The sequence below is a fragment of the Janthinobacterium sp. 344 genome (assembly GCF_900112025.1).
GTDB lineage: Bacteria > Pseudomonadota > Gammaproteobacteria > Burkholderiales > Burkholderiaceae_D > Janthinobacterium.
Map to the genome: position 1 here is coordinate 1,308,582 of NZ_FOKL01000001.1, position 85,237 is coordinate 1,393,818.

74 protein-coding genes and 1 tRNA gene (1 of these 75 running past the window's edge) are annotated in these 85,237 nt (G+C 65.8%); 30 read left to right on the top strand and 45 right to left on the bottom strand.

The window, feature by feature from the left end:
* From rpoD to ybiB, 6 genes are all read right to left on the bottom strand, one after another.
* Positions 1-384 carry the beginning of an RNA polymerase sigma factor RpoD gene (rpoD, locus tag BM193_RS05820; RefSeq protein WP_092796101.1) on the bottom strand. It extends 1,857 nt beyond the left edge of the window, so the window shows 384 of its 2,241 coding nt (coding positions 1-384); the start codon lies at positions 382-384; the stop codon falls past the left edge of the window.
* A gap of 464 nt (positions 385-848) precedes the next feature.
* The gene (dnaG, locus tag BM193_RS05825) at positions 849-2,645 is read right to left on the bottom strand and encodes a DNA primase (RefSeq protein WP_092796104.1); all 1,797 of its coding nucleotides are present in this window, start codon (positions 2,643-2,645) and stop codon (positions 849-851) included.
* Between the two features lie 129 nt (positions 2,646-2,774).
* The gene (locus BM193_RS05830; protein ID WP_092796106.1) at positions 2,775-3,227 is read right to left on the bottom strand and encodes a GatB/YqeY domain-containing protein; all 453 of its coding nucleotides are present in this window, start codon (positions 3,225-3,227) and stop codon (positions 2,775-2,777) included.
* 193 nt (positions 3,228-3,420) lie between these two features.
* Positions 3,421-3,633 (bottom strand): 30S ribosomal protein S21, encoded by a 213-nt coding sequence (rpsU, locus tag BM193_RS05835; protein WP_008451879.1) that lies wholly within the window; start codon positions 3,631-3,633, stop codon positions 3,421-3,423.
* A 183-nt stretch (positions 3,634-3,816) separates the two neighbouring features.
* Positions 3,817-5,046, bottom strand: coding sequence for a BaiN/RdsA family NAD(P)/FAD-dependent oxidoreductase (locus BM193_RS05840; RefSeq protein ID WP_302848137.1), 1,230 nt, complete (start codon positions 5,044-5,046; stop codon positions 3,817-3,819).
* 41 nt (positions 5,047-5,087) lie between these two features.
* Positions 5,088-6,092, bottom strand: coding sequence for a DNA-binding protein YbiB (gene ybiB, locus BM193_RS05845; protein WP_092796111.1), 1,005 nt, complete (start codon positions 6,090-6,092; stop codon positions 5,088-5,090).
* Positions 6,093-6,252: 160 nt separating this feature from the next.
* Between ybiB and BM193_RS05850 the strand changes: the two genes are divergently transcribed.
* Positions 6,253-6,930 (top strand): hypothetical protein, encoded by a 678-nt coding sequence (locus BM193_RS05850; RefSeq protein WP_092796113.1) that lies wholly within the window; start codon positions 6,253-6,255, stop codon positions 6,928-6,930.
* A gap of 150 nt (positions 6,931-7,080) precedes the next feature.
* On the top strand, positions 7,081-8,142 hold the full coding sequence (locus BM193_RS05855; protein ID WP_092796115.1) for a 3-deoxy-7-phosphoheptulonate synthase: 1,062 nt from the start codon (positions 7,081-7,083) through the stop codon (positions 8,140-8,142).
* Between the two features lie 142 nt (positions 8,143-8,284).
* On the opposite strand, the gene BM193_RS05860 is transcribed toward BM193_RS05855, so the two are convergent.
* Positions 8,285-8,695, bottom strand: a complete 411-nt coding sequence (locus BM193_RS05860) for a Rieske (2Fe-2S) protein (protein ID WP_139176035.1) — start codon at positions 8,693-8,695, stop codon at positions 8,285-8,287.
* A gap of 266 nt (positions 8,696-8,961) precedes the next feature.
* On the opposite strand from BM193_RS05860, the gene BM193_RS05865 reads away from it, so the two are divergent.
* Entirely contained in the window at positions 8,962-9,702 is a 741-nt protein-coding gene (locus tag BM193_RS05865) for a PEP-CTERM sorting domain-containing protein (protein ID WP_092796119.1), read from the top strand.
* Positions 9,703-9,808: 106 nt separating this feature from the next.
* The gene (gene tsaD / locus BM193_RS05870; RefSeq protein ID WP_092796121.1) at positions 9,809-10,849 is read left to right on the top strand and encodes a tRNA (adenosine(37)-N6)-threonylcarbamoyltransferase complex transferase subunit TsaD; all 1,041 of its coding nucleotides are present in this window, start codon (positions 9,809-9,811) and stop codon (positions 10,847-10,849) included.
* A 10-nt stretch (positions 10,850-10,859) separates the two neighbouring features.
* Here tsaD and eutC read toward each other — a convergent pair whose 3' ends face one another.
* The gene (eutC, locus tag BM193_RS05875; protein WP_092796123.1) at positions 10,860-11,657 is read right to left on the bottom strand and encodes an ethanolamine ammonia-lyase subunit EutC; all 798 of its coding nucleotides are present in this window, start codon (positions 11,655-11,657) and stop codon (positions 10,860-10,862) included.
* 82 nt (positions 11,658-11,739) lie between these two features.
* On the opposite strand from eutC, the gene BM193_RS05880 reads away from it, so the two are divergent.
* Positions 11,740-12,675, top strand: coding sequence for a hypothetical protein (locus tag BM193_RS05880; protein WP_092796125.1), 936 nt, complete (start codon positions 11,740-11,742; stop codon positions 12,673-12,675).
* Here BM193_RS05880 and BM193_RS05885 read toward each other — a convergent pair whose 3' ends face one another.
* The 22 genes from BM193_RS05885 to ybaK form a co-directional block, all read right to left on the bottom strand.
* The gene (locus BM193_RS05885; protein WP_092796127.1) at positions 12,676-13,908 is read right to left on the bottom strand and encodes an ATP-grasp domain-containing protein; all 1,233 of its coding nucleotides are present in this window, start codon (positions 13,906-13,908) and stop codon (positions 12,676-12,678) included.
* Positions 13,909-13,920: 12 nt separating this feature from the next.
* Complete coding sequence (locus BM193_RS05890) at positions 13,921-15,363, bottom strand: pyridoxal phosphate-dependent decarboxylase family protein (RefSeq protein ID WP_092796129.1); 1,443 nt, start codon at positions 15,361-15,363, stop codon at positions 13,921-13,923.
* Between the two features lie 70 nt (positions 15,364-15,433).
* Complete coding sequence (locus tag BM193_RS05895) at positions 15,434-16,822, bottom strand: ethanolamine ammonia-lyase subunit EutB (protein WP_092796131.1); 1,389 nt, start codon at positions 16,820-16,822, stop codon at positions 15,434-15,436.
* An 86-nt stretch (positions 16,823-16,908) separates the two neighbouring features.
* Positions 16,909-18,372 carry a TIGR01777 family oxidoreductase gene (locus BM193_RS05900; protein ID WP_092796133.1) on the bottom strand — a complete coding sequence of 488 codons (1,464 nt, stop codon included), beginning with the start codon at positions 18,370-18,372 and terminating at the stop codon, positions 16,909-16,911.
* Entirely contained in the window at positions 18,369-19,013 is a 645-nt protein-coding gene (locus BM193_RS05905) for a DUF4166 domain-containing protein (protein WP_175533154.1), read from the bottom strand. Before BM193_RS05905 ends, BM193_RS05900 begins: the two co-directional genes overlap by 4 nt.
* The gene (locus BM193_RS05910; protein ID WP_092796135.1) at positions 19,010-19,573 is read right to left on the bottom strand and encodes a GbsR/MarR family transcriptional regulator; all 564 of its coding nucleotides are present in this window, start codon (positions 19,571-19,573) and stop codon (positions 19,010-19,012) included. Before BM193_RS05910 ends, BM193_RS05905 begins: the two co-directional genes overlap by 4 nt.
* A gap of 67 nt (positions 19,574-19,640) precedes the next feature.
* Positions 19,641-20,765 carry a fatty acid desaturase family protein gene (locus BM193_RS05915; protein ID WP_254785860.1) on the bottom strand — a complete coding sequence of 375 codons (1,125 nt, stop codon included), beginning with the start codon at positions 20,763-20,765 and terminating at the stop codon, positions 19,641-19,643.
* On the bottom strand, positions 20,762-21,877 hold the full coding sequence (locus tag BM193_RS05920) for a sterol desaturase family protein (RefSeq protein WP_092796139.1): 1,116 nt from the start codon (positions 21,875-21,877) through the stop codon (positions 20,762-20,764). Before BM193_RS05920 ends, BM193_RS05915 begins: the two co-directional genes overlap by 4 nt.
* Positions 21,874-22,497 carry a phosphatase PAP2 family protein gene (locus BM193_RS05925; protein ID WP_092796141.1) on the bottom strand — a complete coding sequence of 208 codons (624 nt, stop codon included), beginning with the start codon at positions 22,495-22,497 and terminating at the stop codon, positions 21,874-21,876. Before BM193_RS05925 ends, BM193_RS05920 begins: the two co-directional genes overlap by 4 nt.
* A 14-nt stretch (positions 22,498-22,511) precedes the next feature.
* Positions 22,512-23,798: a F390 synthetase-related protein gene (locus tag BM193_RS05930; protein WP_175533177.1), complete on the bottom strand. Its 1,287-nt coding sequence runs from the start codon at positions 23,796-23,798 to the stop codon at positions 22,512-22,514.
* Between the two features lie 5 nt (positions 23,799-23,803).
* Positions 23,804-24,634, bottom strand: coding sequence for an MBL fold metallo-hydrolase (locus tag BM193_RS05935; RefSeq protein ID WP_092796145.1), 831 nt, complete (start codon positions 24,632-24,634; stop codon positions 23,804-23,806).
* Entirely contained in the window at positions 24,627-25,664 is a 1,038-nt protein-coding gene (locus BM193_RS05940; RefSeq protein ID WP_092796147.1) for an NAD-dependent epimerase/dehydratase family protein, read from the bottom strand. Before BM193_RS05940 ends, BM193_RS05935 begins: the two co-directional genes overlap by 8 nt.
* A gap of 10 nt (positions 25,665-25,674) precedes the next feature.
* Entirely contained in the window at positions 25,675-26,655 is a 981-nt protein-coding gene (locus BM193_RS05945) for a 3-oxoacyl-[acyl-carrier-protein] synthase III C-terminal domain-containing protein (protein WP_092796149.1), read from the bottom strand.
* A 157-nt stretch (positions 26,656-26,812) separates the two neighbouring features.
* A complete protein-coding gene (locus BM193_RS05950) occupies positions 26,813-27,721 on the bottom strand; it encodes an ion transporter (RefSeq protein WP_092796151.1) in 909 nt (302 codons plus the stop codon).
* Positions 27,722-27,810: 89 nt separating this feature from the next.
* Complete coding sequence (locus tag BM193_RS05955; RefSeq protein WP_092796153.1) at positions 27,811-29,562, bottom strand: cation:proton antiporter domain-containing protein; 1,752 nt, start codon at positions 29,560-29,562, stop codon at positions 27,811-27,813.
* Between the two features lie 107 nt (positions 29,563-29,669).
* Positions 29,670-30,926: a metal-dependent hydrolase gene (locus tag BM193_RS05960; protein ID WP_092796155.1), complete on the bottom strand. Its 1,257-nt coding sequence runs from the start codon at positions 30,924-30,926 to the stop codon at positions 29,670-29,672.
* A gap of 104 nt (positions 30,927-31,030) precedes the next feature.
* Positions 31,031-32,695 (bottom strand): GDYXXLXY domain-containing protein, encoded by a 1,665-nt coding sequence (locus BM193_RS05965; RefSeq protein WP_092796157.1) that lies wholly within the window; start codon positions 32,693-32,695, stop codon positions 31,031-31,033.
* The gene (locus tag BM193_RS05970; RefSeq protein ID WP_092796159.1) at positions 32,692-33,654 is read right to left on the bottom strand and encodes a DUF2157 domain-containing protein; all 963 of its coding nucleotides are present in this window, start codon (positions 33,652-33,654) and stop codon (positions 32,692-32,694) included. The genes BM193_RS05965 and BM193_RS05970 overlap by 4 nt, the downstream gene beginning before the upstream one ends.
* A 43-nt stretch (positions 33,655-33,697) precedes the next feature.
* Positions 33,698-33,988, bottom strand: a complete 291-nt coding sequence (locus BM193_RS05975) for a DUF427 domain-containing protein (RefSeq protein WP_092796161.1) — start codon at positions 33,986-33,988, stop codon at positions 33,698-33,700.
* Positions 33,989-34,058: 70 nt separating this feature from the next.
* Entirely contained in the window at positions 34,059-34,730 is a 672-nt protein-coding gene (locus BM193_RS05980; RefSeq protein ID WP_092796163.1) for a DsbA family oxidoreductase, read from the bottom strand.
* A gap of 89 nt (positions 34,731-34,819) precedes the next feature.
* Positions 34,820-35,437, bottom strand: a complete 618-nt coding sequence (plsY, locus tag BM193_RS05985) for a glycerol-3-phosphate 1-O-acyltransferase PlsY (RefSeq protein WP_092796165.1) — start codon at positions 35,435-35,437, stop codon at positions 34,820-34,822.
* A 124-nt stretch (positions 35,438-35,561) separates the two neighbouring features.
* The gene (gene ybaK / locus BM193_RS05990; RefSeq protein WP_092796167.1) at positions 35,562-36,053 is read right to left on the bottom strand and encodes a Cys-tRNA(Pro) deacylase; all 492 of its coding nucleotides are present in this window, start codon (positions 36,051-36,053) and stop codon (positions 35,562-35,564) included.
* A 37-nt stretch (positions 36,054-36,090) separates the two neighbouring features.
* Here ybaK and BM193_RS05995 point away from each other — a divergent pair, with 37 nt between their 5' ends.
* A complete protein-coding gene (locus BM193_RS05995) occupies positions 36,091-37,077 on the top strand; it encodes an endonuclease/exonuclease/phosphatase family protein (protein WP_092796169.1) in 987 nt (328 codons plus the stop codon).
* Here BM193_RS05995 and BM193_RS06000 read toward each other — a convergent pair.
* Complete coding sequence (locus tag BM193_RS06000) at positions 37,074-39,587, bottom strand: sensor domain-containing protein (protein ID WP_092796171.1); 2,514 nt, start codon at positions 39,585-39,587, stop codon at positions 37,074-37,076. The two genes, BM193_RS05995 and BM193_RS06000, sit on opposite strands and share 4 nt — an antisense overlap.
* Before the next feature lie 402 nt (positions 39,588-39,989).
* On the opposite strand from BM193_RS06000, the gene BM193_RS06005 reads away from it, so the two are divergent.
* From BM193_RS06005 to BM193_RS06020, 4 genes are all read left to right on the top strand, one after another.
* Positions 39,990-41,222 (top strand): efflux RND transporter periplasmic adaptor subunit, encoded by a 1,233-nt coding sequence (locus BM193_RS06005; RefSeq protein ID WP_092796173.1) that lies wholly within the window; start codon positions 39,990-39,992, stop codon positions 41,220-41,222.
* A 3-nt stretch (positions 41,223-41,225) separates the two neighbouring features.
* Positions 41,226-44,345 carry an efflux RND transporter permease subunit gene (locus tag BM193_RS06010; protein ID WP_092796175.1) on the top strand — a complete coding sequence of 1,040 codons (3,120 nt, stop codon included), beginning with the start codon at positions 41,226-41,228 and terminating at the stop codon, positions 44,343-44,345.
* A gap of 372 nt (positions 44,346-44,717) precedes the next feature.
* Complete coding sequence (locus BM193_RS06015; protein ID WP_217638433.1) at positions 44,718-45,437, top strand: MgtC/SapB family protein; 720 nt, start codon at positions 44,718-44,720, stop codon at positions 45,435-45,437.
* The gene (locus tag BM193_RS06020) at positions 45,437-45,748 is read left to right on the top strand and encodes a hypothetical protein (protein ID WP_092796179.1); all 312 of its coding nucleotides are present in this window, start codon (positions 45,437-45,439) and stop codon (positions 45,746-45,748) included. Before BM193_RS06015 ends, BM193_RS06020 begins: the two co-directional genes overlap by 1 nt.
* On the opposite strand, the gene BM193_RS06025 is transcribed toward BM193_RS06020, so the two are convergent.
* Positions 45,740-47,137, bottom strand: a complete 1,398-nt coding sequence (locus BM193_RS06025; protein ID WP_092796181.1) for a sensor histidine kinase — start codon at positions 47,135-47,137, stop codon at positions 45,740-45,742. The two genes, BM193_RS06020 and BM193_RS06025, sit on opposite strands and share 9 nt — an antisense overlap.
* On the bottom strand, positions 47,130-47,810 hold the full coding sequence (locus BM193_RS06030) for a response regulator transcription factor (protein ID WP_092796183.1): 681 nt from the start codon (positions 47,808-47,810) through the stop codon (positions 47,130-47,132). Before BM193_RS06030 ends, BM193_RS06025 begins: the two co-directional genes overlap by 8 nt.
* Positions 47,811-48,050: 240 nt before the next feature.
* On the opposite strand from BM193_RS06030, the gene BM193_RS06035 reads away from it, so the two are divergent.
* Genes BM193_RS06035 through BM193_RS06045 form a run of 3 tightly spaced genes read left to right on the top strand, consistent with a single transcriptional unit; the run spans position 48,051 to position 53,557 of the window.
* Positions 48,051-49,196, top strand: a complete 1,146-nt coding sequence (locus BM193_RS06035) for an efflux RND transporter periplasmic adaptor subunit (protein WP_092796185.1) — start codon at positions 48,051-48,053, stop codon at positions 49,194-49,196.
* Positions 49,189-52,293, top strand: a complete 3,105-nt coding sequence (locus tag BM193_RS06040; protein ID WP_092796187.1) for an efflux RND transporter permease subunit — start codon at positions 49,189-49,191, stop codon at positions 52,291-52,293. Before BM193_RS06035 ends, BM193_RS06040 begins: the two co-directional genes overlap by 8 nt.
* On the top strand, positions 52,280-53,557 hold the full coding sequence (locus BM193_RS06045) for a TolC family protein (protein ID WP_092796189.1): 1,278 nt from the start codon (positions 52,280-52,282) through the stop codon (positions 53,555-53,557). Before BM193_RS06040 ends, BM193_RS06045 begins: the two co-directional genes overlap by 14 nt.
* A gap of 79 nt (positions 53,558-53,636) precedes the next feature.
* On the opposite strand, the gene BM193_RS06050 is transcribed toward BM193_RS06045, so the two are convergent.
* The 6 genes from BM193_RS06050 to BM193_RS06075 form a co-directional block, all read right to left on the bottom strand.
* Complete coding sequence (locus tag BM193_RS06050; RefSeq protein ID WP_092796191.1) at positions 53,637-53,846, bottom strand: hypothetical protein; 210 nt, start codon at positions 53,844-53,846, stop codon at positions 53,637-53,639.
* 80 nt (positions 53,847-53,926) lie between these two features.
* On the bottom strand, positions 53,927-54,844 hold the full coding sequence (gene xerD / locus BM193_RS06055; protein WP_254785862.1) for a site-specific tyrosine recombinase XerD: 918 nt from the start codon (positions 54,842-54,844) through the stop codon (positions 53,927-53,929).
* Positions 54,841-55,353 (bottom strand): methylated-DNA--[protein]-cysteine S-methyltransferase, encoded by a 513-nt coding sequence (locus BM193_RS06060; RefSeq protein WP_092796193.1) that lies wholly within the window; start codon positions 55,351-55,353, stop codon positions 54,841-54,843. Before BM193_RS06060 ends, xerD begins: the two co-directional genes overlap by 4 nt.
* Before the next feature lie 436 nt (positions 55,354-55,789).
* A complete protein-coding gene (locus tag BM193_RS06065; protein ID WP_092796195.1) occupies positions 55,790-57,070 on the bottom strand; it encodes a TRAP transporter large permease in 1,281 nt (426 codons plus the stop codon).
* Positions 57,067-57,639: a TRAP transporter small permease gene (locus BM193_RS06070; RefSeq protein ID WP_092796197.1), complete on the bottom strand. Its 573-nt coding sequence runs from the start codon at positions 57,637-57,639 to the stop codon at positions 57,067-57,069. Before BM193_RS06070 ends, BM193_RS06065 begins: the two co-directional genes overlap by 4 nt.
* 118 nt (positions 57,640-57,757) lie before the next feature.
* Positions 57,758-58,750, bottom strand: coding sequence for a TRAP transporter substrate-binding protein (locus tag BM193_RS06075; protein WP_092796199.1), 993 nt, complete (start codon positions 58,748-58,750; stop codon positions 57,758-57,760).
* Between the two features lie 144 nt (positions 58,751-58,894).
* Here BM193_RS06075 and BM193_RS06080 point away from each other — a divergent pair, with 144 nt between their 5' ends.
* A complete protein-coding gene (locus tag BM193_RS06080; protein ID WP_092796201.1) occupies positions 58,895-60,907 on the top strand; it encodes a sensor histidine kinase in 2,013 nt (670 codons plus the stop codon).
* A 25-nt stretch (positions 60,908-60,932) separates the two neighbouring features.
* Positions 60,933-61,517, top strand: coding sequence for a response regulator transcription factor (locus BM193_RS06085; protein WP_092796203.1), 585 nt, complete (start codon positions 60,933-60,935; stop codon positions 61,515-61,517).
* A gap of 82 nt (positions 61,518-61,599) precedes the next feature.
* Here BM193_RS06085 and BM193_RS06090 read toward each other — a convergent pair whose 3' ends face one another.
* Together BM193_RS06090 and BM193_RS06095 are read right to left on the bottom strand one after the other, a co-directional pair.
* A complete protein-coding gene (locus BM193_RS06090) occupies positions 61,600-62,427 on the bottom strand; it encodes a siderophore-interacting protein (protein WP_092797118.1) in 828 nt (275 codons plus the stop codon).
* A gap of 23 nt (positions 62,428-62,450) precedes the next feature.
* The gene (locus BM193_RS06095; RefSeq protein ID WP_092796205.1) at positions 62,451-63,119 is read right to left on the bottom strand and encodes a PadR family transcriptional regulator; all 669 of its coding nucleotides are present in this window, start codon (positions 63,117-63,119) and stop codon (positions 62,451-62,453) included.
* Positions 63,120-63,233: 114 nt separating this feature from the next.
* On the opposite strand from BM193_RS06095, the gene BM193_RS06100 reads away from it, so the two are divergent.
* Positions 63,234-63,611, top strand: coding sequence for a DUF3052 family protein (locus BM193_RS06100; protein ID WP_092796207.1), 378 nt, complete (start codon positions 63,234-63,236; stop codon positions 63,609-63,611).
* Positions 63,612-63,618: 7 nt separating this feature from the next.
* Here BM193_RS06100 and queG read toward each other — a convergent pair whose 3' ends face one another.
* On the bottom strand, positions 63,619-64,710 hold the full coding sequence (gene queG, locus BM193_RS06105) for a tRNA epoxyqueuosine(34) reductase QueG (protein WP_092796209.1): 1,092 nt from the start codon (positions 64,708-64,710) through the stop codon (positions 63,619-63,621).
* A gap of 77 nt (positions 64,711-64,787) precedes the next feature.
* Here queG and tsaE point away from each other — a divergent pair, with 77 nt between their 5' ends.
* Genes tsaE through BM193_RS06120 form a run of 3 tightly spaced genes read left to right on the top strand, consistent with a single transcriptional unit; the run spans position 64,788 to position 67,508 of the window.
* Positions 64,788-65,276: a tRNA (adenosine(37)-N6)-threonylcarbamoyltransferase complex ATPase subunit type 1 TsaE gene (gene tsaE, locus BM193_RS06110; protein WP_092796211.1), complete on the top strand. Its 489-nt coding sequence runs from the start codon at positions 64,788-64,790 to the stop codon at positions 65,274-65,276.
* Entirely contained in the window at positions 65,240-66,637 is a 1,398-nt protein-coding gene (locus BM193_RS06115) for an N-acetylmuramoyl-L-alanine amidase (protein ID WP_092796213.1), read from the top strand. The genes tsaE and BM193_RS06115 overlap by 37 nt, the downstream gene beginning before the upstream one ends.
* Before the next feature lie 13 nt (positions 66,638-66,650).
* Positions 66,651-67,508, top strand: a complete 858-nt coding sequence (locus BM193_RS06120; protein WP_254785865.1) for a D-hexose-6-phosphate mutarotase — start codon at positions 66,651-66,653, stop codon at positions 67,506-67,508.
* Here the strand turns inward: BM193_RS06120 and BM193_RS06125 are convergent.
* Positions 67,505-68,548, bottom strand: a complete 1,044-nt coding sequence (locus tag BM193_RS06125; protein ID WP_175533155.1) for a carbonic anhydrase — start codon at positions 68,546-68,548, stop codon at positions 67,505-67,507. The genes BM193_RS06120 and BM193_RS06125 overlap by 4 nt on opposite strands.
* Positions 68,549-68,705: 157 nt before the next feature.
* Positions 68,706-69,356 (bottom strand): VTT domain-containing protein, encoded by a 651-nt coding sequence (locus BM193_RS06130; RefSeq protein WP_092796217.1) that lies wholly within the window; start codon positions 69,354-69,356, stop codon positions 68,706-68,708.
* A gap of 248 nt (positions 69,357-69,604) precedes the next feature.
* Between BM193_RS06130 and BM193_RS06135 the strand changes: the two genes are divergently transcribed.
* The 11 genes from BM193_RS06135 (at position 69,605) to BM193_RS06185 (ending at position 84,203) form a co-directional block, all read left to right on the top strand.
* On the top strand, positions 69,605-70,543 hold the full coding sequence (locus tag BM193_RS06135) for a peptidylprolyl isomerase (protein ID WP_092796219.1): 939 nt from the start codon (positions 69,605-69,607) through the stop codon (positions 70,541-70,543).
* A 69-nt stretch (positions 70,544-70,612) separates the two neighbouring features.
* Positions 70,613-72,523, top strand: a complete 1,911-nt coding sequence (gene mutL / locus BM193_RS06140) for a DNA mismatch repair endonuclease MutL (protein ID WP_092796222.1) — start codon at positions 70,613-70,615, stop codon at positions 72,521-72,523.
* A 79-nt stretch (positions 72,524-72,602) separates the two neighbouring features.
* On the top strand, positions 72,603-73,550 hold the full coding sequence (gene miaA / locus BM193_RS06145) for a tRNA (adenosine(37)-N6)-dimethylallyltransferase MiaA (RefSeq protein WP_092796225.1): 948 nt from the start codon (positions 72,603-72,605) through the stop codon (positions 73,548-73,550).
* A gap of 91 nt (positions 73,551-73,641) precedes the next feature.
* Positions 73,642-73,718, top strand: a tRNA-Met gene (locus tag BM193_RS06150).
* A 182-nt stretch (positions 73,719-73,900) separates the two neighbouring features.
* Complete coding sequence (locus tag BM193_RS06155; RefSeq protein WP_092796227.1) at positions 73,901-74,428, top strand: sigma-70 family RNA polymerase sigma factor; 528 nt, start codon at positions 73,901-73,903, stop codon at positions 74,426-74,428.
* A complete protein-coding gene (locus tag BM193_RS06160; RefSeq protein ID WP_092796229.1) occupies positions 74,425-75,423 on the top strand; it encodes a FecR family protein in 999 nt (332 codons plus the stop codon). The genes BM193_RS06155 and BM193_RS06160 overlap by 4 nt, the downstream gene beginning before the upstream one ends.
* A gap of 73 nt (positions 75,424-75,496) precedes the next feature.
* Positions 75,497-77,977 carry a TonB-dependent siderophore receptor gene (locus BM193_RS06165; RefSeq protein ID WP_092796231.1) on the top strand — a complete coding sequence of 827 codons (2,481 nt, stop codon included), beginning with the start codon at positions 75,497-75,499 and terminating at the stop codon, positions 77,975-77,977.
* 161 nt (positions 77,978-78,138) lie between these two features.
* The gene (locus BM193_RS06170) at positions 78,139-79,158 is read left to right on the top strand and encodes a LacI family DNA-binding transcriptional regulator (RefSeq protein ID WP_092796233.1); all 1,020 of its coding nucleotides are present in this window, start codon (positions 78,139-78,141) and stop codon (positions 79,156-79,158) included.
* 238 nt (positions 79,159-79,396) lie between these two features.
* Complete coding sequence (locus BM193_RS06175; RefSeq protein ID WP_175533156.1) at positions 79,397-80,797, top strand: alkaline phosphatase family protein; 1,401 nt, start codon at positions 79,397-79,399, stop codon at positions 80,795-80,797.
* Positions 80,798-80,877: 80 nt separating this feature from the next.
* Positions 80,878-82,506: a histidine-type phosphatase gene (locus tag BM193_RS06180; RefSeq protein ID WP_092796237.1), complete on the top strand. Its 1,629-nt coding sequence runs from the start codon at positions 80,878-80,880 to the stop codon at positions 82,504-82,506.
* A 104-nt stretch (positions 82,507-82,610) separates the two neighbouring features.
* Positions 82,611-84,203 (top strand): histidine-type phosphatase, encoded by a 1,593-nt coding sequence (locus tag BM193_RS06185; RefSeq protein ID WP_139176037.1) that lies wholly within the window; start codon positions 82,611-82,613, stop codon positions 84,201-84,203.
* On the opposite strand, the gene mmsA is transcribed toward BM193_RS06185, so the two are convergent.
* Positions 84,204-85,237, bottom strand: a 1,034-nt coding sequence (gene mmsA / locus BM193_RS06190) for a CoA-acylating methylmalonate-semialdehyde dehydrogenase (protein WP_092832239.1), incomplete at its 5' end; no start/stop codon positions are given.

Below are 85,237 nucleotides of genomic sequence, written 5' to 3' on the forward strand. Positions count from 1 at the left end.
GCGCTCGAGTTCTTCCTCGCTCGCTTCCGTGTCGGAAGAAAACGCATCCTTCAGCAGCGCGCGCTCTTTCGCCTTGCGGTCCTTGGCCTTGGCCTTGTCGACGGCCTTCAGTTCGGCCCGCTCGACGGCATTCAGCGCGGCGACTTCATCATTTTCTGGCTGGAATTCTTTAGGCTTGCGGCCGCGGCGGCCTGGCACTTTTACCGACGGCAAGACATAACCGGACGTATCGATGGCCGCCAGGGTGGCGGCGTCGGTGGTCTGGCTGACCACAGGCGGCGCGCTGGTCACGCGCGCTTCTGGCCGGTCGAGCGCCTTTTCGGCTTTCGTGGTAACTTTAGTGGGCTTTGCAGCCGCTTTGGATTCGGGTTTCTTGATTGGCACAGGCGCTTTCGATTACACAACGACTTGCTTTACGGTGGATTAGGATAAAGTTTGCTGCCGGCTCCCTGTCTACCTGCGGGAACCACCATCTTCGAACCTGCCGACTACGCAAATTCGACACTGTTACGTTACTTACACCTCATCGGCCACGATCCGCGGGAACCGCAGCAATTCCTGTCCACCGACTGTCGCCAGCCGCGTCGGCAGAAAATGCTGCATCCGACCGCGTTGGGAGCGAGAGCCTGGCGCGGCTTGCCAGCGTCTGCAAGCCATGCTTGCAACGCAGCAAACGCCCGTTGGCCCTGGCTGCCGACACGATTTTTGCGCCGATCAAGAGCCTAACTTACTGAAAACAAATACTATTTACGAAACAGAACTAGCTTGCCAAAGCACACAATACTTAGCATTTAATTATAGCACGCGAAAAATGTTTTTCCAGTGCCCGCCATACCCTCAGAGCAAGATTAACGATTCACCAATTCCGCGTCGCGTTCGCGCTCCAGCGCCCCTTGCTCCTGCATGATTTCGCGGTAGCGTACACCAATTTTCTCGGATGGCAAACCCGAGGCAAACAATTGCTGCAATTCCGCCTTCAGGGCATTCAATTTGATCTCGCGGATGGTGCTTACCAGCCACGACAATTCACTGTCGTAATCGGACTCCGTGCCGGCCGCGATCTCGCCGATAATCTCGTCATATTCGCTGCCCAGCTCCTTCAATTGCTGCGCCAGTGCGGCAAAGCTGCCGTGTTCGCCCAGTGCCTGGCCCACCGCCACCAGCTGCCCCAGGCTGTGCGCCGCGTCCGGCCCTAGGTGCTGGAAGGCGGCCAGGGCCGCCTCGTCGATGCGCAGGGTCAGCGGCGGATGCGCCACCAGCATGCGCATGATCTTCAATTCCAGCCCCACGGGCACGGGACGGCCCGATTTCGGCGGCGCGCGGTGCGCCACGGCAACGGGTTTGGCCAGCTCGAACAAGGCCTCGATCTCGGCCGGCGTGGACTGCGTCAAGGACGCCAGTCCCCGCACGATCTGCAGACGCAAGGACGATGGCGCCATCAGCTGCAGCAGGGGCTTGGCATCGAACTGCACCCGGGCACGCCCTTCCGGTTCCGACAGATCATGCTCGCCCGACACTTCCTTGAGCAGGAATTGCGACAGCGGCATGGCTTCATGCACTTGCTGTTCAAAGCCTTCGGCGCCGAATGCACGGATATAACTGTCCGGATCGTGTTCCGATGGCAAGAACAGGAACTTGATGGTCTTGTTGTCCGACACATGGGCCAGGCTCGCCTCCAGCGCGCGGCGCGCGGCGCGGCGGCCGGCCTTGTCGCCATCGAAGCTGAAAATCACGTTATCCGTCTGGCGCAGCAGCTTTTGCACGTGGGTCGGCGTGCACGCCGTGCCCAAGGTCGCCACCGCTTGCGGGAAACCCATCTGCGCCAGCGCCACGACGTCCATATAGCCTTCCGTCACCAGCACATAGCCGGCGTCGCGGATGGCCTGGCGCGCCTCGAACAACCCATATAGTTCGAAACCCTTGGAAAACAAGGGGGTTTCCGGCGAATTCAGGTATTTCGGTTCGCCATGGTCGAGCACGCGGCCGCCAAAGGCGATGACTTGCCCCTTGGTATTGCGAATCGGAAACATGATGCGTTCGCGGAAACGGTCATAGCGCTTGCGGTTGTTGCCTTCTTCATCGACCTTGTCGATCACGAGACCGGCCTCGGCCAGCGCCACCACGTCGTAGTCGGGGAAGACGGAACGCAGATTATCCCAGCCCCCAGGCGCGAAGCCCATGCCGAAGCGAGCGGCCACTTCGCCCGTCAAGCCCCGGTTCTTCAGGTAGGCGATGGCTTCCGGCGCGTGGCGCAATTGCCCCCGGTAATAGTCGCACGCCTGCGTCATGGCGTCGGACAGGGCCAGGCTCTGCGCCTGGATCTGGGCGCGCTGGGCTGGCGGAATCTTGTCGTCCGCCTCCGGCACGACCATGCCCACGTTCTGCGCCAGGTCCTTGACGGCATCGACGAAGCCCATGCCCGAGTATTCGATCAGGAAACCGATCGAGGTGCCATGCGCGCCACAGCCGAAGCAGTGATAGAACTGCTTGGTGGGGCTGACGGTAAAACTGGGCGACTTTTCACTGTGAAACGGGCACAAGCCCATGAAATTGGCGCCGCCTTTTTTCAGTTGCACATAGCGCCCCACGACATCGACGATATCGACGCGGTTGAGCAAATCGGAAATGAAGGATTGAGGTATCACTGGCGAGGGCGGGTCTTGTTATAGGTCAGACTATACTACCGCACGTGGCCGGAGGTTGAGCCAGGTCAACGTGTGGGCGATTGAGCGGCTGCCAGCGCGACGACTGGCAGCCCTTGCTACTATTGTTGCTTACGCGGCTGGCGTCAAGGCTTTCTTGACCAGCGCGGACACCACGGTCATGTCGGCACGGCCAGCCAGCTTCGGCTTGACGATGGCCATGACCTTGCCCATGTCTTGCGGACCGGCGGCGCCCGTGGCAGCCACGGCGGCAGCCACTTCGGCCGCTACTTCCTCGTCCGACAGGCCGGCAGGCATGTAGCCGATCAGGTGCACCAGCTCGGCTTTTTCGATATCGGCCAGGTCGGCGCGGCCACCCGCTTCGAACTGGGTGATCGAATCCTTGCGCTGCTTGATCATCTTTTCCACGATGGCCGTCACGTGCGCATCCGTCAATTCGATGCGCTCATCGACTTCCTTGCGCTTGATTTCCGCCAGCAACAGGCGAATCGTGCCCAGCTTGCCCGCATCCTTGGCGCGCATGGCGTTTTTCATGTCTTCGGTAATTTGTTCTTTCAAGCTCATGGCAATCCTCGTTGGTCAGTGGGGTGGGTGCTCGTGCGCACGGCTCATGTCAGCGGGCCACAAAAGCGAAAACCCGCTGCGGCGAACCGGAGCGGGTATGCGACTCATCTGAAGCAAAGCCTCAGGCGAATCAAAACAAAACCCGTGGCGAACAATGCGCCGTACTACCCGGGTTGGTTCTGACTGGACAGTCTTAGAATAATTTTTTCGGCAGTTGTTGGCTGCGGATGCGCTTGTAATGACGCTTGACAGCAGCGGCCAGCTTGCGCTTGCGCTCAGCTGTTGGCTTTTCGTAGAATTCGCGAGCGCGCAATTCGGTCAGCAGACCCGTTTTTTCGATGGTGCGTTTGAAGCGACGCATTGCGACTTCGAACGGCTCGTTTTCTTTAAGGCGAATAGTGGTCATGTAAAATTCAAACCGTTGAGGTGGTGTATAGGAAGAGATAGATAGTAGCAGCTTTTATTCGGAAAGGGAAGCCCCTCCCCCACTTGCGTGCGGCATGCAGCCTCGGATTGCCATCCGGCTGTGGCGTAAACCACGCATCAATGGCTGGCGTACCGGGCGCCAGCCACCATCTTACCCAGTTGTTTACTGCAAGGCAATTCCCGCCGCCACGCCCGAGGCCCAGGCCCATTGGAAGTTGTAGCCGCCCAGCCAGCCCGTCACATCCACCGATTCGCCGATGAAATACAGGCCCGGCACTTTATTGGCCATCATGGTCTGCTGCGACAGCTCGCGCGTGTCGATGCCGCCGCGCGTCACCTCGGCCTTGCGGTAGCCTTCGGAACCGTTCGGCACGATGGACCAGGCATTGATGGCCTGGCCCAGCTTGCGCAGCTGCGCATCGGGCATGTCGGCGATGCGCGCGTCCGGCGCCAGGCCGTGGACGGCCAGCAGGCAGTCGGCCAGGCGCTGCGGCAGCCATTGGGCGACGATATTGCCCAGCTGCTTCTTGAGGGTGCCCTTGCCTTCGATCAAGGTCTGCGCCACGTCCACTTCCGGCAGCAGATTGATGACGATGGGCGTGCCGGGCAGCCAATAGCTGGAAATCTGCAGGATCGCCGGACCGGACAGGCCACGGTGGGTGAACAGCAAGTCTTCGCGGAAACGCGCGCCTGTCGCCTTGCGGCCTTTCAGGCTGCCCGTCTCCACGTCCACTTCCAGGGCGATGCCGGACAGTTCCGCGAACGGCGCCCAGCTGGCCGGATCGAACGTCAGCGGCACCAGGGCCGGACGCGGCTCGACCATGTTCAGTTCGAATTGTTTGGCGATGCGGTAGGCGAAATCGGTGGCGCCGATCTTCGGGATCGACAGGCCGCCCGTGGCGATGACGATGCTGGCCGTCTCGATGTCGCCGCTGTCCGTCTGCAGCACGAAGCCGCCGTCGGCTTGCTGGGCAATATTGTCGATCTTGCACGGCATGCGCCAGTGCACGCCACCAGCGGCGCACTCGTCCTTGAGCATGTCGATGATCTGCTCGGCCGATTCATTGCAAAACAGCTGGCCCTTGTGCTTCTCGTGGTAGCCGATGCGGTACTTTTTGACCAGCGCGAGGAAATCCTGCGGCGTGTAGCGCGACAGGGCGCTCTTGCAGAAATGCGGGTTTTCCGAAAGGAAATTCTGCGGCGTGGCGTTAATATTGGTGAAATTACACCGCCCGCCACCCGAGATGCGGATCTTTTCGGCCAGCTTGGCCGCGTGATCGATCAACACCACGCGCTTGCCCTGCTGGGCGGCAACCGCCGCACACATCATGCCGGCCGCGCCCGCGCCGATCACTGCCACATCAAATTGTTTTGCCATAGGAATTCCGGTCACCGCTGATTACAAAGACGCCATTGTAAACTGCGGCGACCCGGCTAGCTGGGCTGTGACGCACGGCGTGCCGCAATCTGCCGCGATGCCATCAGGCATTGCGCGACCTGTTCCGCGATCGAAGGCGGCACGGGCACCTCGCCGCGCAGCACGGCGGCGATCCACTGGGCCGTGGTGGCCGCGTCGCGCTCGGCGGGCAAGTGCGGCAAATCCTCCACCTGCAACTGCTTCTCCACCAGCACCGTGCGTTCGCCATCGTGAAACCAGTCGATCTGCTGCGCCTTGTTGGCGTTGGCCACCGTTTCGCCCTCCGTGCCGCGCATGAGGAAGGCGTCGCCGCGCGCGGGTGATGCTGCCGTGAGGAAGTATTCACCGAGCATTTCCAGGTATTCCGGATGCGTGTACGACACCAGGCGCAGGGCCGGCCCGGCGAACGGCTGCATGATTTTCACCAGGGTATGTGTGGAATTGCGCACGCCCAGCACGCGCCGCAGCGACAGCATGTGCGCCAGGCGCGGCGCCAGCGCGTCAATCGGCAGGAAGGCCACCGCGCCGCGCGCCATGGCGGCCTCGGCCTGCGCATGGTCCGCGCAAGCCGGCACGCCCAGCGCGGCCAGCACCTCGGCCGTGGTGATGCGGCCCGGGTCGCTGGTGACACCATGCACGAGCACGGGGGCGCCGGCGCGCGCCAGCAGCAGCGCCAGCAAGGCCGTCAGATTCGCCATCTTGCGCGCGCCGTTGTAGCTGGGAATGATGATGGGCGCGTATTGAGCCACCGGCGCGACCAGCGGGGCGAACGACGCTTCGGCGGCATCGAGGAAACCGGCGATCTCGTCCACGGACTCGCCCTTGATGCGCATCGACAACAAAATGCCACCCAGTTCCAGGTCCGAGACGCGGCCCTCGAGCATGGCGCGGTACAGGGCGCGGGCGTCGTCGCGCGTCATGCTGCGCGCGCCGTTCTTGCCGCGTCCTATTTCCTTGATGAAACGTGCGGCCGGAAAAGGTTCACCGGCCACGTCGGTATGGGGTATGGAAACAGTAGTCATGGCGCCAGCTTACACGGATTTTTCCCTGTAGCGCCAGGCTGGCGGCGATGCAAGGCGAGGATGCAACGGTCGGCGCGAAAAATATTTCCTCAAAAATATGCCCGCGCGCTGAATCCGGCCAGGCGGCCCTTGCGTATATCCCTACACAGGAGGACTCATCATGAACCACGCGATCAAACAGGAAACCACCTTCGTCGGCATCGAAACGAGCAAGCTGCTGCTCAAGGCCGTGCTGGTCTCGGGCGACGAGGTGCTGTGCAAAGTGGTCGAAAACGACCTGGCCGGCTACCGCTGGCTGCGCAGCTGGCTGCAAAAGAACGACGTGACCGTGATGGGCTTGCGCGTCTGCATGCGTCTCGATGAGCCGAACACGGACGCGGCCGCCAGCGCGCTGGCTGGCATGGGCATGCTGGTGTGCGATGCCCGGCCGGGTCCGCTGGAAGCGTTTGCGCGCGGCTGGGGCTTGCCCGATGGCGCGGCGCGCGGCGCCGTGGTGCTGGCCCATTATTGCGCGACGGCCCGCCCCGCGCCCTGGACGCCACCGTCGCCCGCCTACGTGGAATTGCGCCTGTGGCTGCGTCGTCTGCATGCCGTGCGGCAGCTGCGCAAACAGGAAATGGCGCGCCTGGAAGGCCATTTCCACGCGGGGCAGATCGCGCTGCATCAATTGCTGCGCCAGCAGATCGCCTGCCTGGACGCGCAAATCAGCGAGCACGAGGCCGCCATCCTCGCGCACGTGCGGCGCCATCCCGGCCTGCCCAGGCCGCCTGAGCTGGCCAGCGGCTACCAGCGCATCGCCCGCCACACCTTTGGCGCCAGCCTGGCTGGCGGCCATTGAGCGCCCGGCAGCAAGGGGCCGGCCGCGTGCCGGCCCTGCCAGAAAAACAACTCATGCATTCCCGTTTTGGCCCCCTGCCCGCCGCCAGGCCGCATTTCCGCTACACTATTGCCTCTTAAAGAACGCAATAGCGAAAGCCTAGCCAGAACCATGAATACGCCAGACATCGAAAATATCAACGTCACCTCCTTCGCGCCGATGCCCACGCCGGCCGAACTGCACGCCAAGCTGCCCCTGTCGGAGAGCGCCTTCGACACCGTCAGCCGCGGCCGCGAAGCGCTGCGCAACATCATCGACCGCAAGGACCAGCGCCTGTTCGTCGTCGTCGGTCCGTGCTCGATCCACGACCCCGTCGCCGGCCTCGATTACGCGCGCCGCCTGAAAGCGCTGCAAGAGGAAGTCAAGGATACGATGCTGCTGGTGATGCGCGTGTATTTCGAAAAGCCGCGTACCACCACGGGCTGGAAGGGCTATATCAACGACCCGTACATGGACGATTCGTTCAAGGTCAACGAAGGCATGGAAAAGGCGCGCCAGTTCCTGCTCGACGTGTGCGAACTGGGCCTGCCCACCGCCACCGAAGCGCTGGACCCCATCTCGCCGCAATACCTGGGCGACCTGATCGCCTGGACGGCCATCGGCGCGCGCACCACGGAATCGCAAACGCACCGCGAAATGTCGTCCGGCCTGTCGACGCCCGTCGGCTTCAAGAACGGCACCGATGGCGACATCAGCATCGCCGTGAACGCCATCCTGTCGTCGGCGCACCCGCACTCCTTCCTCGGCATTAACGGCGAAGGCAACGTGGCCATCGTGCGCACGCGCGGCAACGCCTACGGCCACGTGGTGCTGCGTGGCGGCGACGGCCGCCCGAACTACGATTCGGTCTCGATCGCCATCGCCGAACAGGCGCTGGCCAAGGCCAAGCTGCCGGCCAACCTGGTGGTCGACTGCTCGCACGCGAATAGCTACAAGAAGCCGGAACTGCAGCCGCTGGTGATGGGCGACGTGGTCAACCAGATCCGCCAGGGCAACCGCTCGCTGGTGGGCGTGATGATCGAATCGAACATCGTTGGCGGCAACCAGAAGATCCCGCAAGACCTGTCGCAGCTGACCTACGGCTGCTCCGTCACGGACGGCTGCATCGACTGGGACACGACGGCCACCATGCTGCGCGACGCGCATGCGCATTTATCGAGCCGCCCTAAATAAACGGCCGGGGTCAGCCCCCCTCTTGCGTTGGCGCTGAACCTGACGTTAGCGGCATGGAGGGTCTGGCCCCATATTCCGTTAAACCGCCCGGCATAAGCCTCTCGCGGATACGAAAAACGGCGCCTCGGGCGCCGTTTTTTTCTCACCCTGCCATCTGCACATGCGGCAGCACGGCGAACGATCCCGCCAGTGCCTGTTCGGCCTTGCTGGCCGGGATATTCAGCTCATTGATGTCCAGGTAGATGCGGCCGTCCAGGATGCGTACGGCGTACATGCGCGCCAGACCCGGCACGGGCGCCACCAGGCGGCCCGAATCGAGCTCGATGATCCAGCTGTTCTTCGGCCCCATCAGATTCTTCTCCATCAGCACCCCGTGCGCCAGCGAGCCGCCCAGGCAGGGCACCGTGTCGAGCAGCGCGTACACCGTATCGTCAGCCGCGCGGAACAGCGCCACGCCCGGCAAATCCTGCCAGGCCAGGCCCCGCTGCACCATGCGCGCGCCCGCCAAAGGCATGTCCTTCAGGCGGCAAATCATTTTCCATTGTTCCGGCATCGCAAGCTCCCGTGAATAAGCACAGAATGCGATAAGCAAGAGCGGTGCCAGTGGCGGAGGTGAACCACCAAGGCGGTATGCCGCCACGTAAGGCCATGATGCACCACCAGAGCGCAAAAATAGTCGGCAACGGTGCATGAAAATAATGTGGCGCTACAAGCGACGCATTATTACCAGTGCAATTTTACTAATTTAATGTATTATTTACATGCATTTTAGATATCATTTCGCTGGAATCCTGCCAATTACCCCACAACGAGGTTCATATGCATCCTTACGCACGACTCGCAGCAATCAGTTTCGCCGCCTTCCTGATGACCCCTGGCGCGCATGCCGCTCCTCCCACCGACCTCGGCTCCCTCACCATCGACTATCCGGCGGGAGTTCAATACTGGTTCGACAAACCGGCAAGTCCCACGCTCGTTTCCAATACACCGGGAGCGGCCACCCTGGATTTCGGCGCAGGCTTAAACAAATACAACAGGACGCCCCTCCTTGGCACGCAATCATTCCAGCTGACGGCAAAGCCTGGCTACAGGATCACCGGCTTCACCTATTCATCTCAACTGTCCGGCCTGTTGCAGGACAGCGAGGCTCCGGCGGGCTACAGCGGGCAACCCGGCCGTGCCACCAGCATCGCCACGGCCTATCTTGCCGTCCACGGCACAGATGGCAAGCAGTTGAGTCTCGTAGGAGCAAGGGAGGAAAATATCAATGGAAACCGCCTGCTCAGTTTCGATACCGGCCTGCTGAATCTGCCTGATACAGTCAACCTTAGCCTCGAAGGCAATCTATTCCTCCAGCTTGGCTATGGCTATTATTACAACGAGTTTGGCGATGAACGGAAAGTGCCATCGAGTGGCTGGCTGGGCGCGGAAAATTCCTTGCTGACTATCCATACGGCCGCTCTGCCAGTACCGGAACCGTCGACCTGGATGATGCTGTTGGGCGGCTTGCTGCTGCCGTGGGCCGTCAGCCGTCGTCAAGCGCGCGCGCGAGCCGCCTGATCGCTCCGGAATATGGGTGCAAATGCCACGTGGCGCTTGCACCCTGGAACCAGCTTGTGGTCTTTCCTTTACAATGGCGGATTACTCCTCCCTATTCAGTACCTTCATGATTGTTCTTGGCGTCGAATCCTCCTGTGACGAAACCGGCCTGGCCTTGTACGACACGCAACGCGGCCTGCTGTCGCACGCCCTCTACTCGCAAGTCGCCATGCACGAGCAATATGGCGGCGTGGTGCCGGAACTGGCGTCGCGCGACCATATCCGCCGCGCCATCCCGCTGCTCGATGAAACCCTGACGAAGGCCGGCATCGGCCTGTCCGAAATCGACGCCATCGCCTACACGCAGGGCCCGGGACTGGCCGGCGCGCTGCTGGTGGGGTCGTCCGTCGCCTGCAGCCTGGGCCTGGCCATCAACAAGCCGGTGCTGGGCATCCACCACCTGGAAGGCCATCTGCTGTCGCCGCTGCTGGCGTCGGAACCGCCGGAATTCCCGTTCATCGCGCTGCTGGTCTCGGGCGGCCACACGCAGCTGATGCGCGTCGATGGCGTGGGCCAGTACACGATGCTGGGCGAAACGCTCGATGATGCTGCCGGCGAGGCGTTCGACAAGTCGGCCAAGCTGCTGGGCCTCGGCTATCCGGGCGGCCCCGCCATTTCGCGCCTGGCCGAATTCGGCGATCCGCTGGCGTATAAACTGCCACGCCCCATGATGCACTCGAAGGATTTCAACTTCAGTTTTTCGGGACTCAAGACGGCCGTGCTGACGGTGGTGAAAAACCATGAAGAAAAAGTCATCGCGAATATCTGCGAACAGGACAAGGCGAACATCGCGCGCGGCTTCGTCGACGCCATCGTCGAGGTGCTGACGGCCAAATGCGTGTCGGCCCTCAAGCACACGGGCTTGAAGCGCCTGGTGATCGCCGGCGGCGTCGGCGCCAACGCGCAGCTGCGCGCCTCGCTCAACGCGGCGGCCGCCAAGAAGCGCTTCAAGGTGTATTACCCGGAGCTGGAGTTCTGCACCGATAACGGCGCCATGATCGCCTTTGCCGGCGCCATGCGCCTGCAGATCAATCCCGCCGCGGCAAAATACGACTACTCATTCAACGTGCGCCCGCGCTGGCCGCTGGACGAGATCCGCGAGATCTGACCACAGCGCCTTACTCCAGCAGGAAATTGCGCGCGCCCGCCAGGGCCGCGCCGTCCGCCAGCGTTTCATCCTTCAGCGCCACGCCCGATACCTGCCTGGCAAATGCCTGCGACAGCAGGTAATGCAGCCGGTACGCCGCCTGCGCATATGCCAGCCCCTCCGGGCGCACGTTCGAGATGCAGTTGCGGCTGTCGTCGCGCAGACCCACTTTCGGCGCCCACGTCAGGTACAGGCCCAGGCTATCGGGGGAACTGAGGCCCGGGCGTTCGCCGACCAGCACCAGCACGGCGCGCGCCTGCAGCAACGCTCCCACTTCATCGCCGATGGCCACCCTGCCCTGCGCCACGATGTGCAGCGGCGACAGCGTCCACGCTTCCTGCATCAGCCGCTCGCGCAGCGCGGCGAGGAACGGCGCCGCGTGGCGCTGCACTGCCAGCGCCGACAAGCCGTCGGCCGCCACCAGGGCCAGGTCGACATCCGTGCCATCGTTGCCGCCAGCGGCCAGCCGCGCGCGCGACGCCGCGTCGAGCCGGCGCCCCAGGTCGGGCCGCTGCAGATAATCGCTGCGCGTGGCCGCCGCGCTGTGCAGCTGCACGCACGCCTGCCCCTGCTGCGCCAGGGCGCTGGCCAGCCCTTCGCCATCGAGCGCCAGGTGCACGGCATCGCGCGCCTGCGCGTGGGCCAGCTGGAACGCCAGGTGCGCGCCGGTGGGCAGGCTTACGCCCCGGCGCCCCAGCCCGATGCGCGCAGCCGTATGCAGGCGCAAGGCTTGCCATGCACTGCCCGCATCACTGTCCTTTTTCGCCATGGTGCCCTCCCGGTACACGCGTATCCTTGCTACACTGCGTCGTTTCCAGTTTATCACCGTCACTCACCATGCCAGGAACGCCATGATTGTTGCCGCCGATGCCGCGCTGTGGGACCAGCTGTACGATGTGCCCCTGCTCGATCGGCTCGGCCCCGCCCAGGATGAAATCATCAACCATGTGGCGCAGGTCAATGCCGCCACCGGCGTCGCCGCGCAACCCGCCTCCACGCGGGTCGATGACGGCTTCCACGCCGACGTGCGTGCGGCGATGGCCGCCATGCCGCCCTCCGTGCAGGTGCTGCTCGATGGGGTGCTGCTGGGCGTGCGCTATGCGCGGCGGCTGGGTTCTTCGGCCATCAGCGATATCGTCGTCAGCGGCGAAGGCGTGATCCTGGGGGTGGTGGTGGCGCTCGACGTGGACGCGTTCGAGGCGCGCACGGCCAATGCCTGGGCCACCTGGAAGGAAAACACGCCATTCGCGCCGCAGCCAGGCTATCGGCTGGAGGTGCAGATCGCCGCGCCGGGCGACGACAACCGCCAGCGCGCGCTGCAATACCTGCTGCTGCATGAATTCGGCCATGTGCTGGCCGCCGGCCGCGGCTTGCTGCCCGAATGGTGGAACGCCGCGCAGGTCATGCGCGACGCCGACGACTACCATTATCTGCCGCTGGCCTGGCAGATCACGCCGGCGCTGCAGACCATGCCCCTGCCCGAAAACGACTTCCCCCTGCGCGCGGACATCGCGTATTACCAGGCGCCGCGCCTGGCCGCCAGCCAGATGCGCGACGCGTATGCGCAGCTGCAGGGCGCCAACTTCGCCACCCTGTACGCGGCCACCAGCATGCATGAAGACTTTGCCGAATCGTTCGCCAGCTACGTGCACGCCATCATGTTGCAACAGCCCCACCGCATCCGCATTTTCCACGACAGCACCCTGCTGCTGCAGTTCGACGGCTACTGGGAGGCCGGGCGCAGCGCGGCCAAGCGCAGGCTGCTGGAGCAGCTGCTCGGCAGCTGATCAGCTGCCCGCTGCCGCTCGTGCCAGCATGGCGCGAAACGCCGTAAACACCTTCTGCATGGCGGGCCGCTTGTACGGATACAGCGCTTGCGCATCCATGGCGTGCACGATCATGGCATTGTCGGCCTCGAACACCAGCAGCTCGCCATCGCGCGTCTCGGCGCAATCGATGCCCAGGTAGGGCATGCCCATGCGCGCGTCGATGGCGCGCAGGGCGGCCGCATGGCGCCGCGCGAATCCCTCGTCGAAATGCGCCATGCAGTGCGCCTCCTCGGCGCGCTTGGCCGCGCTGGCATCCATGCCCGCGTTCAGGTAATGGATCATCCAGTGCGACGACACGGCAAAGTGGCAGATGTAGGGCACGCCATCGACCAGCACGATGCGGTACTTGCGGAACTGGCCGTCGTCGCCGCGATAGTCGACGAAGCGGGCGATATAAAAGCGCTGCGCGTCGACGGCCTGCAGGTAGGCGTGCAAGTCGCCCGCCTGTTCCATCTTTTCCAGGTCGTGGCCCGCGTGCGAACCGAGCGGGCGCACGATCAGGGGAAAGGCGTCGCCGGGCAGCACCGCGTCGAGCGGCAACTCGCCCGAGGCCAGCGCCGCCAGCTGCGCGCGGCTGACGCGCGCCGTGCGCGGCATGGCCACGCCAGGCACGTCGCGCAGCTTCTCGCACAGGCCGTCGCGCGAGGTATGCGCGATATGCTGCGGCAGGTTGACGACGGGGCGCGGCCAGTCGGCCACGAATTGCGCCAGCAGCGCCAGCAAGGGCTGGTTGGCGTCCGATTCGGCCACGCCCACCAGCAGCACGTCGTGGTCCGGCACCTCTTCCGGCAAGGGCCCGTCCGCCGTCACATACAGCAGGTCGAGCGCTACGTCGGACTGCTCGACGAGGAATTCGATGGGCGTGTTCGACATCAAATCGCCTGGTCCCATCAGCACCAGCACGCGCATGCCGGGCCCAGACTGCGGCGCCTGCGCGGGCAGCGCATACAGCTGCTGCAGTTCGATCGCCTGCGCCTGCACGGCCAGCGCCATCTCGCGCTCGCCCTTCAATTGCAGCACGGTGGAAAAGTCCAGGTAGGCGTGCGCGTCGTCGGGATGCGCCTGCGCGCGCGCCAGCAGCGCCTCGCCCAGCGGCGCCAGGTCTTCCTGCAGAAAGGCGCGGCGCATCAGGGGCGCCACGCCGATCAGCGGCGCATACGGCGTGGCGGCGTGGTGCAGCAACTCGTTCATGGTGACTCCCTTTCAGGACAGGCGCGCGGCGCCAAAGCGCAGCACGCCTGCCAGCAGCGCGTCGATGTCCTCTTCGCGCGTGCGGTGATTGACGATGGCGGCGCGGATGGCCAGCCGCCCGGCGATGGTGGTGGTCGATGGCGCGGCGATGCCCGACTCGTGCAGGTCGGCGACGATCTCGCCGTTGAAGGCATCGCTGTCGCCATCGGCTGTGCCACGGTGGCGGAAGCAGACGATGTTCAGGGTCACGGGTGCCAGCAATTCCAGCTCCGGCGTCGCTTGCACTCGCTCGGCCAGATGGCGCGCCAGCGCGCAGGTGTGGGCGATGGCCGCGCCCATGCGTTCGGCGCCGTGCACCTTGAAGGTGAACCAGGTTTTCAGGGCGCGGAAACCGCGCGACAGGTCGGGGCCGAAATCGCAGGGCCATGGCGAGCCGCCCGCCAGCCCCCGCGCTTCGCGCCGCAGATAGGCGGCCGGCGCGGCGAATGCCGCCATGTGGCGCGCGCCATCGCGCACCAGCAGGAAGCCCGCGTCATACGGCACCTGCCCCCACTTGTGGAAGTCGAATGCCAGCGAGTCGGCGCGCTCGATGCCGGCCAGCAGGGGGGCGAGCTGGGGCGAGAGCATGCCCAGCGCGCCATACGCGCCATCCACGTGGAACCACAGCTGCTCCTTCGCGGCCAGTGCCGCCAGCGCCGGCAAATCGTCGATGGCGCCCGTGTCCACGGTGCCGGCCGTGCCGGCGATGAAAAACGGACGCAGACCCGCCGCGCGGTCGGCGGCGACCGCCTGCGCCAGCGCGGCCACGTCGATCTGCTGCCGGCCATTCACCGCGATGCGGCGCAGGGCGGCCGTGCCCAGGCCCGACAGATCCATCGCCTGCGCGATGCAGCCATGCGCGGCGGCCGACGTATACGCCACCAGCGGCGCGCCCTGCAAGCCATCCTGGCGGGCCGCCACGCCCAGCGCCTGCGTGCGCGCCACCAGCACGCCCATCAGGTTGGCCATCGAGGTGCCCGTGACGAACACGCCGCTGGCCGTGTCGGGAAAGCCGAACAGCTCGGCCATCCAGCGCGCGATCTGGCGCTCCACTTCCACCGGCATCTGGTTGCGCCCGCCCACGTTCGCATTCAGTCCCGCCGCCAGCATCTCGGCCAGCATGCCCACGGGCGTGCCGCCGCCATGCACCCAGCCCATGAAGCCGGGATGCACATTGCCGACGGCGTAGGGCAACACGTCGCGCATGAAGCTGGCGTGGGCGTCGGCCAGGTCGCCTGGCGCGCGCGGCAGCGGTTGCGCGAATGCCGCGCGCGCGCTGTCCGGCGCCGCCTGCCACACGGGCCGCTGGCGGATCTGCTGTGCGTAATCGAGCATGTCGTCGAGCATCTGGTGGCTTTGCGCGCGGAACGCATCCCAGTCGTGCGGATCGAGGGAATCGGGGTCGGGTGGCGGCATGGTCGTGTCGGAGGGGGAGATCGCCGATTATCGCACCGGCGCGCCCGCGCGTGGCGTAATTTGCGCCGTTTTACGGCCCCAGGCGGCCAAGTGCCGCCTGGAAGGCGGGCGCCAGCGCGCCGTTCAGGCGGCCCTGGCCATCCGTGATGCGCATGCGCGCCAGCCAGGCCTCGAATTCGGGCGCCGCGCGCAGCCCCAGCACGCGGCGCGCATACAGGGCATCGTGGAACGAGGTGCTCTGGTAGCCCAGCATGATGTCGTCCGCACCGGGCACGCCCATGATGAAATTGCAGCCGGCCACGCCCAGCATGGTCAGCAAGGCATCCATGTCGTCCTGGTCCGCTTCCGCGTGATTGGTGTAGCACACGTCGCAGCCCATGGGCAGACCCAGCAGCTTGGCGCAGAAATGGTCTTCCAGCCCCGCGCGCATGATCTGCTTGCCGTCGTACAGGTATTCGGGGCCGATGAAGCCCACCACGGAATTGACCAGCAGCGGGGAATACGCGCGCGCCACCGCATAGGCGCGCGCCTCACACGTCTGCTGGTCCATGCCGTGGTGGGCGCCCGCCGACAGGGCGCTGCCCTGCCCCGTCTCGAAATACATGACGTTGTTCCCTGACGTGCCGCGCCCCAGCGACAGGGCCGCCGCCCGGCCTTCGGCCAGCAGGGACAAATCGATGCCGAAACTGCGGTTGGCCGCCTCGGTGCCCGCCACCGACTGGAATACCAGGTCGACGGGCGCGCCGCGGCGGATCGCCTCGAGCGTATTGGTGACGTGCGTGAGCACGCAGGACTGGGTGGGAATCTGATGTTGAGCGATGACGGCGTCGAGCAGGTGCAGCAGCGAGACGACCTGCGCCACATTGTCGGTGGCGGGATTGATGCCGATGACGGCGTCGCCGCTGCCCAGCAGCAGGCCGTCGAGCATCGACGCCGCAATGCCGGTGGCGTCGTCCGTCGGGTGATTCGGCTGCAAGCGCGTGGACAGGCGCCCTGGCATGCCCAGGGTATTGCGGAAAGACGTGACGACTCGGCACTTGCGCGCCACCAGCACCAGGTCCTGCAGGCGCATCAGTTTCGAGACGGCGGCCGCCATTTCCGGCGTGATGCCGGCGGCCACCTGCGACAGCGTTTGCGTGTCCGTCGCGTCATCGAGCAGCCAGTCGCGGAAATCGCCCACGCACAGGTGAGAAACCGGCGCGAAGGCGGCGCGCGCGTGCGAATCGACAATCAGGCGCGTGACTTCATCATCTTCGTACGGCACCAGCGCCTCGTTGAGGAACAGCGACAGCGGCACCTCGGCCAGCGCCAGCTGCGCCGCCACCCGCTCGCGCGCACTGGTGGCCGCCACGCCGGCCAGCACGTCGCCCGAGCGCAGCGGCGTGGCCTTTGCCAGCAGCTCCTTCAGGCTGGCGAACTGGTAAACATGGCTGTCTATCGTATGGCTGAAGCGGGGCATAGACTTCTCCTGTGGGGTCGGACCCGCCGGGTCTGACCCCGGAGCATGCCTATTCTACGCCGGGAGCCACGCGACACCACCCGACGTCATACACTGCGCAGCGCCCCGTCCAGCTCAGGGTAACGGAAGGCAAAGCCGTCGGCCTGCAGGCGGCGCGGCACCACTCGCTGGCCCTCCACAATCAGGTCGGCCTGCTCGCCCAGCAGGGCGCGCATGACCCAGGCCGGCGTGGGCATGACACTGGGGCGGTGCAGCACGGCGCCCGCCACCTGGGCGAAGCGGCGCTGCTGAATCGCTTCCGGCGCGCAGAAGTTATACGCCCCGCTCACCGCACCCTGTTCGCTGCGGCGCGCCAGGTGGGCGATGCCGCGGACGACGTCGCGCACGTGCACCCACGTGACCCACTGCTGGCCGCTGCCCAGCGGGCCGCCCGCGCCGAAGCGGACCGGCAGCAGCATCTGCGGCAGCGACCCCTGGTGGCCGAAGACGAGGCCGAAACGCATGCAGCCCACCTGCACGCCAGATTTCTCCGCCTGGCGCGCGGCCGCTTCCCACTCCTGGCACAGCTGCGACATGAAGATCGCTTGCGGCGCGCTGTCTTCGGCCAGTTCCGTGGCGTCGCCCTGCGGCTGTACGCCGTAATAGCCGATCGCCGACGCCGACAGCAGGACTCGTGGCTTGTGCTGCGCGCGGGCGATCCACGCCACCAGCTCCTGCGTCAGCGCCACGCGGCTGCGGCGCAACGCCGCCTTGCGCGCCGGCGTCCAGCGCTTGCCGAAGATGCGCGCGCCCGCCAGGTTGACCACCATGTCGATGCGCTGCGCATCGGGTAATTCGCCGAACGAGCGAATGCAGCGCACCTGGCCATTAAACGTCCACGCGGCCTGCTTCGGCTGGCGCGTCAGCACCGTCACGGCATGGCCGTCGGCCAGCAAGGCGCCGACCAGCTGCTGGCCGATGAAACCCGTGGCGCCCGTCACCAGCACGGATTGCGGCGCGCTGGCAAAGCGCAGGTCTTCCTCTTGCTCCTGCTTCTCCTGCACCTTGCGCCGGCCCAGCTGCCATACGGCATACGCGTCGCGCAGGCCGGACAGGCCCACGCCCACGCCGCACAGGGCGAGGAAGACGCTGAGCCAGCCATACGGCTGCCACACGAGGGCCGTCGGCAGGCTGGCCCACGCGCTGCTGTTCAGGGCCAGCAGCGCGATGAAGGCGCCCGCGTTGATCGCCAGCACCGTGTGCGTGACCCGCTCCGTGGCGGGCAGGAGGCGGGTCTGGTCTTCCACGACGAAGTCCCACAGGGTCAGGACGATTTCCACGCCAAAGACGATGACCAGCACCCAGGCCCATGCCCCATGCCATTCCCAGGCCGCCAGGCCGACGAACAACAGGCTGTAGATCAGCGCGCGCGTGGCATGGATGGTCAGTTCCAGGCGCGCCGAGGCCTTTTGCGGCAGCGCTTCCGTGATTTCATGGTGGTAGATGGTGTCGAAGGCGCCCAGGCAGCCTTGCGCCGCCATCAGTTGCAGGGCCAGCAGATGCGTATTCATGGTGTCTCCTTGTGATGCTCCGGTGCGGCCGATTCGCGGAACACGCCGGCCTGGGTAAACGTGGTGCCGAACAGCGCATGGCGGATCTCGATGCGGATGTTGAACTGCTGCGGCGTGTCGTTGCGGTGGCACAGATAGGTCTTGCCGGGCGTGAGCACGCCGGGCAGCGGCAGGCGCCAGCCGAAGATATCGAGAAAATAGCCGTCGCTGGTGAAGTGCAGGTTGCCATCCTCGACGTGCAGCACGAGCTTCATGCCCAGGCCCATGCCCACGTATTCGAGCACCTCGCCCTTGGCGCTTTCCGCCATGTAAGAGGTAAAACGGATCGGCGCGCGGCCGTGCAGGCGGTAGGTGCGCTGCTTGAAGATGAAGGGGCAGCCGGGGCGCGAATACACTTCGATATCGACGGGGAAATCCGCGTCGTCATACGGGATCAGGGCGCCGTCGATGAAGGGGCGCGTCAGCCAGCCGAGGCACTTCCCCAGGCGCGAGCTGGAAAGTTCCGTCAGTTCGCCCCGGTAGTACAGGGGCTGGCCCGGCGCGGGATTTTTCTCGAAGCGGCGGCGGATGTCCGGATGCAGGGTGAGCCATCGCTCGCCCATCACCTTCTTGAACAGCTCCCCTTCCGATGGCCCGTTCATGACTTGCCCGCCCTTTTCGGTTTGGCCGCCTTGTCGTCCGGGCTGAGGAACTTGGCCACCTTGCCGCCCATGGACAGCATGCGCTGCAGGGTCGCCGGCGGCAGGTTTTTATAGTCGCTGTAGGTGCTGCTGAGCATTTCCAGGAAGGCCAGCACTTCGCCCATGCGCGCCAGCGTCTCTGGCGGTATCGCCGCGTCCTGCTCGCCCTCGATGGCGCATTCGCGCAGCACCGTCAGGGTGGGATCGATTTCGCGCCGCTTGCGCTCTTCCATGATGACGCGGAAGATTTCCCACACATCCTGCAAGGCGACGAAGTGGTCGCGCCGGTCTCCCATCACATGCGTGATGCGCGCCAGGCCCCAGCTTTGCAATTCCTTCAGGCTGTTGCTGACGTTCGAGCGGGCCACGTTCAGGCTGGCCGCGATGTCTTCCGCCGTCAGCGGCGCATTCGCCAGGAACAGCAGCGCGTGGATCTGCGCCACCGTGCGGTTGACGCCCCAGCGGGTGCCCATTTCGCCCCAGTGCAGGATGTATTTCTGAGTCGTCGGGCTTAATTCCATGGCGTTCTCTTATTTCTGTCGTTACAGAAATGTAAGACAGAACAGAATGTCAGTCAAGCGCGATTCGTCAGGACGGCGCGGGCGGCTGGCCCATGGCCCGCAGGAAGGCTTGCTGCGAGGCGTGCAGCTGGCCGTAGCCGAGTTCGCGGTACGCGAGGCCGTGGCGCGGCGCCACGTCGGCGATGATGCGCGCCAGCGCCGGGTAGTGGCGGTGGCTCCAGGTGGGGAACAGGTGGTGCGTCAGGTGCAGATTCAGGCCGCCCAGCCAGTAACCGAGCCAGCGCAAGGCGCGCGGCTTCGGCGTCCAGTCGCAGGCCGTATAAAAGGTGTGCTGGTACCAATCGTGCGGCAGGGTGCCATCGGCGCCCGGCTGGAAGAAGTCCACTTCGGCCCAGTGCGTGCCGAGGATCAGCGCCACCAGCGCGCACGAGGCCAGCATCTGGCCCAGGAAATACGCGCCCAGCACCACGCCCCAGCCCATGCCGTGCTGCTGCAGCACCCACATGGGCAGCGCCAGCACCAGCGCCACATGGCCCAGCTTCCAGCCCAGGAACGACAGCCAGCCGCGCCAGCCCCGCAGGCGGCTGTGCGCGGCCACGGGCGTCTTGCCGAAGCGGTCCAGCCAGTCGCCGTACCAGTTCAGATACGGCAGCGACAGCGCCGCCACCACGGGCCAGTACAGATATTGATAGCGGTACTGGGGCGCCCAGCGTTGGAACGGCGTCTGGCGCAGGAAAGGATTCGGTTCCGTGTCGAGGTCATAGCCCTCCACGTTGGCATACGTATGATGGAAATGCACGTGGCGGATGGTCCAGAAATCCGTGTCCACGCCCACGGGCAAGCTCACCAGGCGGATCAGCACGCGGTTCAGCCAACCGCTGCGGAAGACGGCGCTGTGGGCCGCGTCGTGCAGGGTGTTCATGGCCAGGGTCATGGCCGCCACCAGGCAGGCGACATAACTGGCGACAAACGGCCAGGTGCTGCCGGCGCGCAGCGCCAGCACGTACAGCCCCACCGTCAGCACGGCGAGGAACACGGCCTTCGCATGCAGGCGCGTGTCGCCGAAGCGGTGCCGCCCCTCGCCCGTCAGATAGGCATCGGCGCGGGCGCGCAATTCGCGGCGGAAGGCGGAGTCGCGGGCAGGCTGGAAACGCAGCGGCGGCAAAGAGGGCACGGGGGGCACAGGCGTCACGCGCGCGTCCCCGCCGCGGCCGGCCACCACAGGCGGCGCGCGCCATCGAGGCCATGCGCCAGCAGCGCGGCCAAAAACACCATGCCCCACGCGTCGCGCGCGCCATACCAGCCGAGGAACAGGGCCGGCATGGCCAGCGCGATGGCCACCCAGGCGATGGCGCCCCAGCGGCGTGCATCGGACAGGCCGCCCAGCGCCAGCGTGCCGCCAAAGATCAGGGCGAACAGGGTGGCTTGCTGCGCGCCGGCCAGCGCCGCCTCGTGGTTGACGTAATAGATCACCAGGCCAAACAGGATCACGCCGCCGATGCCGATGAACAGCTCGGGCACGTGGAAGGCGCCGCGCGACTGCCAGTGGGGGAAGCGCGCGCGCAGCCATGTGAACAGTTTGCCGTTGCTGGCCAGCAGGGGGTTGTGCGTGGGTGTCATGCCCTTCACGCCATAGCGCATTTCCACGCCGTCCAGCTCCGGCTGGAAGCTGCCGAACAGCCTGTCCCACAGCAGCAGGGTGCCGCCGAAATTGCGGTTGATGTAGCGTTTATCGGTGCCGTGGTGCACGCGGTGGTGCGAGGGCGTGACCATGAACTTGTCGAGGATGCCGGACTTGTTCACCAGCGCATTGTGGTTGTAGAACTGCACCGTGTAATGCAGGGACGAGACGACGAGGAAGATTTCCAGCGGCACGCCCAGCACGGCCAGGATGGCGATGAAGGGAAAATTCGTCAGCGACGAATACCAGGAATTGCGCACCCCCAGCGACAGGTTGAAATGCTCGCCCTGGTGGTGCACCACGTGCACGGCCCACAGCAGCGGGATCTTATGGTGCAGCCGGTGCATCCAGTAAAAGCACAGGTCCCACGCAAAGAAGACGAAGACCCATTGCGCGGCCACGGGCCATTGGTCGACGATGTGCAGGTTCGCATGCCGCAGCAGCAGGGCGAACGCGGCCACTTCCACGCCGCGGAACACCCACATCAGAATATGGCCGGAATTGAGGTTGAAGATGACGTCTTTCCACGGCACCGGCGTCCTGCGCACCCATTTGAGGATCAGCAGTTCGGCCAGCACGAAGGCCAGCATGATCAGGAACGACAGGGCGAAGGGATTCATCATGATGCGGTTTCAGTGGAAAGGGTGCGGCGCGCCGCCCAGAATACGCGCATTTTGGCCAGCATGCCGCCAGCGATGCCGACAGCCAGGCCGGCCGCCAGGTCGATGCTCACGTGCCGGCGCAGCGCGATGATGGCGTAGCAGATGGCCACGCCCAGCGCCACGGCCAGCGCGGAGCGCAGCCGGTGGCGCCGGTCGCACAGGGCCCACACGCACAGCAGGGTCAAGGCGCCATGCAGCGACGGCAGGCAGTTTTGCGTGGAGTCCGCCGCCTGCAGCATGCGCAGCGCCTGCGTGCTCCAGGCAGTGCCGTCGCCCACGGGCGGATAGGCCAGCGTGGTGGGATACAGCAGGAAGACCACGCCGCACATGAGGGCGCAAAGCGCCATGGCGCGCGCCAGCCAGCGCACCCTCGCCGCATCGGCCGCCAGGTAGGCGCAGGGGATCAGGATGAAGAAGGACAAATACAGCCAGATGGCCGAGTCGCTGTAGGGAATGGCGCGATCGAGCGCCGTTTCCGGCAGGAGCGCCCCCTGCCCTTGCAGCAGGTCGCTGGAAAAATACACGAGGCCGACGCTGCCCCAGCCGGCCAGCAGGTGCAGCATGCGAGAATACAGCGTCATGGTGTCTACAGATTTCATGCGGTGGCAAGGCGCCGGATGCGGCGCCGTTTCATGGTGGGGTCAAAGGACGGCAGTTCGCCGCTCACCATCCACTCCAGGCCATCGATGGCCACGCCCAGTCCCTGCAGCACCGTTGCCAGGTGGTCGCGCAGGGCGGCCAGGCCGGCGGCGTCCAGGGCCGCGTGCAGTTGCAAGGCGCAGTCTTCCGACTGCACCAGGCGGTAGTCGGCGTCCGGCGGCAAGGCTTGCGCGAAGGCGCGCGTCAGCACGTCGGCAAACACGGCGACAGGGGCGCCGCCGCGTGCAGAGGGAAGCAGCAGCATGTCGTCGCAGCGCCCTTCGATGCCGTCGATGGCGCGCGTGGCGCGGCCGCACGGGCATGGCGTGGCGCGCGCGATCAGGATGTCGTCCAGGCGGTAGCGCACGATGGGTTGCGTGATGCGCGTAAAGTCGGTAATCACGGGCACAAAACGACGTTCTTCAGCGTCGAGCCACTGCGGCTCGATGTGCACGTATTCCTCGTTCAAGTGCAGCACGCCATGCTCGCAGCTGCTGGCGAGAAAACCTTCGGTGGCCTGGTAGATCTCATGCACGGCGCCGAACGCCTGCGCGATCAGCGCGCGGTCCTGCGCCTCCAGCACTTCGGCCACCGAAATGACTTTTTTCGGCGCCAGCGCCAGGCCGCCATCGAGGACGCGCAAGGCCAGCTGGCGCAGCACCTGGGCCGGCGCGACGATCACGGACGGTTGATAGCGCGCCAGCTGCGCGCACAGGCTGTCGAACGGTGCGAACAGGTCGTAGAAGGCAAAAGTCAGCCACGGCGAGCGCACGGCCGTGTACAGATTGCTGTTCGCGCGCAGGAACAGCGCCACGCGCTCGCCGGAAAACAGGCCGTCGGGCAGCGCCTTGGCCAGCATCACGCCCGCCCACTGCGCCTTTTCGCGGGGGCTGACGGTAAACACGGCGCGCCGCGACGACGTGCCCGACGACAGGCCCACGGTGATGTCGCCCACGGCGGGCGTGAAGTCGCGGCTATGTTCGGCCGCCATGGCCGCGTCCATCGCCTGCGCCAAAGTCACCCCTTCGGTGTTCATGGCGTCAAAATGCTCGAGCATCAGCGCCTTGTTCATGGTCGGCCACTGCGCCAGCGGCAGCTTGCGGTACGGCGCAAAATACGTGCTGCGCTGGCACAAGGTATCGATGAAACGCGCCAGCTGCTTGCGCTGGTAGGCGTCCAGCTGCGCGCGGCTGGCGAAACGCAGGCGGCGCGTGCGCCAGTACGCCAGCAACAGCCAGACCATGCGCTTCACGGGCGGCCCGCCACAGGAACATAGTCCGCCGTATCTTCATGCGTGATGCGGATGTGCGCATTGCCCGAGCGGTGCAGCTGGTGCAGCCGGTTCAGGGTCGCATAATACGGCGCGCGCTTGTGCTGGATGAGGAAGGACAGTTCGGACGGTCCGCGCAGCTGCTGGAAGCTTTCCGGCACCCAGGCCGCGTCGGACGCCAGCAAGGTCCAGCCGCCCTCCTGCAGCACGAAGGCGCCGATATGCCCGATGGCGTGGCCGGGCAGGTCGACGATATAGATTTCGCCCGTGCCGCTGACGTCGCGCCCGTGCGTAAATGGCAGCAAGGCCGCCGGCAAGGCCGTCTCGGGCACGCTTTCGACAAAAGCCAGGCGGTCGGCGATATCGTTGGGCAGCAGCTCGGGCACGAAGGCCTGGCGCACGGCGGCCACGCCGGACAAACCGCGCACGGCGTCCCAGCCCGTCTGGGAGGCCATCAGCCGCGCGCCGGGAAAGTCGCGCAGGCCGGCGATATGGTCGGCATGGAAGTGCGACAGCAGCAAGGTGTGGATATCGCCGGGCGCCACGCCATGCGCGCGCAGCTGGCCGTGCAGCGACTCATGCTCGTCAAACGAGATGGGCGTCACCCACGCATACAGGCGGTACACGCCTTGCGACGTGGCGGCGCGGAAGTGCTCGGCGTAGCCCGTGTCCCACAGGTACAGGCCCGCGCGCGTCTCGATCAGGTAGGCGCGCGAGGGGAAGCAGCGGCTGGCCAGCCCGCTGCCCTTCAGGACCATGCACGACGGATGGGTGCAGTGGCCGACGCGAAACGCGGTGATGCTAGCCATTGCGCTCCTTGCCCACCTTGTGCGCCGCCGCTTCCTGGCGCATCCACTGCGCCGTCAGGGCGATGCCTTCCTGCAGGCTGACGATGGGACGGTAGCCGAGCACCTTGCGCGCCTTGGCGCTGTCGAGCGTCATGTCGACACTGAGCGCGCCGATGCTGTAGGGCGTGAGCGCCGGTTCGCGGCGCGTGAAGCGCGAGCCGAACTGCATCAGGCGCGCCACCAGCGCCAGCACGCTGTACGGCACGCTGACGATCTCGAACGGCTGCTGCAGATGGTCGCAAAACAGGCTGCGCAAGATATCGCACAGGCGCGCCGGTTCGCCATTCGTGATGTTGAAGGCGGCGCCCGACTGTACCGTCTTGTGCACCGTGGCCAGCCACATCGCATGCACGACGTTGTCGACATAGGTGACGTCGATGGTGGCCGCGCCGCCATTGGGCAGCGGCAGCTTGCCGCCGCGCTGTGCCAGCACGCGCGCCAGGCGCGGGATCAAGACCTGGTCGTGCGGGCCGAAGATGGCGCGCGGCCGCAGGATCACGCAGGCCATGCCGCGGTGGCGCTCGACGCACTCTTGCACCAGCTTTTCCGCCATCGCTTTCGACCGCGCGTACGCGTTGACAAACTTGTCGGGACGGAAGGTTTCCGGCACCTCGCAGCGCTTGCGGTAATCGAAATAGATGGCCGGCGTGGAGATGTGCACGAAGCGCGCCACGTGCATGCTGGCGGCCGCGCGCAGCAGCTGGCCCGTGGCCGTGACATTGGCGGCGATGAAGTCGCGCTCCGGTCCCCACGGCGAGGACAGCGCGGCGCAATGCCAGACGGTGTCCATGCCGCGCACCAGTTCATCGACCTGGCGCGGCGTCGCCTGGGCCAGGTCGAGCGCCACGAATTGCGCGCCCATGCGTTCCAGTTCGCGGCCCACGGCGGCGTTGCGGCCGGTGGCGCGCACTTCCACGCCCTGCGCCAGCAGGGTGCGCACGGCATTGCGCCCCAGCCCGCCCGTCGCTCCCGTGACCAGTATCCGCCTCATCGCATCACCTTCACAGATCAAGAATCATGCCGCCGATGGTCAGGCCGGCGGCCGTGCCCATCATCAGCAAGCGCTGGCCCGCCACGGCCCGCCCCGTCATCACCGCCTCGTGCAGGGCGGTGGGCAGGGATGCGGCCACCTGGTTGCCATGGGTTTCAAAGATCTTGATGATTTTAGCATCGGGGACGTCGAGGATGCGCGCCGCATGCGCGAGGCCCAGCGGGCTGGCCTGGTGCGGCACGACCACGTCCACGCGCTCCAGGCCCGCGCCCGATGCGGTCATGAGTTCCGCGAGGAAATCCGGCATCACCTTGACGGCCAGGCGGAAGACGGCCTTGCCATCCATGCGGAACAGGTAGTCGCCCGGTTCGCAGCCATTGCGCGGGTTGCGCTCGGTGCCGCCGCCGCGGATTTCGCAGTAGCGCCGTCCTTCCGGATACGTGCCCATCTTGTAGGCGCGGATGCCGGCGCTGCCGTCGCCCCGCTCGACGATGACGGCGGCGGCGCCGTCGCCAAAGATCATCGACGCTTCCGGCTCGCTCCAGTCGACGCCGCGCGAGGCCAGGTCCGACGAGACGATGGCGATGCGCCGGTAGGCGCCGTCCGCCAGCATCGCGGCGGCCACGCGGAAGGCGGCCATGAAACTGAGGCAGCTGGCGTTGACGTCGAAGCTAGGCGTGCCGGGCGGCAGTCCCGCGTGTTCCGCGACAAAACAGGCCGTGTTCGGCAAGGCTTGCTCGGGCACGCCGCAGGCGCAGATCAGCAAATCGATGTCGGACGGGCGCAGGCTGGCGTTCTTCAGCGCGTCGCGCAGGGCGGCGGCGCCCAGCTGGCTTTGCGACTCGTCGGGCGCCGCGACAAAGCGCGACAGCACGCCGCTCTTGCGCAGGGTATAGCCGGGCGGATGGCCCAGTGTCAGGTCCAGGCTTGCGGAGGTGACGCTGTGCGACGGTACGGCTTTACCCGTCGCGATCAGGCGAACTGGAATCATGTCAGCTTTTATCAGTTAGTGCGCTCACGCGCAAGAGTCGCCGGATGCCACCTACCGCGCGGGGCGATGTGCGGCCTGCGTTGCGCACTGCGCAGGCGCACAGTTGCGCGTCTCGGCCACAACTCACATCGGCTCGCGATGGTGGCATCCGGCGAGGTTAATCGTGTACCAACGGCGGCAAATCGACACCGCAGTTCTTGCAGAAATTGGCATCGTCATCGAGCCCTTCCTTCAGGCACGTGGGACAGGTACGCGTAGTGACCAGCTTGGAGCTGCGCTGTACCGTCATTTCGGCGCTGATAATGCCGGTAGGCACTGCCAGGATGCCCCAGCCGAGCAGCATCATCAGGGAAGCGATGGTGCGCCCGATGTCGGTGCGCGGCGTGATGTCGCCGAAGCCCACCGTGGTCATGGTGCTGATGGCCCAGTATATCGACGTGGGAATACTGCTGAAACCGTTATCCGGCCCTTCCACGACATACATCACGGTGCCGAGCAGAAAGACCACCATCATCACGAAGGACAAAAAGATGAGGATCTTGCGCCGGCTGGCCAGCAGCGCGCGCCCCAGCACCGTGTATTCATGCACGTAGGACGTGAGCTTGAGGATACGGAACATGCGCAGCAGGCGCAAAATGCGCACATCGATCAGCACGTGCGCGCCCGGCAGCAGCAAGCCGATGTAGGTCGGCACGATGGCCAGCAAGTCGATGATGCCGAAGAAACTCTTGGCGTAGCGCACCGGGTGCTGCAGGCAGGACAGGCGGGCGAAATACTCGACCGTAAACAGGATGGTGAAAAACCATTCCAGCGCCGTCAGCCAGGCGCCATAGCGGGCCGCCACGGACGCCACACTGCTGAGCACGACAACGGTCACGCTCAGCAGGATGGCGCCGATCAGCACCAGGTCGAAGGCGCGGCCCGTGCGCGTTTCCGCCTCGAAAATGACGGTGTACACCTGCTCGCGCCAGCCCCGCTCGGGCTTGCCATATTTTTGCTGCGTTTCCTGCGCGGCAAGCTGTTGCGGCGTCAGGGGGGCCGCCCCGCTCTTTGTCGCGGCCTTCATGCGGATAATCTGGTCGGTAGTTTGCTCATACATTGATTATTGTATAGATAATTTGCCGCGCACGGCGGCCCGCTGCGTGCGGGCTAGGGCTAGGGTGCCTTCTTCGCCAGCAGCACGGCATTGCGCCTGTCGCGCTCGGTTTGCACGATATCGGCTGCGCGCGCCTCGCTCAGGCCCGCCGTGTGCAGCACGGTGGCCGTCAGCTGCAGCGCCGCTTCCAGCGCTTCGGGCACGACCAGGGTGGCGCCCGCCTGGATCAGGGCCACCGCATGCGCCTCGTCGCGCGCCCGCGCATACACGGGCAGCTGCGGATATTCGCGGCGGATCGACTTGACGGCGTGCAGCACGGACGCCGCATGGTCCATGGTCAGCACCACGGCGGCGGCGCGGTCCGCATTCACCTTCTGCAACAATTCCGCGCGCGACGCATCGCCGAAATACACGGGAAAGCCGCGCGGATGCAGGGTCGTCACCAGGCGCGCATCGTTTTCAATCGCCACATAGGCGATATCCTGTTCCGTCAGCACCTTGGCCAGCAACTGCCCCACCCGGCCGAAACCGGCGATGATGACGGTGCTGCCCTGCGGCGGGCGGGCGCCTTCGGCCAGGTCGGCCAGCTGGTGGTGGTGGCGCTTTTCCCACCAGTTGCCGAACCCGCGCGCCGCTTTCGCCAGCGCCGGCGTGGCGAACAGGCTCAGGCCCACCACCAGCATGACGAACTGCGCCACCTGCGGCCCGATCAATTTCGTGCCCAGCGCATACGCGACGACGATGAAGGCAAATTCGCCGCCCTGCCCCAGCAGCACGCCCGTTTCCACGGCGCGCCCCCAGTGAAAGCCGCCGATGCGGAAAATCACGCTGATGACCAGGGTCTTCAGGAAAAACAGGCTCAGCACGGCCAGGGGGATCAGGACCGGCGACTTGAGAATCTCGCGCACATCGATCTGCATGCCCACGGACATGAAGAACAGGCCCATCAACAGTCCCTTGAACGGCTCGATCGTCACTTCCACTTCATGGCGAAATTCCGTTTCCGCCAGCAGCAAGCCCGCCAGCAAGGCGCCCAGCGCCATCGACAGGCCCGCCAGATACGTCAGGCCCGCGATGCCCAGGGTGCTGAGCAGGGTCAGGGCCATGAAGACGTCGGGCTGGTGTTTCTTGACGAAAAACTGGAACAGGGGACGGATGACCCGGCGCCCGAGCAGGTAAATCAGCAGGATGGCGCCGGCCGATTTCACGGCCGCAAAGCTGAGCAGGTAGGCCAGGTCGTCGCTGCGCCCGCTGGCGAACACGTCGATCAGGATGAACAGCGGCACCACCATCAGATCCTGGAACATCAAAATGGAAAAGCCCGCCTGCCCCGCCGGTGTCTGCAGGGAGCGCTGGTCCGTGAGCAGCTGCATCACGACGGCCGTGGACGACAGCGACAGCACCAGCCCCAGCACGATGGATGCTTCCAGCGACAGGCCAAAGTAATACGCCACGCCGCCGATCAGGCAGGCGCTGACAGCCACCTGCCCCACGCCCGCGCCAAACACCCAGCGCCGCAGCGCCCACAGCCGTTCCGTCGACAGTTCCAGGCCGATCATGAACATCAAGAACATCACGCCCAGCTCGGCCAGACCGCTCACCTGCTCGGCGCGGACGAACGAGAAATACGTCAGCCACGTGAAGTCGCCGGCCCACAGGCCAAAGCCGAACGGCCCGAACAGGGCGCCGACGGCCAGGAAACCGAGCACCTGGTTGACCTTCAGGCGTTGCAATAGCGGAATGAAAATTCCGGCCAGGGCGAGAAACAGCAGGGTTTCTCGCAAATACGGTAAGGCGTGCTGCTCTTCCAAAATAATCCTAACTAAATATCATTCTTGCTGAATTGATAGTGTCGCATGCCGGGCCACGGCGCCGCACGTGTGCACACGATATTTTTTGCCACAAGGCAACATATTCCCTATTGTCCACCCTCTTTCGGCAACGCCAGCATGTCCGCGCGGGGCCGGTCCCAGCCCGGCACATACGCGGGACACGGCCGGCTGCGGAACTGCTGCAGCTCGACGGTCGTGAAATTGGGCAACATGTCCGGGTTGAAGCGCACGTCCGTCAGCTTGTCCGCATCCAGCCTTGGCATGCGGGCAAAGCGGAACCAGGCGTCGGCATAGCAATTGTCTTCCTGCAAGGCACGCAGAGCGGCCAGGCTGCCCGTCGCCTGGGCCGACACGGCGATGCCAGGCGCCAGCTGCTGGCCCTGCTTACCCGTCTCGGCCAGGCCCGCCGGGCAGGCGGCGGGCGCCAGCGATTCCGGCAGCAGGCTCAGGGTGCCACGGCGCAGGGTGTAGACGTCCGCCTTGGCGTCCGTCCTGCTGTCGAGCGAGACATAGATCCAGCACAGCGGGTTGCTGGGAAACGCCGTCATCGCCACGTCCCACACGCGCGTGCCGGGGTCCAGCCGCTGCACGGCCGCCTCGATGCGCCCGCGGCCAAGGGCCGAGGCCACGCCCTGCGTGCCAATAAACGTGGCGGCCAGCGCAAAGGCCAGCAGCAGCCCTCCGCGCCCAAGCTCGCCTGCGCGCCCCTGCAGCACGGCCAGGACCGCGCCCAGCCCCAGCAGCACGACCAGCGAGGCCGGCGCCAGATAGGTTTGATACGTGAAGAAACACAGGGCCGCCGCCAAGGCCGCCAGCAGCACGCTTTTGACGATGGCGGAACGCAAGGACATCAGCACGGGCACGCCCAGCAGCACCCAGAACATGGGCTCGACAATGAAGACCATGTCGCCGTACAGCCAGCGGCTGTTGAAGGGATAAAACGGGTGCAAGCCATAGGAATTGAGGAAATCCATGCCCATGTGCAAGCAGAATCCCAGCAGCAAACAGGCCGCCAGGCCGATGCGGGCGGGCACGCTCTCCTTGAGCAAGCGCCGCGCGCCGGGCCATAGCAGCCACAGCAGGGCCAGCAACAGCAGCGCCTGCGGCAAGGCCAGCAGCAAGGTATGCGTGTGGCCCCGGTGGTGCAGCATGTAGCCGAACGGACGCGGCAGCAACCTGGTCAGCACCAGGTCCAGGTCGGGCGCGTTGCTGGCAAACCAGGCCGTAAACAGAAACAGCGCGCGCCGGGTGCGCTGTGCGGGGGCTTGCGGCTCGGGCGGCAGGCTGCGGTGTACCAGTTCGCCGACCCCGAGGCCGATGACCGAATGCGTAATATTATCCATCGGGCAATTTTACAGGATACCGCCGCCCCGCAAGAACAAAGGCCGGGATCGTACCCTCAGGGTACGACCCCGGATTTTGCCATGGGGTTTGTTCAATCAAGCGGCTACAGCGCCTGTAAATCTTCCCCGCGCATGCCCACCAGCAAGGCGCGCCCATCGGGCAGCACGCGGAATTCGCCATAGCGGGCCTTTTCCCAGCGCGCCGCCTCGCCTTCCTTGAAGAACCAGGCATCGCTGACCAGTACCCAGTTGCCATTCTTCGGCGTCAGCTCGAGCAGGAATTCGCCCGGTGCCAGCGCCTCGTTGGTGTACGGGCGCAGCAGTTCGGCCACGCCGCGCGCATCGCGCCGGGCCACCACGAGGGGCCGGCCCGGCGCCCGCTCCACGCTGGCCAACGTACTCAGGACGCCCAGGTTGACGAAATTGAGGCGCATGTAGTCGCCCTGCATCAGCGAACGGGGATCGACGGGTTCCAGCGCCACGAAGATGGCCTCGCCCTTGGCGATCAGCTGCTCTTTCTGCCAGATGCCGCCATTGGCGACCAGCAGCACCAGCAGCAGCCCCGCCAGCACGCCCAGGCGCACATGCCGGCTTTGCGCCGCCACGGGCGCGGGTGTGCTTTCCACCAGGTGCAGCACCTTGCCGCGCGTGGCCAGCCACGACAGCGCGCACAGGAGTCCGCCGGCCACGGCCAGCAGCGCCGCCTTGCTGGCCAGCGGCCAGGCCAGCTGATAATAAAAGCTGCCGATGATCCACGCCGCCGCCAGCGCGGCCGCCACGGCCACGCGCGTGCGCCCGCTCGTCAGGCAATACGCGAGGACCAGCAACACGGGACCGAGCGCCGGCATGAACCACGCCAGCACGATCAGCACCAGCGCCACGCCGATGGCGGGCAACTGGCGCAATGCGGGCCAGCGCCAGCCCGTCCAGACGGCGGCCGCCACGGCCAGCACCAGCGACACCCCATTCAGCACCTGCGCATACCAGGCGGCGGCCTGGTGCCGGGTCACTTCGCGCGTCACTTCGCCAACAAAGCCACCGCCCACGCTGGCGCCCAGCATGAAGGTCATGCCGGACCAGGCGACCAGGCCCAGCAAGATGGCCAGCACCCAGCCCGTCGACAGCGATTCCAGGAAGGCGGCGATGGGCGCGCCGCGGCCATCGTTGAAGGCCTGCTTTTGCAGCCAGTGCGCGCCCAGCCACAATGCCAGGGCCAGCATCCAGGCCAGATACAGCTGCGTGGGATCATTCTCGAAAATCCAGTCGCGCCCGCTATCGACGATGCCCAGCGCCAGCAGGCCGCAGGCGACGACTCCCAGCAGCACGCGCAGCCAGTCGCGCGGCAAGGCGGCGGCCACCACCAGGCAAGCCAGGCACAGCAGCAGCGACGCCATCTGCGTGGAATAGTCGCGGTACAAGGCATAGCCCAGCAAGCCGCCGCCCACCAGCAGGCAGGGCACGGCCAGTTGCTCGACAAACAGCGCCACGCCCCGCATGCGGATCACCATGACGGCTGCCACCAGCACGATGGCCGCCACGACATACGCGCCGGGTCCATGGCGCACGATGCTTTCCAGCCCCACGCCCAGCGCCACCACCAGGGGAATGGCGGCCAGCCAGGCGCCGAACGCCGTCATCAGCACCAGCGGCCACGGCCGGACATCCTGCACGGGCCGGATGGCGCCGGGCGGCAACAGGCCGGCGCGCGTGGCATCGTCGATCAGGGTATCGAGCGCATCATCATTGCGCTGGGTATTCACGCCGCTCATGCCGCCTCCTGGCGCGTGCGCCACAAGATGCCTTGCACGGTCAGCGCCAGCAGCACGGCGGCGACCAGGCCCAGCATGATCAGCTTGCCCACCTCGCTGCCGCCGCCACCGTTGAACAGCAAATACATCAAGCCCCCCACCAGCAGGGTATTGAGGCCCAGCGCCACGGCGCTCAGGCCAAACACGTCAAAGAACTGACTCGTGGCCAGCACCGTCGCGGCGACAGCCAGCAAGGCCAGCCCCGCCCAGTACGGCGACCCGACCTCGCTGCCGAACAGGGCGCTGACGGCCGTGCCCGTGATGAGGATGGTGGCCAGCACCAGGCCCAGGCGCAAGGCCCAGCTGCCCGCGCCCGTCCAGCGCGCCAGCAGGGGCGAGACGAACGCACAGCCGGCCAGCACGACCAGCCAGCCGCTGACGAAAATGCCGATATCGTTCGAATCGATGCGCCAGCTGTGGCGCGCATGCGCCTGCATCCACAGGGCGGCGGCCGTGGCCAGGATCAGCATCCATGGCGTCCACAGCACGTCGCTGCGCGCCACCAGGCACAGGGGCAAGGCCAGCGCGGCCCACAGGGCGAACAGCTGCCACGGATCGGCGCCCGTCTGGTAGGTCTGGCCGAAATACGCGAACAACCCGCCGATGGCCAGCAAGGCCACCAGCAGCAGGGGCACGCGCGCCTTCGGCACGGCGAACGCGCCCACGCAGGCGGCGGCAAACACGCCTTGCAGCAAGGCAAAGCGGCCCATGCGGCCCAGCTCTTCCCAGTTGGCGGCGACCCAGAAGATCAGCCCCATGCCCAGCAGCGCGGCACCGAGCACGGCCACGCCGCGCGGCAGCCAGTAGGCCAGGCGCGCCGGTTCGCGCTGGAAGCCGGCCACTTCCTGCAATTGCCGGGTTTGTTGGGCATCGAGCGCGTTGGCCGAGGCGAGCTGGTACACGGCGAGGCGTAAATCCATCGTCTGCTTTCTGTGGGAATGGTGGGGAACTCGGGGAATCAGGTCAGCGTTCGACGCTGACGCCGCGCCAGAAGGCGACGTGGCCGGCAATTTGCTTGGCGGCATCCTTGGGTTCGGGGTAATACCAGGCCGCGTTGGCATTGACGGCGCCATCGACGACGAGGTCGTAATAGCTGGCCGTGCCCTTCCACGGGCAGATGCTGGTGTGGCTGCTGGGACGCAAATACTCCTGCTTCACGGCCGCGAGGGGGAAATACACATTGTTTTCGACGAGTTCTACCTGCTCGTCCGTGGCGTGCGCGATGACGGCGCCATTCCAGCTGGCTGTTGGCATTTGACTATCCTCCCTCTGCAGCGAGTGTAGCCGAAAATGCCCGCCATGGCGCGCGCCATTGGGGCCCGGATCAGGCGCCGCTGATGATCTGGCGCAAGGCTTGCTCGAACACCTCGGGCGGCTGGCCGCCGGAAATCAGGTGGCGCTCGTTGATGATGACGGCCGGCACCGAGTTGATGCCGTTCTGCTGATAGAAGCGTTCCTGGGCGCGCACCTCGTCCGCATACGCACCGGACGCCAATACTTCGGCCGCCTTCGCCGTATCCAGGCCCACGTCGCCAGCGACTTTCAGCAGCACGTCGTGCGAGGACGGATTCTGCCCCTGCGTGAAGTAGGCGTCGAACAGCGCCATCTTGAGTTGTTTCTGGCGCCCTTCCAGAGCGGCCCAGTGCAGCAGGCGGTGCGCGTCGAACGTGTTGTAGATGCGGCCGCGCTTGTCCATGGCAAAGGTAAAGCCCAGCTGTTCGCCGCGCGCGCGGATGGCTTCGCGCGACTGCGCCATCTGTTCTTCCGTGGAACCATATTTGCGGGCGATGTGTTCGCCGATATCCTCGCCTTCGGCCGGCATGTTGGCGTTCAGCTCGAAGGGCTGGAAGTGGATGTCTGCCTGGACGGTGCCATCCAGCTTGGCCAGCGCCTGCTCCAGCGATTTCAGGCCGATCACGCACCAGGGGCAGGAAACGTCGGAAACGAAGTCGATACGGATAGGGGTGGGGGTGGTGGCGGAGGTGGAAACAGTCATGGTGGGCAGCCTTTGCGCGGGTCGGTGGCGGCCGCACCGCGCGGCGCCGCAAGGTTGGGGTCAGATCCGGCGGGTCTGACCCCGGTATTTTACTTCTTCTTCGCGGGCGCCTTGGCCGCGTCCTTCTTGCCGCCGATCTTGCTTTCCTTGCCAGAAAGCAAGTTGGCGATATTCTGGCTGTGGCGGTAAGCCAGCAGCACGCTCATGACGATGACAGCCAGCAAGATGGGATCGACGCCGAACAGCAAGCCATAATAGAACGGCGCGAACAGGGCCGCCACCAGGGCCGCCAGCGAGGAATAGCGGAAGGCGTAGGCGATGATCAGCCAGGTGGCCAGCGTCGCCAGGCCCAGCCATGGATTGATGCCCAGCAGCACGCCCAGGGCCGTGGCCACGCCCTTGCCGCCGACGAAGCGGAAGAACACGGGCCACAGATGGCCGAGGAAGACGGCGATGGCCACCAGGGCCACGGCCATGTCGCCCACGCCCAGCGCGCTGGCAAAATGGTCGGCCAGGAACACGGCCAGCCAGCCCTTGGCGCCATCGCCCAGCAGGGTCATGATGGCGGCGCCCTTGTTGCCGCTGCGCAGCACGTTGGTGGCACCCGGATTTTTCGAGCCATAGGTGCGCGGATCGGCAATGCCGTAGACCTTGCTCATCACCACGGCAAACGATATCGAGCCGAGCAAGTAAGCGGCCACTGTCATTGCCACGGTTGTAATTACTGGATTCATTTCTTCCCTTTATTGTGTTTATTACACCAGCATCGAGGCTGGCGCAGCAGAATATACACCAGCGTCCAGCCCGGCGACAGGATGGCGTCTGGTTTTCTTAATCTTGCAGGGCGCACTGCACCGGCTGGGCGTTCAATAAATCAAGCAGCACCTGCGGCGCCAGCGAGACGAGGAAACCGCGCCGCCCGCCATTGATATAGATGCGCGGCAAGTCCAGGATCGATTGCTCCACATACACGGGCATGGCCTTCTTCGTGCCGAACGGCGAGGTGCCGCCGATCATGTAGCCGGAATGGCGCTGCGCCACCTCGGGCTTGCACGGCTCGACGGACTTGCAGCCGATGCAGCGCGCCAGGTTCTTGGTCGAGACCTTGCAATCGCCATGCATGAGCACGATCAGCGGCTTGGCCGCCTCGTCCTGCATCACCAGGGTCTTGATCACCGCATGTTCCGGCACGTTCAATTCGCGTGCCGAGACGCTGGTGCCGCCGTGCTCCTCATACGGATACGGATGCTCTTCGAAGGAAACTTGATGCTTGCGCAGCAACTGCGTCGCCTGCGTTTCGGAAATATGCTCTTTTTTAGCCATGCGTGATACGCTGATCGTTCAGTGAGGAGTGCTAATTATGCAGCAAGAAATCCGCTTTGCCACATTCAATGTCTGCAACCTGGCCCCCGCCGGGGCAAAATTGTATGACAACCTGGACCCGTTGAGCCCCGCGCAGTATGAGGCCAAGGCGGAGTGGACAGCGCGGCAGATCGACCTGCTCGACGCCGACGTGATCGGCTTCCAGGAAATTTTCTCGCAAGCGGCCCTGCGCGACGTGCTGTCGCGCACGCGCCGCTACCGCGAAGCCGTGCAGGCCGGCTACGACGCGGTGGACCCCGCCGGACGCATGCTGCCCACGGTGGCGCTGGTGTCGCGCCTGCCCCTGGCCGGCCCGGGCGTGGCCTTTGCGCACTTCCCGGCCGGCGTGCTCATCCCTGCCGACAGCCATGCGCCCGACGACAACGCCAGCCGCTTCGCCCGCGCGCCCCTGCACGTGCAGGTCATCTTGCCTGGTGGACAATTAACGGACGTGGTGGTGCTGCACCTGAAATCGCGCCGGCCCGACTACCGCCATGGCGACGGCAATGATGCGCTCGCGTATGCGCTGGCCAACCTGCGCTCGCTGCAGCGGCGCGGCGCGGAAGCCGTGGCCGTGCGCGTGCTGGTGAGCGAGCTGGGCCACAGCGGCCGGCCGCGCATCGTGCTGGGCGACTTCAACGATATCGCCAATGCCGTCACCACGGCCATCGTCATGGGCGCCGGCGCGCCGTGCGCGCCGCACGGCGACGCGCCGGACATGCGGGAGCGCCTGTATGACGCCAACGCCATCCAGCGGCGCCAGGATGGCGCGCGCCACGCGGGCTACACGAATATCCACGACAGCGCCTACATGACGATCGACCACATCCTCGTCTCCGAACATTTCCACCCCGCCTCGCCGCGCGCCATCGGCGCCGTGCAGGACGTGGTCTATCTGAATGACCATCTGCTGCTGGGACTGCCCCAGGCATCCGACCATGGCCAGGTGCTGGCGCGCCTCCAGCTGCTGGGAAACATCAGCTAAAACAGCAGCTTTCCCGGCGCGCTGCCTTCGACCTGCGCGCTGGCATAGCGGCCCTGGTATTGCTGGCAACCTTGCGCCTGCAGGTAGGCCAGCTGCTGCGCCGTTTCCACGCCCTCGGCGACCACCGTCAATTGCAGCTCGCGCGCCATGGCGATGATGGTGGCGGCCACGGCTGTATCGCCATCCGCCTCGGCCAGGAAGGAAGGATCGATTTTCAGCTGGTCCACGGGATAATGGCGCAGGTTGGCCAGGCGCGAATAGCCGGTGCCGAAGTCGTCGATGGCCAGCCGCACGCCGAACGCCCGCAATTGCGCCAGCACATCGGCCAGGCGCACGCCCCCCTTCATCAGCAGCGCTTCCGTCAGCTCCAGCGCCAGGCTGGCCGCCGGCAAGCCCGATGCGCCCAGCGCGTCGCGCACGCTGTGCCATAAATTGTTGTGCAGGCATTGCGCCGCCGACAGATTCACGGACACGCTCCAGTCCTGCCCCGCGTCGTGCCAGGCGCGCGCGCGCTGGCACGCTTGCCGCAGCACCCAGGTGCCGATCGACACCATCAGGCCGCACTCCTCGGCCACGGCGATGAAGCGCTCGGGCTTCAGCAAGCCCAGCTGCGGATGGCGCCAGCGCAACAAGGCTTCGGCGCCGACCAGCTGGCCGCCGGCGACATCGAGGACGGGCTGGAACTCCAGCACGAATTCGCCGTTGCCCAGGGCGGCGCGCAGCCCCTGCTCCAGGCTGGCCCGCTCGACCACTTGCGCATTCATCTCGGCATTGAAAAACTGGAAATTGTTCCGCCCGCTCTCCTTGGCGTGGTACATGGCGATATCCGCGTTGTGGATCAGGGTGTCGATGCTGTCGCCATCGCTGGGAAAGATGGCCACGCCGATCGAGGCCGCCACCTGCAGCTCGTAGTCGCCCAGCTGGTACACCTGCGTGACGGCTTGCAGCAGGCTGGCCGCCACGTGCGCCGCCTGCTCGATGCCGCCCACCTCGGCCAGGATGATGACGAACTCGTCGCCGCCGTGGCGGCTGACGGTATCGACGCCGCGCACGCAGCGCACCAGGCGGCGCGCCACTTCCTTCAAGAGCAAGTCGCCCACGTGGTGGCCCATGCTGTCATTGATGTGCTTGAAGTGGTCGAGGTCCAGGTACAAAATGGCCAGCATGCTCAGCTTGCGCCGCGCGGCCGCCAGCGCCAGCGACAGCCGGTCCAGCAGCAGCACGCGGTTCGGCAGATCCGTCAAAAAATCGTGCTCGGCCAGGTGGCGCGTGTGCTCCTCGTTCTTCTTGCGCTCGCTGATATCGCTGAGGATGGCCATGTAATTGCTCAATTGCCCCTGCGAATCGCGGATGGCCGTCAGCGACAGCCAGGCCGGATAGCGCTGCCCCTGCTTGTGCTGGCCCACGATATCGCCTTGCCAATAACCATTCGCATCGACCTCTTCCCACACGTGGTCGAAGAAGGCCAGCTCATCCGGCTCCGCGTGGTGCATGACAAAGGGCTTGCCCAGCATGTCATCGAGGCTGAAGCCGCTGATCTCGCTGTAGGCGGGATTCATGCTGACGACGCGTTGCTGCGGGTCCATCACGACGATGGCTTCGCGCGCGTGTTCCACCACTTGCGCCGACAGGTACAAGGCCCGCTCGGCCAGTTTGCGCGAGGAAATATCGCGGATCACGGCATAGAACAGATAAGTATGGTCGAGCGTCACGGAGGTGAGCAGCACTTCGCCCCAGAACAGTTCCCCCAGACACGTTTGATAGTGCCAGTCATACCGCCAGTTGCCGTGCGCGTGCGCCTGTGCCGCCAGTTGCGTGCCGCGCAGCGATGACAATGCGCCATCGGGCTGGCGCAGCGGCGAAAAGTCGCTGAGGCGGCGCCCCAGCAGGCGCGGCCGGTCTTCGCATTGGAACAGGGCGATGGCGGCCGGATTGGCTTCGGCGATGTGCTCGTCGCGCAGCAGCACGATGGCGTCCGCCGATTTCTCGTACAGCTGGCGAAAGTTGTCGCCCATCAGCAGCAGCGCGCCCTGCGCGGCGCCATCCTGGCCGGCCGTGATATCGACGTCGATGCACACCACGTGCCGCACGCGCCCGGACTGGATGACAGGAAACACGGTGGAACAGATGCAGCGCGGCGCGATGCCGTCGCTACCCAGTTTCCACAGCCGCGCGCTGCGCGCCTTGCCGCTATGCCAGACAGCCGCCAGCTCGCTGGAAAAATCCTCGGCCAGGGCGGCGCCCGCGGGCAAGGAGGCGGCCACCCTGGCCCACGCCTGGCCCAGCGCCAGTTCGGCCGACACGCCATACAGGCGCGCCGCGCCCAGGCTCCAGTAGCGCACGATGCCTTCCTGGTCGATGCCGCGCACGGCCATGCCGGGCGCTTGCTCGACGGCGGCAACGATGATGGAGAGCAAATCGAGCGCCCTGCCAGCCGGTCCCGCTCCAGGCTCGGCGGCAACCAGCAGGCGGCCCGGCGACGGGGCGGCTCCGACAATCCGATCAGACATCCGGCCCCCCGTTGCGCGGCCACGCCGCAACCGGCGAGACGAGGGCCTGTCCGGTGGCGCAACCATCCCTGTCATTCTTGCGCGCCGGCGAATCGGCTTATTGAGGATGCTCAAGCATCGTGGCCCGGCCACGCGGGCGCTCTGCGCGCGGCGGGTGCAACCGGCGCCCGTTTTCTGCATTTCATCCCCGTTTTTGTGCAATCTGTCGCACGGCCATGGCGGCCAGGCTTGAATCTTCATAAAGTGGCAACATGCGCATCGTCGTGAACGGCCGCAGCGGCAGGCGTGCCGCCTTCGGCCAGCCACGGCGGTGCGCTACCCGAATTCCCCCCGGCCCGCCACAGGCCGGGCCGCACCGAGACCTGGCGCCGAGCCTTCGCGCCGCCTCCATCAAAGAGTCCTATGAAAAACGAGACATTGCCACCGGCATCCCCCCTTGCAGCCAAGCGCAGCCGGCGCTGGCGCGCTCCCGTGCTGATCCTCATCGTGCTGGGCCTGGCCGGCGGTGGCTGGACCGTCATGCAGTCGAGGCAGCAAGCCGCCAAGGCGGCCGAGCAGCAGGCCAGCAAGAAAAAAGACAAGGACAAGACGCCCGTGCATGAACTGGCGCAAGGCGACGTGGCGGCCATCGATGCGCGCGCACTCAGCATCAGCCTGCCCCTGTCCGGTTCGCTGGCGCCGCTGACGCAAGCCACCATCAAGGCCAAGGTCTCGGGCGTCATCCACGAAACGACCTTGCAGGAAGGCCAGAGCGTGTCTGCCGGCCAAATCCTCGTGCGCCTGGACGCGGCCGACCAGCGCGCCCGCCTGACGCAGCAGCAAGCCATGCTCGACGAAGCGCAGGCGCGCCTGTCGATGGCGGCCAAGAACGAAGCCAACAGCCAGGCGCTGCTCAAGCAAAAGTACATTTCGCAGACGGCCTACGACACGACGCAAAACTCGGTCGACCTGGCGCGCGCCGGCGTCAAGTCCAACGCGGCCATGCTCGACCTGGCCCGCATCGCCCTGGCCGATACGGTGATCCGCGCGCCCATGGCCGGCATCGTCAGCAAGCGCCATGTGCAGGCCGGCGAAAAAGTGGCGCCCGACATGCCCGTCTACACCATCGTCAACCTGGCGCAGCTGACGCTGGAAGCGCCCGTGCCCAGCGCGGAAATCCCCCGCATCAAGCTGGGCCAGGACGTGCACTTCAAGGTCGACGGCTTCGGCGCGCGCGACTTCGCCGGCAAGGTCACGCGCATCAACCCCACCACCGAGAGCGGCTCGCGCGCCATGCTGGTCTACATCGCCGTCGACAATGCCGATGGCGCGCTGCGCGGCGGCATGTTCGCCAAGGGCAGCATCGTCACCGAACGCTCGCCCGTGGCGCCGCTGGTGCCCTTGACGGCCGTGCGCAATGAAAAGACAGGCCCCGTCGTGTATGCGCTGGTCAACAACAAGGTGGTCGAACAGCCCGTCACGCTGGGCTTGCGCAACGAGGATGAGGGCTATGCCGAGGTCAAGTCGGGCCTGCTGCCGGGCACCAAAGTCATCGTCGCCAGGCTCGATGGCGTCAAGCCTGGCCATGGCGTGACCTTCGCCACGCCCGCCACTGCGCCCGCCGCGCCGGCGGCCGTGCTGGCACGGAAGGATTAAGCCATGTGGATGACCAAAGTCAGTATTCAAAACCCCGTCTTCGCCACCATGGTCATGGTGGCGCTGGTGGTGCTGGGCATCTTCTCCTACCGGGGCCTGGGCGTGGAAAGCATGCCCAGCGTGCAGTTTCCGTTCGCCGCCATTGAAGTGAACTACCCGGGCGCCTCGCCCGAAGCGGTGGAAAACGACATCACGCGCCCCATCGAGGACGCCGTCAACACCGTCAGCGGCATCAAGACCATCCGCGCCAACTCGTGGGAAGGACGCGCCGGCGTCTACCTGGAATTCGAGCTGTCGACGAACATGGACAAGGCCATGCAGGACTTGCGCGACAAGGTGGCCCTGGTGCGTCCGCGCTTCCCGAAAGAAGCCAAGGACCCGTTCATCGCCCGCGCCGAAGGCGACAACGAGCGCCCCATCGCCACCATCGTGCTGACCTCCAGCGGGCATGACCTGCGCGAACTGTCGACCATGACGGAGCAGATCATCAGCAAGCGCTTCCAGGGCGTGGCCGGCGTGGGGCAGGTCAAGCTGCGCGGCCTGCGCGCGCGCCAGATCCTCATCAGCATGAAGCCGATCGAACTCAATGCGCAAGGCATCGGCGTCGATGAAGTCATCCGCGCCATCCAGGCGACGAATACCAATTTGCCGGCCGGCTCCATCAGCCATGGCGCGGCCGAGCAGCTGGTGCGCGTGGAAGGCAAGATCAAGGATGCGCGCGAATTCGGCAAGATCATCGTCGCGCGCCGCGCCGTCGGCCCCGTCTACCTGGACCAGGTGGCCACCGTCGTCGATGGCGAGCAGGAAGAACTGTCGATCTCGCGCATGAACGGCCAGCAGGCCGTGACCATGGAAATCACCAAGGTGCAGGACGCCAACGTGGTCGAAGTGGGCACCGGCATCCTGAAAGTGGCGGCCGACCTGCAAAAGACGCTGCCGCCCGATATCACCCTGCGCGTGCTGGACGACGAATCGGAGCGCGTGCAAAGCCAGCTCGATAACGTCAAGCGCACCATCATCGAAGGCGCCGTGCTGACCATGGTCATCGTCTTCCTGTTCCTGCACTCGTGGCGCTCGACCATCATCACGGGATTGACCCTGCCGATCTCGGTGCTGGCCAGCTTCATCGCCATGAAGGCCTTCGGCTTTACCCTGAACTTCCTGACGCTGATGGCGCTGTCCCTGTGCATCGGCCTGTTGATCGATGACGCCATCGTCGTGCGCGAAAACATCGTGCGCCACCTGGGCATGGGCAAGAACCACTACCAGGCGGCCAATGACGGCACCAATGAAATCGGCCTGGCCGTGATGGCCACCACGTTCGCCATCGTCGCCGTGTTCGTGCCCGTCGCCTTCATGGATGGCATCATCGGCCGCTTCTTCCTGCAGTTCGGCATCACCGTGGCCGTCGCCGTGCTGGTGTCGCTGTTCGTCAGCTTCACGCTCGACCCCATGCTGTCGTCCGTCTGGCGCGATCCCGTCAAGGACCGCTTCAAGTACGCGCCGTGGCTGGGCCGCTTCATGGCCTGGATCGAAACGGGCATCGACCGCCTGCACGTCTGGTACGGCAAGGTGCTGAAAGTGGCCCTGCGCTGGCGCAAGACCACCCTGGCCACGGCCGTCGCCCTGTTCGCGGCCAGCCTGATGCTCGTGCCGATGATCGGCGGCGAGATGTTCCCCGAGACGGACCAGGGCTGGGTCAACCTGCGCTTCAAGACGCCCGTCGGCTCCAGCCTCGACTACACGGATTCCAAGGTGCGCCAGATCGAAACGGCGCTGAAGGAATTCCCCGAGATCGACAGCCTGGTGGCCAACGTGGGCACGCAGGACGGGCGCAACACGGCCGAGGTCAACCTGAAGCTGACGGACGTCAAGAAGCACAAGCGCCGCTCGCAGCAGGAACTGGAAAGGCTGATCCGCGAACGCCTGGCGCCGATCGCCGGCATTACCCTGTCCGTCGGCCAGCGCCCCATCTTCATCGCCATCCTGGGCACGGATGAAGGCAAGCTCGATGCGGTGGCGCACACCCTGATGGACAAGATGCGCAACATCAAGGGCCTGGCCGACATGGAGTACAGCCAGGAAGGCGCCAATCCTTCCACCACCGTGAAGATCAATAACGAACTGGCCAGCGACCTGGGCCTGTCGGTGCAGCAGATCGGCAATGCCCTGCGGCCTTTTGTTGCGGGCGATACGGTCAGCCACTGGCTGGCATCCGACGGGCAGAACTACGACGTCAACGTGCAGCTGCCCAAATCGGGCCGGCAGAAAGTGGCCGACCTGGCCGACCTGTCGCTGGCGTCGAGCAAGTTTGACGCAAACGGCAAGCCGATCATGATCCCGCTGCGCCAGGTGGTCGAATTCGTGCCTTCCTCCAGCCCGCAAGTGCTGAAGCGCCAGGCCTTGCAGCGCCGCGTGGCCATCTATGCGGGCACGCAGGGCCGGCCGGCCGGCGACGTCGACGCCGACGTGCAAAAGGCCATGCAATCGATCGACCTGCCGCCCGGCGTGCGCTTCGATGTGGCCGGCAATGCGCAGCAAATGGCCGAAACCATGGGCGGCGCCATGATGGCGCTGGGTATCGCCGTGATCTTCATCTACCTGGTGCTGGCGTCGCAGTTCGGCAGCTTCCTGCAGCCGATCGCCATCATGGTGTCGCTGCCGCTGTCCCTGATCGGCGTGCTGCTGGCACTCCTGATTACGGGCAGTACGCTGAACATCTTCTCCGTGATCGGCTTCATCATGCTCATGGGCCTGGTGACGAAGAACGCGATTTTGCTGGTGGACTTCACCAACCAGCGCCAGCGTGAAGGCCTGGGCCAGTTCGAGGCGCTGATGGAAGCGGGACAAGTGCGCCTGCGCCCCATCCTGATGACCACCCTGGCGATGGTCTTCGGCATGCTGCCGATGGCCATCGGCATGGGCGATGGCGGCGAATCGCAGGCGCCGATGGGCCGCGCCGTCATCGGCGGCGTGATCACCTCGACCTTGCTGACGCTGGTGGTGGTGCCCGTCGCCTACACCTATCTGGACAGCCTGGGCAAGCGCGCCGCGCGCTTTTTCCGCGGTGCCGAGCATGCGCATGCCGACGCCGCCGGCGACGGCAAGGCACACGCCCACTGATCCTCCGCTCGCCTTCACCGTCCCCGCATTGGCGGGGACGACGCGGCGGCTTCCTGAAGAGAGCTTCAGTTGACCAAAGCGCCTGCGCTGGCTAGACTGTCCCCCGTTATCAATGATATGGAGTGACTCGTGGGTGCTTGTTCCAGTGACAGTAGTCGATTGACCATCGGCGATCGGCCTTAGGCAAGACGCGCGCATTCCGCCCGCCCTGCCCTCGGCAAGGTGTGGCTCTTCCAGCGGCGAACTTCACTCGCCGCCACTTCCCTCCTCATCGTTCCACCGCCCGTCATCCCCGTCTGCTGCCCCCAATCCGGGCGGATGCTCTCCGCCTTGTGCACTCGCCTGTTCCTCCCCAGCCGGGAGAAACTGATGGTGGTATTTGACTTTGCGCTGCGCGTTGCCGCGGCATTGACCCTGGGCGCCATGATCGGCGCCGAACGCCAGCTGCGCCAGCGCATGGCGGGCTTGCGCACGAATGCGCTGGTGTCCGTCGGCGCCTCGCTGTTCGTGATGGTTTCCGTGCTCGAAGGCGATGCCTCCGGCCATATGCGCATCGCCGCGCAGGTGGTCTCGGGCATCGGCTTTCTCGGTGCCGGCGTCATCATGCGCGAGGGCATGACGGTGCGCGGCTTGAACACGGCCGCCACCCTGTGGTGCTCGGCCGCCATCGGCATCCTGTGCGGCCTGGGGTTTGCCCTGGAAGCGGCCATCGGCACGGGCTTCGTGCTGATCGCCAACCTGGTGCTGCGCCACCTGGCGCAACGCATCAACGCCCACGGCAGCGAAGCGGGCATCGAGACGGAAAGCATCTACCGCGTCACGGCCGTGTGCGAGGCGGAGCAGGAAGTCCAGGTGCGCAACCTGATGCTGCGCATGATCAGCGGCATGCCGGCGCTGATGCTGCAATCCTTGCACAGCGAGGACGCGGCGCAGGCCGGGCGCATCGAAGTGCGGGCCGACCTGCTCACGCCCGTCTCCAGCCTGGGCTTGCTGGAACAGATCGTCAGCCAGGTGAGCCTGGAAGGCAGCGTCTCGGCCGTGCGCTGGGCGCTGGTGAACAACGCGGAATTTGTCGCCGAACGGGGAGTGTGATGATGAAAAATTTCTTCCATTGGTTTGCCCGGCGCGGCCCCGCCGTGACCACCTACCGCCTGACCGTCACCTGCCCCGCCGCGCAGGCCGACCACGTCGTGCGCCTGCTGCTGGCCGAACTGAAAGGCGCGGGCCTGGCGCCGTCGCAGATGCTGCGCAGCTGGGACGAGGCCAGGCTGGTGGTGCAGCTGATCGCCACGGTGCTGTGCCAGGCCGTGCAGCGCGCCGTGCTGGTGCGCTTCGTCAACCGCGCGGGCGCCTGGCCGCAGGTGCGGCAGGTGCGCTGGGAAGGCGTCGCCGCGTCACTCTGAGGCGGGCAGGCGCATGGTAAATAGCGCGCCGCCGCCGGGGCGGTTCTGCGCCGCGATGCTGCCGCCGTACGCATGCACGATGGCCTGCGACAGGGCCAGGCCCAGGCCGAAGCCGGGCGCCTCGCCCGCGCGCGCCTGGGCGCCCCGGTAAAAGCGCTCGAACAGATGCGGCAAGTCTTCCACGCCGATGCCCGGCCCCGCGTCCGCCACGCCGACGATCGCATGCGCGCCATCGCGCGCCACGTGCACCGTGATGACGCTGTCGGGTGGCGAAAACTTCACGGCGTTATCGAGCAGATTGGCCAGCACCAGGTCCACGGGGCCGGGCGCCACCCTCGCGTGCACGGCTACGCTGTCATCGAAGACGATGCGGATGCCGCGCTGCGCCGCCGCCTTATCCAGGCGCTGCGCGGCCGCCCGCACGAGCGGGTTGAGGGCGATGGTTTCCACGGCATTGCGCTCCTGGCCCACGTCCAGGCGCGTGAGCATCAGCAGTTCCTCCACCAGGGTTGTCAGGCGCTGCACCTCATCGAGGCAGGACGCCAGCGCGTCGACATACTCGGGCGCCTCGCGCGGTCGGCGCAGGGTGATCTCGATCTCCGTTCGCAGGCGCGACAGGGGCGAGCGCAATTCGTGCGAAGCATCGGCCGTGAAGCGGCGCTGCGCATCGTAGCCGTGTTCCAGGCGGTCCAGCATGGCGTTCAGGGTATCGACCAGGCGGCCGATTTCATCGGGCGTGCCCGGATGGGGCAAGCGCTGGTGCAGGCTGTCCTCGCCGATCGAGTGCGCCTGGTCCACCACGTCGTCGATGGCGCCCAGCACGCGGCGCGTGAGCATTTCGCCGGCCAGGCCCACGGCCGCCAGCAAGGCCAGCGCCATGGCGCCAAACAGCACGGTGGCCGCGGCCAGCACGTGGTTGGTGTCGTCAAGCGAACCGGCCACCTGCACCGCCAGGCCCGCGCCGGACGCGGGCACGGGAATCGAGACCATGCGCAGCGGCTCTTCGCCGAACTTGGGCAGGGTTTCGAAGACGGTCTCGCCGGTCGCCAGGCGCGCCAGCAGGGCCGGTGGCGCCGGCAGCTGCGCCGCCTCCAGGTTGCGGCTGCGGGCCAGCACGCGGCCTTCGCCATCGATGATCTGCACCAGGCGGTCGAGCCGCATCAGCGACGGCGGCGCCAGGCCCGGCGCCACCTCGTGCACCTGCACGGGCTGGCGCGGCGCGGCCGGCAGCATGGCCATTTCCGTCTCGCCCAGCGCCAGCAGGGCCGCATCGAGCTGGCCGTGCACGGCGCGCGACAGGCCCCAGTAGCCTGCCAGCGCCGTGCAGGCTACGATGGCGAGGATCACGGCCAGGTGCACCAGCAGCAGGCGCTTGCGAAAGCTAGCCACCGTTGTTTTCCGCCAGGCGGAAGCCCCGTCCGCGCACCGTGTGGATCAATTGCGGCAAGCCCGCCGCATCGACCTTGCCCCGCAGGTTGCGCACGTGGACGTCGATCAGGTTATCGATGCCGATCAGGTCCGCCTGCCAGATCTGCTCGGCCAGGCGCGCGCGGCTCACCACTTCGCCCGCCTGGCGCAGCAGGATCAGCAAAATCGCGTATTCCTTGGGTGTCAGCACCAGCGGCGTGCCGCCGCGCGTCACCTGGTGGCTGACGGGATCGAGCGTCAGGTCGGCCAGCGCCAGCACCAGCGGACGGCTGATGTCGGAGCGGCGCAACAGGGCGCGGATGCGCGCCAGCAGCTCCTCGAACTCGAATGGTTTGGTCAGGTAATCGTCGGCGCCCGTGTTCAGGCCCGCCACGCGGTCCGCCGTGGCGTCGCGCGCCGTGAGCATCAGCACGGGGGTCTGGATGGCGCGCGCGCGCAAGTCGCGGCAAAAATCGATGCCCTGCTTGCCCGGCAACATCCAGTCCAGCACGATCACGTCGTAGTCGACGGCGTAGCTTTCCTCCTCGCCCTCTTCGGCGCTGTGCGCCACGTCGACGACAAAGCCTTCTTCCTGCAAGCCACGGGCCAGCAGGCGCGCCGCCTTGCGGTCGTCTTCCACCAGCAGAATCCTCATGCCTGCGCCTCCCGTCTCTCCGCGTTTTCCATGCCGGCATTCTACCTCGCGCTGCCCTGCGCGCACCGAACCTGAAGAATGATTCAGGCGTTCTTGGGCGCTTCTTCAGGACCGCCTTGCTATGCTTTCCCGGCGCTGCAGTAACGCTGTTTCATGACGCTGCATGCGCCCCCTCTGACCGCCCGCCTGGGCATGGCATCCACGCATGCCCCATCACCACCAACAACAAGGAAACACGGGATGAACACGACCACCCCCAACGCCCTGGGCGCCTGCTGCGCGCTCGCCGTGGCCCTCGGCTGCTCGGCCCTGGCCGGCTGCGCCAAGCCGACGGCGGCCGCTCCGCCATCAGCGTCAGTCCAGTCGACGCACCTGGACGACGGCAGCATCGCCGTCGACAAGATGTCGCCGCTGCGCCAGCGCCTGCGGATCGCGCCCGCGCTGGAACAGGACATCGCCACGCAGACGGAGGCGCCGGGCAGCATTGTCGCCATGCCGGAAAAACTGGTGAAGATCACGCCGCCCCTGGCCGGGCGCATCACGCGCCTGCAACGGGCGCTGGGCGACAGCGTGAAGGCGGGCGAACCGCTGTTCACGCTCGATTCGGCGGAACTGAGCGCCGCCCACGCGGACGACAGCAAGGCGCGTTCCAGCCTGCTGCAGGCGCGCCAGGAACTGGAGCGCCAGAAAACCCTGTTCGAGGCGCAGATCGCCGCGCGCAAGGAATACGAAGCGGCGCAAGCGGCCTTCGAGCAAGCCAATAGCGACGCCCAGGCCAGCGCCGACAAGCTGGCGCAGTACGGCGCCGGCGCGCGCGGCACACGCGGCACCCGCCGCGACTACGTGCTGCGCTCGCCCATCGCCGGCACCGTGATCGCCATGGATGGCGCCCAGGGCGGCTACTGGAACGATATCAACGCGCCCGTCATGACGGTGGCCGATCTCTCCACCGTGTGGCTGTCGGCCAACGTGGCCGAGCGGGACCTGGCGCAGCTGGCCGTGGGGCAGACGGCGCGCATCACCGTCGATGCCTGGCCCGGCAAAAGCTTCCAGGGCAAGGTGGCGTATGTGGGCGCCGTGCTCGATGCGGAAACGCGCACGGTGCAGGTGCGCGTAGCCATCGACAACCGCGCCGGCGCCTTCAAGCCGGGCATGTTCGCCCACGCTCAATTTGCCGGCGCCAGCCGCCGCGCCATCCTCGTGCCGGCGGCCGCCGTGCTGCAAGGCGGGCTGTCGACGCGCGTGATGGTGGAAAAAAGCCCGCTGGTATTCACGCCGCGCACGGTGGAAGTGGGCGCCAGCCATGGCGACCAGGTGGAAATCGTCGCGGGACTCAAGGCGGGCGAACGCATCGTCGTCAAGGAAGGAGTGCTGCTCAATGATTGACCGTTTCATCGCCACCTGCTGCCAGCGGCGCGGCATCGTCTGGCTGGTCCTGCTGTTCGTCACCGCCTATGGCATCTACAGCTGGAAGCAGCTGCCCATCGAGGCGTATCCCGACATCGCCGACGTCACTTCGCAGATCGTCACGCAGGTGCCGGGCCTGGGCGCCGAGGAAATCGAGCAGCAGATCACGATTCCGCTCGAACGCGCCCTGCTGGGCACGCCGGGCATGCACGTGCTGCGCACGCGCAGCCTGTTCGCGCTGTCGCTGATCACGGTGGTGTTCGACGATGGCAGCGACGGCTATTTCACGCGCGAGCGGCTGCAGGAGCGCCTCGCCAGCGTCAACCTGCCCTACGACGCCAAGCCGGGACTCGATCCCTACACGTCGCCGACGGGCGAGATCTACCGCTACACGCTGGAATCCAAGAGCCGCAGCCTGCGCGAACTGTCCGAGCTGCAGTTCTGGACGGTGATTCCGCGCCTGCAGCAGGTGCGCGGCGTGGCGGACGTCAGCAATTTCGGCGGCCTGACGACGCAGTTCATGCTGGAACTCGATCCCGCAAAACTCGACAGCTACGGCTTTTCGCTGGCACAGGTGAAGGAGGCCATCAACGCCAACAACATCAGCGGCGGCGGCAGCGTCATCGACCGCGGCCAGCAGTCGTACGTGGTGCGCGGCGTGGGCCTGCTGCATTCGCTCGATGACATGGGCAACGTCGTCGTCAGCAGCAAGGATGGCGTGCCCGTGCTGGTGAAGGACCTGGGCCGGCTCGCTTACGGCAACGTGGAGCGGCGCGGCATCCTCGGCAAGGACAACAATCCCGACACCATCGAAGGCATCACCCTGCTGCTGAAGGATTTCAACCCGTCCGAGGCGCTGGCGGGCATCCATGCGGCCGTGGACGACCTGAACGCCAACGTGCTGCCGAAGGATGTGAAAGTGGTGCCCTACCTGGACCGCAGCTCGCTGATCGACGCCACCCTGCACACGGTGGGATTTACCCTGGGCGAAGGCATGCTGCTGGTCGCCCTGGTGCTGCTGCTGTTTCTGGGCAGCCCGCGCGCGGCCGCCATCGTCGCGCTGACCATCCCGCTGGCCCTGCTGATCGCCTTCATCTTCATGCACCATTTTAAGATTCCTGCCAACCTGCTGTCGCTGGGGGCGATCGACTTCGGCATCCTCGTCGACGGTTCCGTGGTGGTGCTGGAAAACATACTGCGCCGCCGTGAACGCGAGCAGGACCGGCCCCTCGCCCTGCAGGACGCCATCGACGCGACCCTGCAGGTGGCGCGCCCCATCATGTTCGGCATGGCCGTCATCATCGCCGCCTACCTGCCCCTGTTCGCCTTCCAGCGCATCGAGTACAAGCTGTTTTCGCCGATGGCCTATGCGGTCGGCGCGGCGCTGGTGGGCGCGCTGGTGGTGGCGCTGGTGCTGATCCCGGGACTGGCCTGGCTGGCCTTTCGCAAGCCGCGCCGCATGCCGCACAACCGCGTGCTGGACACACTCGCGGCGGCGTACGGGCGCTTCCTCGAGCGCATGGTGGGCCGGAAGCGCTGGGTGGCGGGCGTCTGCGCCGCCTCGCTGGCGGGCCTGGCCATTCTGGGCGCCGGCATCGGGCGCGATTTCCTGCCCTACCTCGATGAAGGTTCGCTATGGCTGCAGGTGCAGATGCCGCCCGGGATCACCCTGGAGAAGGCTGCCGAGATGGCCGGTGAATTGCGCCGCGCCGCGCTGGAGTTCCCGGAAGTGTCGAGCATCGTCACGCAGACGGGCCGCAACGACGATGGCACCGACTACTGGACGCCGTCGCACATCGAGGCCAGCGTGGGCCTGCATCCGTACAAAAGCTGGAAGTCGGGCATGAGCAAGCAGCAGCTGATCGCAAAAATGAACGAGCGCTTCGCGCGCATGCCCGGAGTCACAGTCGCCTTCATGCAGCCGATGATCGATGGCGTGCAGGATAAATTGTCGGGTGCGCATAGCGACCTGACGGTGAAAATCTTCGGCAACGACCTCGATGCAGTGCGCGCCATCGCCGGCAAGGTGGCCAACGTCCTGAAAACCGTCCCCGGCGCCTCCGACGTGGCGGTGGACGTGGAGCCGCCGCTGCCCAACCTGAAGGTGGAACTGGACCGGGCCAAGGCGGCCCGCTACGGCATCAACGCGGCCGACGTGGCCGACCTGATTGCCACCGGCATCGGCGGCGCGCCCATCGGCCAGGTCTACGTGGGCGAGAAAAGCTACGACATCGCCGTGCGCTTCCCGCCCGCCGTGCGCTCCAGCCCCGACGCCATCGCCAACTTGAAGCTCACGGCCGCGAATGGCGCCAAGGTGCCGCTGGCGCAAGTGGCCAGCATCGGCACCACCTCGGGCGAGAGCGTGATCGTGCGCGAGATGGGACGGCGCCACATCATCGTGCGCCTGAACGCCCGCGGGCGCGACCTGGCCGGCTTCCTGGCCGAGGCGCGCCCGCTGGTGGCGCAAGCCGTGGCCGATGAACACCAGCGCATCAGCGTCGAGTGGGGCGGCCAGTTCGAAAACCTGCAGCGCGCGCAAAGCCGCTTGGCGCTGATCCTGCCGATGACGCTGGGCGCCATGTTCCTGCTGCTGTTTTGCCAGTTCCGCAACCTGCGCCAGCCCGCGCTGGTCTTGCTGGCCGTGCCGCTGGCCATGCTGGGCGGCCTGGCCGCGCTGCACCTGCGCGGCATGACCCTGAACGTATCGAGCGCCGTCGGCTTCATCGCCCTGTTCGGCGTGGCCGTGCTGAACGCCGTGCTGATGCTGGCGCAGATCAACCGCCTGCGCAGCGACGAGGGCAAAAGCCTGCGCGACGCCGTGCTCGATGGCGCGCGCGACCGCATGCGCCCCGTGCTGATGACGGCCACCGTGGCCGCCCTGGGCCTGACGCCGGCCATGCTGGCGACGGGCCTGGGCAGCGACGTGCAGCGCCCGCTGGCCACCGTGGTGGTGGGCGGCCTGGTGACGGCGACGGCGCTGACCCTGCTGCTGCTGCCGGCCCTGTATTACCTGATCGAGGCGTATGTACAACGACGCCACACGCACACCGAAGGAGCATCCCATGACGCGTTTTAATGTATTCCTGGCGGCCTGGCTGCTGGCGCCCGGCGCCGGCGCCGCCCCGTTGACCTTCGACACCTACCTGGCCGCCGTGGAAAGCCACAGCCTGGAACTGCAGGCGCAACAGCAAGGCATCGTCTCGGCCAGGGCCGGCATCGGCATCGCCGGCCTGCGCCCCGATCCCGAATTCACGCTGGGCGCCGCGCGCGACACGGTGCACGCGCTGCCGCACCGTCCCGTCACGTGGACGCCGGCCCTCAGCATGGCCATCGAGACGGGCGGCAAGCGCGCCGCGCGCATCAAAGCCGCGCAGAGCAATGTGGCGCTGGCCGAGGAAACGGTGGCCGGCTTCAAAAGCGAGCTGTATGGCACGGCCGCCGCCGCGTTCACGGAAGCGTGCCGCACGCGCGAGGTCGTGGCGCGCAAGGAGTTGACCATGGCGGCCCTGTCGAAAGTCGTCGCAGCGAATGGCGTGCGCCTGAAGGCGGGCGACGTGGGCGGCATCGAACTGCTGCAGTCGCGCGTGGAACGCGACCAGTTCGAGGCCGAGCTGGCGCAGGCGCGCAGCGAGGCGGACAGCGCCATGCTGGCCCTGTCGCCTCCGCTGGGGCGCCAGGTCGACAGCCTGTTCCCGCAGGCGCAGCTGAGCTGCGACTTCGCCGCGTTTGCGGACCAGGAGGCCAGCGTGCTGGTGCCGCAGGCGCTCAACGCCCGCAGCGACGTGCGCATCGCCCGCGCCACCCTGGAGAACCTGCGCGATGGCGCGGCGCTGGTGCGCGCCAACCGTTCCGTCGACCCCACCGTGACGCTGGGCCTGTCCGCAGCGCGCGGCTACCGCGACGGCGTCGATGCCAACGGCGACACCGTCGACGGCGCGCCCCGCTCGCGCGCGCTGTCCGTGTCGCTGGCCATCCCCATCCCCCTGTCGCGGCGCGACCACGGCGACGTGGTGCAGGCCGAAGCGGGCGTGACGCAGGCGATGCTGGCCTTGCGCCAGGCGGAACTGGCGGCGGAAACGCAGGTGCGCACGGCGCAGCGGCAATGGCGTTCGGCGCAGGAAAGGCTGGCGCGCTACCGCGACGGCGTGCTGCTCGATGCGCAAAAGGTGGTCGATGGCATGCGCCTGTCTTACTTCAGTGGCAATGCCTCGCTGCTGGAATGGCTGGCGGCGCAGCGCTCGGCCGACGAGGCGTATCAAGGCTATCTGCAGGCGCGCGCCGATGCCGCCATCGCCAGCACGCAGCTGCAACTGGCCATCGGCCAACGGCCGCGCTTGTAGTGCTCAGAACAGGGGAGAAGATACAACGGGAGGACACCGGCGCGGCGGCAAGGCCGCACCGGTCAGCAAGAACGGGGAATTACTGTGGCTGGGCCGGCGCGTCGGCGCCGTCGGCCGCATCCGCGTCGCTGTCATCCGCGTCAGGCGCTTCGCCTTCAGCGCCCTCTTCGCCGTCGGCCGGCTTCGGATTGTTTTTCGCTTCCAGCTTGCGCCTGGCTTTTTCCTCGGCTTTCTTCTTCTTTTCCAGCTCTTTTTGCCGTTTTTCGTATTGGAAATTTGTCTTGGCCATTTACTACCTCTTTAGTTTTTTATTGTTACAGATAACCGCATAAGGCACATTATGACGCAGTTGGGCGAAACGCAAAGTTTTTAGCCTCGGGGATGATGCTGCGCATGCAGCAGTTTCAGCCGCTCGCGGGCCACATGCGTGTAGATCTGCGTGGTGGAAATATCGGAGTGCCCCAGCAATAATTGCACGACGCGCAAGTCCGCGCCATGGTTCAGCAAGTGTGTGGCGAACGCATGGCGCAAGGTGTGCGGCGACAGGGGCGCCGTGATGCCGGCGTGCAGCGCGTGCTTCTTGATGATGACCCAGAACATTTGCCGCGTCATGGCGCCGCCGCGCCGCGTGACGAACAGGGCGTCGTCCATCTGGCCGTCGAGGATCACGCCGCGCGCCTCCTTCAGGTAGCGCTCGATCCACAGGCGCGCCTGCTCGCCGAACGGCACCAGGCGCGTCTTGCTGCCCTTGCCCGTGATGCGCAGCACGCCATCGTTGAGGCTCAGCTCCACCGATTGCAAGTCCACCAGTTCCGACACGCGCAAGCCGCTCGCATACATGAGTTCGAGCATCGTGCGTTCGCGCAGGCCCAGCGGCGTGCTGACGTCGGGCGCGGCCAGCAGCGCTTCCACCTGCGCCTCGCTCAGGGTATGCACGAAGCGCGCCGGCTGCTTGGCCGAGACCATCTTCAGGCACGGGTCGGCGGCGATATGCTTGTGCCGCAAGGCCAGCTGGTAAAAGCGCTTGAGCACGGACAGGCGCCGGTTCGACGAGGTCGCCTTGCTCTCGTCGTGGCGGGCGGCGAAATACGCGTCGATGTCGGCCGTGGACACCTCGTACAGGCCCTCGCGCCCGGGCCGGTTCACTTCCAGCCAGCGCGCGAACAAACGCATGTCGCGGCGGTAGGCGTCCAGCGAATTTTTCGACAGGCCGTCCTCCAGCCACAGGCTGTCGCAGAATTCATCGATCAGGGTGGCGTTGTCGGGCGCCAGCAGGCTGTTCATCATCGTGTGGACCGCCCGATGCCCGCCACGCCTTCATGCGCCAGCAGCCAGCGCTTCACGCCCAGGTGAAAACCGTCCGCATCGTCGTGGTGCGAAAAGCCGCCCAGGCCGCCGGCGGCCGTCACCCGGTGGCACGGTATCACCAGCGGAAACCAGTTGGCGCCGCACGCCTGGCCCACGGCGCGCGGCGCCGAGCCGATGCAGCGCGCCACGTCGCCATAGGTGCGCACCTTGCCGCGCGGGATCTGCGCGATGGCGGCCCACACCTTGCGCTGATAAGCGCTGCCCAGTGGCGCCAGGGGCAGGTCGAACGGCGCATCGGGATCGCCAAAATAGCGCGCCAGCTGCACGCAGGCCTGCCCGGCGACGGCATCCTCGGCGTCCTTTTCCAGGAAGTACGGCGGCAGGTACACCAGCTCGCGCACCAGACCACCTTCCGTGCGCACGCCCATGGCGCCGAACGGCGCGGCGACGATGGCACTGAACAGCTCACTACCCTGTTGTTTTTTCATCAGCTAATCAAAGGTCAAGTGTGGCAAATATACAACTGGAGCCACCCGGAGGCACCCAAAACGGGCATCGCAGGACAATTATGCACCGTCTTTCCGCATGCCGGCGGCCCTGTCGCGGGACGAAAAAAAAGCGCACCAGTCGGTGCGCTTCAAATATTGCTTCACGTTCCCGGTCGTTTGGGTCCGCCGGTGCCGGCTTGTGGCCGCAGACAGCTATGACTCAACAACTTCTGTGAAACGTGTGTCTCCTCAATATATCCCCGGTATCAATACCGTTTTTATGGACCACTCCCCCACCAACCTGATAACCAATTCTGTACCGCAGCCTTGCTACCCGGGCGCATATGCTTATACGTGTTTCCCCGTAAGGCCGCCCATCATAGCGCATTTATTCGGCCGGATCGACTTTTTTTGCACCATGACGGGGACAGTTATTTTAGTTGTAAATTAAATTCGGCAGCCACAGCGAGATTTGTGGTACGTAGGTGATCAGCGCCAGGAAGCCCAGCATCGTCAGCAGCCATGGCATGACGGCCACGGTCAGTTCGGAAATGCCCATCTTCGTGATGCCGGACGCCACGTACAGGTTCAATCCCACAGGCGGATGGCACATGCCCACTTCCATGTTGACCACGATCAGGATACCGAAGTGCACGGGATCGATGCCCAGCTTCATGGCGACGGGGAACAGGATAGGCGCCATGATCAGCACGATCGACGATGGCTCCATCACGTTACCGGCCAGCAGCAGCAGGACGTTGACCACCAGCAGGAAGCTGATCACGCCCAGCCCCTTGCCCGTGATCCATTCGGCCATCGCCTGCGGGATGTTTTCGCTGGTCATCAGGAACGAGAACAGCACGGCATTCGTGATGATGTACAGCAGCATCGCCGACATGGCGGCCGAATCGAGCAAGACCTTGCCCACCTGCTTGATCTTCAAGTCCTTGTAGACGAAGACGGCGATGATGAAGGCGTACACGGCAGCCATGGCCGCCGCTTCTGTGGGCGTGAAGGCGCCCGAATAGATGCCGCCCATGACGATGACGATCAAGAGCAGGCCCCAGGCGCTCTTCTTGAAGGTGACGAAGCGTTCGCCCCAGCTGGCCTTTTTCATGCGCGGATAGTTGTGCTTGCGCGCCAAAAACCACGTGGTCAGGCCCAGCAGCATGGCCAGCATCATGCCGGGAATCACGCCCGCCATGAACAGCTTGCCCACCGAGGTGTTCGTGCTGACGGAATACATCACCATCACGATCGATGGCGGGATCAGAATGCCCAGCGCGCCCGAGGTGGTGATGACGCCGGCGCCGAAACCGCGCGGATAGCCCTGCTTGACCATGGCCGGCAGGATGATGGAGCCGATGGCCACCACGGTGGCGGGGCTGGAGCCGGAGACGGCGGCAAACAGCGCGCACGCCATCACGCCGGCCAGCGCCAGGCCGCCGTGCCAGTGACCGACCATCGAGCTGGCGAAGTTGATCATGCGCCGCGCCACCCCGCCATGCGTGAGGAAATTGCCCGCCAAAATGAAGAACGGGATGGCCATGATCTCGAATTTCTCGATGCCCGTGAAAATCTTCAGGGCCACCGATTCGATGGGCACGCTGGTCATGGTGAACAGGAACGTCAGCACCGTCAGGCCCAGCGAGATGGAAATCGGCATGCCGGTCAGCATCAGCGCCAGCAGCAATACAAAAATAATCAGCGCGTTCATGCCTTGGCTCCTTTTTCTTCCGCCGTCAGTTCATCTTCCAGGCCCTCGACGTGCGAGTGGTCGTGTTTCGGCAAGGCGCCCGTCTTGATGAAATGCACCATCACCTGCAGGAAGCGGAAGCACATCAGGTAGGAACCGAGCGGCACGGCCAGGTAGACCAGCCACATGGGGATTTCCATGTCGGCCGACGTCTGGTCCGTGTGGCCGATCGACCACACGAAGCTGGCGCCCAGGGTCCCGACGATGCCCGTAAACAGGGCGCCGGCGGCCAGGCCGAAGACGATGAAGCGGTCGCGCCAGCGCGGATTCATGCGGTTGATCAGCACGTCGACGCCCACGTGGATGCCCGTGCGCACGCCGTATGCGGCGCCGAACTTGGCCATCCAGACGAACATGTAGATGCACAGTTCCTGGGCCCAGCTGGTGTTGATTTGAATCAGGAAGTCCTGCAGGCCCGGTATCGGCAAGCCGGCCAGGTAGCGGTGCACGACCGCGACGAAGATGATGAAGGTGGCGGCGCCCATCAGGGACGCGATCAGCCACTCTTCCAGGTGATCCAGAAATTTCATGGTGGACTTTCAAAGAATGCGGGTACACGGACTCCCGCGCAGGACGCGCAGGAGTCATTCAAGCAGGTGGCAGGAAAACCCTGCCCGGCGCGCCAGGCGGCGCGCTACGGCATGCGGCTTACTTCGCGCTTTCCTTGTTGATGGCCGAGATCAGGTCCTTGCCGATGCGCCCTTCCATGGCCTTCTGCACGGGCGCCAGCGCCTTGCGCCACTCGGCCTGTTCCTGCACCGTCAGGGTATAGATCTGCGTCTTGCCCGCTTTCTTGATGGCATCGAGGGCCTGGTCATTGTCGCGCTGGGCGATGGCCTTTTCAAACGTGGTCGCTTCGCGCATGGCTTTTTCCAGCTGCGCGCGGATCTCGGGCGGCAAGCCATCCCAGAATTTCTTGTTGACGATGACGGCATAGCCCAGGTAGCCGTGGTTCGACACGGTCACGTGCTTTTGCACTTCATGCATCTTTTGCGTGTACATATTCGACGGCGGATTTTCCGTGCCGTCGACCACGCCCGTCTGCAGCGCCTGATACACTTCCGAGAAGGCCAGCACCTGCGGGTTGGCGCCCAGCGCGCGCATCTGCGCGTCGAGCACCTTCGACGACTGGATGCGCATTTTCAGGCCCTTGAAGTCGGCCGGCGTGTGCAGCGGCTTGTTGGCCGACATCACCTTGAAGCCGTTATCCCAGTAGGCCAGGCCCGTGATACCCTTGGGTTCCAGCTTTTTCAGCAGGCTCTTGCCGATTTCGCCTTCGGTGACGTTGTACAGCGCCGTCTTGGTGGGGAAGATGTAGGGCAGGTCGAACGCTTCGAATTCCTTCACGCCCAGCGGGCCGAACTTGGCCAGCGACGGCGCCAGCATCTGCACGGCGCCCAGCTGCAGGGCTTCGAGTTCTTCCTTGTCCTTGTACAGCTGGCTGTTCGGGTACAGTTCGACCTTGACCTTGCCATTCGTGGCTTTCTCGGCCAGCTGCTTGAAGCGTTCCGCCGCCTGGCCCTTCGGCGTGTCGGTGGCGACGACGTGGCTGAATTTGATGACGATCGGGGCTTGCGCGTAGGCGTGGACGCCGGCGGTGGCGCCGATGGCGGCGCACAGCGCGACGAACAGGGTTTTCATTGGTGGCAATTGCATTTTTGTCTCCTGAATGGTTTTTAAAAAACTTTATTATTTGTCTACTTGGATATTGTGCCAAAGAAACTGACTCGGCTATTGTGGTTAACCACAATAGCCCGTTCCCGATAAGCCGCTACCCTGCCAGCCATGCCGACTTCCCCCACCCTTGCGCGCCGCTTCAAGCTCTCCAGCCCGGTGCGCTGGCTGCTGCCTGTCATCCTGCTGCTGCTGTTCCTCTCCATCCTGTTCTGGCTGCCCTGGCAGGCGCGCCAGATGGAAAGCAACGAACGCCAGGAGCAATTGATCGCCGATACCCTGTGGGTGGAGCAGACCATCCGCTTCCAGCTGGCGCGCAACGAGGAAAGCCTGTTCAACCTGGGCGTCGACATCGCCAGCGGCGCGCTGGGCGCGGAAAAGGTCCACGAACGGCTGCAGCAGATGCTGCGCAATGGCCGCGAACTGCAGCGCGTGCTGTGGCTCGACACGAACGGCAAAGTGCAGGCCACCAGCGACAACAGCCTGCCGCACGCCCTGTCGTTTTCGCCCGCCTCGCTGACGGCCGCCGACAATGCGCGCCGCCTGCACCGGGGCCAGTACGCCCAGCCGTCGCAGCAAAGCGGCTTTCCCGACGCGCCGCCGGGCGCCATGCTGATGGATTACCATCAGCCCCTGTTCGATGGCCAGCGCTACGTGGGCAGCCTCGTGGCCACCTACCAGATCAGCAGCCTGCTCGATGAAATGGTGCCGTGGTGGTTCGCCCAGGATAACCAGATTTCGCTGATCGACCGCGACGACAAGGTGCTGGCGCGGCGCGCCGCCGCCGGTCCCGGCCACGGCGTGTACACGCACAAGCGCGCGCTCGACGTGCCCGGCGCCACCATCACCCTGTTTACCGACAGCGTGAAAAGCCAGCCCAAGCTGCTACCCAATCTGCTGGTCGGCTCCGTCATCGCCCTGTCGCTGGGTTTGTTATGGAGCCTGCTGGCCCTGTGGCGCCACATCTCGCGCCGCCTGACGGCCGAAAGCGCGCTGCGCCAGCAGATGCTGTTCCGCACGGCGATGGAAAATTCGCTGGTGACGGGCATGCGCGCGCGCGACCTGGAAGGCCGCGTCACCTACGTGAATCCCGCGTTTTGCCAGATCGTCGGCTATCCGCCCGAGGAAATCCTGGGCCGCCTGCCGCCCATGCCCTACTGGGTGCCCGAGGCGCTGGAGGAATACCAGCAGCGCTTCGTCAAGGCGCTGGCGGGCAACCCCACGCCGCAGTTCGAAACCTATTTCCAGCGTCCCGACGGCACGCGCGTGCCCGTGCTGATCTTCGAGGCGCCGCTGGTCGACACGCACGGCCAGCAGACGGGCTGGATGGGCTCCGTGCTCGATATCTCGGACCGCAAGCGGGTCGAGGAACTGAATCGCCAGCAGCAGGAAAAACTGCAGACCAGTTCGCGCCTGGCCACCATGGGCGAACTGGCGTCGATGCTGGCGCATGAACTGAACCAGCCGCTGGCGGCCATCTCCAGCTACACGACGGGCGCGCTGAACCTGATCCGCCGCGCCATCGACAGCGGCGCGCCCGTCGAACCGACTACCCTGAAACCGGCGCTGGAACAGGCCAGCGCGCAGGCGCAGCGGGCCGGCCAGATCATCCGCAGCGTGCACGATTTCGTGCGCAAGAGCGAACCGCAGCGCCAGGATATCGCCATCCGCACCCTGATCGACGGCATCCGCGCGCTGATCGACCTGCAGGCGCGCAAATACTATGTCACCATCCAGGAAGAAATCCCGGCCGACCTGCCGCTGCTGCGCGCCGATCCCGTGATGATCGAGCAGGTGCTGCTGAACCTGACGCGCAATGCCATCGAGGCGATGCAGGATGCGGCGCCCGGACGGCGTATCATGCGCCTGCGGGCCAGCCACGACGCGCAGCAAGGCATGGTGACGGTGGACGTGATCGACCATGGCCATGGCATTCCCGCAGACGTGGCGGAGCGGCTGTTTTCGCCGTTTTTCTCGACCAAGTCCGAAGGCATGGGCATGGGACTGAACATCTGCCGCACCGCCATCGAATTTCATGGCGGCGCGCTGACCTTCGGCGCCAACCCGGCCGGCGGCACCATTTTTACTTTCAGCGTGCCGGCCGCGCCGCGCGCGCCGCACTAACAAACAACGACAATCCGGAGACACCATGCTGCATATCATCGACGACGAAGAGGTCGTGCGCGACTCCCTGTCCTGGCTGGCCGCCTCGCGCAGCATCGAGGCGCGCAACTACGCCAGCGCCCAGCAATTCCTCGATAGCCTGGACGGCAGCTTCGACGCCAACGGCGACTGCGTGCTGCTCGACGTGCGCATGCCCGACATGAACGGCATCGCGCTGTTCGACCAGCTGGTCAAGCGCGACCTGACGGCGCGCCTGCCCGTGATTTTCCTCACCGGGCACGGCGACGTGCCGATGGCCGTCGACAGCCTGAAACGGGGCGCCTTCGATTTCTTTGAAAAGCCGTTCAACGACAACGACCTGATGGACCGCGTGCAGCAGGGCCTGGCCAACTCGCGCCAGGCGGGCGAACTGGCCGCCGTGCACGCGCGCCTGGCCACCCTGTCGACGCGCGAACGCGAAGTGCTGGACCTGATTTTGGCGGGCAAGATGAACAAGGTGGTGGCCGACAAGCTGGGTATCAGCATGCGCACCGTGGAAGTCCACCGCGCGCATATCTTCGACAAGATGCAGGTCAAGACGGCGGTGGAACTGGCGGGGTTGTTGAAGTAGGCTGAAATCCGGGGGCAGCCCCCCGATGCCGCTGGCGTCAGGCTCTGTGCCAGCGCATCCGGGGAGCTGACCCCGGCCTTAATCACGCATCGTGATGCTCATGGTGCTCCGCCGCGCCATGCTTCCAGTAGCTGGCCACATGCAGGTGCTGCTTCGGCACGCCGGCGTCGATGAAATGTCCGCGCAAGCCCTGTACCTGCGCATGCTCGCACGCCACCCACACATAGCCGTCGCCCTCTGGCGGCAAGGCGACCTGCGCCAATTCTTCCAGCAACAGGGGGCCGCTGCGGCCATTGCGCGCCACCCAGCGCACATCCAGCTGCGCCGCGCACTCGAGCGCGATCTGCTCGCCGTCCTCGACGATCTCGATCACCGCAATCGCGCGCGCCGTGGCCGGCAACTGCTCCAGGCGGCGGGCAATCGCGGGCAAGGCCGTCTGGTCGCCCACCAGCACATACCAGTCGAAGTCGAGCGGCACCAGCATCGAGCCGCGCGGGCCGCCCACGCCCAGGGTCTGGCCCGGCTGCGCCTGCGCCGCCCAGCTGGCGGCGGGGCCGTCGCCGTGCAGCACGAAGTCGATTTCCAGCTCGCGCCGCTCGGCGTCATAGCGGCGCGGCGTGTAATTGCGGGCGATGGGACGCGCCCCTTCCGCGTACTCGATGGGATTGGCGCCGTTGCCCAGCACGGGGAACACGGGAGTGGTCTGGCCCGGGGCGGGGAAGAACAGTTTCACGTGGTCGTCCGAGGCGGGCGAGACAAAGCCTTCCAGGTCGTCGCCCGCCAGGGTGATGCGGCGCATGTGCGGCGTCAGCTGCTCGGTGCGCACGACGGTCAGCACGCGCAGTTTCAAGTCGTGGCGCACGCGCTCGATGGCGTGCGGGCGTGGTGCGGTTGGTGATGCAGTCGTCATATGCTTATCCTTGTCAAGTTGGCTCATTGGCCGGCTGCGATGGCGTTGGCGGCCTGTTCCAGCACGGCGGCCACGCGTTCGGCTTCCGCCTCGCTCCAGTTGGTCTTGTTCTGCAGCAGCGCATGCTTCAATGCGTGCATGCCCTGGTGCACGCGCTCGGGCAGGGCGCGCCGCGCCTGCAGGCGGGCGAACATGTCGAGACGCTCCAGGATGCCGTCGACCTGCGCGCGGTTTTCCGCGAGGTAGGCGCGCCCCAGGTCCGTGATGGTGTAGAGCTTCTTGCCGCTGGCGCTCTCGGAGGACGTCACGTGATCCTGTTCTTCCAGCAAGGTCAATGTCGGGTACACGGCGCCGGGGCTGGGGGCGTAGGCGCCGCCGCAACGCTCTTCGATGGCCTTGATGATTTCATAGCCGTGACGGGGGCTGATCTCGATCAGCGCCAGCACGATCAGCGGCAGGTCGCCGCGGCCAAAGACGCGCTCGGCCCGTTCGCCGCGCCCGCCCCGGCCGCCAGGACCACCGCCCATGCCGTCGCCGCGCTCGTCAAAGCCGCGCGGGCCGCGGCCGTGCAGGGCGTATTCGCCGCGGTGCTCATGGCGATGTGCGCCATGGTGATGGTGATGCTGGCCGCAATGGCCGTGATGCGGGTGATGGCCATGTTGGCCGTGTTCTGCGTGGTGTGAGTTTCTCATGTTTTCTCTTTAAAGATATATCGTTAGTAGGTAGCGCCATTTTATAACGATATATCGATAAGTCAAGGAGAAATTTGCTATGCTCGTCATTTCTCCACCGCGCACGCAGATGCCATGCCTGAAAAAACCATCGCTGAAAAAATGTATGTGAAGAACGCCAGTACCCTGGCCGTGCTCAATGACGGCGGCGAGCACGGGCAATTGCTGGCACAGCTGCCGGCGCAGAGGCTGGCAAAGGAAGGGGAAGACGCCGACTGGCTACTGGTATTTGCCCGCAGCCGCGCGGAACTGGAGCAGTTCCTGCCCGTGGCGCAGGCGCGCCTGGCGCCCGGCGGCGCGCTCTGGGTCGCCTACCGCAAGGGGGGCGTCAAGGCGGGCAGCGATATCCACCGCGACGATATCCGCGAGTATGGGCAAGGTCGGGGCCTCGACAGCGTGGCGATGGTCGCCATCGACGCCGACTGGTCGGCGCTGCGCCTGAAGCAGGCGTAAAGCGAGGCTAGGCGATGCCGTGCAGCGCCAGCGCCCATTCGACGTGTTCGCGCACGATGGCCGACGGGTGCTCGCGGCGCGACAGCAGGGCCGCGACGATGTCGGCCTGGCCACGGGCCTTGGCGGCGGCGTTGCCCATGCCGACGGCCAGGTTGCGCAGCCAGCGTTCGTGGCCGATGCGGCGGATCGCGCTGCCTTCCATGCGGCGGTTGAATTCCTCCTCCGTCCAGGCGAACAGCTCCACCATGCCGGCGCTGCCCAGGCTGTGGCGCTCGTCGAAATCGGGCACCACGGCGCGCTGGGCGAACTTGTTCCACGGGCAGACGGTCTGGCAATCGTCGCAGCCATATACCTTGTTGCCGATCAAGGGGCGCATTTCAACGGGAATGGCACCCTTCAGTTCGATGGTCAGGTAAGAGATGCAGCGGCGCGCGTCGAGCTGGTGCGGCCCCAGGATCGCTTGCGTCGGGCACACCGTGATGCATGCCGAGCACTGGCCGCAGTGCGGCGTTTCGGGCGGATCGACGGGCAGCGGCACGTCGACCAGGATCTCGCCGAGGAAAAAGAAGGAGCCGCCCTGGCGGTTGATCAGCAAGGTATGCTTGCCGCGCCAGCCCAAGCCGCCTTTTTGCGCCAGCTCCACTTCCATCACGGGCGCCGAATCGCTGAAGACGCGGTAGCCGAAGTCGCCGATCTCGCCCTTGATGCGTTCGGCCAGCTGCTGCAGGCGCGAGCGCATCACCTTGTGATAATCGCGGCCGCGCGCATACACCGAGATCACGGCCGCCGTGGGATCGGCGTCGCGCGTCGCCTCCTGCGCGCGCCAGTCGGGCCCCAGCGCCGGCGGCAGGTAATTCATGCGCGCGCAGATGGCGCGCACCGTGCCCGGCACCAGTTCGGCGGGCCGCGCGCGCTTCATGCCGTGGCTGGCCATGTAGTCCATTTCGCCGTGGTACCCGGCATCGAGCCAGGCTTGCAAGGGCGCCTCCATGTGCGACAGGTCGACGTCGGCGATGCGCACGTCGGCAAAACCCAGTTCGCGCCCCCATTCCTTGATGGAGCGCGCAAGGAGGTCAAGATCGGTGGCGGTGACGGACATAGGGACTTTACGGAGAACGGCGGGAGCACGGGCGGTTACAATGGCAGCAGCCTCCATTTTATGCGATACCGAAGATAATGACCGAACACTTCAAAGCCCACCTCCATGACGAAGCCGGCACGGCCGCGCTGGGCGCCGCATTGGCGCGCGCGCTGGCGCCCGGCCTGGCGATCTACCTGCACGGCGACCTGGGCGCCGGCAAGACGGCCCTCACGCGCGCCCTGCTGCACGCGGCCGGCCACGCGGGTCATGTGAAAAGTCCCACGTATACCCTGTCCGAACCGTACACGGTGCAGCTCGACGGCCAGAGCGTCAACGTCATCCATTTCGACCTGTACCGCATGGGCAGCGCCGAGGAATTTCTCGACGCGGGCTTTCGCGAAGACTTCGACGGCCATAACATCTGCATCGTCGAATGGCCGGAGAAAGCCGAGCCGGTGCTGCCGCCGGCCGACCTGAATGTTTATTTGAACGTTGCGGGTACAGGACGTGATGTAGAATTGCAAGCGTCTTCTGAATTGGGTCTGTCATGCCTTCACCGTCTCAAATTCGCCCCGAACCTTTGATATCCTCGCCGATCACCCGGCGCACGGTGCTCAAGGCCGGCGGCACCCTGCTGTTGTCCGTGTTCGCGCCCATGTCGGCGATGGCGGCGCAAATTCTCGCCGTGCGCGTCTGGCCGGCCGAGGACTACACCCGCGTCACCCTGGAAAACGACAGCATCCTCAAGGCGACCCACTTCATCGTCAAGGACCCGGAACGCCTGGTGGTCGATATCGAAGGACTGGAACTCAATCCCACCTTGAAAGGCCTGGTGGCGAAGATCCAGTCGAACGATCCGTACATCAAGCAGGTGCGCGTGGGCCAGAACCGGCCCAACGTGGTGCGCCTGGTGTTCGACCTGAAGGAAGAAGTCACGCCGCAGCTGTTTACCCTGCCGCCGGCCGGCTCCTACAATCACCGCCTGATCTTCGACCTGTATCCCGTGCACGAGCCGGACCTGATTGCGCAGATGATCGAAAAAGGCGACTGGTCCAGCGATCCGGCCAAGCCTTTGATGTCCGACACGCACACGCCGCCGCCCGCGCTGCCGCTGCCCGACAGCGGCAAGCCGCCCGTCGCCGTCGCGCCGCCGGTGGTGGCCATCGTGCCGCCCGCCCCCGACGTGCGTCCGGAGCAGCGTCCCGAGGCGCGTCCCCAGCCGGGCCAGAAAGTGGTGCGCATGATTACCATCGCGCTCGATCCCGGCCACGGCGGCGAGGACCCGGGCGCCATGGGCAGCAGGGGCAGCCGCGAGAAAGACGTGGTGCTGGCCATTGCCAAGCGCCTCAAGACCAAGCTGGAACTGCAGCCCAACATGCGCGTCATGCTCACGCGCGACGCCGATTTCTTCGTCCCGCTGGGCATGCGCGTGGAAAAGGCGCGCAAGGTGCAGGCCGACCTGTTCGTCTCCATCCACGCCGATGCCTTCATCCAGCCGACGGCGCGCGGTTCCTCCGTCTTCGTGCTGTCGGAAAAAGGCGCTACCTCGACGGCGGCGCGCTGGCTGGCCAACAAGGAAAACCAGGCCGACCTGATCGGCGGCGTGAACGTGAAGAACCACGACAAGCAGCTGGCCAGCGTGCTACTTGACCTGTCGACGACGGCGCAGATCAATGACAGCATGAAGCTGGGCGCGGCCGTGCTGCGCGAAATCGGCGGCATCAACCGCCTGCACAAGGGCTCCGTCGAGCAGGCCGGCTTCGCCGTGCTGAAAGCGCCCGACATTCCCTCCATCCTGATCGAGACGGCCTTCATCTCGAATCCGGAAGAAGAAGCCAAGCTGACCGACAACGGCTACCAGGACAAGATGGCCGACGCCATCGTCACGGGCATCAAGAATTATTTCGCGAAGAATCCGCCGCTGGCGAAAAGCCGTTTGACCTGACATGGACACCCGCATGCGCAACACTACCTTTGGCCAGCTGCCGGCCGTGACCATCCGTGCCGCCGACGGCGCGCAGGCGACCATCACCCTGTATGGCGGCCACCTGGTCTCGTGGCAAACCAGCGATGGCCAGGAGCGCCTGTTCTGCAGCCGCGCGTCCAGCCTCGATGGCAGCCGCGCCATCCGTGGCGGCGTGCCCGTGATCTTCCCCCAGTTCGGCGCGCGCGGCACCGGCATGCGCCACGGCTTTGCGCGCGTGGCGGCGTGGCAGTTGTCGGCCAGCGGCGAAACCGATGGCGCCGCATGGGCGGAATTGACCCTGACGCAGTCCGACTTGCCGGAAGCGATCGCCGCCGCCTGGCCGTACGCCTTTTCCCTGCGCCTGCGCGTGGCCGTCAAGGCCTCGACGCTGGACCTGAGCTTGTGCGTGCAGAACACGGGCGAGCAGGCATTCCCGTTCTCGGCCGCCCTGCACACGTATTTTGCGATCGAGGATCTGGGCCAGGCGCGCATCGAGGGCTTGCAGCGCGTGCGCTATTCGGACGAGACGCCGCAGGACGCCCTGCAAGCGGAAGAAGTGCTGCAATTTGCCGATAAGCTCGACCGCATCTACTACCAGCTGCCCGGCCCCCTGACCTTGCAGGCCGGCGGCCATGCCCTGCGCCTGGAGCAGCAGGGCTTTACGGATGCCGTCGTGTGGAATCCCGGTGCGCAGGACGCCGCCGCCCTGCCCGACCTGGCCGGCGACGAACAGCCGCGCTTCATCTGCATCGAGCCGGCCCTGATCCAGCCCGACCTGCTGGCCGCCGGCGCCGCATGGATGGGCCACCAGCACATCGGGATCAGCCCCGCCGGGTCTGATCCACGTTAATTTGATTCCTTGATGATGCGGCCATTGGTGGGCTGAATCGGCCGCGCATTCAAGGGATACAAACGGCTGAACAGCGCCATCTGCGCCGCCGATGCCTGCACCGGCTGCTTCATCACCAGCCACAGCACGCCCTCGCTGCAGGGCGGCTCCGTCATCGATCCCATGTAGGTGTAGTAGTCGCGCCGCGCCGGCAGCATCTCGGCCGGGTCGAGCAGGATCGCCGGCTGCATGGTCTCGAATTTTTCCAGCGGCAGGTTGTTCCACACGGTCTGGATGGTCGCCTGCGGCGCGCCCCGCTCCAGCAGCAGGGCCAGCACGGCTTGCCGGCCTTCCGCGTCGCGGTGCACCAGATGCACCACCATTTCGAACGCCTTGCCATTGATGCGCTCTTCGGACGGACGGTGGAAGTGGAATTGCTGCAGCTCGAACATGCGGTTCTGCACCGTGATGTAATTGCCGCCGCTGACACCCACCTGCACCGTATGGCCATTGTCGACCACATTGAACGAGGACGGGTGGTAGTCAAAGCTGATCTGCTCGAGCTCCACCTTCATGCCGTCGCGGATGTCGATCGGCGACTGGCGGTTGCCGTTGCCGCACTTGGCCCAGTCGACATTGATCCTGCTCCAGCTGGCCGGTCCGCTGTCGCCTTCATACGACCAGTGCGTGCCGCGCGGCACGGGCGGCGGTGGCGGCGGCGCGGACTTCACCACGGCGGCGCGCTTGGCGCGGGCGGCGGCGCGGGCCGCCTGGGTGGCGCGCATTTCCGCCAGGCGCGCGGCGATGCGCTCGGACAGGTCGACCTCGGCCGCCTCTTCCTTCTCGCGCGACGTCGGCGCCACCGTGACGGGCGCCTTGGCTTCCTTGCCCTTGACGGACTCGGTCAGGGTTTTCATGGCGGCCGCGCGCGCCGACGCCGACATGGGCGCGCTCGCTGGCGCGGATGCGGCAGTCGCTGCCGAAGCGGGGGCATCTTTGGCGCTGGCCAGGACCGACATCGCGGCAAGGCTGCAAGCTAACAGGGCGCTCAAATGTCGCATGGAAATCCAGAAAGTAAGAATACCTTCTGGTTTACGGCTCGAAAGCAACAAAACTTGAATCAGCGCGGGAGGAAAACAGAAACATCACAGAGAAAAACGGGATCCGGGGCCGGCTGCGGGCGGTGCCGCAGCGCGCTTGCCCCGGATCCATGCGGCTTTACGCAGACTTGCCGACCATGCGCTTGTAGAGTTTCCAGATACCGCCCAGTACCACCGGCACGACGGCGGCGCCGACGCCGATCAGCACGATCAGGGTCAGGTGGTCGCGGATCCAAGGGATGTTGCCGAAGAAGTAGCCAGCCGTCACCAGGCCCACCACCCACAGCAGGGCGCCCGTGATGTTATACATCTGGAAGCGCGTATGCGTCATGTCGGAAATACCGGCAACGAAGGGCGCGAAGGTGCGCACCACAGGCACGAAGCGCGCCAGGATGATGGTCTTGCCGCCGTGTTTTTCAAAGAATTCATGCGTGCGGCGCATGGCGTCCTTGTTGATCCAGCGGTAGTCGTGGGTAAACACCCTCTGCCCGATGGCCTCGCCTATCCAGTAGTTCAGCGTGTTGCCTGTCACGGCCGCCGTGACCAGCAGGAAGATCAGCAAACCCAGGTGCATTTGTCCCGTCGCGCAAAACGCGCCGGCGATGAACAGCAAGGTATCCCCAGGGAAGAAAAACAGGACCACGAGGCCCGTTTCGCAAAAAATAATGGCAAACAGCACCGCATACACGAGGGTGCCATACTGTTCAATCAAGATGCCCAGTGTCTTGTCGACATGCACGATCATGTCGAGGAATTGCACAAAATCCATATATTTTTCCCTAAAGGTAGCGGCGGAATCATACACCACCCGGCCCGCCCCACGGCAGTCCCCCGCGCGATATTTCGTGATTAATTCGGCAGCGCCCGTGACGGCGCGGCATTTTAAGTAAAGGTTAAGGAAACGCCGTGTTTCAGCCCGCCTGGCAGGATTGGCAGACGCAAGGCCTTTTTAGCGAAATATTGCCATTCTGGTATACACTTTCTGACCGGCGCAACCCGTGCCGACCAGGAGAAACCATGTATTTGCATCCACTGAGCGGCCTGGCCATGGCCACCGCATTGGGCCTGGCCCAGCTGAGCGCCCATGCGGCGCCCGTCCAGATCAAGGCGCCCGCCGAATTGCCCGCCAAGCCCGGCATCGCCGACGCCGTCAAGGCCTCGAAGCCGTCCGATTGGCGTCCGCTGGATCCGGACAACACCCTGTACCTGGAGTTGTCTTCCGGCCGCGTGGTGATGGAACTGGCGCCGGAATTTGCGCCGCAACACGTGGCCAACATCAAGGCCCTGGTGGCGGAACAGTACTACGACGGCCTGGCCATCAACCGCGCGCAGGATAACTGGGTGGTGCAGTGGGGCGATCCGAACGAAAAAAATCCGAAGCCCATCCTGCACGCCCGGCGCACCCTGCCCGGCGAATTCACGGTGCCGTTGAAAAACATCAGCAACTTCACGCGCCTGCCGGACGCCGACGGCTACGCGCCGCAAGTGGGGCATTCGAACGGCTTTGCTTCGGCGCGCGACCCGAAAAGCGGCACGGCCTGGCTCACGCATTGCTACGCCACCGTGGGCGTGGGACGCGACAATGCCAGCGACAGCGGCGGCGGCACGGAGCTGTACGCCGTCATCGGCCAGTCGCCGCGCCACCTGGACCGCGACATCACCGTCATCGGGCGTGTCGTGGCCGGCATGCCGCTGCTGTCCACCCTGCCGCGCGGCACGGCGCCCATGGGCTTTTACGACAGCCCCGAGAAAAACGTGCCGATCAAGGCCATCCGCCTGGCCGCCGACGTGCCGCCAGCGCAGCGCAGCCACCTGGAAGTGATGCGCACCGACAGCGCCGCTTACCAGGCCGTGCTGGAAGCGCAGCGCAATCGGGGCGGCCCGTGGAGCAAGGTCACGGCCGGCCACGTCGACCTGTGCAATGCGCCGATACCGGTGCGCGAGGTGGGGAAGTAGGCCGACTTTTAGCCCAAGAACAAGGGCTGGGGTCAGACCCGACGGGTCTGACCCCGGTATAATTACCGTATGAACGCGCCCATCACCCCCCACCGCCCGATCCAGGCCCTGCCTGACCAGCTGATTTCGCAAATCGCCGCCGGCGAGGTGGTCGAGCGGCCGTCCGCCGTGGTCAAGGAACTGCTGGAAAACGCGCTCGACTCGGGCGCCACGCAGATCACCGTGCGCCTGGAAGAGGGCGGCGTGAAACGCATCGCCATCACCGACAACGGGCGCGGCATCGACAAGGAGCAATTGCCGCTGGCCCTGGCGCGCCACGCCACCTCGAAGATCGCTTCCCTGAGCGACCTGGAAAACGTGGGCACCCTGGGTTTCCGCGGCGAGGCGCTGGCCTCCATCGCTTCCGTCGCCGCCGTCACCCTGACCTCGCGCACGATGGATGCGGCCCACGCCTGGGAAATCGTCGGCTCGCACAACGGCAGCGTCTCGCCCTCGTCGGGCGCGCACGGCACCACGGTGGATGTGCAAGACCTGTATTTCAACACGCCCGCGCGGCGCAAGTTTTTAAAATCCGAGCAGACGGAATACGGCCACTGCGCCGAAGTCGTGCGCCGCATCGCGCTGGCGCGGCCCGACGTGGCGTTCTCGCTGTCGCACAACGGGCGCACCATCGACCAGTGGACTATCAGCGAACTGGCCAAGCGCAGCGCGCATATCCTCGGCAACGACTTCGCCGAAGCGCGCCTGGCGCTGGACGAGTCGGCCGGCAGCCTGCGCCTGCACGGCTTTGCCGGCTTGCCGACCGCGTCCAAGGCGCGCGCCGACGGCCAGTTCTTTTATGTCAACGGGCGCTTCGTGCGCGACAAGCTGCTGGTGCACGCCGTGCGCATGGCGTATCAAGACGTGCTGCATGGCGACCGCTTCCCTTCCTACGTGCTGGCGCTCGACCTCGACCCGGCGCTGGTCGACGTCAACGTGCACCCGTCGAAGATCGAAGTGCGCTTCCGCGACAGCCGTTCCGTGCACCAGTTCGTCTTCCATGCGGTGCAGCGCGCGCTGGCGCAGACCTCGGCCACGGCCTTCGGCAGCGTGCCGGCGCCCTTGCCCGCCGCCTCCACCCTGGGCGGCGATACGGCGAGCGCGGGACTGGGCGGCCCAGGCATCTGGCGCCGCGAACAGACGCAAACGTCGTTCGGCGCGCAGTTCACGAACACCTACGCGCCCGCCTCGCCCGGCGCGAACCGCCCCTTCTTTGCCGATGCGCCGGGCGTGGCGCAGGACACGGGAGCCTATGGCGCCCTGTTCAGCGGCAGTGGCGGCGCATCCTCGCCAATCACGCAGGTCGAGCCCTACATCGCCTCGCCCGAAGCGATGGCGCGCGAAGAATATCCGCTGGGCTTTGCCCTGGCCCAGCTGCACGGCATCTATATCCTGGCGCAGAACACCAAGGGACTGGTGCTGGTCGACATGCACGCGGCGCACGAACGCATCCTGTACGAGCAGCTGAAGAATGCGCTGCAGGCGCAAGTGTCGGGCCAGGACATGCAGGTGCAGTCGCTGCTGATTCCCGTGACCTTTTATGCGGATGCCATCGAAGTGTCGACGGCGAATGAAAACCAGGACACATTAAAAGCGCTGGGCTTCGACATCGCCGCCCTCTCGCCCACCACCCTGGCCGTGCGCAGCGTGCCAACCCTGCTGAAGAACGCCGACGCGCAAACCCTGGCGCGCGACGTGCTGCGCGACGTGCGCGAATACGGCGGCTCGCGCGTGCTGATCGAGCGCCAGAACGAATTGCTGGGCACCCTCGCCTGCCACACGGCCGTGCGCGCCAACCGCATCCTGTCGGTGCAGGAAATGAATGCCCTGCTGCGCCAGATGGAAAGCACGGAACGCGCCGACCAGTGCAACCATGGCCGGCCCACATGGGTGCAGGTCGAGATCAATGCACTCGATAAACTGTTCCTGCGCGGGCAATAAAATTCCGGGGTCAGACCCGCCGGGTCTGACCCCAGCCTTTGCCTTGGGGCCCCCATCGCAAGCATACCAAAAAAGCATCATGACAAATACCCATATCCTCCCCCTGGCCGTCGCCATCATGGGCCCCACGGCCAGCGGCAAGACGGCCAGCGCGCTGGCCATCGCGCAAGCGATTCCGTCCGAGATCATTTCCGTCGATTCCGCCCTCGTCTACCGGGGCATGGATATCGGCACGGCCAAGCCGTCGAAGGAAGAACTGGCCCAGGTCCCGCACCACCTGATCGACATCATCGACCCGCTCGATGCGTATTCGGTGGCGCAGTTCCGCAACGACACCCTGCGCCTGGTGGCGGACATTTCCGCGCGCGGCAAGCTGCCGCTGCTGGTCGGCGGCACCATGCTGTACTTCAAGGGCCTGGCCGATGGCCTCGACGACTTGCCCGGCGCCAACCCTGCCTTGCGCGCCCAGCTGGAAGAGGAAGCGGCCGCCATCGGCTGGCCCGCCATGCATGCGCGCCTGGCGCAGCAGGACCCCGTGACGGCGGCGCGCCTGGCGCCACAGGATGCCCAGCGCATCGGCCGCGCGCTGGAAATCATCGCCCTGTCCGGCCAGCCCATGTCGGCCCTGCTGGCCCGGCGCGAAAAGACCGTGCTGCCATTCCAGCTGCAATCGTTCGCGCTGGAGCCGTCGGACCGCGCCGTGCTGCACGCGCGCATCGCCACGCGCTTCGACCTCATGCTGAAAGATGACGCCCTGCTCGACGAAGTGGAGCAATTGCGCCGGCGCGGCGACCTGCACCCGGGCCTGCCCTCGATGCGCTGCGTGGGCTACCGCCAGGCCTGGGATTACCTGGACGGGCGCATCGACCGCGCCACCCTGCGCGAGACAGGCATCATCGCCACGCGCCAGCTGGCCAAGCGCCAGCTCACCTGGCTGCGCTCGATGCCGGACCGCATCGTCGTCGATTGCCTGGGCCCAGACCCGGCCTCTTCCATGCTGGCGCAGATTCAAGCGTTGCTGAAATAATCACAGAGAGCCGCCATCACGAAAAATCCACAGATTTTTCATGGCCAGCATTGACAAGGAAATGGGAAGACTGGATAATGCTCGGCTGTTGGGTGATATAGCTCAGTTGGTTAGAGCACAGCATTCATAATGCTGGGGTCGGTGGTTCAAGTCCACCTATCACCACCAAGAATTTGCAGCATTGATGAACCCGCCCCTGCCTTGCGCAGCGGCGGGTTTTTTCATGTCCAGCCACCCTGCATTGCGGCCTGCACGCAACACCTGCGCGCGCCACCTGCATGCAGGTGTTGTGGCAAGCGGCCCCTGCCGCTTACAATGAGAATAATTCTCATTTATATTATTCGCCGCCCATGTCCACCATCCAGCCCAGCCTGCAACAGCAAGTGCAGTCGCTCTACAGCGATCATCACGGCTGGCTGGTGGGCTGGCTGCGCAAAAAGCTCAGCTGCCCGCATGGCGCGGCCGACGTGGCGCAGGATACCTTCGTGCGCATCATCACTTCGCGCGATGCCCTGTTCGGCATGCGCGAACCGCGCGCCTATCTGTCGACCACGGCGAAACGCCTGCTGCTCGACCGCGCCCGCCGGCAAGTGCTGGAACGCGCCTACCTGGCGGAACTGGCGCTGCTGGCCGGCAGCCTGCCCGGCGCACCATCGCCGGACGAGGTGCTGATGGCGGTGCAGGCGCTGGAACAGATCGCCACGGCGCTGGCAGGGCTGTCCACCAAGGCACGCGACGCCTTTCTGCTGCACTACCTGGAAGAGCTGCCGCAGGCCGCCGTGGCGGCGCAGCTGGACGTCTCCACGCGCATGGTGCAGAAATACCTGGTGCAAGCCTTGCTGGCCTGCCGCCAGGCCTGCCCTTCCATGGCGGCATGATGCGCGCGCGCACGGAGAACGCCGCCGAACAGGCGGCGCACTGGATCGTGCAGCTGAGCGCGGACGACCCGGCCGAACGCGAACGGGCGCGCGCCGGCTACGCCGCCTGGAAAGCGGCCGACCCGCTGCATGCGACGACGGCGGCCGGCATGGAAAACCTGCTGGGCCAGTTGAGCGCCGCGCGCGCACCGGCCGGCGGCGACCACCGTCCCGCGCGCGCCGCGCTGGCCGCCATCGCCCCCAGGCGTGCGCGCCTGCGCCAGCTGGCCGCCGCCAGCGCCGTGGCCGTGCTGGTGCTGGGCAGCGCCATGCTCGCCAGCGAGCAGCCCGCGTACCTGCTGGCCGACCTGCGCAGCCCGACGGGCCAATGGCGCACGCACACGCTGGCCGACGGCAGCCGCCTGACCCTGGGCAGCAACAGCGCCGTCAACCTGCATTTCAGCGCCGGCGAGCGGCATGTGGAGCTGGTGCGCGGCGACATCCTCGTCGACGTGGCCAAGGATGCGCAGCGCCCGTTCATCGTCGACAGCGGCCACGCGGCGATCCGCGCGCTGGGCACGCGCTTCACGGTGCGCAGGGACGGCGGCGCCACGCTATTGAACATGCTGGAGTCGACGGTGTCGGCGCAGGTGCCGCGGCATCCGGCCAGCATCGTGCAGGCGGGCCAGCGCGCGCGCATCACGCGCGACGGCGTCGGGCCACTGACCGCCATCGATGCGGCCAGCGTGCAGGATGCCTGGCGCGCGCACCAGCTGGTGGTCGACGACCAGCCGCTGGCCGAGGTGCTCGATGAACTGGCGCGCCACCGGCCCGGCCAGCTGCACTACGACCGCGCGCAGATCGCCGGCATCCGCGTGGCGGCCGTGCTGCCGCTGGACGACACGGACAGGGCGCTGCAGCTGTTGATCGACAATTTCCCGCAGCTGCGCATCCGCATGCTGACGCGCTACCTGGTGATGGTCGACGCGCCACACACTGGCACCGCAAAAAAATAATTTGCCACGCAGGTTCGTGTTGGCGCTTCTCGCGCGTCAAGGCAGCTGAGATCATTCACAAAAGGCTGTCATCATGTCCGTTCAAGTCGTTGCCATTTCGTCCCCGACCACCCTGCGCACGCGTTTGCGCCCGCTGGCCCTGGCTGCCCTGCTGCTGGCCGGCGCCGGCCTGCACGCCCAGGCGCTGGCGCAAACGGCGCCCGCCACCGCCAGCTACAGCATCCCCGCCGGCCCGCTGGCCGGCGCCCTGAACCGCTATGCGCAGCAGGCGGGCGTCGCCATCGTCATCGATGCCGCCAAGGTGCACGGCCTGCAGACGGCCGGCCTGCAGGGCAGCTACGCCATCGACGACGGCTTCGCCGCGCTGCTGCGCGGCAGCGGCTACGCCATCGGCAAGACGCCCACCGGCTATGTGCTGGTGGCCGCGCCGGCAAGCGCGCCCACGGCCGCCGTCACAGCCGCATCGGCTGCCGAACGCACGATGCCATCGATTACCATCGTCGGCGAGGCCGAACAAGGCGCCACCACGGAAGGCAGCGGTTCCTACACGGCGCGCAAGCTCACCATCGGCAAGGGCGAGCAGGCGATGAAGGACATCCCGCAATCGGTGAGCGTGCTGACGCGCCAGCGCCTGGACGACCAGGGCATCACGGACTTGCGCGAAGCCGTCAACAACGTCACCGGCGTGGTCGGCGTGCATGGCGTGGGGCCGGGCGTGGTGATCACGGCGCGCGGCTTCCAGATCGACCAATGGCAGTATGACGGCGTGCCCATCGACCGCAACACCTATGCGCTGGGTAACTGGGGCCAGGAAAATATGGTCATCTACGATCGCCTGGAAGTGCTGCGCGGCGCCTCGGGCATGCTGGTCGGCACGGGCAGCCCCGGCGGCTCCGTCAACCTGGTGCGCAAGCGTCCGCTGGCAGCGCGCGCGATCACGCTCACCGGGCGCGCCGGTTCCTGGGACCACTACGGCGCCCAGGTCGACATCAGCACGCCGCTGAATGCGCAAGGCACCCTGCGCGGCCGCGCCATCGTCGACGAGGACGACAGCCATTCCTTCATCGACCAGGTGTGGAGCAAGAACCGCACCCTGTACGCGGCGCTCGACTACGACGTGGCGCCCGCCACCACCGTGGGCCTGGCCGCCAGCCATGTCAAGGCCCACGGCCGCCCCACCTTCATCGGCCTGCCCCGCTACGCGGACGGCGGCGAACTGCCGCTGCCGCGCTCCACCTTCACGGGCGCCGACTGGAACCGCAGCCTGGTGGAACAGAGCACCGTCTATCTGGACCTGGAACACCACTTCAATACGCAGTGGAGCCTGAAGGCCTCGGCGCTGGGCATGAATGAAAGCACCAGCTCCACCCACCAGCGCACGGCGTTTGAAATCCAGCCCGACGGCAGCGGCGCGCGCTATGGCGACTTTTCCACCGATTTCGACAACCGCAAGCGCGGCATCGACGCCTTCGTGCGCGGCAAGTTCGACGGCCTGGGCATGGCGCAGGAAGTCGTCGTCGGCGCCAGCTATGTCAGCATGACATCGAACGACCGCTATGCGCGCGCATGGGAAACGGGTGCGGATATCTTCAACATCAACCACCATCGTCCGTGGCAGGACTTCGACACCATCGCCGCGCGTCCGGCAGGCGTGACCAGCTACAGCACCTACGACATGCGCCAGAAAGGCCTGTACGCCACCTGGAACGGCCAGCTGACGGGCAACCTGAAGGCCCTGCTGGGCGGACGCTTCAGCTGGTACGACTTCCTGTATGCCACGCCGGACGGCTACCGCGACGCCACCCGCGCCACGGCCAAGTTCACGCCATCGGTGGGCCTGATCTATGCCTTGACGCCGCAATGGTCGGCCTACGCCAGCTATGCGGACGTGTTCCAGCCGCAAACGAACCACGATGTGGCCGGCCGCACCCTCAAGCCGATCACGGGCAGCAGCTACGAGGGCGGCATCAAGGGGGAACTGCTGGAGGGCAGGGTCAACACCTCGCTGGCCGTGTTCCGCTATGACCACAAGGACCGCGCCGTCACCGATTACGCGGCCGGTTTCGCCTGCGACGGCTGGTACTGCTCGCGCGCCTCGGGCAAGGTGCGCAGCCAGGGCCTGGAAGCGGAAGTGTCGGGCGAAGTGGCGCGCGGCCTGCAGCTGTCGGCCGGCTACGCCTACACGACGACGACCTACCTCGACGATCCGGACAACAAGGGCCAGGTCTTTTCCACGTGGACGCCGAAGCACATGCTGCGCCTCTGGTCCAGCTATACCCTGCCCGGCGCGTGGGACAAGTTCAGCGTGGGCGCCGGCGCCAGCCTGCAAAGCCATACGCTCGATACCGAGCGCACCTTCAAGGTGGCCGGCTTCTCGATCTGGAACGCGCGCCTGGGCTGGCAAGCCACGCCGCAAGTGGCCCTGTCGCTCAACGTCAACAACCTGTTCGACAAGCGCTACATCATCCCGGCCTACAACACCACCGGGTCGAACAACTACTACGGCGACCCGCGCAACGTGCAGTTCACCGTGAAGTACACGCCGAAGTGGTAAGACGAACGAGAGCCTGAATGCCGGCACCATGGCCGCGCGGCGCGACCGGCCCTGGGACTGGCATTCAGTTTGCGCCGCGGCGGGCAATTTCGGCTAAGATGATGGCGCGGCGTCCAGCCGCACCGCATCGTGCATCGGCCTCTCATTCATCTACACCGTCAATGGAACAAAAAGACAAGTCTTGGGTCACTTCGGTCGACGTCGCCAAACGGGCCGGCGTCTCGCGCTCCGCCGTCTCGCGCACGTTTACGCCCGGCGCCAGCGTGGCGCCCGAAACGCGGGCCCGCGTGATGGAAGCGGCGCAATCGCTGGGCTACCAGGTCAATATCCTGGCGCGCAGCATGAACCAGGGGCAAAGCAACCTGGTGGGCGTCGTCATCACGGGCTTCACCGACCCGTTCCGCGTGGCCCTGCTGGGCGAAGTCACGCGCAGCCTGAGCGAACATGCGCTGGTGCCGCTGCTGATGAATGCGGAAGATCCCGAGCGCCTCAGTGAACTGCTGCGCATCCTGCTCAGCTACAAAATTTCCGGCGTCATCATGACCTCCGGCTCGCCGCCGTCCGCCGTGGCGACCGAATACCTGCAGCGGCAAGTGCCGGTGGCCATGATCAACCGCGCGCGCGACCTGAAGGGCGTGGACGTGGTCAACAGCGACAACCGCCACGGCGGCGAGCTGGCGGCCAGCACCCTGCTCGACAGCGGCGCCAAACGCCTGGCCTTCGTCAACACGCGCGCCAGCAGTTTCAGCGGCATCGCGCGCGGCAAGGCCTTCCTCGACCACCTGGCGCCGGCCGTGGCGAAGAAGCGCTGCACGGCCGGCGAATACCTGGCCGAGGCCATCGGCTACCAGGCGGGCCAGGAAGCGGCCGACGCCCTGCTCGCTGGCGGCAAGCTGCCCGACGGCGTCTTTTGCGCCACCGACCTGATCGCCTGCGGCTTCATCGACGCGGCGCGCAGCAAGTACGGCATCGACGTGCCCGCGCAGCTGCAGGTGATCGGCTTCGACGACATTCCCATGGCCTCGCTCGACGCCTACCAGCTGACCACCATCCGCCAGGATGCGGGCGAACTGGCGCGCCGCGCCGTCAAGAGCCTGGTCGAACGCATGGAAAAATTCGCCATGCCGGGCCGCCTGAAGGAAGTCCCCGTCACCCTGGTACGGCGCGGCACGACGCGCTGAAGCATGCAGCAAGGGCGGGCGGCGCCATGCCGCCCGCCTGTCCGTCCGTCATCCTCCCCGCCGTTCCCCATTTTCCACACTTTTTTGACCGCCGCCTGTACTTGTTGACATCGAAAAAATTCCGGGTTACTGTTTGCACACGTGTACTGCACACGTGTGCAATTTCTTCAAACCAGCCAGTTCTGGCGACACCATTACAAAAAACGCCCCACGCATGGAGGCGTCTCAAGGAGACTTTATGTTGAATCACGTTCTAAGAATGGCCCTGTTCGGCATCGGCGCGATCGGCCTGGCGGCCTGCACCACCCCCGCTGACATGCAGCACAATACGGCCGCCAGTGCCGCCGCCGATCCGAAGCTGGCGAAGATCGGCCAGATCGTCGTCGTGTACATGGAAAACCGCAGCTTCGACCATCTGTTCGGCACCTTCCCGGGCGCCGACGGCATCGCCAATGGCCGCGCGCCCGACACCACCACGCAAATCGGCCCGGATGGCAAGCCGTATGCGATGCTGCCCGCCGTGGCGCTCGACAAGGGTGGACTGGACCAGCGCTTCAAGGGCGACATCGCCAACGCGCCCTTCCACATGGAGCCAAGCGTCTCGCTGGGCGACAAGACGGCCAGTCCCGTGCATGCCTTCTGGACGCACAAGCGCCAGATCAACGATGGCAAGAACGACCGCTTCGTCGTCGAGGGCAACACGGGCGCCCTGCCCATGGGCTATTTCGATGGCAGCAAGCTCAAACTGTGGGCACTGGCGCAGCGCTACACCCTGGCCGACCGTTTCTTCCAGTCCGCCTACGGCGGCTCCTTCCTCAACCACATGTGGCTGACCTGCGCCTGCACGCCCGTCTTCCCGAACGCCCCCGAGTCCATCGTCGCGCGCGATGAGCGCGGCACGGGCCACAAGAAGGGCGAGGAGGCGGAAGTGACGCGGGATGGCTACGCCGTCAACACCATGCAAGGCCCGCTGCTGTTCGACCCGACCAAGAAGCAGACCTTTTTGCCGCCGCAAACCATGCCCACCATCGGCGACCGCCTGACGGACAAGGGCATCTCCTGGGTCTATTATGCCGACGGCTACGACATCGCCGTCGCCTCGACCAAGTCGGGCAAGAAGGCCGAGGATTTCTCCTACCACCACCAGCCGTTCACCTACTTCAAGCGCTTCATCGACAGCCCGCAGCAGCGCGCCACGCACTTGAAGGACCGTTCCGACATGATCGCCGACGTCAAGGCGGGCAAGCTGCCGCCCGTCTCGTTCTACAAGCCCATGGGCAAAAAGAACATGCATCCGGGGATGGATAAGTCGAGCGTGGCGGCCGGCGACGACGAAGGCGTCGCCATCATCAGCGCCATCATGGAAGGGCCGCAATGGAAGGACACGGTCATCATCGTCACCACCGATGAAAACGGCGGCTTCTGGGACCATGTATCGCCGCCGAAAGGCGACCGCTTCGGCCCTGCCACGCGCATCCCCGCGCTGGTCATCTCGCCGTTCAGCGAAGGCGGGCATATCGACCATACGGAATATGAAACCGTGTCGATCCTGAAGTTCATCGAGGAGCGCCATGGCCTGGCACCGTTGAGCGAACGCGATGCGCGCGCCAACAGCCTGGCCAAAGCCCTCAAGCTGTAACAGCCATTCTCCTGCCGGTCTACCCCGGGTGCGCCGCCCTGCGCGGCGCGCCCGGACCACTCACATCCAAAGGAAACGCCATGCTGCACGCACGCCATCTTCCCCTGTCCCTCCTGATGCTCGCCCTGGCCGCCTGTGGCGGCGGCGACGATGCGCCGCCCGTCGCTGTCACGCCGCCGGTGACGCCGCCGGTGACGCCACCAGTGACGCCGCCGCCCGCCACCTACTACCAGACCAAGACGCCGTACACGCCGCAGCAGGACGCCGCCACCTACGAGGCCGCGCCGGCCGGCTACGCGCCCGTGTTCACCGAACTGGTGGCGCGCCACGGCTCGCGCGGGCTGTCGAGCATGAAATACGATGCGGCCTTTTACAATGTCTGGCAAAAGGCCGCCGCCGACGATGCGCTCACGCCGCTGGGACAAAAACTCGGCGCCGACATCTTGAAACTGATGAAGGCCAACGCGCTGCTCGGCTACGGCGTGGACGGCATCACGGCACCCGGCTACGGCAACCTGTCGCAGACGGGCATCAATGAACACAAGCAGCTGGCCGTGCGCATGCTGGCGCGCCTGCCCGCCCTGTTCACGCAACTGGGCGCCAACGCCGCCAGCGCGCCGCGCCAGATCGTCACCGTCAGCTCCGGCGTGGACCGCGCCAAGGACAGCGCCGCCTACTTCGCGCAGTCGCTGGCCGCCACGGCACCCAACGTCGCGCCGCTGATCACCCTGCCGCCCGCGCCCGCCGGCTACCCGGCCGGCAAGCCCGTGGTGCAGCCAGACGGCACCAACCGCTTCCTGCTGTATGCGCACAAGCTGGTGCCCAAGACGGACCTCGTCACCGATGCCCTCGACCGCTACTACCAGACTTACCAGGATAGCCAGGCCTACCAGGCCTACCTGAAAAGCCCGGACTTCCTGGCCAAGTACACGGCCATCGATACGGATGCCACGGCGCGCACGCTGGGCCGCGAAGTGCTGGAGCGGCTGTTTACCAAGGCGTTTGTCGACAAGATCGACAACGGCACCTACAGCTTCGCCAATACGGGCACCTACAGCTTCACCAGCGACGACGGCAAGTTCACCAACACCGTCACGGGCGACGGCGAGACCACCATCAAGGGCCTGGCCGATGCCGCTTCCGTGCTGTACAACCTGTACGCCATCATGGCCGGCATGACGAGCGAGGTTAAAGCCGACTTCGTGCAGTACATGCCGTCGGACGCGGCCAAATACCAGGCCTTCGTGCAGGATTACCAGGACTTCTACAACAAGGGTCCCGGCACCACGGAGAGCGCCGGCGTCACCTGGAACTACGTGCGCGCGCTGCGCGACGACTTCTTCACGGAAGTCGATGCCATCGCGCGCGGCGACCTGTCGCACGGCGCCAAGCTGCGCTTCACGCATGCGGAAGCCATCATCCCGCTGGCCACGGCCATGGGCCTGAAGACCGTCGTCGGCGCGCTGCCGGCGGCGCAGACCTACAGCTATGACAACAGCAGCTGGCGCGGCCTGTACGTGGCGCCGATGGCGGCCAACATGCAGTGGGACGTGTACCGCGACGCCAGCGGCAATGTGCTGGTCAAGCTGCTGTACAACGAAAAGGAAACGGACTTCCAGGCCGCCTGCGATGGCGCGCGCTTTGCCGCCGGCAGCCATTTCTATGTGTATGCGAAGCTGAAAACCTGCTACGGCCACGTGGCGCAGTAAGCGGGAAGCGCGGGCGGGCCGGCCGGCACCCAGCCGTGCCCGCCTGTTTGGCGTTTGGTGCTAGGCTAGCGCGTAGCAACCCATCACCTCACCCACGGACTCGCATGCCACCATCGCTCCCCCCGTCCAGCATGCTGCTGGCCCTCGCCCTTTCGCTGTCCGCCAGCCCCGCGCTGGCCGTTGACGGCCATTACCAGACCAAGACGCCGTATGCGCCGCAGCAGGACCCGGCCACGTATGCCGCGCCGCCGGCCGGCTTCCAGCCCATCTTCACGCAGCTGGTGGCGCGCCATGGCGCGCGCGGCTTGACGGGCATGAAGAACGACGCGGCCCTGTATGCGATGTGGCAGCAGGCCGCCGCGCAGGATGCGCTCACGCCCCTGGGGCGCGAACTGGGGCCCGACATCCTGGCCCTGATGAAGGCGAATGCCTTGCTCGGCTATGGCGTGGCCGGCATCGAAAATCCTGGCTACGGCAACCTGTCGCAGACGGGCATCGAGGAACACCGGCAGCTGGCCGCCCGCCTGCTGGCGCGCCTGCCCGCCCTGTTCGCGCAGGTGGGACAGACGGCGGCCACGGCGCCGCGCCAGCTCGTCACCATCCATTCCGGCGTGGACCGCGCGCGCGACAGTGCGCGCTTCTTCACGCAGTCGCTGCTCGAACACGCGCCCGCGCTGGCGCCCTTGTTGTATCTGCCGCCCGCGCCGGCGCCGTATCCGCAAGGACGCAAGGCCGTGGCGCAGCCCGATGGCGTCAACCGCTTCCTGCTGTACGCGCACAAGCTGGCGCCAACAACGGATCTGGTCACCGATCCGGCCAACCCGTATTACGCCACGTATGGCGCCAGCCAGGCGTACCAGCGCTATGAAAAGACCAAGCAGCTACACGCGCTGATGGATGCCCCGGCCAGGCTGCCTGCGGCGGCCATGCATGCGCGCCACGTGCTCGAACGGCTGTTTGCGCCCGCCTTCCTCGACCAGCTCGAGCGCGGCGCCAGCAGCTATGCGGACACGGGCAGCTACACCTTCACCAGCGCCGACGGCAAGTTCACGCGCACCATGACGGGCGGCGGCAAGAGCGCCATCCGCAGCCTGAATGCCGCCGCGACGAAACTGTATGATTTGTATGCGATCAGCGCCGGCATGCGCCATGAAGTGACGGCCGATTTCAGCCGCTACATGCCCGTCGAGGATGCGCGCTACTACGCTGCCGTCGCCGACCACGAGGATTTTTACCAGAAGGGACCGGCCACCACGGAAAGCGGCGGCGTGACCTGGCGCTTCGCGCTGGCCTTGCGCGAGGATTTTTTCAATGAAGTCGACTCGCTGGCCAAAGGCGACCTGCGCCACGCCGCCAAGCTGCGCTTCACGCACGCCGAAATGATCATCCCGCTCGCCTCGGCCATGGGCTTGCAGCAGGTGCTGGCGCCGTTGCCCGTATCGACACCCTACAGCCATGCAAACAATCCCTGGCGCGGCGCCTCTGTGTCGCCGCTGGCGGCCAACATGCAGTGGGATGTGTACCGCAACGGCGAGGGCCAGCTGATCGTGCGCCTGCTGTACAACGAAAAGGAAACCGCCTTCCAGGCCAGTTGCGACGCTGCCCGCATCGCGCCCGGCAGCGTCTTCTACGATTACGCCAAACTGGCGACCTGCTATGGCCACGTGGCGGCGCGCCAGGCACCGCCACTTGGCTGATTACTTCAGGGTCGGCATGGCAAACTCGGCGCCCGCCGCCGTCGAGGCGGGCCAGCGCTGCGTCACGGCCTTCTGTTTCGTGTAGAAACGCACCGCCTCCGGGCCGTGCGCGTGGTGGTCGCCGAACAGGCTGCGCTTCCAGCCGCCGAAGCTGTGGAAGGCCATCGGCACGGGAATCGGCACGTTGACCCCCACCATCCCCACCTGCACGCGGTGCGTGTATTCGCGCGCCGTGTTGCCGTCGCGCGTGTAGATCGCCGTGCCGTTGCCATACTCATGCGCGTTGACCAGCTCCAGCGCCGCCGTGAAATCGGGCACGCGCACGATGCACAGCACGGGACCGAAGATTTCCTCCTTGTAGATCGTCATCTCCGGCGTGACATGGTCGAACAGGCTGCCGCCGAGGAAAAAGCCGTGCTCATGACCGGGCAACACAAAGCCGCGCCCGTCGGCCACCAGCTTGGCGCCCTCCTTGACCCCCGTGGCGATATAGCCGGCGATCTTCTCCTTATGCACCTGCGTCACCACGGGGCCCATCTCGGCCGACAGATCCATGCCCTGCGTGATCTTTAATGCCGCGATGCGCGGCACCAGCGCTTCCACCAACTGATCCGCCACATTGCCCACCGCGACGACGACGGAAATGGCCATGCAGCGCTCGCCGGCCGAGCCAAACGCGGCGCCCATCAGGGCATCCACCGTCTGGGGAAGATCCGCGTCCGGCATGACGACCATGTGGTTCTTCGCGCCACCGAGCGCCTGCACGCGCTTGCCCTGCGCGCAGCCCGTCGCATAGATATATTCGGCGATCGGCGTGGAACCGACGAAGCTGACGGCGCGCACGTCCGGGTGGCGCAATAACCCATCCACCGCTTCCTTATCGCCCTGCAGCACATTGAAGACGCCGTCGGGCAAGCCCGCCTGCGTCAACAATTGCGCCAACAGCAGGCTGGCGGACGGATCGCGCTCGGACGGCTTTAATATAAACGTGTTGCCGCAGGCAATCGCCATGGGGAACATCCACATCGGCACCA

Bases quoted from the DNA above. Each gene is read 5' to 3' on its own strand.
- BM193_RS05830 (WP_092796106.1), bottom strand. From the start codon at position 3,227: ATGAGCTTGAAAGAACAAATTACCGAAGACATGAAAAACGCCATGCGC.
- rpsU (WP_008451879.1), bottom strand. From the start codon at position 3,633: ATGACCACTATTCGCCTTAAAGAAAACGAGCCGTTCGAAGTCGCAATG.
- ybiB (WP_092796111.1), bottom strand. From the start codon at position 6,092: ATGACTACTGTTTCCATACCCCATACCGACGTGGCCGGTGAACCTTTT.
- BM193_RS05850 (WP_092796113.1), top strand. From the start codon at position 6,253: ATGAACCACGCGATCAAACAGGAAACCACCTTCGTCGGCATCGAAACG.
- BM193_RS05855 (WP_092796115.1), top strand. From the start codon at position 7,081: ATGAATACGCCAGACATCGAAAATATCAACGTCACCTCCTTCGCGCCG.
- BM193_RS05860 (WP_139176035.1), bottom strand. From the start codon at position 8,695: ATGCCGGAACAATGGAAAATGATTTGCCGCCTGAAGGACATGCCTTTG.
- BM193_RS05865 (WP_092796119.1), top strand. From the start codon at position 8,962: ATGCATCCTTACGCACGACTCGCAGCAATCAGTTTCGCCGCCTTCCTG.
- tsaD (WP_092796121.1), top strand. From the start codon at position 9,809: ATGATTGTTCTTGGCGTCGAATCCTCCTGTGACGAAACCGGCCTGGCC.
- eutC (WP_092796123.1), bottom strand. From the start codon at position 11,657: ATGGCGAAAAAGGACAGTGATGCGGGCAGTGCATGGCAAGCCTTGCGC.
- BM193_RS05880 (WP_092796125.1), top strand. From the start codon at position 11,740: ATGATTGTTGCCGCCGATGCCGCGCTGTGGGACCAGCTGTACGATGTG.
- BM193_RS05885 (WP_092796127.1), bottom strand. From the start codon at position 13,908: ATGAACGAGTTGCTGCACCACGCCGCCACGCCGTATGCGCCGCTGATC.
- BM193_RS05890 (WP_092796129.1), bottom strand. From the start codon at position 15,363: ATGCCGCCACCCGACCCCGATTCCCTCGATCCGCACGACTGGGATGCG.
- BM193_RS05895 (WP_092796131.1), bottom strand. From the start codon at position 16,822: ATGCCCCGCTTCAGCCATACGATAGACAGCCATGTTTACCAGTTCGCC.
- BM193_RS05900 (WP_092796133.1), bottom strand. From the start codon at position 18,372: ATGAATACGCATCTGCTGGCCCTGCAACTGATGGCGGCGCAAGGCTGC.
- BM193_RS05905 (WP_175533154.1), bottom strand. From the start codon at position 19,013: ATGAACGGGCCATCGGAAGGGGAGCTGTTCAAGAAGGTGATGGGCGAG.
- BM193_RS05910 (WP_092796135.1), bottom strand. From the start codon at position 19,573: ATGGAATTAAGCCCGACGACTCAGAAATACATCCTGCACTGGGGCGAA.
- BM193_RS05920 (WP_092796139.1), bottom strand. From the start codon at position 21,877: ATGATGAATCCCTTCGCCCTGTCGTTCCTGATCATGCTGGCCTTCGTG.
- BM193_RS05925 (WP_092796141.1), bottom strand. From the start codon at position 22,497: ATGACGCTGTATTCTCGCATGCTGCACCTGCTGGCCGGCTGGGGCAGC.
- BM193_RS05930 (WP_175533177.1), bottom strand. From the start codon at position 23,798: ATGGTCTGGCTGTTGCTGGCGTACTGGCGCACGCGCCGCCTGCGTTTC.
- BM193_RS05935 (WP_092796145.1), bottom strand. From the start codon at position 24,634: ATGGCTAGCATCACCGCGTTTCGCGTCGGCCACTGCACCCATCCGTCG.
- BM193_RS05940 (WP_092796147.1), bottom strand. From the start codon at position 25,664: ATGAGGCGGATACTGGTCACGGGAGCGACGGGCGGGCTGGGGCGCAAT.
- BM193_RS05945 (WP_092796149.1), bottom strand. From the start codon at position 26,655: ATGATTCCAGTTCGCCTGATCGCGACGGGTAAAGCCGTACCGTCGCAC.
- BM193_RS05950 (WP_092796151.1), bottom strand. From the start codon at position 27,721: ATGAAGGCCGCGACAAAGAGCGGGGCGGCCCCCCTGACGCCGCAACAG.
- BM193_RS05960 (WP_092796155.1), bottom strand. From the start codon at position 30,926: ATGGATAATATTACGCATTCGGTCATCGGCCTCGGGGTCGGCGAACTG.
- BM193_RS05965 (WP_092796157.1), bottom strand. From the start codon at position 32,695: ATGAGCGGCGTGAATACCCAGCGCAATGATGATGCGCTCGATACCCTG.
- BM193_RS05970 (WP_092796159.1), bottom strand. From the start codon at position 33,654: ATGGATTTACGCCTCGCCGTGTACCAGCTCGCCTCGGCCAACGCGCTC.
- BM193_RS05975 (WP_092796161.1), bottom strand. From the start codon at position 33,988: ATGCCAACAGCCAGCTGGAATGGCGCCGTCATCGCGCACGCCACGGAC.
- BM193_RS05980 (WP_092796163.1), bottom strand. From the start codon at position 34,730: ATGACTGTTTCCACCTCCGCCACCACCCCCACCCCTATCCGTATCGAC.
- plsY (WP_092796165.1), bottom strand. From the start codon at position 35,437: ATGACAGTGGCCGCTTACTTGCTCGGCTCGATATCGTTTGCCGTGGTG.
- ybaK (WP_092796167.1), bottom strand. From the start codon at position 36,053: ATGGCTAAAAAAGAGCATATTTCCGAAACGCAGGCGACGCAGTTGCTG.
- BM193_RS05995 (WP_092796169.1), top strand. From the start codon at position 36,091: ATGCAGCAAGAAATCCGCTTTGCCACATTCAATGTCTGCAACCTGGCC.
- BM193_RS06000 (WP_092796171.1), bottom strand. From the start codon at position 39,587: ATGTCTGATCGGATTGTCGGAGCCGCCCCGTCGCCGGGCCGCCTGCTG.
- BM193_RS06005 (WP_092796173.1), top strand. From the start codon at position 39,990: ATGAAAAACGAGACATTGCCACCGGCATCCCCCCTTGCAGCCAAGCGC.
- BM193_RS06010 (WP_092796175.1), top strand. From the start codon at position 41,226: ATGTGGATGACCAAAGTCAGTATTCAAAACCCCGTCTTCGCCACCATG.
- BM193_RS06020 (WP_092796179.1), top strand. From the start codon at position 45,437: ATGATGAAAAATTTCTTCCATTGGTTTGCCCGGCGCGGCCCCGCCGTG.
- BM193_RS06030 (WP_092796183.1), bottom strand. From the start codon at position 47,810: ATGAGGATTCTGCTGGTGGAAGACGACCGCAAGGCGGCGCGCCTGCTG.
- BM193_RS06035 (WP_092796185.1), top strand. From the start codon at position 48,051: ATGAACACGACCACCCCCAACGCCCTGGGCGCCTGCTGCGCGCTCGCC.
- BM193_RS06040 (WP_092796187.1), top strand. From the start codon at position 49,189: ATGATTGACCGTTTCATCGCCACCTGCTGCCAGCGGCGCGGCATCGTC.
- BM193_RS06045 (WP_092796189.1), top strand. From the start codon at position 52,280: ATGACGCGTTTTAATGTATTCCTGGCGGCCTGGCTGCTGGCGCCCGGC.
- BM193_RS06050 (WP_092796191.1), bottom strand. From the start codon at position 53,846: ATGGCCAAGACAAATTTCCAATACGAAAAACGGCAAAAAGAGCTGGAA.
- xerD (WP_254785862.1), bottom strand. From the start codon at position 54,844: ATGATGAACAGCCTGCTGGCGCCCGACAACGCCACCCTGATCGATGAA.
- BM193_RS06060 (WP_092796193.1), bottom strand. From the start codon at position 55,353: ATGAAAAAACAACAGGGTAGTGAGCTGTTCAGTGCCATCGTCGCCGCG.
- BM193_RS06065 (WP_092796195.1), bottom strand. From the start codon at position 57,070: ATGAACGCGCTGATTATTTTTGTATTGCTGCTGGCGCTGATGCTGACC.
- BM193_RS06070 (WP_092796197.1), bottom strand. From the start codon at position 57,639: ATGAAATTTCTGGATCACCTGGAAGAGTGGCTGATCGCGTCCCTGATG.
- BM193_RS06075 (WP_092796199.1), bottom strand. From the start codon at position 58,750: ATGAAAACCCTGTTCGTCGCGCTGTGCGCCGCCATCGGCGCCACCGCC.
- BM193_RS06080 (WP_092796201.1), top strand. From the start codon at position 58,895: ATGCCGACTTCCCCCACCCTTGCGCGCCGCTTCAAGCTCTCCAGCCCG.
- BM193_RS06085 (WP_092796203.1), top strand. From the start codon at position 60,933: ATGCTGCATATCATCGACGACGAAGAGGTCGTGCGCGACTCCCTGTCC.
- BM193_RS06090 (WP_092797118.1), bottom strand. From the start codon at position 62,427: ATGACGACTGCATCACCAACCGCACCACGCCCGCACGCCATCGAGCGC.
- BM193_RS06095 (WP_092796205.1), bottom strand. From the start codon at position 63,119: ATGAGAAACTCACACCACGCAGAACACGGCCAACATGGCCATCACCCG.
- BM193_RS06100 (WP_092796207.1), top strand. From the start codon at position 63,234: ATGCCTGAAAAAACCATCGCTGAAAAAATGTATGTGAAGAACGCCAGT.
- queG (WP_092796209.1), bottom strand. From the start codon at position 64,710: ATGTCCGTCACCGCCACCGATCTTGACCTCCTTGCGCGCTCCATCAAG.
- tsaE (WP_092796211.1), top strand. From the start codon at position 64,788: ATGACCGAACACTTCAAAGCCCACCTCCATGACGAAGCCGGCACGGCC.
- BM193_RS06115 (WP_092796213.1), top strand. From the start codon at position 65,240: ATGCCTTCACCGTCTCAAATTCGCCCCGAACCTTTGATATCCTCGCCG.
- BM193_RS06120 (WP_254785865.1), top strand. From the start codon at position 66,651: ATGCGCAACACTACCTTTGGCCAGCTGCCGGCCGTGACCATCCGTGCC.
- BM193_RS06125 (WP_175533155.1), bottom strand. From the start codon at position 68,548: ATGCGACATTTGAGCGCCCTGTTAGCTTGCAGCCTTGCCGCGATGTCG.
- BM193_RS06130 (WP_092796217.1), bottom strand. From the start codon at position 69,356: ATGGATTTTGTGCAATTCCTCGACATGATCGTGCATGTCGACAAGACA.
- BM193_RS06135 (WP_092796219.1), top strand. From the start codon at position 69,605: ATGTATTTGCATCCACTGAGCGGCCTGGCCATGGCCACCGCATTGGGC.
- mutL (WP_092796222.1), top strand. From the start codon at position 70,613: ATGAACGCGCCCATCACCCCCCACCGCCCGATCCAGGCCCTGCCTGAC.
- miaA (WP_092796225.1), top strand. From the start codon at position 72,603: ATGACAAATACCCATATCCTCCCCCTGGCCGTCGCCATCATGGGCCCC.
- BM193_RS06155 (WP_092796227.1), top strand. From the start codon at position 73,901: ATGTCCACCATCCAGCCCAGCCTGCAACAGCAAGTGCAGTCGCTCTAC.
- BM193_RS06160 (WP_092796229.1), top strand. From the start codon at position 74,425: ATGATGCGCGCGCGCACGGAGAACGCCGCCGAACAGGCGGCGCACTGG.
- BM193_RS06165 (WP_092796231.1), top strand. From the start codon at position 75,497: ATGTCCGTTCAAGTCGTTGCCATTTCGTCCCCGACCACCCTGCGCACG.
- BM193_RS06170 (WP_092796233.1), top strand. From the start codon at position 78,139: ATGGAACAAAAAGACAAGTCTTGGGTCACTTCGGTCGACGTCGCCAAA.
- BM193_RS06175 (WP_175533156.1), top strand. From the start codon at position 79,397: ATGTTGAATCACGTTCTAAGAATGGCCCTGTTCGGCATCGGCGCGATC.
- BM193_RS06180 (WP_092796237.1), top strand. From the start codon at position 80,878: ATGCTGCACGCACGCCATCTTCCCCTGTCCCTCCTGATGCTCGCCCTG.
- BM193_RS06185 (WP_139176037.1), top strand. From the start codon at position 82,611: ATGCCACCATCGCTCCCCCCGTCCAGCATGCTGCTGGCCCTCGCCCTT.